This window comes from Paraburkholderia sp. EG286B (assembly GCF_040965655.1).
Classification (GTDB): Bacteria; Pseudomonadota; Gammaproteobacteria; order Burkholderiales; family Burkholderiaceae; genus Paraburkholderia.
Window position 1 is genome coordinate 170,358 of sequence record NZ_JBFRCF010000003.1, and the last position, 112,774, is coordinate 283,131.

Genomic DNA, 112,774 nt, shown 5'->3' on the forward strand with positions numbered 1-112,774 from the left:
GAGCACGGTCAGCTCGATGGTGTCGTCGAGCGGCACGATGTCGAGGTAGAAGCGCGGATCGATCACCACGACGTGGTTGCCGAGGCGCATGTTGAGCATGCGCCGCTCGCTGCCGGGCCTGCCGACTTCGGTATGCCAGGCGGTGAAGCTTTGGGCATAGGTCCATTCGGGCGGCGGCAATGCGGTATCGACGGTGCCGCGTTGCGAACTGCAGTGCAGCCGTACGCCATCGGTCGTGGCGACTTCGCGAATGTATCGATACTGTTCCTCGACATGCCGCAGGCGTTGCGTGTGCTCGCTCGTGCACGGTGTGTCGGGGTATGGCGTCAGCTCGCGCAGGGCGGACTCGGCTTCGGCGGTCACCAGTTCGGCGCGCAGCAGCGCGCGGTGCGAAAAGACGTCCACGTGCTGGCGCTGCTGGCGTTCGAACACGGCATCCGACGCGTACACCGCGGCCGTGAGCGTTGCCAGGACGGCGAACGCCACGACACAGAACGTCGTCAGGGCGGTGAGTCGGCTGCTCATGGTGTACGGTCGGGCTCCGGCGTCGCGGATGTCGGCGACGCGCGGCCTTCGTCGATCGCCGCTGCCGATGGTAGCGTCTTTCCGCTGGCGGCGACGCGCTGCTGTCCGGCGCGCGAGCGCAATCGCCGTGGCCGCCGGCGCTCACGCTCATGCGTTTCGCATGAAAACGGCCAGCGGGCGTCAAGCGCACGTCAGGCGCGGGCGGGATCGATCGATCGGGAATCCTCTGCAACGACGCGATTGCGGCCGCTTTCCTTTGCGGCGTAGAGCCGCCGGTCGGCGACCTGCATGAGCGCTTCGTAATGGGCGGGGCAGTCGGCGGGACTGGCCGCTACGCCAATCGAGACGGTGAACGCAATCGCATCGGGGTTCGCGGCCTCGCCCGGCGCGCCGGCGCCATGCGCCGCATCCGCGGCGTGCGCTTCGACGGCGCGGCGGATGCGTTCGGCCACACCCGCCGCCGTGGCGAGATCGGCGCCGGGCAGCAGTGCCGCGAACTCCTCGCCGCCCACGCGCGCGGGCATTTCCGCGCTGCGCAGGTTGTTGCGCAGGATCTCCGCGAAGATCACCAGCACGCGGTCGCCCGCCGCGTGGCCGAAGCGGTCGTTCACGCGCTTGAAGTAGTCGATATCGAGCATCAGCATCGCCACGGCGGGCGCCGCCGCTTCACCGCCTTCGCGGGCGGCGCGCTCCAGCGTCTCGTCGAACACTTCCTGGAAGCGCCGCCGGTTCGCGAGGCCGGTGAGCGGATCGCTGCGCGCGAGCGTTTCGAGCCGCGTACTCGCCTCGACGTACTGGCCGAATATGTGCGTGACGATGCGCAGCGTGCCGACGAGCAGCACCGCGATCGCCAGCCAGGCGACGATCAGCGGGCTGTTGAACACGCGGCGCGCCGCCGCGAGCGTGAGTTCCGAGTCGTCCGTGTCGGTGAGCAGCATCCAGTGCGTCTCGCCCACGTGCTGGAACAGCAGGTAGCGGCCCGAGCGTACGGCGTAGCCCTTGCCGCGCTTCATCCATGCCGCCGCCGACCCGCGCGCCACGTCGAGCAGATGCGGATCGAACCGCGCGGGACGCTGCGCCGTGATCTCGCCATTGACGAAATAGACGAGGTCGCCGTTACTGTTCAGGAGGCCGAACTCGACAGGCGCCTCGTCGTCGGTCAGGTTCGAGGTGGCGAGCTGGAGCGCGAGCAGGCGCGAGGGCGCGACGTCCATCACCACGGCGCCGCGAAACTGGCCGTTCGCGTAGACGGGCGCGCTGAGCGTGGCGATCGCCTCGCTCTTTTTCGATTCCGTATAGATCGGAGTCCAGACGATATCGCGCCCCCGGTTCTGGCCGGTCACATGCAGGCGGTAGTAGGGCATGGTGCTGAAGCGTCGCAACAGGTCGGACGCGTGCGCGTCGGGGCGTTCGGGTGAGAGCACGTACAGGCCGTTGGCCGAGATGTACGCGACCGTGCTTTGCACTGCGTCGGCGTGCTGGCTGATTGCGAGGAGCGGGCTGATCGCGCGCGCGAGCACGATGTCGGCGGGCAGCGTGGCGTCGTCGCGGTGAAACCCCTCGATGCCCGCGAGCCCTTGCGCATTGGTGCCGAACACGAGCGGTCCATCCATCGCGCCGGGAGCCGTCCATTGCAGCTCGCCGCTGTCGCGCAGCGCGGCCTGCGCCTTCGGATTCTGCAAGCCGGCGCGCTGCTGGCTCTGCGAGGCGAGGATGCGTTCCGCATAGTCGCGCAGGAACAGCAGGCGCCGGCGCTCCGCGGAGATCAGCGCGTCCACGCCCACGGCGCGCACCTCGAGGTCGCGCTGGCGGCTATGGAGGTCGTAGCGCGTCATCTGGTACAGCTGGCGCAGGCCCACGCCGCTCACCAGCGCCATGGCCACAAGAAAGCACACCGTCACCACGAGGTGCGGGCGTTTCATGACCATGCTGGAGAAGCCGTGCGGCCGCGTGCGGCCTGGCGTGTGCTGCATGAAGCCCTCGGGGGACTGCGACTGGACGCGCGCATCGCGTTGCGGCGTGGCCCCGCGGCGCGTTTCCGGACATCGCGATGAGCATAGCATCGCCTGTCAGAATCGCGCCGCATGCCGCGTCAGACGTCCCGGATCATCCCCGGTGTCACTCACCCGCGCCAGGCGGAATGGCGGATCACGCTGCAGAAGTTGCCGGCATGGAAGTGCGGGTCCTTGTCCGCGAGCACGTCGGCCTTGACGTTGCCGAACGTGGTGGCGGGCTTGTGCTTGATGCCGTCATAGAAGGTCTGGATGATGTCCTCCTTGAAGTGCTCGCTGCGCGGGTGCGCGTGCACCACGGCCTCGCGCTCGGTGTCGCTGAAGCGGTCGTAGGCAATGCCGAGCACGTCCATTTCGACGCCCGCCGTGACGAGCGCGATCACCGGATCCATGTGCTGCGGGATGCCCGGCGTCGTATGCAGCGCGATGGCGGTCCACACGAGGTCGATGTCGTGCTGCGAGATGCCGTGGCCGCGCAGGAAGTCGCGCGCGGCATTCGCGCCGTCCACTTCGAAGCGTTCGTGCTCGCTGCTGTGCGCGTGCGTGAGGCCCATGTCATGAAACATTGCACCGGCGTAGAGCAGTTCGCGATCGAACTTCAGGCCGAGCCGGCGGCCGGCCAGGGCGCCGAAATAATAGACGCGGCTCGAATGATGGAACAGCAGCGGCGATTCGGTGTCGCGCACGAGTTCGGTGATTTCGCGGGCGAGCTTGCTGTCGGGGATGGCGACATCGGCGAGGGTCGGGGTCATCTGGGTGCTCCGTCGGGGTGGGTGATGACCTCTATTCTGGGTGGCGCCAGGGTTGTCCTCAATCGACGGATGGCGTGGTTTTCTGCCAATTCGACCGAATTTGGGCCATCGCGGATTCGCGGCGCATGGCGGCGTCGCCGATACCGGCAAAATTTCGCCGCAACGAGGGATTAGCGGCGATAATCGGCAAAATCGATTCGATCGGCGCGCATTTCATGCGCCCTGCATCGGGCGGCGAGAGCCGCCCCGTGAATCGCAGATTGGGCGCACGGGGAACGCTGCAGGGAACGCGCCGCGCCAACCAGGTCGGAACAAGAACCCACGCGACAGACTATGTATTCGATCCTGCCAGCGTTCGTGTCCGCATTATTTCTCGGATTCGGCGTCTACGTGCTCCTGACTGAGGGCTTTACGCGCCTCTCGGTGCCGTTCGCCCTGATGTGCGCGACCACGTTCTTCTGGCAGGGCACCTGGGCGTTTCTGTTCCAGACGTCCGATCCCGAGCTGTCCGCCGTCCTCGTCAAGGTCGGCTATTTCTTCATCCTGTTCCTGCCCACCACGTTCTATCACTTCGTGACCGAAGTGAGCGGCCGGCGCGGCGAACGCCCGCTGCTCATCGCCTCGTACCTGCTCAGCGTGCTGCTCGCGGCGCTGCTTCTGCTGAGCGACGCCGTCGTGGACGGCTACGGCACGTTCTTCTTCGGCAAGTATCCGAAGGCGGGCATGCTGCACCCCGTGCACGTGGCGCAGACCGTGCTGCTCGCGTGCCGCAGCGCCTGGCTGCTGTACGCCGCGCGCGGCCAGACGCACGCGCACGACCGCCGCAAGCTGCTCGACCTGTGCTTCGTGAGCCTCGGCCTGTACGCGCTCGCCGCCACCGACTACGCCGTGAATTACGGGCTCGCGTTCTATCCCGTGGGCGCCGTGTTCATCGCGATCAGCCTCGGCATTCTCGCGGTCACGATCGTGCGCTACGGCCTCATGCGCCCCTACCTCATCGCGGCCACGGTGGCGCACGAGGTCGCCACGCCGCTCGCGGCCATCGGCATGCATGCCGAGGAAATCGGCAACGTGCTGCCCGAACTCATGCGCGGCTACCAGCTGGCCGTGCAGCACCAGTTGTGCGTGGACGGCCTCTATCCCGGGCAGTCGGAGCGCCTGTCCTCGCTCGCCACCTCGATACGCCGCCAGGTGGACAGCACGAGCACCGTGGTGGAAATGTCGCTGGCTTCGTTCACGCTCGACCGGCTCGACCGCCGCAGCTTCGAGACCTACCCGGTGCGCTCCTGCGTGAATGCCGCGCTCGAGCGCTTTCCGTTCCGCACCGGCGAGCGCGACATGGTGGAGGTGGCGCCCATCGACGCGCAGCTGAGTTTCTCGGGTTCGGATTCGCTCGTCGTGTTCGTGCTGTTCAATCTGCTCAAGAACGCGCTCTTCGCGATTCACGCGGAAATGGCCGAAAGAAGCGACAGGGTGAGCGATTACGTGGGCCGCGTTCAGATCGGCGCGACGAGCGAAGCGGGCTTTTGTGTGCTGCGCTTCATCGACAACGGCTGCGGCATTCCCGCCGATGTCCTGCCGCGCGTGTTCGATCCGTTCTATTCGACCAAGGCGCATGGGCGCGGCGCCGGCATGGGCCTGACGTTCTGCCGCCGCGTGGCCGAGGCGCTGGGCGGCACGATCGCCTGCGAGTCCGAGCCGCACGTGCACACCACCTTCACGATCCGCCTGCCCGAGCCCGGCACGAGCGCCGACCGCGCGCTGCACGACGCACCGGCGAAGCCCCGCCGCTTTCCGGCGGGGCAGGACTTCGCGGGCTAGTTCAGATAGCCGGGTTCATTACGCTCAGTTCGAGCCCGAAGGCAGGACCAGCTCGTATTCCTTCACGCGCTCGATGATGCCGGGCGGAAAGCGGCGAATGCGCTTGTCGGTGCCGGCAAAGAGAATCTGCTGATAGCCGAGCGAAACGGGCCGCCCGTCCACGCAAAAGCGGAACACGAGATACGCGGAGCACTGACGCACCTGGAAGGTGTTGAGGTAGCAATCCACGCGCTGGAACGGAAAGGTTTCCTGCACGTATTCCTGGTGTGCGCGCTTGGTGACGAACACGCCGCCCGAGGCGAGCAGATTGTTGTGAATGCACTCGTGAAACCAGCGTTCGCGGCAAATGCCCTGCCATTCGAAATAGCGGGCGAAATACGTGTTCATGAACGCGTTCGAGTCCTTCAGGTAGATGTCGATGACGTGATGGAACGTTTTGGTCGGCGTAGCTTCCATGATTTCGTCGGAGAATCCGGCGGTGCCACGGGACAGGAAGGCGGGAATGGATTCGCGTGCGTACATCAGAGTGACTCCAGATAGGGGCTGCAGGCGGCAGCCGCGCGTGCCTCCGGAGAAAGGGAGGCATGCACCATTCTCTTCGTGTTCCTCTTCATCCAATACCGTGCTCCCCACATACGCAAACCGCTTCATGCTCGCTGGGTGCGATAACGTTTGCGCGTGTTTGATTGACCGCGCACCTGCGGCTTCGGGTTGCTGTGTCCAGGCGAGACGCCGCATAATCCACATGTTTTCCTCGCGGTGCAGCTCCGGGTGGCGGGCGCGCCGCATGAGGCGCAGCGCGCTTACCGAGATCCAGCATGAGTTCCATCGTCAGACAGCCGGTTTACCATCCCGTCTCCGTCGTTTTTCTCGACGACAGCCCCGACTTTCTCTACGCGCTGCGCGGCCTCTTTCCGGGCGCGGGCACGGACCGCTACTTCACGAGCGCGAGAGAGGCGCTGGCCTTCGTCGCTTCGCACGAGGCGCGGCAGAGTGCGCGCAATCCCGCAGCGGGCGCGGCATGGTCGGAGTTCGAGAAGCGCGGCGGCAACGCGCTGGGCGAGGACGTGATGACGGACGCGGCGCGCTTTGGCGATATCGCCGCGCTCGTCGTGGACTACGAAATGCCGGAGATGACCGGCGTCGACTTCCTGGCCGCCGCGAAGGACGTGGCGTGCACGCGCATCCTGCTCACGGCCACGGCCGACGAATCACACGCGGTGGAGGCGTTCAACGCGGGGCTGATCGACTTCTACGTGAAGAAGTCCGATCCGGCCATGACACGCAAGCTGCGCGGCGCGATCGACGACGCCAAGCGCAAGTTCTGCGCGCGGCGCGGCCATATCGGCGTGCATGGCGTGGGCGCGATTTACGCGAACCGGCGTATCGCCGACGTGCTGCACGAAGTCGCGCTGCGCGAGCGCATCGTCGAGTACTACTGGCGCCCCGAGCAGAACGCCGTGCTCACCTTCGACGTCGAAGGCGACGCCGGCGTGTTCCTCGCGTGGGACAGTCACGACTGGGCGGCGCAATGCGATGTCGTGACCGACGAAGGCGGCCCCGAAACGTTGCGCGAGGAAATGGCGGCGCGCCGCGTCATGCCGGTGTACTGGCCGAACGAGGCGTATCGGCCGGGCATGGCGCGCGTGGAGTTCGCCACGCCGCAGCCGGTGGCGGGACTCGACGACACGCATACGAGCTGGACGCGTATCGGCGATCCGGGACTTGCGCCCGGGTTGATCACGTTTGCCGCATGGCGGGCGGAGCAAGGCGCGCCCGGTGAGGGCGCGCGCCTTGCGTGATCACATCGCGACCGACGATTAGAACGTTTCCCAGTCTGCCGCTTCGTGAGCGGCGGTGGCCACGGGGATGGCAGATGCCGCCTTTGCTGTGACCGCGGGCGCTGGGTTGGCGGCCTTGCGGGCCGGCGTGGTTTGCGCGGCCTTCGCGGGGGCAGGGCGCTTGAGCGGTGCGGCCGGGCGCACGGCGCGCGCGCGTTGAGCGGGCGCTGCCGCCGCGGACGCAACCGTCGACTCGGCCTGCGCCCCGACCCGGAATACCGTCACGACGTCGCGCAAGCCGTTCGACTGCGCCGCCATCGACTGCGCCGCCGCCGATGCTTCCTCCACGAGCGCCGCATTCTGCTGCGTCACTTCGTCCATCTGGGCGACGGCGCGGTTCACCTGCTCGATGCCGGTGTGCTGCTCCTCGGAAGCCGCCGCGATTTCGCCCATCAGGTCGGCCACGCGGCGCGCGGAAATCACCACCTCGTCGATGGTCTTACCCGCTTCGTCGACGAGCTTCGTGCCTTCCGACACCTGCGCCACCGACTGCCCGATCAGGTCCTTGATCTCCTTGGCGGCGGTCGCGCTGCGCTGTGCGAGGCTGCGCACTTCGCCCGCCACGACGGCGAAGCCACGGCCCTGGTCGCCGGCGCGCGCCGCTTCCACGGCCGCGTTGAGCGCGAGGATGTTGGTCTGGAAGGCGATGCCGTCGATCACGCCGATGATCTGCTCGACGCGCTGCGAGCTGCTCGAAATCTCGTTCATCGTTTCGACTACGCGGCGCACGACCTCGCCGCCGCGCGCGGCGACTTCCGACGCGTTCACCGCGAGCGTGTTGCCCTGGCGCGCGTTGTCGGTGTTGTGCTTGACCGTGGTCGTGAGCTCTTCGATGCTGGCGGCCGTTTCCTCGAGCGAGGCGGCCTGCTCTTCGGTACGCGAGGACAGGTCCAGGTTGCCCGCCGCGATTTCCTTGGCGCCCGTCGTGATCGATTCGGCCGAGGTCTGGATGCGCTGCACGGTGTCGACCAGCTGGCGCTGCATCTGCTGCATCGAATGGAGCAGGCTGTGCTGGTCGCCGGACGCGAGATTCACGTGGGCCGTGAGATCGCCTTCGGCGATGCGCTGGCAGATCTGCGAGGCGTATTCCGGCTCGCCGCCCAGGCTGCGGCGGATCGTGCCGATGAGCCACATGAGGCCGAGCGTCACGGCCGCGCCGATCACCGTCACGAGCAGGAGGTTGCTGATCAGCGCGCTGCGGAAGGCGTCGTCGATGTCGTCGGTATAGATGCCCGTGAAGATGTGCCAGTCCCAGCCCGGCACGAGGGCGGAATAGGTGATCTTTTCGACCGGCGCGCTCTTGCCGGGCTTCGGCCACCAGTAGCTGCTGTAGCCGTCGCCGCCCGTGGACGAGCTCTTGACGATCTCGAGCGCCACATGGGTGCCGCGCGGGTCGGTCATGTTCGCCTGGCTCTTGCCTTCCATCTCCGGCTTGGGCGGCACGAGCAGCGCCACGGCGTTGCTGTCGTAAATGCCGAAGTAGCCGCTCTGGTCGTCGCCGTAGCGCGTGCCGCGCAGCGTGGCGATGGCGAGGCGCTTCGCGTCGTCGGCGCTCAGGTGGCCGGCGGCGGCTTCCTTCTGGTAGTACGAGACCACGCCCAAGGCGGTTTGCGTCTCCTGCTCGACGAGGGTCTTGCGGTCCGTCACCATGCCCGAGCGCGTCATGAAGGCGTTGGCCACCACCAGCACGACGAGCGAGATCCATAGCAGCCCGACGATGCCCCAGGCTTTCTGATTCAACGTTGTTCGCTTCACGTTCGTTTTTCTCCAGCCATCTTCGATTTGTATTTTTCGCGGCGGTGCACAGGTGCAGCGCCATCGTGTTTAACGGATGGTTTGGAGGGAACCTTAACGTTTGCGTATGGGTTCTTTGCGCTGGGTGGGACTTGACAGGCTAATTCTTTCGTTAGCCTTTCGCCCGCGGCGCCGCCGTCGAAGCCCGCACGACCAGCCGCGGCGCCGGGACTACGCATACGCGCGCCGCCGCGCCGGCGGCCGAATCGGGCGCTTCGACCAGTTCCGTGAGCAGCTCGACAGCCAGCTCCGCCGCCTCGGTCGTTGCGACCGCAACGGTCGTGAGCGCGGGCCGCGACTCGCGCGCCAGCTGAATATCGGTGATGCCGACCACGGAAAGCTCGCGCGGCACGTCGAGCCCGAGATCGGCGGCGGCCTGCATCGCGCCGAGCGCGGGCAGGTCGTTGGTTGCGAAGATCGCGGTGAGGTCGGGATGCCGCGCCAGCAATTCGCTCGTGGCCGCATAGCCGCCTTGCGTCGTATCCGGCGCGTAGCGTACGGGCGCGCCCGCGCCGTCGAGCCCGGCGGCCTGCATGGCCGCGACGAAGCCGTCATAGCGCGCCGCGTGAATGCCCGAAACCTTGCTGCCAACGATCGCCCCAATGCGCCGATGCCCGAGCGTCAGCAGATGCTGCGCGGCAAGCTCCCCCGCACGCCGAAAGTCCACGGCCACGCACGGCAGGCCCGGCGGGTCGAGCGGCCGCTCCCACATGCACAGCACGACCGGCGCGCCGCGCCGCACGGTGGCGCGCAGGTCGGCAAAGTCGAGATTGGCGTTCATCACGAGCACGCCGGCGGAGAGCGTGCCCGCGATCTGTTCGAGGTAGGCGCGGCCCGTTTGCGGGTCGCCATCCGTATTGCAGATGATGAGGAAGCGCCCGCTGCGCCGCAGCGCATTTTCCACGGCGAGCGCGAACTCCGGATAGAACGGATTGGCGATGCTCGACACCATGAGCGCAATCGTGGGCGGCCGCCCTTCGGCGAGCGCGCGGGCCGACAAATGCGGGCGATAGCCGAGCGCCTCGACCGCTTCGAGCACGCGTTGACGCGTGGCTTCGCCCACGCGCCCGCGCCCGCGCAAGACGTTCGAGACGGTGGCTGGCGTGACGCCGGCGCGGTGCGCGACTTCGTTCAGGGTCGGCATGGGTTCTCAAACGTCCATCTCAAAATATGGGAAGGCGATTCAACATTTGCATGATTGTGACGGGCACTGCAACATTGGCCCGACAATCAAAGCGAATATCGGAGACAAGGCAGCCAGATCGCATCAGCGGTCGCTTTTTTATGGGCTGCTGATTAAGCGCTTAATCTCCGTTTCGTGCTGATTAGAACATGGAGACGGGACGATGGCGAGCATTTCGTTGCGCGGCGTTCAGAAGGCATACGGCGAGAATGCGCCGGTGATTCGCAACGTCGATCTGGAGATCGGCAGGAACGAGTTCTGTGTATTCCTCGGCCCTTCGGGCTGCGGCAAGTCCACGCTGCTGCGCATGATCGCGGGCCTGGAAGACGTGACCGACGGCGATATTTCGATCGGCGGCAAGCTCGTGAACGACGTGAGCGCCGCGCAGCGCGGCGTGGCCATGGTGTTCCAGAGCTACGCGCTGTTCCCGCACATGACCGTGTACGAGAACATGGCGTTCGGCCTCAAGCTCGCGAAAACGCCGAAGGCCGAGATCGATCGCAAGGTGCGCGAAGCCGCACGCATTCTGCAGCTCGAGGCGTTGCTCGAGCGTCACCCCAAGGCGCTTTCGGGCGGCCAGCGGCAGCGCGTGGCGATTGGCCGCGCGATCGTGCGCGAGCCCGGCGTGTTCCTGTTCGACGAGCCGCTTTCCAATCTCGACGCCACCTTGCGCGGCCAGACGCGTATCGAGATCGCGCGCCTGCATCGCCAGTTCGAAGAGGCGAGCGTGGTGTACGTGACGCACGATCAGATCGAGGCGATGACGCTCGCCGACAAGATCGTCCTGCTGCATAGCGGTAAGGATACCGAACGGTACGGCAGCATCGCCCAGGTGGGCGCGCCGCTCGAGCTTTATCACCGGCCCGCGAGCCGCTTCGTGGCGGGCTTCATCGGCTCGCCGCGCATGAATTTTTTGCCGGCGCGCGTGGCCGCCATCGAGGCGAACGGCGTGAGCGTCACGCTCGACGAAAGCGGCGAAACGGTACGGCTGCCGGTGCAAGGCGCGCGGCTCGCCGTGGGCGCGCCGGTCACGTTCGGCGTGCGTCCCGAGCATCTCGAACTGGTGGTGGATGGCGTGGCCTCACGCACCTCGCGCGATGCTCAGGATGCCTTGACGATTGCGCGCGCCATCACGCTGGTCGAGGAGCTCGGCGAGCACAGCTATGTGCATCTCGAGCAGCCGGGCGGGGCGGTGCTCGTCGCCAAGGCGCCCGGCGATGCCCGGCTGGGTAGCGGCGACACCGTGCAGTTCCGTGCGAACGCGAGCGCCTGCCATCTGTTCGCGGAAGACGGCTTCGCCGTCGCGCCGCTCGCTACCGCCGATCAACCCGCATGACAACAACGAGCGAGGACACAGGGATGCGTCTTGGAGTCTGCTATTACCCGGAGCACTGGCCGGAGGCCATGTGGAAAGACGACGCCGCGCGCATGAAGGCGCTCGGCATCGCGCAGGTGCGTATCGCCGAGTTCGCGTGGAGCCGCATCGAGCCGACGCCCGGAGAATTCGACTGGGGCTGGCTCGATCGCGCGATCGACACGCTCGGCGACGCCGGCCTGCAAGTGGTGATGTGCACGCCCACGGCCACGCCGCCCAAGTGGCTGATCGACCAGCATCCGGACATCCTGCCCGTGGGCGCCGATGGCCGCGTGCGCGGGTTCGGCTCGCGGCGCCACTACGATTTTTCGTCGCCGGCGTATTACGAGGCTTCGCGGCGCATCTGCGAGGCGGTCGCCGCGCGTTATGGCCAGCATCCCGCCGTCGCGTACTGGCAAACCGATAACGAGTACGGCTGCCATCAAACGGTGGTCAGCTACTCGCCGGCGGCGGTGCAGCGCTTTCGCGAATGGCTCAGCGTGCGTTACGGCAGCATCGACGCGCTCAACACCGCCTGGGGCACCGTGTTCTGGAGCATGGAGTACCGCAGCTTCGACGAAATCGAGGCGCCCGTTGGCACCGTGACCGAGGCGCATCCGTCGCACCGGCTCGACTACCAGCGCTTCGCCTCCGACGAAGTGCAGCGCTACAACCGCATGCAGGTCGATATCCTGCGCGCGCATTCGCCGGGCCGGCCCATCGTGCACAACTTCATGCAGCTCTTCATGGAGTTCGATCACTACAAGGTCGCCGCCGATCTCGACGTCGCGGCGTGGGACAGCTATCCGCTCGGCGCGCTCGACCAGCAGTGGTACGCGCCCGACGTGAAGGCGCGCTATCTGCGCACCGGCCACCCGGACTTCGCCTCGTTCAATCACGACGTGTATCGCGGGATGTCGAAGCTGCCGTTCTGGGTCATGGAGCAGCAGCCCGGTCCCGTGAACTGGGCCCACTGGAACCCCGCGCCGCTGCCGGGCATGGTGCGCCTCTGGAGCTGGGAAGCGTTCGCGCACGGCGCGGGCTGCGTGTCGTATTTCCGCTGGCGCCAGGCGCCGTTCGCGCAGGAGCAGATGCACGCGGGCCTGAATACGCCCGACAACCGCCCCGACCTCGGCAGCGCGGAGGCGGCGCGCGTGGCCGAGGAAATCGAGGCCGTGCTCGCGGCGGCGAAGGGCGGCCGCGATTTCGACGTGAAGACGCCGGTTGCGCTCGTGCTCGATTACGAGGCGAAGTGGCTGTTCGAGATTCATCCGCAGGGCGCAGATTTCCACTATCCGCGCTTCGCTGTCGAGTACTACTCGGCGCTGCGCGCGCTCGGCTTCGACGTGGATATCGTTTCGGTGCACGCGCCGCTCGACGGCTACCGGCTCGTGGTCGTGCCGCCGCTGCCCGTCGTGCCCGACGACTTCGTGCAGCGCCTCGCCAGTTCGGGCGCGCAAGTGGTGATCGGCCCGCGCACGGGCTCGAAAACCGCCGATCTGCAGATTCCCGCCAACCTGCCGCCCGGGCCGCTCGCGGCGCTGCTGCCGCTGCGCGTGTGGCGCGTGGAGTCGCTGCGGCCCAACATCAGCGAGCCGGTGCGCTTCGAGCTGGACGGCGCGCACGAAGGCCACGCGCGCCACTGGCGCGATCTGATCGAACTCGGCGCCAACACCGGCGAAAACGAATGGGCCGTGCCGGAAGTGCGCGCGACGTTCAGCGACGGCCATCCCGCTTATGTGAAGAGCGGCGCGGTCCACTACCTCGCGAGCCTGTTCGACGAAGCGAGCACGCAGGCGCTCTTTGCGCGCGTGGCGCGCGAGGCGGGCCTCACGCCGCAGCCGCTCGGCGACGCGATCCGCGTGAGCCGGCGCGGCGGCTTCACCTGGGTGTTCAACTACGGGCCGGGCACGCACACGCTTTCTGCGGATATTCCCGACGATGCATACGTGATCGGCTCGCGTACGATAGAGCCGCAGGGCGTGAGCGCTTACCGTTCGCAATAGACGCATATGTGCAGTTCCTGACGATGCAGCACCGACAACGACGTATAACCAAGGAGACACGCATGATCGGCAAGACCTTCAGACCACGCACCCTGCTCGTTGCTGCGATGCTGGCGGCGGGCGCGCTTGCAGGCACGTTTGCGAGCGCGGCGCAGGCCGGCACGCTCGAAATGAACATTGCCTACAAGGGCGCAAGCCAGCGCGCCGTGTGGGAACAGGTGATCGACGAGTTCAAGAAGACGCACCCCGGCACCGACGTGAAGGTGTCGTTCGTCGACGAGGAGGCCTACAAGGTCCAGTTGCCGAACTGGCTTACGACCGCGCCGCCCGACATCGTGAACTGGCACGACGGCGAACGCATGGCCTACTACGCGAAACGCGGCCTTTTCGCGGACCTTTCGGACGACTGGAAGAAGAACAACTGGGACAGCATGTACGCCTCGACGAAGGAAGCGTCGTCGTACCAGGGCAAGCAGTACGCCGCGCCCACGGTCTATTACTCGTGGGGCATGTTCTATCGCAAGGATCTGTTCGACAAGGTGGGTATCAAGAGCGAGCCGAAAACGTGGAATGAATTCCTCGATGCCTGCAAGAAGCTCAAGGCCGCGGGCATCGCGCCGATCGCCGTGGCCGGGCGCGACGCGTGGACGCTGGCGGGCTGGTTCGACTATCTGGACCTGCGCCTGAACGGCAACGCGTTCCACCAGAAGCTGATGGCGGGCGAAGTGCCGTATACCGACCCGCGCGTGAAAAAGGTCTATGTGACGTGGAAGCAGTTGCTCGACGACGGCGACTTCATTCCCAATTCGCTCTCGTACGATCTCGATGCGGCGCAGCCGTTCCTGTTCCAGGGTAAGGCCGCGATGATGCTGATGGGCACCTTCATCACGGGCGGTTTCAGCCCGACGGTCAAGCAGCAGATGGGCTACTTCCAGTTCCCGATCATCGACCCGAACGTGCCGACCGCCGAAGACGGTCCGGTCGAATCGCTGCATATTCCGGGCAAGGCGAAGAACAAGGCCGAAGCGCGTGCGTTCCTCGCATTTGCGGAGACGCCGGATGTCGGCGCGCAGCTTGCCAAGGGGCTGGGTTCGCTTTCGGCCAACAGCAAGTCGCCGGAGCCCGAAGACCCGATTTCGAAGATCGGCTTCCAGATCCTCTCGAACACGAAGGGCGGCATCGCACAGTTCTATGACCGCGACATGACGAAGGAGATGGCCGACGAAGGTATGAAGGGCATGCAGCAGTTCGTGTCCGATCCGACCAAGCTCGACTCGATTCTCGCGCAGCTCGAGCAGACGCGTCAGCGGATCTACAAGAAGTAAGGTGTTCGAAGCGAAGGCGGGCGGTGCGTCGGCGCTACCCGCCGGGTAATCAAGTGGAGGTTTTTGCCGTGAGACAGGCAGTGAGTCACACCGTTGCGCATCGCGTGGACGGCGCCGCGCCGGCAGATGGCGAGAACGGCGGCATGCCGCACGCAAGTCGCAGGGGCATCCAGCCGCGCCGCCGCGCGTCGCCCACCGCGCGGCGCCAGCGCCGTGCCGCGTGCCTCTTTCTCGCGCCCGCGGTCATCATGTTCGCGGTCTACGTGATCTGGCCGATTCTCTCCACGCTGCGTCTGTCGCTCTACAACTGGGACGGCATGACCGAAGCGAGTTTCGTGGGTTTCGCGAACTACATCGAGCTGTTCCACTCGCCCACGTTCTACACGGCGCTCAAGAACAACGTGATCTGGCTGGTGCTGTTCCTGCTCGCGCCGCCGATGGGTCTCGCGATCGCGCTGTACCTCAACCAGGCCGTGGGCGGCATCCGCATCGTCAAGTCGCTGTTCTTCGCGCCGTTCGTGCTTTCGGGCGTGGTGGTGGGCCTCATCTACTCGTGGTTCTACGACCCCACGTTCGGCCTGCTCGCGCTCATGCTGGGCCGCGGCATTCCCGTGCTCGGCGACCCGAACTACGCCACGCCTGGCATCATCTTTGCCGCGCTCTGGCCGCAAACCGCGTACTGCATGATCCTCTATCTCACGGGCCTCACCACGCTCAACAGCGAGCAGATCGAGGCCGCGCGCATGGAAGGCGCGAAGGGTTGGACCATGCTCTGGCACGTGATCCTGCCGCAGCTGCGGCCCGTTACGTTCATGGCCGTGGTGGTCACGGTCATCGGCGCGCTGCGCAGCTTCGACCTCATCTCCGTGATGACGGGCGGCGGGCCGTTCGAAAGCTCGACCGTGCTCGCGTATTACATGTACGACCAGGCGATCAAATACTACCGGCTCGGTTATTCGGCCGCGATTGCCGTCGTGCTGTTCGCGATCATGCTGCTCTACATCGTCTATCACCTGCGCCGGCTGCTGCGCAGCGAGCACTGAATCTGCCACGAGGAGCCCCCATGTTTCCGATTCCGGTCGACAAATGGAAGCCCGCGTCGCGCCGCCTGTACAAGCTCTCGCTGCCGGTGGCGCTCGTCATCTGGCTGCTGCCGCTGATTGCCGTGCTGGTCACCTCGGTGCGCTCCACCGAAGAACTGAGCGAAGGCAACTACTGGGGCTGGCCTCGGCACTTCGCGATGATCGAGAACTATCGCGACGCGCTCACGACGTCGCCGATGCTCCACTACTTCTGGAACAGCGTGCAGATCACGCTGCCCGCCGTGGCCGGGGCGATCGCGCTCGCGGCGCTGGCGGGCTATGCGCTGGCCATCTACCGCTTTCCGGGCAATGCGGCGCTGTTCGCGACCTTCGTTGCGGGCAACTTCGTGCCGATCCAGGTGCTGATGATTCCGGTGCGCGACCTCACGCTCAGGCTGGGGCTCTACAACACCGTTGGCGGCCTGATCCTGTTCCATCTGTCGTTTCAGACCGGTTTTTGCGCGCTGTTCCTGCGCAACTTCATCAAGCAGCTGCCGTTCGAACTCGTGGAGGCCGCGCGCATCGAGGGCGCGAACGAATGGACCGTGTTCGTGCGCATCGTGCTGCCGCTCATTCGCCCGGCACTCGCCGCGCTCGCCATTCTCGTCTTCACGTTCGTCTGGAACGACTACTTCTGGGCGCTGTGCCTGACCCAGGGCGACGACGCTGCGCCGATCACGGTGGGCGTTGCGGCCCTCAAGGGACAGTGGACCACGGCATGGAACCTCGTTTCCGCAGGCTCGGTCCTGGCTGCCTTGCCTTCGGTGATGATGTTCTTCGCAATGCAGAAGCACTTCGTGGCGGGGCTCACGTTCGGCGCGACCAAGGGCTGAACGGTTGCTGAAAGGCGGGGCGATTTGACTTCGGCGCAGCGCTACGGTCCAATTTCAGACGACCCGACGCAAGTCACGCCCGCAAGGAACGCCCCATGCAGCAAAACGAACCGGCCCCGCGGCCGACGCAGCCCGCATCGCCCACGCAACTGCCCGCATCGCTCGTGCGCGAATTCGACGGCGAGCACCTCGAAGCGCGTCTTGCCGATGCGGTTCGCCTTTCGACCGTCAGCGAGGACGGCTGGCCGCACGGCGCGCAACTGAGCGCGGGAGAGATCCTGGCCGTGGACGCGACCACGCTGCTCATCGCGCTCTGGCCGCAGTCCAGCACCACCGCCAACCTCATGCGCGACGGCCGCCTCACGCTCTCGCTCGTGCATGACGGCGCGCTGCTGGAGATTCGCGCACGCTCACACGCCGTGGCCCAGCGGCAAACGGCGCTCGGACTGAGCGTATTTCGCGTGGAAATCGAATCTGTCACCGGGCATCGCGCGAAGTATGCCGAGGTGCTGAGCGGCGTGACGTTCCGGCTCTACGAGCCCGAACAGGTGCTTTCGCGCTGGCGCGAGCAGATCGCGATGCTGCGTACATTCGCCTGAGTTTGCACGCCGTGCATGGCGAAACCTTCGTGATGTTGTCATTGTCGATGTGCTAGCGTGTCCAGCGGGGCGCGTTTCGCGCGACCCGGCGCAACGCAACGACAAACGCTACCGGAACCACGATGCAGACCACGGTACTCACAGACTGGCAGCAATTCATGGCGCTGACCACGCAGCTCGACGGCTGGGCGTTTCGCGGCCAGCAGAACGCGCAGTGGCACCTCGAAAGCTCGCTCACGCGCTATATGCGCGACTACGTGGGCGACCGGCTGCAATGGCGCCAGCGCGAGGAGCGCGCCATTCGTGTGTTTCGCCGCAAGGCGCACAACTTTCTCGCGCATCCGGACCTGCTCAAGGACGACCTGCGCTGTCTCGCGCTCATGCAGCACCACGGCGCGCCCACGCGGCTGCTCGATTTCACCAAGAGCCCGTTCGTCGCGGCCTTCTTCGCGCTCGAGCGCGCAACCGGCGACTCGGCCGTCTACGCGCTGAACACGCCTGCGCTCTGGAACAGCCGCGCGCTGCCCAAGGCCAATCCCACTCTAACGCGCGACGTGATCGACCCGCGCGCACACGACAACTTCGAGCGCTACTTCTTTAGCAACACGAACGAAATTCTCTGGTCGGGCGAACCCACGGAGATGGACGACCGGCTCGTCGCGCAGTCGGGCACGTTCGTCGTGCCGGGTGTGATCGACAAGCCGTTGCAGGCCATTCTGGAAGGCTACGAGAGCCACGAGGAACTGCTGCACAAGATCGTGCTGCCCGAGCGCATCCGCATGGACGCAATGAAGTGGCTCTACCGCATGAACATCACGAATGCGTCGCTGTTTCCGGGGCTCGACGGGCTCGCGCGATCCATTGCGGTGGAACTCGAGATCGTGTGGTCGGGCATGATCGTGCCGGTTGCGGGCTCGGCAAACTGAACCGGCGCTAGCCCGCAACGGCGGCATTCACGGCGTTTCGGGTCGCGGCAGATTGAGGCCGGGCGCGAGGCGCGTGGCCTTGAATTCCGTCACTTCGTAGTTGGCGACGCCCTGCTGCGCGAAGGGATCGGCGGCGAGCAACGCGTCGAGCCGTTCGCGCGGCATGTGCGAGGCGATGATCACGCCGCCGTCGCGCGGCATCTTCGGGCCGGCGGCAATGAAATTGCCGGCTTCGAACTGCGCGTCGAGGTACGCGCGATGCGCGGGCAGGGCGTCGTCGATGCGTTCGAGCGAAGCGGAATAGAACAGCGAAACGATGTACATGGATGATCGAAAAAAAACGGGCGAAGCGTCATGTTAGCGCGCGAGACCGCGCAACGCCGCGTGTTGTAGCAGCATGATCGTCTTGCCGTCCATAATCTCGCCGTGCTCGATCATCCTCAGCGCCTCGCCAAGCGGCACTTCGACCACTTCCAGATCCTCGCCTTCCTCCTCGACGCCGCCGCCTGCGCCGGGCCGCTCGGCGGGGTCGTATTCGCCGAGGTAGAAATAAAGCTTCTCGGTCACGGAGCCGGGGCTCATGTACGCCTCGAACACCTTGCGCAGGTTGCGCACGCGGTAGCCCGTTTCTTCCTCGACTTCGGCGCGAATGCGCTCGTCGGGCGCGGCGTCGTCGAGCAGGCCGCCCGGGGCCTCGATCATCATGCCGTCGTGTCCGTTGACGAACGTCGGCATGCGAAATTGCCGCGTGAGCACGACGTTGCCGCTGCGCGGGTCGTGCAGCAGGATGGTCGCGCCGTTGCCGCGATCGTAGGTTTCGCGGCTCTGGCGCTGCCACGTGCCGTTGCTGCGCAGGAAATCGAAGGTCACCTTGCGGAGCACATACCAGTCGTCGGACAGCACGGTGGTTTCGATCATTCGCACGCGGTCTTTCGTTGCAGTCATCTCGTTCCCCTTGGTCAGCATTCGCCATCCATGGTATCGTGCAGTTTCGTGCAAAATCAAGAAAATTCGTGCAAACCCGTGTAACCCGGTGCGGGCCATTCTCATGCTCACAGATCAACGAAAGAAAGCGATACTCGCGGCGCTCAAGCGCGACGGGCAGGTGCTCGCCGGCGAACTGAGCGCGCAATTCGGCGTTTCCGAGGACACGGTGCGGCGCGACCTGCGCGAACTGGCGGCCGAAGGCCTGTTGCAGCGCGTGCATGGCGGCGCGCTGCCGGCTTCGCCGGCGGTGGCGCCGATTGCCGAGCGACGCGGCATGGAGGTGGCGGCCAAGCGGCGCATCGCGCAAAAGGCCGCGGACATGATCGCGCCCGGGCAGGTGGCGATCGTCGACGGCGGCACGACCTCGGCGCTTCTGGTCGAATGCCTGCCGCGCGACCTGCAGGCGACCATCGTCACGCATAGCCCCGGCGTCGCGGTGGCGCTCGCCGAGCATCCCGCCATCGAGGTCGTGCTGATCGGCGGGAAGCTCTACAAGCATTCGGTGGTGACCGTGGGCGCGGCGGCCGTGGAGGCGATCGCGCATATCCACGCGGACCTGTACTTCATGGGCGTGACGGGCGTGCACGTACAGGCCGGGCTCAGCACCGGCGATTTCGAGGAATCCTATGTAAAGCGCGCGCTAGCCGCGCGCGCGGCCGAAACGGTCGTCCTGGCGTCGGCCGCGAAGCTCAACGCTGCCTCGCCGTACTGCATCGGTCCGATCGGCATGGCGCAGACCATCGTCGTCGAGCGTTCGACGGATGCGAAGCTGATCGAGCCGATCGAAGCGGCCGGCGTGACGGTGGTGCGCGCTTGAGTGCGTGAGCGCGCCGTCACGCTAGGCGTGCAGCACCAGCTTCTGCACGCGCCAGTTCAGCAGCTCGGCGACGAACAGCACGTTTTTCGCGGGGCACGCCATTTCGTGGATCCAGCCGAACTGCTTCAACTGCTTGCCCGATTCGCCCAATACGCCGAGCAACTCGCCGTCGAGGCTCAACTTGTAGATGCGGCCCGGGTAAGCGTCGGAGCTGTACAGCACCTGATCGGGCCCGGGCGAGATGCAGATCGCCCATGGCGAGCCCGGTGCGAGCGTGCCCGCGGCAATCGTCGCTTCGTCCGGCACGTTGCCGATGGCGGGCCGCGCACCGGGCGGCACGGGAACGTCGATCGTGAATTGCCGCAGGAACTTGCCATCCGTGTCGAAGACCTGAATCCGGCGATTGCTTCGGTCTGCGACATAAATGCGGTCCTGCGCGTCGACCGCAATGCTGTGCGGCGTATGGAACTGTCCGGGCCCGGTGCCGCGCTCGCCCCATGACTTGAGCCAGTTGCCGTCCTTGTCGACCTTCGCCACGCGCGAGTTGATATAGCCGTCGCTGATGTAGGTGTTGCCGGCGGCGTCCCAGGCGACGTCGGTGACCTGTCGAAAGCGTCCGGGCTCGGCCGGCAAGGGCGGGTTCGGATGCTTGAGCGGCGCCGTCTCTTCGTCGGCCGCTTCCTGCTTGCGGCCGAACACCATCGCGACGCGGCCATCCGGCGTGAACTTGATCACCATGTCCGAGCCCTTGTCCGTCACCCAGATGTTGTCCTGGCGGTCGACCTTCACGGTGTGGGCAAACGACCACGCGTAGAGGTTGTGGCCGATTTCCCTGACGAACTGTCCATTAGCCGAAAATTCCAGCAATTGCGCGGCGGCGGCGCCATAAGCCGGCCCCGTGGTATTGCCGCGCGAGAGCACGAAAATGTGTCCGTGCGAATTCACCGCGACGCCGGAGCATTCGCCGAAATACATGTCTACCGGCAGTCGCACCGGGTTGGCAATGGAATCGTAAGCGATGGACGGAACCGTTTGGGTCTGGCCGAAAGCCGGCGCGGTGGCCAGGGCGGCGCTTGCCGCGAGGAACTGGCGACGCGTGAACGCACCCTGTAACAGGCCGCCGCAGCATGGACAGCCGATCGAATGAAGCGGGCTCATCGAACCTTCCTCCTCTTCGCCGAAGACGGCGGCGAGCGTTGTGCATTGCAACCCTTTCGGCGCGTCGGACGGCCGCCCGTCCTGCGCCTGGCAAGGCGCGTTCCCCCTACTCGTTATTCCTGGTCGCGCCCCCCTAAAGAATATGCCCGCGCAACCGATAGCGCAGTAGTCGAGTGGAGGATACCCATCCCATAGTCGTTTCGCATACCACGGTGGCCCATGAGCCCAACGCCCAATTCCCTGCCTCATTCCGCGTTCGATACCAGCGTCTTGCCGCGCGACCAGCAGTTTTCCGCGTGGCGCGAGGCGGTGAGCGTCATCTTCGACACGCAGACCGCCGAATCGCGCGATGCGGGATTCGGCACCAGTGTCACCGGCTATCTGTTCGGCGACGTGGTGCTGGGCTCGATACGCACCGGCGCGCAGCGCTACGACCGCTCGAACGCGAAGATCGGGCGCGACGGCCACGATCAATATATTCTGCAGTTCTATCTAGGCGGCCATTGCCGCGCACGCGACGGCGGACCGGAAACGTGTACGCAACCGGGCGACATGTTCATCGTGGACGCGGCCCAGCCGCTCGCAACCGACACCACGCAGAGCGAATTCCTCAATCTGGCGGTGCCGCGGCGCTTGCTTGCCCCTTTGCTGACGGCGCCCGACCAGCAGAGCATGCGGGTGATACGCGGCGCCGATCCCACGGTTGCGTTGCTGCGCGAGCACCTGGGCGCGCTTTATCGGCACGCCCCGCAGATGACGCTCACCCACGCCCAGGCCGTCATGCCCGCAACGCTTCAGCTCGCGGCCAGCGCGCTCAACGCGCTCAACGCGAGCGTGAGCCCGGAACACGTGCCGGCCGTTCAGCAGTGCGCATTCGTGTCGATCTGCCGCTATGTGGAGAAGCGCCTGACCGATCCGCAACTGAACGCGGAATCCGTTGCGCATGCCTTCGGCATCTCGCGTGCCACGCTGTACCGCCTGTTCGAGCAGGAGGGCGGCTTTGCGACTTATGTGCGCGAGCGCCGCTTGCGGCGCTGCCGCGAGATGCTCGCCGACCCGGCGCGACGCACCATGACGATTGCCGACATCGCCGCCGCACACGGATTCACCGACGCGGCGAATTTCACACGCGCATTTCGCCGCTCGATTGGCCTCTCGCCGCGGGCGGTACGGATGCTGGCGCTCAATGGCGATACCGAGGTGGCGAAAGAGGCGAGCGCGGACGACTGGCGCTACTGGATGGCCTTGATGCGTTGAGCATGAAACGCGCGGATCGTGCAAGCCGCGTGTGAGACAAAACAACAAGTATTTGAGACATAGCGACAGATTTGGCCCCAAACACTGCCGATTCATTGCCGCGTCATGCGCCGCCTGCAAAGATGCAGACGCCTGCGAGATCCAGGCAAACGGGGGAAACATGAAAAAGGCCCATAAAAGGCCGCGACAAGGCGGCCTGTACTACTACGAAGCGGCGTATTCGCTCGAACTCGCGCGCGGCGCGTCGCACATTTCCAGCATGCTTTCGGCGGCGACACAGGAAGGCGCCGTGCAGGAAGTGATGCGCGAATTCATCGCGACGCACGGCAGGACCGCGCTGGACGCGTTTAGCTGGCTGCTGGCCGAGCGGCTGGACAAGCGTGGCTGCGCTGCGGCTGCCATGAAGGCCCGGGACTTCGACTCGTCCCGCCGGATGCCTGCGTTGGCTTGCGCAAGCTGAGCCGCAAACGGCTCGAAAGACACACGTGCCCGTATGGGCAGGTGTAAGGTCAACCTAAAGATTTCGTAATACCTGACGATAGAGCGATAGAGCAGTTGGCCGCGCCGGCATGCTGGCGCGCGGCGCCTTTTTGCGAACGGCCAGGCGTGCAGCCTGGCAAACAACAAGAACGCATCGAGAGCGGCGTGAGCGCAACGGTCGTGGCGGCATTCAGGGACGATAGCGTGGTCATGGCTGCTCACGTCGTCGAGAGATTGGCAGAACTACGATTACGTGCGGATCGACGATAGCGCCGAAAGCACGGTGCAGATGGCGACGGCGCGCGGCGTACTGCTGAATGCCACGCTACAGCAGTCGTCGGCGCAGGATACGCGTGATTCGAAGTACGAACGAGGTTTGCTCGTCTCCGACGTGAACACGCCGGAAAATACCTCGCGCTCGACGGACCTGCTTTCGATGCTCGAACCGCTGATCGACAAAGGCGACGCCACGCGCGACACCGCCGCATGGCAGCAGGCGCTCGCAAAGATCCACGCGATGATCTTGTTGAACAACGCATAGCATCAAGAGGCGGCCGATTCTCACCGGCGGCGCCTCGATCGATCGCCTCTAGTACCTCTAGCGCTTGTCCTGCGCTCAGTGCGCGAGCCTGAACGCCCCAACGGCGTCGCGCAGCGAGTCGGCCTGCTCGCTGAGCGCCATGGCCGCCGCGGCCGCCTCTTCCACGAGCGCGGCGTTCTGCTGCGAGACCTGGTCCATCTGCGAGACCGCGAGATTGACCTGCTCGATGCCGTCGCGCTGCTCCTCGGATGCGTTCGCGATCTCGCGCATGATGGTCGTCACGCGGCCAATCGACTCGCCGATCTCGTTCATCGTCTCGCCGGCCGAGCGCACATACTCCGAGCCCGACGAAACGTGCTCGACCGATTCGGCGATCAGTGTCTTGATCTCTTTGGCGGCCGCCGCCGAACGCTGCGCAAGCGAACGCACCTCGCTCGCGACCACGGCGAAGCCGCGGCCCTGTTCGCCCGCGCGCGCGGCTTCCACCGCCGCATTGAGCGCGAGGATATTGGTCTGGAACGCGATGCCTTCGATGATGCCGGTGATATCGGCGATCTTCTGCGAGCTGCCGTCGATGCGCTCCATCGTCTGCACCGCGTTGCTCACCACTTGCGAGCCGCGATCGGCGACTTCCTGCGCACTGTTGGCGAGCGTCTGCGCGGTGCGCGCGTTTTCGGCGTTCTGCTTGACCGTGGCGGTGAGCTGCTCCATGCTCGCGGCCGTTTCCTGCAGCGAGGCCGCCTGTTCTTCGGTGCGCTGCGACAGGTCGTCATTGCCGGCGGCGATCTGGCGCGTCGCCGTGGAAATGGACTCGGAGCTGTGGCTGACCTTGCGCACCGTGTGGGAGAGCGCGTCCTGCATGGCCTTGAGGCTCGCCACGAGGCGGCCCATTTCGTCGCTGGAACGCGTTTCGAGGTTGGCGGTCAGGTCGCCGTCCGCAATGCGCTGGAGCGCACCCTGCACGTTCTCGAGCGGGGCGGCGATGGCGCGGTGCAGTCCCGCGGCGCACACGCCCGCCACCGCGAGGCCGAGCACGATCAGCGCGATGCTGCCGGCCCGCAGCCACGAATAGCGGTCCTGCGCGCGGTCGAACGCCTGCTCGCCGTGCGCCTTCTGCCATGCCTCGAGCGCGGTCGAGGCCTTGGTGAGCGCCACCGAGAGCGGCGGAATCTGCTTCATCGCAATGTCATCCTGAGCCTGGCGGTCGCCTTGCTTGATCGCGGCCATGAGCGGCTGGATGCCTTGTTCCAGCATGCCGGTGAGGGCGGCCTGAACGCCGTCGGCGAGCGCCTGTTCTTCGGGCGCGTGCGGCAGCGAGCGGTAGACCTCCCAGGCCTTGTTCGAAGTGGCGAGATAGTTCTGCGCCTTGTCGAGCAGCGGCTGAACGTCGGGTGCGTCGGGGTGCAGGAGGATGCGGTCGAGCGTCGTGCGCGCGATGGTCAGATTCAGGTTGGTCTTGCCGATGTTGATGGCGGCGGCCAGCTGGTTCGAGTAGGCATAGCCGAGCGCCGTATTGGTGCGCGACATGCCTGCAAGGCCGGAAACGCCGGCTGCCACGATCAGCAAGGCCAGCACTCCGACCGCGATGCGCAGACGGACAGAGATAGAGAGTCGTGCAAACACGAAGAGGGCTCCAGAACGCAAGGGGCTACGTAGCAGAAAAACGGTCGTGCTTCGCGCGTGAGACGGCAAAGCACTGAACATGTTTACGGCGCTGGGCGAAGGAACTGAAGGTCGGCGCGGGAACCCTTGCGCAATGGTGGTTTTCCCCAGTCAAGCGGGAAAAATTGTGTGCGCCTCAGGGCGCCACGGGCTTCGATGGTGATTTTTCAATCAGTCCAATACGCCCATTCCAACGCCTGCTTCAAAGGCGGTATCGCCCCCGATGCCGCGGTTCACGCACATGCCTCCTGCTGCGGACGCGGCCTGCCTTGGCCCCGCAGGTGGCGACGAACAACGGTGGTTTTCCCCAGTCAAGCGGGAAAAATTGTGTGCGCCTCAGGGCGCCACGGGCTTCGATGGTGATTTTTCAATCAGTCCAATACGCCCAATCCAACGCCTGCTTCAAAGGCGGTATCGCCCCCGATGCCGCGGTTCACGCACATGCCTCCTGCTGCGGACGCGGCCTGCCTTGGCCCCGCAGGTGGCGACGAACAACGGTCAACTGGCTGTGGTCGTTGTGCCGGGTTTGCCGGCGGCGTATTCGAAGAACAGGAACATGACTGCTTCGAATGCGCCCGCATCGAGCCAGGTTCAACAGACCGGTGGTGCATTTACCACGCTTGCGTCGTCGGCTGCGGCGACCGACTGTCTCGGGCTTGCCAAGGGTGCGGTGACCGAAATCCAGGGCGTCGGTAGCGATGTTGCGATTGGCCGGTGGAATCAGGCCATGGACACGGACGGCAATACCTATACAGTTGTCCGTTCAGTCGGTTGTCGTGGGGCACGACGCGACGAAGCCGCTGGTTGCCGTTGGTTACTCGGCCACGTTGCCGGATAAGGAGGGGATTGGTGGCGTCGTCGTGTTGCAGCGCCAGTGAGGCGCCTGGGCCGGCATTCTAGCTGCGCCCCGAATGCCTGAGGCGCTTGAGCGCGAGCACGCAGAGGGCGGGCAGATGCACGACGCCCAGGCCGCACGCGATCACCGCCCACGGCGGCGCGATCGTGCCGGACATCATCGCGCCGATCACGCCGAAGCACAGGCCGGCCAGCAACAGCGTGGCGTGGGCGATGACGCGCTTCGGGCCGCGCTCGGTGAAGCGCGGAAGGTTCGCGTGGACATACACGACGATCAGCAGGGCGGCGGTGGCAACGGCGGGGAACAGCATGTTCGAATCCTCGATTCCAGCAACGATGACGGTAAAGTCTTCGACTGTAGTGGAGGATTACCGTTGCGTCGATGGCTAGAGGGTTGCGGAAGGGGTTAGCACCACACCACGCTGTCGTACGCCACGGTACGGCGATAGACGTTCTTGCCGCGCCAGCTGGAAAACTCCATATACGCGCATTCCAGCACCAGAATCCAGTTCGTGACCCGCATCGCCGCCCCCAAAGGTGTTCCCGGTTGTTCGTTCGACTGCGAGACCAGTCTATGACCCGGGCGCGGCGGACGATGCGGCGAGCAAGGCGCGATATCGCGTCCAGTTCGCCGCATTGCAGGATCAGGCGGGCGCGGCGAGTGGCATGAGCACGAAATCGAACTTGGAGCGCCAGGGCATGGCGCTGTCGGCCACCCGCTCGTACGGCGCGACGAGCGATGCTTTCACGCCGAACACGGCGTCCGACTGCAGGTAGGGATCGTCGCCCACGAAGGTATGCGTGACCACCTTCTGGAAGCCCGGTGCGGTGATGAGGAAATGCATGTGCGCGGGCCGGTACGGGTGGCGGCCGAGGTTTGCGAGCATCTTGCCCACCGGGCCGTCGTGCGGGATCGGGTACGAGACCGGCTTGATGCCGACGAAGCGATAGGCGCCGTCCGCGCCGGTCGTGAAGATGCCGCGGTTGTTCCACCTGGGCTGCACGCCGGGCTGCTGCACGTCGTAGTAGCCGTCGGCGTTGTCGGACCACACGTCGATGCGCGCGCCCTCCACCGGACGGCCTTCGAGATCGAGCACGCGGCCCTCGAACAGGCAGCGCTCGCCTTTACCGTCGGCGGTGATGCACGCGCCCATCTCGCGCTCGGGCGCGCCGGCCACATGGAACGGGCCGAACACGGTGTTTTCGGTGGCGGCGCTGGGGCGGCGGTTGTTGATGGCGTCCACGAGCATGGAAAACCCTAGCGTGTCCGAGAGCAGGATGAACTCCTGGCGCTCGGCGCTGCAGAGCTGGCCGGCCGTAGTGAGGAAGTCGATGGCGGTTTCCCATTCCGGCTGCGTGAGCTGCACTTCTTTCGCGAATGCGTGCAGATGGCGCACGAGCGCGCTCATCACCTCGCGCAGACGCTCGTCGGCGTTTTCGCCGATACGCGCATTGACGGCCTCGGCGGAGGCGGCTTCGCTGAAGAACTGGGTCATGGTTCGGGGTTACCTGTAGGGTTGCCAGGCGGGTTGCCAGTCGTTACCTGGTGTTGCCTCGTGTTTTCTGATCGCAGTGACATCGACGTCGTGCTGTAACAGCGCGTATTGTGCGCCTGTCGCCATCGGGAACCAAAATCTGGTCCAATGAGCCGATTCGACAGCCGTTCCCCGTTCCCATTCGTCATGCTGAAAAACCTCTGGTACGTCGTGGCCGCCGCCGCGGACCTGCGCGAGCAGTTGCTGCCGGTCACGCTGCTCGGCCACCGTTTCGTCGCGTTTCGCATCCCCTGTTCGACGGACGCTTTCGCGCGCGCAATCTGCGCATTTTCGAGGAAGACCACGCGGTGCTGCGGCGCATCCGGCCGGTTCGCGTGCCGGAGAGTTGGCAGAGCGATGTGTCGGTGAAGTCGGATGCCCTGCAGATCGCGTTCAGGCAGCGCGTGCGGGCGCTGGCGGAGGGCGGCTGGAGCGTGCCGGAGGCGGCGCAGGCGAGCCGCGTGGCTAGGGTGATTGCCTGCCCGATGCGGCGCACGGTGAACACGTGGGCGCTGGAGGCGCCCCTGGCCCCCGAGGCGCCGCCGATCGCCGCGAACGCCGCGAACGCCGCGACCACGCCGCGCTGAACACGGGCGTGCCCTGGATGCGATGCGCGGCTCCGAACGCCCGTTTGCCCGCTCGGAGCCGTGCGCCGGGCTACTACGCTCAGTGGCGCGGCGTCACCGGCTCGACCGCTGCCCAGTACGGCTCGGCGCCGTAATACGCGTGCAGCGTGCTGCCCCAGCTCGCGTCGGCCATGGCGGGCCAGCTGTCCCGGTCGAAGCCCGGCGCTTCCTTCACGCGCTCGGACGACACGTTGAGCAGGAAGCACTTGCGGCTCGTGTCGAGCATGAGCGCGCTCCAGGGAATGGCGAGCAGCTTGTCGCCGATGCCGAGAAAGCCGCCGCTCGACATCACCACGTAGGCTACGCGGCCGCTCTGCACGTCGAGCATGATTTCCTTGATCTTGCCGACTTCCTGGCCGTCCGAACTCAGCACGCGGTCGCTGTCAAGCGTGCTGGCGGCCATCACATCGGGGCCCGGCCCCGCCGCGCTCACGCGGCCCTTGCCGACGATGCGCACGCCATTGCCGGTCGGCATGGGCGGAGGAATGAAGGTGGGCATGTTGGTCTCCAGACAGGAAGGGAACAACGTTGAGTCCGGCCAGACTCCCGACGATTCCCGTGTCAGGCGGCAGGCGATGCCGCGGCGGTCTGGCCGCCTGCTGTTGATAGAGCAAACGGCGTACCGCGTCGCGCCCTCGATTCGATGCGCCGGCGCGAGGCGCATCGGGGGCGTTCCTGCCTGGTTGGAGACCGCTTTGGAGGCCCGCTTTGGAGATCCACCCTGGGCCGCGCCGTCGATGCCTTATGAAGCCGGCGTGGCCGCCTTTTGCGGGGTGTCGACGTCGTAGCGTTTCGCCTGCTCGAAGAACGCGCGTTCGGCGGCCTTGTTCATCACCAGAATGCTGATGCGCCGGTTCAGCGGGCTGTCCGCCGTGTCGTGGTCGAGCGGCAGGACGTCGGCGAGGCCGCGCACCTGGAGCAGTTTCTCCTCGCTCAGGTGGCCGGCTACCAGCGCGCGGCGCGCGGCGTTGGCGCGCTCGCTCGACAGCTCCCAGTTCGAGTAGCCGGCGAGGCCGCCCGAGTAGGGCACCGAGTCGGTATGCCCCGCGATCGATACGCCGCTGTCCACGTCGTTCAGCGCGCTGCCGATCTGCACGAGTATCTCGTAGGCGTAGTCCTCGAGCTTCGCGCTGCCGGTCGCGAACATGGGGCGCTTGAGCGAATCGACCAGCTCGATGCGCAGGCCTTCGTCGGTGATCGACATGCGGATCTGGTCGCGGGACGCGCGCAACTCCGGCTTGCGCTCGATGAGTGCCGAGAGCTTTTCCTTGAGCTGTGAAAGGCGCGACTTGTCGACCGCCTCTACGGGCACGGCGTGCGAGAGCGTGGGCTGCGCGTTCGAGCCGCCCACGGCCGGCGTCTTGCTCGACAGGTCACGGCCGCCGCCTTGCACCACGCTCGGGTTGGGGTTCGCGGCGTCGGGCTTGCTGCCGAGCATGGCCGAGAGCGGCGTGTTGAAATACTTCTCGATGCCGTCGCGATCGTACTGCGACGTCGAGCCGAGCAGCCACATCAAGAGGAAAAACGCCATCATCGCGGTCACGAAGTCGGCATAGGCGATCTTCCATGCGCCGCCGTGGTGGCCCTCGTGGCCGCCTCTCTTCACGCGGCGCACCACCAGCGTGGTCTTGCTGCCCTCGGTGTCGCGCGCGGCGCGCGAGCCTGGAGTACGTTCGGCCATCTCGGGACTCCTAAGCGGCCTTCGGCGTCCTGGTCGCGCGCACCGCTTCGTCGAGCTCCTGGAAGCTCGGGCGGTCGGCGGTGAACAGCACCTTGCGGCCGAATTCCACGGCCACGGGCGGCGCATAGCCGGCGAGCGACGCGAGCAGCACGGCCTTCACGCACTGGAACGGCTTGCTGGCGGCGCGGCCCTTGGCGTTGAGCAGGTCGGCGATCGGACCGACGAAGCCATAGGCGAGCAGAATGCCGAGGAACGTGCCCACGAACGCACCCGCGATCATCTCGCCGAGCACGGCGGGCGGCTTGCCGACCGAGCCCATGGTGTGCACCACGCCCATCACGGCGGCCACGATGCCGAAGGCGGGCAGGCCGTCGGCCATCTTCTGGATGGCGTTGGGCGCAATCGACACCTCGGAGTGATGCGTGTCGAGTTCTTCGTCCATGAGGTCCTGCATTTCCATCGGATTCACGTTGCCGCTCGACATCATGCGCAGATAGTCGACGATGAAGTCGAGCAGATGATGGTCGTCGAGCACGCGTGCGTATTTCTGGAAAATCGGGCTGTTATCGGGTGCTTCGATGTCGGCCTCGAGCGCCATCATGCCTTCCTTGCGCGCCTTTTGCAGCAGCTCGTAGAGGAGGGCGATCAGCTCCAGGTATTGCGCCTTCGTGTAGCCGCCGCCCTTGAAGCAGGTGGGCAGCGCCTTGAGCGTCTTGCCGAGCGTGGCGGTGGGGTTGCTCACCACGAACGCGCCCAGCGCCGCGCCAAAAATACACAGGAGTTCGAACGGTTGTACGAGCGCGGGCAGGTGTCCCCCGACGCCCACGAAGCTCCCGATCACCGATCCGAGCACGACGATCCAGCCAATTGCTACAAACATGATGTCTACCTTTTCATTCTCAAAGTACTACGGGTCAACCTGGTCAGGCCGGCTCGACGAGACGCTTGAGCCGCGCCTCGTTCGCCGCACGATCCACGTTCAGCAAGGCGTCGATTTCGCGCGCCGCCATCGCCTTGCCGAAGAAATAGCCTTGCGCGTAGTCGCAGCCCTTCGCCGCCAGCGTGCGCGCGAGTTCCGCGGTCTCCACGCCCTCGGCCACGGTGCTCATGCCCAGGTTCGAGGAGAGCGCGATGATCGCGTCGACGATCTTGACGCTCTCGTTGCACGAGGACATCGAGAGCACGAAGGAGCGGTCGATTTTCAGCTTGTCCACCTTCAGCTCGCGCAGGTGCTGCAGGCTCGAATAGCCGGTGCCGAAGTCGTCGAGCGACATGCGCAGCCCCGCGTTGCGGAAGTCCGCGAGCAAGGTGCGCGCCGCGTCGAAGTCGTACATCAGCGCCGATTCGGTGATCTCGATCTCCATGCGCTCGGGCGGCATGCCCTCGTCGGCGAGGATCCTGAGCAACAGTGCCGCGAGTTGCGTGTCCTTGAACTGCGCGGGCGAGAGATTGAGCGCGAGGTGGTAGCGCGAGGGCCAGCAAAGTGCGTCGCGGCACGCGCGCCGCAGGATCGAAGCCGTGAACGCGGGCGAAATGCCCATCTGCTCGATGAGCGGCACGAACACCTCGGGCGAGATCCAGCCGCGCTGCTCGTGGTGCCAGCGCGCGAGAATCTCGAAGCCGGTGGTCTGGCCGTCGGCGAGGCGCACGAGCGGCTGGTAGAACGGCCGGATCTCGCCACCCGCGAGCGCGCGGCGCAGGTCCGATTCGAGCGAGGCCTGCAGGCGCAGCTCGTCGTCCATCTTCTGCTCGAAGAAGCGGTACGTGCCCTTGCCTTCGCACTTGGCGCGGTACATGGCGATATCGGCGGCGCGCAGCAGCGCGTCCGGGTCGCCGCCGTCGCGCGGGCAGCATGCAATGCCGATGCTCGCGTCCACGTTGATACGCAGCTTGCCGATGTCGATGGGCGCGCGCGTGGCGGCGAGCAGGCGCTGCGCCAGCTCGCTCGCGGCCTCGATGTGGTCGTCGCGATGCACGCGGGCGAGCACGGCGAACTCGTCGCCGCCCAGGCGCGCGACCGTGTCGCCGTCGCGCACTACGCGGCGCAGACGCGCGGCGATCTCGCACAACACCGTGTCGCCCGCGGCGTGGCCGTGAAAGTCATTCACGGGCTTGAAGCGGTCGAGGTCGATCACGAACACGAGGTAGTCGGGCGCGCGGGGCTGCGTGCGCTCCAGCGCGGCGCTCATCTCCGCCGCGAGCAGACGCCGGTTGGGCAGACCCGTGAGCGGATCGTGGCGCGCCAGCGCCTGGGCGTGGGCCTCGGCGGCGCGCGTGGCTTCGTGGGCGAGATGCAGCTCGCGGGACTTTTCGCACAACGTATCGGAGGCATGCGCCATCGCGCCGATTTCGTCGGTGCGGTTCATGTCGGGCAATGCGCGCATGTCTTCGCCGTGCGCGAGGCGCACGAGTGAATCGGTCAAGGTATGCAGCGGACGCAGCAGCGTGCGCTCGAGGTAGTGCAGCAGCACGAGGCCAAAGGCGAGCGTGGAGAGCGCGATGGCAAAGGCGGCTTCGAGCGTGTGATGCACGCGCAGGATGCCGCGCTGGACCTGGTTGTGCAGCCGCTCGACAGCGAGTTCACGCGGCGCGGCGGAGACGGCTTGCCTGGGCGGCGCTTTGGATTCCTGCGCGGCGCTTTCGTCGTGCCAGCTCGTATCCACGCGTTCGAAGACGTGGCCAAACGCGATCAGCTGGCTGGCAAGCAGCGTGGTTTGCGTGGCGAACAACGCAAAGAACAGGCCGATGAAAAACTTCGTGCGTGCGCGAATCGAGGCGCGCAACGTTGCGCGCGCACGTACTAGCCAGGGAAGCGCCGCCGGGGGATTCAAGGCAGCGGCGGGATCGGGCATGGCCGCCACGGTTTCCTGTCTCATGTCTCGATGTCCGTGTGGCCTTAGATTCTGCGTGTGCGCACCTGCGCCGCGAGGCGGCGCACGGCGTAGTGGCGCGACGTGCCGGCAGGCGCATGAGCGCTGCGCGACGGCGCGCGACGCGCACGGGGTGCCGCGCTCATGCGCGCGCTGGCGCCGCAGCCGGCGGCAATGCGCGCCGCGGTGGCGATGCGGGTGGTCAATTTCAGTCGCAGGGTTTGCGCGGGGGTTCTCATGGTGACACCGGAAGGGTGGAGCTTTGCCCTTTTTACGGCGGTGAAAAAGCGTTGCTGAAGTCGCCAGACACGTTTTTTTTTGAGGGCTTGATCGATTTCTCAACACGTTAACCGGCCGGTTAAAAATGGCATGTATTTCGGATGGCGAAGCAATTTATCCACAGTGAAATTTGCGGAGGGAAGATGCGCACCGCCCGTGCGGCCGGGCCACGCGAGCAGCACGGATATGAAGGCCGTGGCGCTCGATGATTGCGCATCCACACGTATACCGAACGTTCGTGCGCTTAAATTGCGATTCCTGCATAAGGGAAAGGCCTGGCGCGCAAGGCTAGCGCGATATGCGCGGTGCGCGCATTCCCGCGCTTCAGTTTTTGCTTGAGCCGGCCGTAAACCCAGGTAAGGCGCGCCGGTGCGGAAAGCGCCACGCAAACCGTATCCGTCCTGCCGGGCCCCCCACACGATGATCACTGCTCCGCTTCCTCTGGATGAGGACGTCCGCCTTCGGGCGTTGCGGCAACTCGACATACTCGACACCGATCCCGAAGAGGCATTCGAGCGCATCTCGCGGCTCGCCGCGTTCGCGTTCGACATGCCGATCGTGCTGATCTCGCTCGTGGACGAAGACCGCCAGTGGTTCAAGTCGCACCACGGGCTGGCCGCGTGCGAGACGCCGCGCAGCGTGTCGTTCTGCGCCCACGCCGTGCTGAGCAAGCGCATGCTCGTGGTGGAAGACGCGCTCGACGACGAGCGCTTTCTCGACAATCCGCTCGTCACGGGCGCGCCGAACATCCGCTTCTACGCGGGTTCGCCGCTGTGCCTCGCCGACGGCCAGGTGGTCGGCACGCTGTGCCTGATCGACGAAAAGCCGCGTTCGTTCGACGCCGCCCAGGCCGCCGTGCTCGCGGATTTCGCGCACCTCGTCGAACGCGAGCTGGAATTGCGCCGGCAGTTGAACCGCTCGCGTACTGCGCACGAGCGCGACCGCCGTTCGCTCGCCATCAGCGAGGCGCGCTTTCGGACCGTGTTCCAGCAAACGCCGATCGGCAAGGCCGTGGTCGATCTCGACGGCCGCTTTCTCGACGTGAACCAGAAGTTCTCGGAGATCATCGGCTACGAGGAGAACGAGCTGCGCCGCCGCACGTTCGCCTCGGTCACGCACCCGGCCGACATCGCCGCCGATCTCGCGCAGGTGGCCGAACTGCTCGCGGGCCGCCAGGCCACGTATGCGATCGAAAAGCGCTATCTGCGGCCCGACGGCCAGGCCGTGTGGGTCAATCTCGCGGTGTCGCTCGTGCGCGACGTATCGGGCACGCCGCTGCATTTCATCGCGGCGGTGCAGGACATCACGAGCCGCAAGAAGAGCGAAGAGGCATTGCGCAACTATCACGTCGAGCTCGAAGAGCGCGTGCGCGAACGCACGGGAGAGCTGCGGCGCAGCCGCGACGCGCTGCAGACCATCACCGACAACGTGCCGGCGCTGATCGCCGTGGTCGATCGCGATCTGAACTACCAGTTCAACAACGAGACCTTCAAGCGCGTGTTCGGCGCGGAGCCGGCGGCGCTGCGCGGGCGCAGCCTGAGCGAGACGCTGCGCCCCGAAGTGTTCGAGCAGTTGCAGCCGCTCTTCGCACGCGCGCTGGCCGGTGAACGCGTGACCTGCGACGAGGTGCGCTATCGGGCCGATGCCGACCGCGTTTGGTCTGCCACCTACATTCCGGCCAAGCGCGAAGGCAAGGTGACGGGCTTCTACGTGATGGCGCACGACGTGACCGAGCAGCGCCGTACCGAGCAACGTCTGCGCGAGGGCGCACTGATCGACCCGCTCACGGGGCTTGCGAACCGGCGCGCGCTGGAGGAGACGCTGTGCGAACTGCGCGCGAGCGGTGAGCCCTTCGCGCTCTTCTTCATGGACATGGATGGCTTCAAGTCCATCAACGACCGCTACGGCCACGACGTGGGCGACGCCTTGCTCAGGGAGGTCGCGCGCAGGCTCGTCGCCACCGTGCGCACGGGCGACGTGGTGAGCCGCCTGGGCGGCGACGAATTCGTGGTGGCGAGCCGCGGCGTGAGCGACGCGCGCACCGGCGAGCGCATCGCGGCGGCCATGTGCCGTGAAGTGTCGAAGGCGTTCGTCGTCGCGGGCCGCGTGATCGAGACGAGCGCGAGCGTGGGCGTCGTGCTGACTGGCGTGACCGGCGCGGCTGGCGTGGTGGACGCAACGAGCGCGATGCCCTCGGTCGAAGCCGGGAACAGGGCGCTGACCGACGATCCGCTGTGTCTCGCCGATGCGGCCATGTACGAAGCGAAGCGCGCGGGGCGCAATACGTGGCGCGTGGCGCCGGGCGCTGAAGCGATGGCGGCGTCGTAAAGCTGCGCACGCCGTTTTCATGTGACTGATTCGATTGCCGCTGGCGTCTGGCTGGCGGCAAGTACCGCGCTACTCTCCACGCGCTGCCGCGCCCCTTGTCTCGCCTGCGGGCGACCTGTCTTTCCGGCTTCTGCTTCTGCCGCCTTCCCCCTCCAAAATCCAGCAACGTATTCGAGGCGCACAGTTTCGCGCGTCGTTGTGCTCGATCAAGCTAATTTTCCCCTCGCTATGCTCGAATAGGGTAAACCCATGGCGCGATGAAAATAAATTTTCACTAAGATCCGCCCATGTAATTCCATTTACGGCTGTGCCGTCCCAACTCCCGCTCACGCATGTCAACCCGATCGTCAACTCCCGACACGCCCGAAGCCGAGATCGTCGCGCGCATCACCGCCGCGATGCCCGTTCTCACACCGGGCCACCGGCGCATGGCCGAGTACGTGCTCGCGAACCTGTTTCATGCCGCGACCATGCGCATCGACGAACTCGCGGACGCGGTCGGCGCTTCGGTGGCCACGGCCAACCGCTTCGCGCGCTCGCTCGGCTTCGACGGCTATCCGCAGTTTCGCGAGGCGCTCGTGCGCGGCTTCGAGGCCACGCTCGCGCCGGTCGAGCGGCTGCGCAGCGCGCAGGAATCGCCGACCGGCGGCGCCGAATTGTTCGGCGCCTCGCTGGAGCAAGCCGAGTCGAACCTGCGTTTGTCGCGCCAGTCGATCGACAGCGAAGCGGCCGCCGCAGCCGTGGACGCGATTCTCTCGGCGCGCCGTGTCTACGTGATCGGCTCGGGCACGAGCGCGTTTCTCGCCGGGCTCATGGAGAACGCGCTGCTGCCGTACCTGGACAACGTGCAGGCGCTCGCCTCGGTCGGCGGCGCCACGCATTCGGCGCGCAGGCTGCTTGGCGCGAACAAGGACGATCTGGTGATCGGCATCGCGTTTCCGCGCTACGTGGACGACACGATCAAGCTCTCGCGCCACGCCGCGAAGCTGGGCGCGCGCGTGCTCGCGCTGACCGACAGCATCGATTCGCCGCTCGCGCGCTTCGCCGATCTCACGCTGCTGATCCGCTCCGAGCGTCGCCTCGCGGCGAACTCGGAAGCCGCGGTGCTGGCCGTCATCGAAGCGCTGTGCGACGCCGTGGCGTTGCGCGCGAAGGATTCCGTCGTCGCCGCGGCGGCCATCACCGAATCGGTGCTGCCGTGGCTCAGTTCGACCTCGGCGCAGGCGCCTGCCGCGCCTGCGGCACTGTCTTCCCCAACGAAAAAGAAGTCATGAAATCGAACGCAGTCATTGCCATTCACGGCGGCGCCGGCACGATCCTGCGCGCATCGATGGCGCCCGAAGTCGAAACCCGCTATCTCGACGCGCTGAGCGGCATTCTCGCGGCTGGCCAGCGCATCCTGGCAGAAGGCGGCAGCGCGCTCGACGCCGTCGAGGAAGCGGTGCGCCTGCTCGAAGACTGTCCGCTATTCAACGCGGGCCACGGCGCGGTGTTCACGTCCGCGGGCACGCATGAACTCGACGCCTCGATCATGGACGGCCGCACGCTCGAAGCGGGCGCCGTGTGCTGCGTGACGCGCGTGCGCAATCCGGTGCTGGCGGCACGCCGCGTGCTCGAAAAGAGCGAGCACGTGCTGTTCACGGGCGAAGGCGCGGAAGCGTTTGCGGCGGCCCAGGGCCTCGAATTCGTCGATCCCGGCTATTTCCACACCGATGCGCGCTACCGCCAGTGGCAGCTCGCCCGCGGCGAAGCGCGCGCGATGCTCGATCACGATGGGGCAACGCTCGAAGCGAAGGCGGCAGCAAACGCATCGGCAGACAGCTTGCCGCACGAGCCGATCGACCCGAATCGCAAGTTCGGCACGGTGGGCGCAGTGGCGCTCGACGCGCACGGCCATCTCGCCGCGGCGACATCGACGGGCGGCATCACGAACAAGCAGGTGGGTCGCGTGGGCGACGCGCCGCTGATCGGCGCCGGCTGCTATGCCGGCGACGCCACTTGCGCGGTGTCCACCACAGGATCGGGCGAAATGTTCATGCGCATGGTCGCGGCCTACGACGTGGCGGCGCAAATGAAATATCGCGGTGTTTCGCTCTCCGAAGCCGCCACGAATGTCGTAATGGAGCAGTTGCCGCGCATCGACGGCCGCGGCGGCCTGATCGCCGTGGACGCACAAGGCAACGTGGTCCTGCCGTTCAACACGGAAGGCATGTATCGCGGCTACGCGCGCGTGGGCGAAGCGCCCGTTGCGTCGATCTACGCTTAAGCGGCGCATCGTTTTGCGCACCAAACGAAGGAATCCTCATCGTGCCGATGTCCTCGCACTCTCCTGATAGCGCGCCGGCCGGCGAACAGGCCGCGCTGCCGCCGAACCGCGTGATCGACGTCCGTAACCTTTCCGTGTCGTTCAGGCGCGGCGCGGGCACGTTCGAAGCCGTGCGCAATCTGTCGTTCCACGTCGACCGGGGCGAGACGCTCGCCATCGTCGGCGAATCGGGCTCGGGCAAATCGGTCACGTCGCTTTCGCTGATGCGGCTCGTCGAGCACGGCGGCGGCAGCATAACGGGCGGCCGCATCGACCTGCGCCGCCGCAACGGCAGCGTGCTCGATCTCACGCGTGCCAGTGCCTCGACCATGCGCTCGGTGCGCGGCACGGACATCGCGATGATCTTCCAGGAGCCGATGACCTCGCTGAACCCGGTGTTCACGGTGGGCAACCAGATCAGCGAGGCGATCGCGCTGCATCAGCAGATGAACGCCGCGCAGGCGCGCGCCGAAACGCTGCGCCTGCTCGACCTCGTGCGCATTCCCGAGGCGCGCCGCGTGATGGACCGCTTCCCGCATCAGCTTTCGGGCGGCATGCGCCAGCGCGTGATGATTGCGATGGCGCTCTCGTGCAAGCCCGCGCTCCTGATCGCCGACGAGCCGACCACGGCGCTCGACGTGACGATCCAGGCGCAGATCCTGCAGCTGATTCGCGGCCTGCAGGACGAGATGGATATGGGCGTGGTCTTCATCACGCACGACATGGGCGTGGTGGCGGAAGTGGCGGACCGCATCCTCGTGATGTATCGCGGGGAAGCGGTGGAAGAGGGCGCATCCGATACGCTGTTCGCCGCGCCTTCGCATCGCTACACGCAAGCGTTGCTCGCCGCCGTGCCGAAGCTCGGCGCGATGCAGGGCACCGACTTGCCGGAGAAGTTCCCGCTGCTGTCGATGAGCGAGGCGGCGCGCCCCGTCGCAACGTCAACGCTCCCGGCGAACGCGCCGAAAACGCAGGCGGCGCCGGTCCTGCGCGTGCGCGACCTCGTCACGCGCTTCCCCGTGCGCAGCGGTTTGTTCGGCAAGGTCACGGGCCGCGTACATGCGGTCGAAAAAGTCAGCTTCGATCTTCACGCCGGCGAAACGCTCGCGCTGGTGGGCGAGTCCGGTTGCGGCAAATCGACCACGGGCCGCTCGCTGCTGCGGCTCGTCGAGAGCCAGAGCGGCACGATCGAATTCGGCGGCCGGAATATCAGCACCCTCACGGGCCCCGCGCTGCAGACGTTGCGCCGCGATATCCAGTTCATTTTCCAGGACCCGTTCGCCTCGCTCAACCCGCGCCTCACGGTGGGCTTCTCGATCATGGAGCCGCTGCTCGTGCACGGCATCGCGAAGGGCGCAGAGGCGCAGGCGCGCGTGGAGTGGCTGCTCGATCGCGTGGGATTGCCGAAGTCGGCGGCGGGCCGCTATCCGCACGAATTCTCGGGCGGCCAGCGTCAGCGCATCGCCATCGCGCGGGCGCTGTCGATGAACCCGAAAGTCGTGATCGCCGACGAATCGGTGTCGGCGCTCGACGTTTCCGTGCAGGCGCAGATCGTCAACCTGATGCTTGACCTGCAGCAGGAGCTTGGCGTGGCGTATCTCTTCATCTCGCACGATATGGCCGTGGTGGAACGCGTGAGCCATCGCGTCGCGGTGATGTATCTCGGGCAGATCGTCGAGATCGGCCCGCGCCGCGCCGTGTTCGAGAACCCGCAGCACGCCTATACGAAGAAGCTCATGGGCGCGGTGCCGATTGCCGATCCGGCGCGCCGCCACGCGAAGCGCGTGCTCGCCGCCGACGAACTGCCGAGCCCGATTCGCGCAACCGGCGACGAGCCGCAGGTCCTGCCGCTCGTGGCGGTCGGCCCCGGTCACTTCGTTGCGAAGCATCGGGTGGGCGGCGCTTACTGAGCGCGCCGCCATGCCACGCAATCGTTCGCAGTCCAGCTGGAATATTTCGCCGAGTCGTCAAGATTCATTGCTATGGAGACCTGATTGATGAAAGAAGTCAAAACATGGATGAAGGGCAGCGCGCTCGCACTCGCGCTGATCGCGGGCGCGCCTGCCGTACAAGCCGCCGGACAGCGCGCGGTGATGGCCGTCGATTCGACCTTCTCGACGCTCGACCCGTACGACGCCAACGACACGCTCTCGCAGGCGGTGTCGAAGTCGTTCTACCAGGGCCTGTTCGGTTTCGACAAGGACCTCAAGCTCACCAACGTGCTCGCCACGAGCTATGAAGTGAGCGGCGATGGCCTCGTCTATACCTTCAGGCTGCGCGAGGGCGTGAAATTCCAGGACGGCACCGACTTCAACGCGGCGGCGGTGAAGGCGAACTTCGACCGCGTGACGGACCCGGCGAATCACCTGAAGCGCTACAACATGTTCCGCCGCATCGCGAAGACCGAAGTGGTCGATCCGTACACGGTGAAGGTCACGCTCAATGCGCCGTTCTCGGCGTTCGTGAACGTGCTCGCGCACCCTTCGGCGGTGATGATCTCGCCGGCGGCCATGAAGAAGTGGGGCAAGGACATCGGCCTGCATCCGGTGGGCACGGGCCCGTTCGCATTCGTAAAGTGGGACCCGGCCGGCGACCTCGTTGTGCACAAGTTCGACGGCTACTGGAAGAAGGGCTACCCGAAGATCGACGAGATCGACTGGAAGCCGGTGGCCGACAACAACACGCGCGCGGCGCTCATGCGCACCGGCGAAGCGGACTTCGCCTTCCGCATTCCGTTCGAGCAGGCGAGCGCGTTCCAGTCGAACCCGAAGGTGGACCTGATCGCCACGCCCTCGATCATCCAGCGCTACATCAGCCTGAACACGGCGAAGAAGCCGTTCGACAACCCGCTCGTGCGCCAGGCGCTGAACTACGCGATCAACAAGGACGCGCTGGCGAAGGTAGCGTTCGGCGGCTATGCGCTGCCTTCGGACGGCGTGCTGCCGCAAGGCGTGGACTACTCGGTCAAGCTCGGCCCCTGGCCGTACGATCCGGCCAGGGCGCGCGAACTGCTCAAGCAGGCCGGTTACCCGAACGGTTTCGAAACGACGCTGTGGTCGGCGTATAACAACTCGACCGCGCAAAAGGCCATTCAGTTCGTGCAGCAGCAGCTCGCGCAGGTGGGCGTGAAGGCCAACGTCGAAGCGCTCGAAACGGGCACCGCGGTCGCGCGCGTGGAAAGCGCGCAGGACCCGGCAACGGCCGGCGTGCGCATGTATTACATCGGCTGGTCGTCGTCCACGGGCGAGGCGGACTGGGGCATCTCGCCGCTGCTCGCTTCGGCATCGTGGCCGCCCAGGCTCATGAACACGGCGTACTACAAGAACCCGGCGGTCGACGAGGACCTCGCGAAGGCGCTCGAAACGACGGACCGCGCGCAAAAGACGGCGCTCTACGCCGATGCGCAAAAGCGCATCTGGGCCGACGCCCCGTGGGTGTTCCTCGTGAAGGAGAAGGTCGTGTACGCCCGCAGCAAGCGCCTGGCCGGCGCGTATGTGGCGCCCGACGGCTCGTTCAACTTCGACGAGATCTCGATTCGCTAATGCGTTGCGCACCGCGCCGGAACCGTTGAGTTCGGCGCGGCGCGCACGCCCCGATGCAGTAACGCGCTCATGCTGAATTTCATTGTCAAACGCTCGCTGGGTCTGCTGCCGACGCTCCTGATCGTCGCGGTCCTCGTGTTCCTGTTCGTGCACCTGCTGCCGGGCGACCCGGCGCGCCTCGCGGCCGGTCCCGAAGCGGACGACGCCACGGTCGCGCTCGTGCGCGCCGACCTCGGCCTCGACCGGCCGCTGCCGCAGCAGTTCCTCCATTTCTTCGTGCGCATCGCTCACGGCGACTTCGGTGTCTCCATGCGCAGCAAGCGCCCGGTCGTCACCGAAATCGGCGAGCGCTTCATGCCCACGCTGCTGCTCACGCTCACCAGCATGGTCTGGGCCGTGGTGTTCGGCATGGCGATCGGCATCGTTTCGGCCGTGTGGCGCAATCGCTGGCCCGATCGCATCGGCATGGCGCTCGCGGTGTCGGGAATTTCGTTCCCGGCGTTCGCGCTCGGGATGGCGCTCATGGAGCTGTTCTCGGTGCACCTGGGCTGGCTGCCCGTGGTGAGCGACGGTTCGTGGCGCAGCTACGTGCTGCCGTCGGTCACGCTCGGCGCGGCCGTGGCGGCGGTGATGGCGCGCTTCACGCGGGCGTCGTTCGTCGAGGTGCTCAACGAGGACTTCGTGCGCACGGCGCGCGCGAAGGGCGTGGCCGAGCAATGGGTGGTGATCAAGCATTGCCTGCGCAACGCGATGATTCCGGTCGTCACGATGATGGGCCTGCAGTTCGGCTTCCTGCTGGGCGGCTCGATCGTCGTGGAGGTGGTGTTCAACTGGCCGGGCCTCGGGCGGCTGCTCGTCGATTCGGTTGCGATGCGCGATTACCCCGTGATTCAGGCAGAAGTGCTGTTGTTCTCGCTCGAGTTCATCGTCATCAATCTGATCGTGGACGTGCTGTACGCGGTCATCAATCCGACCATTCGATTCAGGTGAGCCCGCCATGAGCACGACCCTAAACGAAGCCGTACGCGCGGAGGACGAAGCGATCCGCACGCCGTGGCGCGAATTCTGGCGCAAGTTCCGCAAGCAGCATGTCGCGCTCGGCGCGGGCGCATTCGTGCTGCTGCTGGTGGTGATCGCGGTGTTCGCGCCGCATCTCGTGCCTTACGATCCGGAAAATTACTTCGACTACGACTCGCTCAACGCGGGTCCTTCGGCGGCCCACTGGTTCGGCGTGGACGCGCTGGGCCGCGATATCTTCAGCCGCATTCTCGCGGGCACGCGCATCTCGCTCGCGGCGGGCTTTCTTTCGGTGGCGCTGGGCGCCGTGGTCGGCACGTTCTTCGGCCTGCTCGCGGGCTACTACGAAGGCTGGTGGGACCGCATCACCATGCGGGTGGCCGACGTGCTGTTCGCATTCCCAGGTATTCTGCTCGCCATCGGCGTGGTCGCGATCCTGGGCAACGGCATGATCAACGTGGTCTGTGCGGTGGCGGTGTTCAGCATTCCGGCGTTTGCGCGGCTCGTGCGCGGCAACACGCTCATGCTCAAGCACCTCACGTATGTCGAGGCCGCGCGCAGTATTGGCGCTTCGGACTGGACGATCATCATGCGCCATATTCTGCCGGGCACCGTGTCGTCCGTGATCGTGTATCTGACCATGCGGATCGGCACGTCGATCATCACGGCGGCGAGCCTGTCGTTCATCGGCCTCGGCGCGCAGCCGCCCACGCCGGAGTGGGGCGCCATGCTCAACGAGGCGCGCGCCGATATGGTGACGGCGCCGCATATCGCGCTGTTCCCAAGCCTTGCCATCTTCCTCACCGTGCTCGCGTTCAATCTGCTGGGCGACGGCTTGCGCGACGCACTCGACCCGAAGCTGGACCGCGCATGAGCATCGATCGTGGAGATACCGCGCCGCATGTCGGCACACTGCCGAGCGGCGCGACGGGAACGATTGCCGACGTCAGCGGCGTGCGTGTCGGGCATTGCGCGCTCGATGCGGGCGAGGTGCAAACCGGCGTGACCGTGCTGCTGCCGCATCCGGGCGACCTGTTTCGCGAGAAGGTGCCGGCGGGCGCCTGTGTGATCAACGGATTCGGCAAGAGCATCGGGCTCATGCAGCTCGAAGAGTTGGGCGTGCTCGAAACGCCGGTCGCGCTGAGCAACACGTTCGCGGTGGGCACGCTCGCCCAGGCGCAGATTCGCGCAGCGGTCGCGGCGAATCCGCAAATCGGGCGCGGCTTGCCGACCGTCAATCCGGTCGTGTTCGAGTGCAACGACGGCTATCTGAACGATATCCAGGCGCTGGCGGTGCATGAGGCGCACTATCTCGCGGCCTGCGCGGCGGCGAACGCCGACTTCGCGCGTGGCAGCGCAGGCGCGGGTCGTGGCATGTCGAGCTTCGACCTGAAGGGCGGCATCGGCACGGCGTCGCGCGTGGTGCAGGCGGCGGGCGCGCAGTACACCGTGGGCGTGCTCGTGCTGGCGAACTTTGGCCGCCTGCCGATGCTGACGATCGGCGGCGTGCCCGTGGGGCGCGAGCTGGCGGCGCGCGCGGCGTCCAATCGCGCAGCGCAGGAGCCCGAGAAGGGCTCGATCATCATGCTGATCGCCACGGACGCGCCGCTCGACGCGCGGCAGCTTCGGCGCGTTGCGATGCGCGCGGCGGCGGGTCTCGCGCGCACGGGGTCCGTCTATGGACACGGCAGCGGCGATATCGCCATGGCGTTCAGCACCGCATACACGTTGGCGCACGACGCGCCGACCCACGCGTTGCCGCCCCTGCTCGCCGACTCGCAGCTCGATCCGCTGTTTCAGGCGAGCGCCGATGGCGTCGAGCAGGCGATTCTCGACGCCTTGTGGAGCGCGAGCACCGTGCTCGGCCGCGACGGCCACGTGCGTCTCGCGCTGCGCGACGCGGCGCCCGATCTCGCCGCTCTGCTTTCAGGCGGGGCGCAAGCATGAAGGTCCTCATTTCGGTCGATATCGAAGGCATCGGCGGCGTCTTCAACGTTCAGCAAACGCGCGCAGGAAACGCCGAGTACGAGCAGGCGCGCCGCTGGATGACCTCGAAGCGAACGCGGCCGTGGAAGGCGCGTTTTCGGGCGGCGCGAGCGAGGTGTGGGTCAATGACTCGCATGGCGGCTTCAACAACCTGCTGCTCGACGAGATCCACGCGCGCGCACGCGTGATATTCGGCAAGCCGCGCATGCTCGGCATGATGGCAGGCCTCGAGCACCGGCCCGCGCTCGTGTTCATGATCGGCTATCACGCCATGGCGCAAAGCCGCGGCATGCTCGCGCACACCATCAACAGCTTTGCGTTCGCGCGCGTGCTCGTCGATGGCGTGGCGACGGGCGAGGCGGGGCTGTATGGCGCGCTCGCGCAGGAATACGGCGCACGCGTGGCGCTGCTCAGCGGTGACGATGTATTCGAAGGCGAAACTCGGCCCGCTTTTCCCGATGCGAAGTTCGTGGTCGTGAAGCGCGCCGGCGGCCACGCGAGCGGCGACCTGCTGACGCCCGCCGCGAGCCGCGAACGGATCCGCGAAGCGGCGCGCGAAGCGGCCGGGCAGGTCGCGCGCGACGGCGAATGGTGGGACCGCGCGTGTGCCGTGCCTCGTGTGCGCACGTGCGAGCTGCATACGCAGACCAGTGCGCTGGCCGATCTCTTTGCGCAGTGGCCGGTATCGAGCGCACGGCGGGCTGCGTGATCCGGTTCGTGGCGCCAACCGCCGAGGCCCTCGTGCGCACGCTCAATAGCCTGTCGGTGATGTCGGCGGTGCTGCGATGAGGCGGCCGCTGTTCTCCGTATTGTGCAACTAACTGTCGGGCCCGCCACGCATCAAACAACGGATCGGTGGCTTCGCCTCCAATCCGCGAAAAAGCCTGTCGCTCACCCCGTGAGGTCTTCCTCCAGCCGGTCGAACACCCGCTGCGTCGCGCCACGGGCGTGCAGCGCGAACAGCAGCAGCGAACGGCCCGTCACCTGGTAGATATCACCCGCCTCGAATTCGGGCAGTTCGTCGCGCACGGGCATGTTCGTGTCGATGAGGCAGCTCCACTGATCGTTGCCCGGTACGGAGGGCAGCGTGAATTCCACGACGTCGTGATAGGCGTTGAACACGATGAGCATGGTCGCATCCGAGGCGAGGCGCATGATGCCGCTCGTCTGCGATCGTCCATCGATCAGCATGCCGAAACAACGCATGGCCGAATCGTCCCACTGCTCCTGAGCGAGCGGTACGCCGGCGGGCGAGAGCCATTCGACGTCGGTGACGTCGAGCGTGGCGTTGTGCTCGCCGATGAGAAACCGGTTGCGTCGCAGCACCGGCAGCGCATGGCGCAGCGCGGTGAGCTTGCGCACGAAGTCGGCGAGCGCGCGGCCCGTGTCGTCGATGCCCTCCCAGTCCACCCAGCTCACGTCGTTGTCCTGGCAATATGCGTTGTTGTTGCCGCGCTGCGTGCGGCCGAACTCGTCGCCTGCGAGCAGCATCGGCGTGCCCTGCGAGAGCAGCAGCGTGGCGAGGAAGTTGCGCTTCTGGCGCTCGCGCAGCGCACGGATCTCGGGGTCGTCGGTCGGGCCTTCCGCGCCGCAGTTCCACGAGAGATTGTCGCCGTGGCCGTCGCGGTTGTCTTCGCCGTTGGCTTCGTTGTGACGGTCGTTGTATGAAACGAGATCGTTCAGCGTGAAGCCGTCGTGCGCGGTGACGAAGTTCACGCTCGACCATGGCCGCCGCCCGCGCCGGTTGAAGCTGTCGCCCGAAGCGCACAGGCGCGTGGCGAGCTCGGGCGCCTTGCCCTCGTCGCCCTTCCACCAGGCGCGCGTGGTGTCGCGAAAGCGGTCGTTCCATTCCATCCAGCCGGGCGGAAAGCCGCCCACCTGGTAGCCGCCCGGCCCGCAGTCCCACGGCTCGGCAATCAGCTTCACGCTCGCGAGAATCGGGTCCTGGCGGCAGCTGTCGAGAAAGCCGCCGCCTTCGTCGAAGCCATAGGGCTCGCGCCCGAGGATCGTCGCGAGGTCGAAGCGAAAACCGTCCACGCCCATTTCGAGCACCCAGTAGCGCAGGCTGTCCGTGACCATCTGCAGCACGCGCGGGTGCGAGAGGTTCAGCGTATTGCCCGTGCCGGTGTCGTTGATGTAGTAGCGCCGGTCTTCGGGTAGCCGGTAGTACGAAGCATTGTCGATGCCGCGAAACGAGAGCGTGGGACCGAGTTCGCTGCCTTCGGCCGTGTGGTTGTACACCACGTCGAGTATCACTTCGAGACCCGCCTGGTGCAGGCGGTCCACCATGTTCTTGAACTCGTCGATCGAGCCGTGCGCGCCCACCGAGTAGCGCGGGTCCGGCGCGAAGAAGCCGATGGTGTTGTAGCCCCAGTAGTTCGTGAGACCGCGTTCGAGCAGGTGGGAGTCGTTCACGAAGGTGTGGATGGGCAGCAGCTCCACGGATGTCACGCCAAGGCCGCGGATATATTCGAGCACCGGCGTCTGCGCGAGCCCCGCGAAGGTGCCGCGCTCTTCGTGCGGCACGTCGGGATGGCGGATCGTGAAGCCGCGCACGTGCGTTTCGTAGATGATCGTGCGCTCGCGCGGCACACGCTCGCGCATCGGGTGGTGCCATGTGAAGCCCTGATCGACCACGCGGCAGCGCGGCACATAGCGCGCGCTGTCTCGCGTGTCGAACGAGAGATCGCCGTCGCGGCTGCCGATCGTGTAGCCGAACACGGCGGGATGCCAGCGCAGCGCGCCCACGTGCGCCTTCGCATACGGATCGAGCAGCAGCTTGTGCGGATTGAAGCGATGGCCCGCCTGCGGCTCGTACGGCCCATGCACGCGATACCCGTAGATGGCGCCCGGTTCGAGTTCGGGCAGATAGACGTGCCACACCTCGTCGGTGTATTCGGGCAACTCGATGCGTTCGAGTTCGCGCAGGCCGCTCTTGTCGAACAGACACAACTCGACCTTGGTAGCGTTCGCGGAGAAGAGCGCGAAGTTCACGCCGCGGCCGTTCCAGGTGGCGCCGAGTGGGAACGGCTGGCCTTCTACGATGCGGGTAGCGGTTTTTTTCTTCATGGGCTCGTCGGTTGGGGACGCGATGGCGCGCGCCGCCAACACCGTTGCGCGCGAGGGCGGGGGCTTGAATCAAGCAAGCTTTGGGCCTGAGCGCCCAACGCAGGGGGAAGACGAGGGGAGAGGGGCCGGATGCGCGGGGCACCGCGGTGGTGCGCGCTGCGAGCGTGTAGCTTTGGCGCAGCGCGTGCACAGAATTACCGATTCTTTTGATGACTTCGCGTGCAGCGCCTACTTCACGGTTTGCACGACCTCGAAGCCTTCGAACTCGGGATGGCTCAAATAGACCGTACGGTTTGCACCGCCCGCGTTGCCCGCGTTTCGGTGCGCCGCGCGAAAGGCGTCGGAGCGCGTCCAGTCTTCGAAGTGCGCGTGGCTCGCCCAGATCGTGTGGCTCGCGTAGAGCACATGGTCTTCGCGCTGCGGGCCTTTGAGCAGATGAAATTCGATGAAGCCGGGCACTTGCTTCAAGTGCGTGTCGCGCGTGGCCCAGACTTCCTCGAATGCGGCCTCGGAGCCCGGCGCGACCTTGAAGCGGTTCATGGCGATATACATGCGGCGTTCCTCTTCGCGTACGGAAAATCGATTCGCAAGGCGGCGGGTGACTGCGGCCGCCGCTGCTTCGAGTTCCGATTATAAGAGGCCGTGAAAGCGCCTGCGCCGCGTCGGTCCATCGCCCTCAGGCCACGCGGAACACCTGCACGGTGCCGGCAAGCTTCGTGGATTGCGTATCGAGCGCCTGGGCCGCGGCGGTCACCTGCTCGACGAGCGCCGCGTTTTGCTGCGTGACTTCGTCCATCTGCGTGACGGCGGTGTCGACCTGTTCGATGCCGCTTTGCTGCTGCTCCGAGGCGGAGGCGATCTCGTTCATGATGGCGGTCACGCGCTGCACCGATGTGTGCAGCTCGGCCATCGTCGCGCCCGCCGTGGAAACGAGTTCCGTGCCGTGCGAAACGGTGGCCACCGAATTCGTGATGAGGTCCTTGATCTCCTTGGCCGCCGCGGCCGAGCGTTGCGCGAGCGAACGCACCTCGCTCGCGACCACGGCGAAGCCGCGGCCTTGCTCGCCCGCGCGCGCCGCCTCGACGGCCGCGTTGAGCGCGAGGATATTGGTCTGGAACGCGATGCCTTCGATGATGGCCGTGATCTCCGAGATCTTGTGCGAACTGCCTTCGATCTCGCTCATCGTGCTCACCACGTCCTGCACGACATCGCTCCCGCGCGACGCCACGTTGGCCGCCGTTTGCGCGAGCGTGCTGCCCTGGCGGGCGTTGTCGGTGTTCTGCTTCACCGCCGACGTCAGCTCGTTCATGCTCGCGGCCGTCTCCTGGAGCGACGCGGCCTGTTCCTCGGTACGCGCCGAAAGGTCGATCATGCCCGCCGCGATCTGCCGCGTGGCCACCGAAACCGATTCGCTGCCGGAGCGCACGGCGCCCGTGACGGAGCCCAGTTCCTTGCGGGTCTTTTCGATGTTTTCCAGCAGCAGGCCCATTTCGTCGCGGCGCTGCGCGCGCACGGCCTGGCTCAGATTGCCCGAGGAGATTTCATCGAGGCTCTTGAGCGCGTAATTGAGGGGCTCCATGATCGCGCGGCGCAGCATCACCCAGCCGAGGCCCGCGCCGAGCAGGCCGAGCACGACCATGGCGGCGCTCACGCCCGAGAACAGATGGAAATTTGCTTCGGCCTCCTCATAACGCACCTTCGCGTTGTTGTAGAGGTGCTTCTTGACCTCGTTGTTCGCGGCGCTCATGGCGCTGTAAAGGTCGGAGAGCTGCGTCATCGCGATGTTGTCGGCGCTGGCCTTGTCGCCCGATTCGAGCGCCTTCGTGAAGTCCGACACCGCGTTGCGCATGGCGGTGCGCCGCTCGGTGGTCGCCGCGATGAGCGGCAGCTCGTCGCTCTCGTGCGGCATCTGCGTGAACTTCGTCCACCACTCGTCGGAGTTCTTGAAGAAGCCGGCGGCGCGCTGCAGCTGGTCGGGGACCGAGGGCGCGTCGGGGTGCAGCGCCACACGGTCGAGCACGAGGCGCGTGCGCGCGATATAGATTTCCGCGTTGTCGATGGCCGTGGATTCGGCGAGCTTGTTGCGATAGGTGTCGCGGTTGGCGCTATTGGCCTTTTCGGTGCTGATGAAGCCGAGAACGCCGGAAACCGTGAGCAGGAGGGCGAGAAGCGCGAACGTGAGGGCGATGCGCGCCCGAATGGTGAGTGTCATGCGTCGGTACCGTTTTGACCAGGGGCAACGCAAGCGGGGCGGCCCATCTCCGCGGGCGGCCGCCGACGGGCGTCACCTTACATATCGACAGCTGGCGGTCGGGGTTTAGGGTGAACCCGGATATTTTTAAGAAACTACAGAATTTTTTGACCGGGCCCCTGTCACCACGGCCGGAGCACGGGCGCTCGCGCGGCGCGGCGTGAGCACGGCCAGCACGGCGGCGACGATGAAGAGGGCAGGCACGTCGCCGAGCAGATGGCCGAGATGGCCGGGCGACGCCAGCGACTGGACCGTCATGATCGCGCCGTGCACGACGCTCGACCACACCATGAACCCGCGCCGCGCGCCGGCCGCTCGAGCATCTGAGCCTGATCTGGCATGAGGAACACGCCCAGCGTGGGCGCGCACGCGGTGCCTCGCGCAAGTCCCCTGCAACTAGCGCGCGAGTTCGTGCGTTTTCGCGGCGTGATCGGCGACGTTTGCCCCAACGCCGCGCGCGCATGGCGATTGTGAGCTGAAAGCCATCCGTCAAAATCTCCTTCCCAATTAGTAATGTTATAACGTAACATTCGCGTCCAGCTGCAGCCACAACTCCTGCGCGGCGTGCGTCCACCCTGGGCCCCGGACGTTCGCCGCGCATCACTCCAACGACGCAAACAAGAAACCATCGTGGCGACCATTCCTTTTACGTCCTTGTCCGCGCTGCTGGCGGGGCTGCGCTTCGCGCGCGTCCTGCCGCTCGCTCCCTTGCCGCTCGCGCTCTGCGGTGCGCTGGCTCATGCCCAATCGCCGGCTACGAACGATGCCAATGCGGTGGCTGGCGACACCCAGCAGGGCGCAACGACGCTCGCGCCGGTGTTCGTCACCGCGAACCCGCTCGGCAACACCGCCCTCACGGCGCCCTCCACCGCGCTCTACGGTGACGCGCTCGTCCTGCGCCGCGCCAACTCGCTCGGCGAAACGCTCAACGGCCTGCCGGGCGTTTCCACGACAACGTACGGCCCCATGGTCGGGCGTCCGATCATTCGCGGCATGGACGGCGACCGCATCCGCCTGCTGCAGAACGGCGTCGCCGCGTTCGACGCTTCGTCGCTGTCGTACGACCACGCGGTGCCGCAGGACCCGCTCTCGATCGAGCGCGTCGAGATCGTGCGCGGGCCGGCCGCGCTGCTGTACGGCGGCAATGCGATCGGCGGCGTGGTCAACACGATCGACAACCGCATTCCGCGCGAGCCGGTTTCGGGCGTCACCGGCGCGGTGGACGCGAGCTACGGCGGGGCGAACGACGCGCGCGCGGGCGCGGCGCAGGTGGAAGGCGGCAACGGCGGCTTCGCCTTCCACGTGGACGCCTTCGCCCGCGACACGAGCGACCAGCGCATTCCCGGCTACGCGCACTCGGCGCAGCAACGTGCGCTGGACGGTCCCGATGCCGAAGAGCCCTACGGCAGCATCCCGAACAGCGACGGCCGCTGGCACGGCGGTGCGGTCGGCTCCTCGTACACCTGGGCCGACGGCTACGCGGGCATCTCGTACAACGGCTTCGACGCGAACTACGGCTCCGTGGCCGAAGACGACGTGCGCCTGCGCATGCATCAGGACCACGTGGCGCTCGCTTCCGAAGTGCGCAACCTGCAGGGGCCGATCAGCCAGCTCAAGTTCGATTTCGGTTATACGGACTACGAACATCGCGAGATCGACAACGGCGAAACGAGCACGACGTTCCGCAATCACGGCTACGAAGCGCGCCTGGAAGCGCGCCACGCGAAACTCGGGCCGCTGGAGGGCGCCTTCGGCGTGCAGGTGAGCCAGAACACCTTCTCGGCGCTGGGCGACGAGGCGCTCGTGCCGACCACGCAAACCACCAACGTCGCGCTGTTCGGTCTGGAAGAATGGAATGTGACGCCGGCGCTCAAGCTGAGTCTGGGCGCGCGCATCGAGCATGTGAAGCTCGATCCGGTGGCGGGTGAAGACGGCACGAAGTTCGCGGGCGTGCAGGCGCGCGACTTCAACGCGGGCAGCCTCTCGGCGGGCGCGCTCTACACGCTCACGCCGGTGTGGTCGGTGGTCGGCAACGTGGCGTACACCGAGCGCGCGCCGACCTTCTACGAGCTCTACGCAAACGGCCCCCATGACGCGACCGGCCAGTATTTGATCGGCAACCCCGACGCGCAGAAGGAAAAGGCCGTATCCACGGATCTTTCGCTGCGCTACGCGAGCGGCCCGAACAAGGCGAGCGCGGGCGTGTTCTACAGCCGCTTTCGCAATTACCTCACCGAGTACAACACGGGCCGCCTCGTGGACGACGACGACACGCCCGTGCCCGCCGGCACCGCGGATGCGCTCAACGAGGCCGTCTATCGCGGCGTGCCCGCAGAATTTTATGGTGTGGAACTGGAAGGGCGCTGGCGCGTGCTGGAGCGCGGCGCGCATCGGCTCGATATCGGCCTGGCCGCCGACTACACGCACGCGCGCAACGTAGATACGGGCGCGCCGCTGCCGCGCATTGCGCCGTTGCGGGCGACGCTGAACGCCGATTACGGCTACGGCCCGTTCGGCGCGCACGCCGAACTCGTGCACGCGTGGGCGCAAAACCGCGTGCCTGAAGACGATTTGCCGACCGCCGGCTACACCACGATCGCGCTGGCGCTCACCTACAAATTCCATGTGGGCGCAACGAACTGGCTCGCATACGTGCGCGGCGACAATCTCACGAATCAGGACGTGCGCTATGCCAGTTCCGTGGTGCGCGACATCGCGCCCGAGGGCGGGCGCAGTGTCATGGTCGGATTGCGCACCACGTTCTAGCGCGTCAAGCCGCTCACACGGCGGCAGCCGCCGGCCGCGCCGCCGCGCTCGGCGGCTGTCCGGTCTGCTGGCGCGAGCGGCCCGAGCTCAGATAGTCGGCGATCGAATCCTGCGTGATCTCGCCCACGTAGGCGCCCTCGGCGTCGAGCACCGGCATCCACGAGGCGCGGAACTGGTACATCTTCGAGAGCACGATGCGCAGGTTGTCGTCGACCGACACGGTGGCGGGGAAGGGCGTGATGCGATCGCCGCACGCGCCTTCGGCCCCGCGCGCGGCGCGGCGCGCCACGAAGCCGAGCGCATGCTGCGCGTCGTCGAGCACGGTGAGGTAGCGCGAGTCGCTTTCGTCCATCGCGGCGAACGCGTGCGAGAGCGGCGTTTCGGCACGCGCCGTTTCGGGCTGCGTGGCGGCGTCGCCGGCCTTCACGAGCAACAGGCGCTTGAGCGTGCTGTCCTGGCCCACGAACTGCGCGACGAAGTCGTCATGCGGGCGCGCGAGCAGCGTATCGGGGTGATCGTACTGCACGAGCCTGCCGCGCCGGAACACCGCGATGCGGTCGCCCAGCTTGATCGCCTCGTCGATATCGTGGCTCACCATGATGACGGTCTTCTTCAGTTGCCGCTGCATCTGGAAGAACTCGTTCTGGATGGCCTCGCGATTGATCGGATCGACCGCGCCGAACGGCTCGTCCATGAGCAGCACGGGCGGGTCGGCGGCCAGCGCGCGAATCACGCCGATGCGTTGCTGCTGGCCGCCCGAAAGCTCGCGCGGATAGCGCTTCAAATACAGCTTCGGGTCGAGCGCGACCATCGACATCAGTTCCGCCGCGCGTTCGGCGCAGCGCTTCTTGTCCCAGCCGAGCAGGCGCGGCACGACGGTGATGTTCTCCGCGATCGTCATGTTCGGAAACAGGCCGATCTGCTGGATCACATAGCCGATGCGGCGGCGCAGGTCCACTTCGTTCAGGCCCGTGGTGTCCTCGCCGTTGATGAGCACGCGGCCCGAGGTCGGCTCGATCAGCCGGTTGATCATCTTGAGCGTGGTGGTCTTGCCGCAGCCCGAGGGGCCGAGGAACACGCAGATCTCGCCTTCGGCCACCGAAAGGCTCACCGAGTCGACGGCGCGTACGGCCTGGCCGTCTTTCTGCGTGAAGGTCTTCGTCAGTTGGTCGAGTTCGATCATGTCTTCTGTACTCCTTTCGGTGTCAATGCGCGCTGCAGCATCTGCAACAACAGGTCGGCGACGATCGCGAGCACGCTCACGAGCACGGCGCCCACGAGCAGCTTCATCATGCTGCTCTGGCCAATGGCGCGAATGATCAGCGTGCCGAGGCCGCCCGCGCCGATCACGGCGGCAATGGTCATCACGCCGATGTTCATCACGACCGCCGTGCGCACGCCCGCGAGAATCACGGGCACGGCCAGCGGCAAATCGACGAGACGCAGCCGCTGCCACGACGTCATACCGATGCCGGTGCCGGCCTCCTTGATGCCCGCATCGACGTTGCGCAGCGCGAGGTAGGTGTTGCGCATGATGGGCAGCAGCGAGTAGAGAAACACTGCCGTGATGGCGGGCACCGCGCCGATGCCCTGGCCGAAGCGCGAGAACACCGGAATCATCAGGCCGAACAGCGCGATGGAGGGCAGCGTGAGGATGATGGTCGCCAGTCCCAGCAGCGGCGCGGCGAGCCAGTCATGGCGGCTGATGAGCACGCCGAGCGGCACGCCCGCGATGATCGCGCAGCCCACGGCGATGCCCACGAGGTAGAGGTGCTGGAGCGTGAGCTGCAGCAGCTCGGGCCAGCTCGAAGCGAGATAGTCGAATACGTTCATATGGCCTGGCCTCCTTCAGGGGAGCGAATGCGTGCGCAGGAACTCCGCCGCCACCTGCTGGGCGGGCTTGCCGTCCAGATCCACGGCCTTGTTCATGTCTTGCATCACGTCGTTGTTGAGGGCGGCGGACAGCGCGTTGAGCTGCGCGGCCAGTTTGGGATTGCGCTCCAGCACTTCCTTGCGCACCACGGGCGTGGCGTTGTACGGCGGGAAGAAGTGCCTGTCGTCTTCGAGCGGCACGATGCCGAAGCCCTTCACGCGGCCATCGGTCGTGTAGACGAGGCCGATCTTCAGCTGGTTGTTATGCAGCGCCGTGTAGACGAGACCGGGGTCCATCTGCTTCATCTGCGAGCGGTGAAAGCTCATGCCGTAGGTGGCGAGCAGCGGCTTGAGACCGTCCGGACGATTCGCGAATTCGGCGTCCATGCCGAACACGTAACGCTTCGCGTCGGGGTCCGTCTTCAACCTTTGCGCAAGCTGCGAGACCGTGGTGATGCCGGTTTCCTCGGCGAATTTGCTCGGCAGACCGATTGCATAGGTGTCGTTGAGCGGCGAGGCGTTGAGCCAGACGAGACCGCGCGGCGCATCGAGCGCCTTCACGCGCTCGTACATCGCTTCGGGCGCAAGCTTCTCGGTCAGCTTGTCGTAGACGAGTGCCGCCGTGCCCGTGTAGTCCCATACGAGGTCGAACTGGCCGTTCTCGAGCGCGCTGCGCATGAGCGTGCTGCCGAGGCCGGAGCGCACCTCCACGGTATAGCCGCGCGAGCGCAGGTATTGCGCGGTGACTTCGGCGAGCACGTATTGCTCGGTGAAGTTCTTCGCGCCGAGTACGAGCTTGGGCTGCGCGAACGCGGGCGTGGCGGCGGCAACGAGCGCCGTTCCGATCACGCAGGCCCGAACGAAGCGGCGCAGGGACTTGAAAGGTGACGCGAACATCATGCGAGCCCTCCGTGACGCGAGAGCCACTGATGGCTGCCGGCGGCGACCATGCCGTCGAGTACGAGCGCGAGCGCGGCCGTGAACGCGGCGCCGAGCAGCAGCAAGGGCTGATCGTTCAGATAGATGCCGGGGAAAATGAGCGAGCCGAGGCTGTCCGCGCCGATCAGATAAGCGAGCGGCGCCGTGCCCACGTTGATGGCGAGCGCGGTGCGCACGCCGCCCACGATGATGGGCAGCGCACCCGGCAATTCCACGCGCGTGAGCGATTGCCAGCCCGTCATGCCGATGCCGCGCGCGGCTTCGCGCAATGCGGCTGGCACGTTCTTCACGCCCTCATACGTATTGCGCGTGATGGGCAGCAGCGACGCGAGAAAGAGCGCGACGATGGCGGGAATGTCGCCGATGCCGAACACGCCGAGCGCAATGGCGAGCACCGCGAGCGACGGAATCGTGTTGCCCACGTTGAAGATCTGCATGAAGCGTTCGGCCTGGCGCGCGAAGCGCGGCCGGCTGAGCAGCACGCCGGCGGGCACGCCGACCACGATGGCGAGCGCCATCGAATAGCCGACGAGCAGCAGGTGCCGCCCGGTGTAGTAAGCGAGGTCGCCTGCGTGGCTTTGCCACGTATCGGCGCCGATGGCGCGCGAGAGGGCCCACGCGATGACGGCAAGGGCGATCAGGCTGCCCGCGAGCAGGGCAGAGCGTCGAGTCATGAAGGTACGCCTCCTTGTTTTTGTGCCGCGCGGCGCAACGCTGCGCAGCGGGGACGCCCATGAGGATGCTCAAGGCGCCGCGAAGGAAGTTCGTGATCCCGGCATGGCCGCGATTGGAACCGACTAAAACAACGGACAGAAAATCGGGCAAAAGCGCGGGCAAAAACGCGGACAAAAACCAGTCCGCCCGCGCACGATGGCGACGTGGCCGCAGTGGTATGAACGCACTTTTATGGCGTTCTTCTGGTTATCATGTTCAGCTCAACGGCACCGAGCAGATCGATGCGCGCTGGAGCAGGAAACCGCCGGATGACGGCTTGGATGCGGCGGCTTTGAACCGCTACGCGAGGGCCGGAGGCCCATTTGAACGGCGCTTGCGACAGAGCGGCCCTTTAGCGTGGACCGGGTATCTCAATGCGCACGAGAACGACTTCGTTGTGATCGAAACGAGATGAGTATAGATCATTCGATTAGGTGCGTCTACCTTGGGGAACGATCGCGAGTTGACGTATAACAGGTCGGGTTGCATTCGGTATGTCATTTCGGGAAATTAATAAGTTATCCGGATAAAAAAACTTCGGTAGCATTTCCCGTTTTTTAAAGGCGACAGAAAGTGACGTACAGGTACGCTTTTTCTGCATCGTGGGCTTTAGCAAGCGGCGTTCCCGGTATTGCATCGAGGCGCTGCGGCAGAATGTTCCGCTCTTTGCGCTTTCTTAAGTTTCGTTTAAGAAAGGCCATTTAATTTGAAGCGCTTCGCATCATCGATGCTCGCCGGTTCAACGATGCGGCCATCGATCTCACTTCCGATTTCACCTCGAGAAGCGCGGCACGCGTGCGCGTTTCTCTGCTCTGCAATCCGTCATTCGATTCATGGCTTTTCGTGCAATAGCGGCCTCCCCGGGCCTCGCGGGGAAACTCATCGTTGTGTCAGCAATCGGTTTGACGAGCGCCGCGTGGCTCGCCCATCGACATGCGAACGTTGCTACCGACGATCCGCTTGCCGACGCGGCGACGGCGACGCCCGCGACGCCGGCGCAGGATGCGGCGTCGCAGGCGGCGGCCAGCGCGGCGCCCGCGAGCGAAAGCGCGCCGGCGTTTCGCGTGGAGACCGCCGTGGTCGAGCACAGCTTCTCCGAGGCGGCCCAGCGTCTCGGGGTGGATGCGGCGACGACAGCGAGGCTGGCGCGCGCCTTCTCGGGCCGGCTCGATTTCCGGCGCGATCTGCAACGCGGCAGCGAAATACGCTTCGTGTTTCGCGATGACAAAGACGGTGCGAACGGCGCGAGCGAAGCAAACGATGCAAGCGACGTGAGCGCGGCGAATGCCGGTACACCACAGAACACAGCGTCTTCAGACGACACGCCTGTCGCGATCCGCATCTCGAACGGCAACGTCTCGCACGATCTCTTTCTGTACCGGAACCTCGCGGGCAAGGCGTTCTACTATTCGGCCGACGGTCATGCTGCCGCGCCATCGTTCCTGCGCTATCCCGTGAGGTTCTCGCGCGTGTCTTCGCATTTCTCGATGCGACGGCTCGATCCGGTCACGCATCGCGTGCAGCCGCACGAAGGCGTCGATCTCGCGGCGCCCGTCGGCACGCCCGTTCACGCGACCGCGCGCGGCACTGTGAAGTTCGCCGGCTGGCAGACGGGCTACGGCAAGGTCGTGAAGCTCGAAAACTTCGGCCCTTACTCCACGACCTTCGCCCATCTTTCGCGCTTTGCGAAGCACTTGAAAGTGGGGCAGACGGTGAGCAAGGGGCAGGTGATCGGGTACGTGGGCGCGACGGGTTGGGCGACGGGGCCGCATCTGCACTACGAGGTGCACGTGGATCAGGTCGCGCAGGATCCGCTTACCGTCGACTTGCCGCATCGCGATCCCTTGCAGGGCGAGGACAAGCAGCGCTTCGCGCAACAGGTCGCGCTCATCGACCCGCTGCTTTAGGCGCAACGCGCGAAAGGCTGCCGCAAGGAAGCCCGCAATGGCCTGTGCTGCGCCGCAGGCACGATTTGCCGATTTTCGATAACACGTCGATTAATGACTCAATAGCATGGTTCCACTCAACCGAGGTGGCCAGGGCCGGCCGCCCGGGCCACCCAGAGGGAGAAAACCATGCAAGGCGAATCGAACGCACGTCCCGCTGCAGTTGGCACGACAGTTGGTACATCACCGGGCAAGCCGGGCGCGCCGGCGCTCAATCAAACGCTCGGCACGTGGCAGTTATGGGGCATCGCAGTCGGCCTCGTGATCTCGGGCGAGTACTTCGGCTGGAGCTACGGCTGGGCCAGCGCCGGCACGCTCGGCTTCGTCGTCACGGCGCTGTTCGTCGCGGCGATGTACACCACGTTCATCTTCAGCTTTACCGAACTCACCACCTCCATACCGCATGCGGGCGGGCCTTTCGCCTACGCCCGCCGCGCGTTCGGCCCGCACGGGGGGTATCTGGCAGGGGCGGCCACGCTCGTGGAATTCGTGTTCGCGCCGCCCGCCATCGCGCTCGCCATCGGCGCGTACCTGCACGTGCAGTTCCCCGGACTCGAGCCCAAACACGCAGCCATGGGCGCGTATCTCGTCTTCATGGCGCTCAATATCGTGGGCGTGCAGATCGCCGCGACCTTCGAACTGATCGTCACGCTGCTCGCCATCTTCGAGTTGCTCGTGTTCATGGGCGTCGTGTCGCCGGGCTTCGCATGGAGCCACTTCACGAAGGGCGGCTGGTCGGGTAACGATCATTTTTCGCTGGGCTCGTTTCATGGCATGTTCGCCGCGATTCCGTTCGCCATCTGGTTCTTCCTCGCGATCGAAGGCGTGGCCATGGCCGCCGAGGAAGCGAAGAACCCGCGCCGCTCGATTCCCATCGCCTACGTGGCCGGCATTCTCACGCTCGTCGCGCTCGCCGTGGGCGTGATGGTGTTCGCGGGCGGCGCCGGTGACTGGACCACGCTCGCCAATATCAACGACCCGCTGCCGCAAGCCATGAAGTTCATCGTGGGCGAGCACAGCGGCTGGATGCACATGCTCGTCTGGCTCGGGCTGTTCGGTCTCGTGGCCTCGTTTCACGGCATCATCCTCGGCTATTCGCGGCAGATCTTCGCGCTGGCCCGCGAAGGCTATCTGCCCGCGTGGCTCGCGAAAATTCATCCGCGCTTCAAGACGCCGTATCGCGCGATTCTCGCGGGTGGCGTGGTCGGTATTGCCGCGATCTACAGCGACGAGCTGATCCAGTTCGGCGGGCAGACGCTCACGGCCAACATCGTCACGATGTCGGTGTTCGGCGCAATCGTGATGTACATTGTCAGCATGGCGGCGCTCTTCAGGCTGCGCCGCGTGCAGCCGGCCATGGACCGGCCGTTTCGCGCGCCGCTGTACCCGTTTTTCCCGGCGTTTGCGCTCGTCGCCGCGCTCGTTTGCCTCGGCACGATGGTGTATTTCAACGCGCTGGTGGCGGGGGTGTTCGTGGTGTTTCTCGCGCTCGGCTACGCGTATTTCCTCGCCACGCGCACACAGCGCGAGGGGGTGCCCGCCGAGGGGCTGCTCGAGGAGTGAGCCTCCAGATTCACAGGAGTCCAACGCATGAACTATACGGAGACGATCGGCGCGCGCACCTACCGCTTCGCGGACCTCAAGACGCTGCTCGCCAAAGCCAGCCCGCTGCGCTCCGGCGACCAGCTCGCGGGCGTGGCGGCGGCGAGCGAAGAGGAGCGCGTGGCCGCGAAAATGGCGCTCGCCGCGGTGCCGCTCAAGGCGTTTCTTGCGGAAGCGCTCGTGCCTTATGAAGACGACGAGGTCACGCGCCTGATCGTCGACGATCACGACGCCGCCGCGTTCGCGGCCGTCGCACACCTCACGGTGGGCGACTTCCGCGACTGGCTGCTCTCCGGCGCGGCAACCACCGAAGCGCTCGAGCGCCTCGCGCCGGGCCTCACGCCCGAGATGGTCGCGGCGGTGTCGAAGCTCATGCGCAATCAGGACCTGATCGCCGTGGCGAAAAAGCGGCCCGTGGTCACTCGCTTTCGCAACACCGTGGGGCTGCCGGGCCGCATGTCGGTGCGCCTGCAGCCGAACCATCCCACCGACGACGTGAAGGGCATCGCCGCCTCGATGCTCGACGGCCTGATGTACGGCTGCGGCGACGCGATGATCGGCATCAATCCCGCCACGGACAGTCTGGCGGCCATCGTGAAGCTGCTCGCGATGATCGACGGGTTTCGCGAGCGCTACCGCGTGCCCACGCAGTCCTGCGTGCTCACGCACGTTACCAACACGATCGCGGCTATCGAAAAGTGCGCACCCGTCGATCTGGTGTTTCAGTCGATAGCGGGCACGGAGAAGGCGAACGCGAGCTTCGGCATTTCGCTGGCACTTTTGAAAGAGGCGCGCGAGGCGGCGCTTTCGCTCAAACGCGGCACGGTCGGCAACAACCTCATGTACTTCGAGACGGGGCAGGGCAGCGCGCTCTCGGCGAACGCGCACTACGGCGTGGACCAGCAAACCTGCGAGGTGCGCGCCTATGCGGTCGCACGCAAGTTCGAGCCGTTTCTCGTCAATACGGTGGTCGGTTTCATCGGCCCCGAGTATTTGTACGATGGAAAGCAGATCATTCGCGCGGGGCTCGAAGATCACTTCTGCGGCAAGCTGCTGGGCGTGCCCATGGGTTGCGACATCTGCTATACGAACCACGCCGAAGCCGACCAGGACGACATGGACACGCTGCTCACGCTGCTGGGCGCGGCCGGCATCAACTTCATCATGGGCATTCCGGGCGCCGACGACGTGATGCTCAACTACCAGAGCACCTCGTTTCACGACGCGCTCTACGTGCGCGACCTGCTCGGCCTGCGCCGCGCGCCGGAGTTCGAGGAGTGGCTGGAGACCATGGAGATCGTCGACGCGAAAGGCGCGCTCCTGCCGGGCTCCGCGCGCGTGCCGCTGCTCGCGGGCGCGCACGAGTGGTTGGGGATCGACGCATGAGCGACGCCGTCGAAAAGAACCCGTGGGGCGGTCTCAAGGCGTTCACGAACGCGCGCATCGCGCTCGGGCGCGCGGGCAACGGCTTGCCCACGGCGCCGCTGCTCGCGTTCAATCTCTCGCACGCGCAGGCGCGCGACGCCGTGCATCACCCGCTCGACGCCGAAGCCTTGCGGCGCACGCTCGAAGCCGAGGGGTTCGCCACGCTCGGCGTGGAAAGCGCGGCGCCGGACCGGCAGCATTATTTGCGCCGGCCAGACCTTGGGCGGCGCTTGTCGGAGGCGAGCCGGACCGCGTTGGTCGAGGCGGCGGGTTTGGCCACGGCTGCGCGTGAGGAGCCGCCCGAAGTCGTGTTCGTGATCGGCGACGGCCTTTCGGCGATCGCCGCCGCGAAACAGGCCGCGCCGCTGCTCCTCGCCGTACGCGCGCGTCTTGCGGACTGGCGCATCGGCCCAGTGGTGGTCGCGCGCCAGGCACGCGTGGCGCTCGGCGACGAGATCGGCGAACTGCTGGGCGCGAAACTCGTGGCGATGCTGATCGGCGAGCGGCCCGGGCTCAGCTCGCCAGACAGCCTCGGCGTCTATCTCACCTACGCGCCGAAGGTGGGCTGCCATGACGCGCAGCGCAACTGCATCTCGAACGTGCGTCCCGAAGGGCTGCCGTATGAAGCGGCCGCGCACAAGCTCCACTACCTCCTCACGCATGCGCGGCGGCTCGGGCTGACCGGCGTCGGACTGAAGGACGATAGCGACGCGACGCTGCCGGGCGTCGGGGCGGCAGGGCAGATCACGTCTGCATGAGGGTCCGCACGCGCGGGCGGAGACTGCATCCGCCGCAACCGTTGGAGCAGGCGACGCACCGCGGCGGTGCTGCCGCCTGTGCAGGGATTGAGCACTCCGCTCGCCGCCATTGCGCCGCCGTGGAGCAGCGCGGCGCCCGGCATGGCCATGCCGCATACCGTTCTCGCTGGCGCGACTCTTGCATCAATCGACGATCGATCGAAGCAAGCGCGTGCTGGGAGGCAATCATGAACGAAACGGCAGAGCGAACCGAAGCCACGGCCGGGCAGGCGCGATGCAACGCGCCTGGCGCCCGCACCGTGGTCAGCGTGGCGCACGACGCCGACGAGCAGGCGCGCAACCTCGTGGGCTGGCGGCAGACCTACGACCAGCTGGCGGCGGGCCGCTTCGTCGGCACGCTCACGGAACTGCCACTCGACACCATGAAGGTGTTCCGCGAGACCACGAGCCACACGTTGCGCCAGGCGTGCGAGGTGCGCGGCGACGCCTGGTGGTTCGGCATACCGGTCCCGCGCGAAGGCGAGGCGCGTGTCGACGCGCAGCCCATTGGCGCGCAGGCGTTTGCGCTGCGCCCCGGCAACGTAGAGTTCGAGTTGCTCACGCCGGCGCAATTTTCGATCTACGGCGTGGTCGTGCGCGGCGACGTGCTGCGCCACTATGCGGCCGCGGTCGAGCACACGGCGCTCGAAGAGCGTTTGCCGGCTGCCCCTGTCGTGCAGGCGGGCGCGGCGAGCATCGAACGCCTTTGCGCGCGGCTCGCGAGGTGTCTCGACGATGGCGGCCAGGCGCATGAGAACGTGCCGGACGCACCGCTTTCGGACCTCGAACGCAACGCATTGCAGGCGGAAGTGCTCGCCGCGCTGTTCGACGCCTGCGCGGGCAGCGGGGATGCGGTGATCGAGTCCGCCTCGCGGCGCCGCTGGATCGTTGCGCAGGCGCGCGACTACGTGCTCGCGCATCGCGCGCGGCCGGTCGGTGTGCCGGAGCTTTGCGAGCAGCTGCACGTGAGCCGGCGTACGCTCCAGTACTGCTTTCAGGACGTGCTTGGCATGGCGCCCGCCACCTACCTGCGCGCGCTGCGCCTGAACGGCGCCCGGCGCGACCTGTGCGCTCGCGCGGCCGGTTCGGTGCAGGACGTGGCCACCGCCTGGGGCTTCTGGCATTTGAGCCAGTTCGCCACCGATTACCGGCGCATGTTCGGCATGCGGCCTTCCGAGGCGTTGCGCGCGGAGGCAACGCCCTGAATTCGCGGACCGGAATATGAACCCGTTCACCACTGATGACAGAGGGCACATTCTTCGCTACCTGGATTTATTTTCCGGCACGCACTCCTCCGAGCCGCTTCTGTTCATTCATGGTTTGGGTTGTGCGGCCAGCAGCGATTACCCACCGGTAGTGGGCTCCCATGCATACCCGAAACGCCGATCGCTCCTCGTCGATCTCTTGGGAGCGGGGTTCAGCGACAAACCAGAGGACGGGAATTATGATTCGGAGACCCAGGCGAATGTCCTCTCAAACTTCGTCACGAGCGAGCCCTTCACGCGGGTGAATCTATTCGGTCATAGCGCTGGCGCGTTCATCGCGCTGAAGCTCGCGAAACGCCTGCCGGTCCAGGTGGGTACCGTGGTCTTATGTGCGCCCGGTCTGAACGATTACGGCAAAGCGATGTTGTCGGAAATAACGTCGATGACCGAAGCGCAATTCGTAGCCGTTGGGTTTTCGCAGCTGCTGGCGCAGTTGAAAGCCGCGGGCGGCAACGACGCCTGGCTGGACCCGTTTGCCGTCGCATCGCCTCATGCCATTTACCAATGGGCAAAATCCGCGCTGGACGATAACGCGGAAGACTGGCTCGGCAAATTCGCCAGGCTGAATGCGAGAAAAGGGGTGATTCTTCCGGAAACGGCCACGAGTGGCGAACTTGCCCAATTCGACCAAGCCGGCTGCGCCGTCGAACTCGTTGCCAATACCGAGCACATGATGGCGTACGACAATCCCGATGGCCTGGCGCTCGCCATCAGCAACATGCTCGAACGAGGCGCTTGAGGAAGCGACGGCGCCTCACCGGCTCACCAGCTGCTTGTGATAGAACGTGGTGCCGCACAATGCGCCGTCCGGCATCAGCGCGTAATTCGGCACGCCGCCCACACGCTCCCAACCGGCGCGCGCATAGAGCCGTTCGGCCGCACCGCCCGTTACGGTGTCGAGCACGAGCACCGATTTTCCGGCTTGCCTTGCCGCCTCGTCGATCGCGAGCATGAGGCGCAGCCCGATACCTTGTCCGCGCGCGGCGCGGTGCACCAGCACCTTGGCGACATCGGCGCGATGCGGCTGGTTTTCCGGCTGCGCCGTCACGAGTTGCGCCGTACCCACGATGCGCTGCTGTGCGTCTTCGGCCGCGAGCAGAATGCGGCCGCCTCGCGCCACGTCTTGCGCCACCCCGTGCCAGAACGCAAGCGCCGTCTCGCGCGCAATCGGCAGCATGAAGCTCACCGAGGCGCCGCCCTCCACGCAGTCGATGAGTACGTCCGCAAGCGCGGGTGCGCAGGCTTGCGCCTGTTCGGCGGTGAGGCGGCGTACCTCGATGGCTTCGCTCATGGGATTGTGAACCCGGTCAGTTAGTGGTCCTGCAGAGCGCGACGACGTAGCGCGCCGGCGCGTTCGTGGGATTGCGATAGGCAATGGGGCAGTCGAGGCGCATTGCGAGGCAGTCGCCGGTTTCGAGCCGCCACACGCGCTCGCCCACCGTCATCTCCATCACGCCTTCCATCACCCAGACCTGTTGATGAATTTCCGCGTCGTGCAGGCTCGTGTCGTAGGCCACGCGCTGGCCGGGCGGAAAGTGCACTTCCACGAGCTGGATGGGCGACCATACGGGCGGCGAGAGATTGCGCCGCACGTAGCCCGACTCGGGATCGGTCCAGACTGCTTGATCACGGGCCGCGGCGTGCGGGGAAGGGGTCTGGCGCGCATCGTCGCCCGGCGCCTCGAAGAGCGAGGCGAGCGAGACGCCGAGCGCCGTGGCGAGCTTGTCGAGCACGACGGCCGTGGGGCTGCTTTGCCCGCGTTCGATGAGCGAGATATTCGAGCGGCTCACCGAACTGCGCTCGGCCAGCGCTTCGAGCGACCAGCCTCTGGCGTCGCGCAGTTCGCGCAGGCGGCGGGCGATAGTGGTGTGGATATCCATGTCTTCCAGTTTAATGGATTTGTTCGTCTAGTAAACTAGATTATGCAATTCCGTATATAAAAGTTTATGCGCATCAAGTTTGTCGCAGGCATGCGACAGATGATGTCGCCCTGATATTCCGGTTCGCCGACACGCAAACGTTTGCGTCGTTTTGGGCGGTCAAAACCTTGATTTTCGTCAATTGAAGGCCTGCTGCCCGCTGTTAGTTTCCCGCTATCTCATAAAGACATCGCCGTGCGGTTCGGGACGCAACATGCAACACCACACGCTGGACCTGGAAATCGGGCAGCTACTTTCAGGGCCGCCGCTTGCCTGCGGGCCCGACGTGCCGATACGCGAAGCGGCGCGCATGATGAGCGAGCGGCGCTATAGCGCCATCGTCATTACCGAAATGGGGCGACCCGTCGGCATCTGGACCGAGCACGACGCGCTCGCGCTGGGCGAAGACGCCGCCGCGCTCGCGCTGCCCATCCGCCATGCGATGAGCCATCCGGTGCGCGCGCTGCCGGCGAGCACGCGTCTGCGCGACGCCGCTCTGCGCTTCAAGCGCGAGGGCATCCGTCATTGTCTCGTCGTGGATCAGTCGGGCCGCTCGCTCGGCATCGTCACGCAAACCGACCTGGTCATGAACCAGGGGCTCGAGTGCTTTCTGCGGCTGAAGACGGTCGGCTCGGTCAACGCGGCGATGCCGCTCGTGGTCGACGCGCGCATGGCCATGCACGAGGCCATGCAGCGCATGCGTGCGCGGCGTCTGAGCGCGCTCGTCGTGAGCTATCCCGAAGGCGACTTCGGCATCGTCACCGAGCGCGATGTGGTGCGCCTCGCTGCCGACGGCGCGCTCGACGGTACGGTCGGCGCGCGCGCGAGCCGGCCGCTGCGCTCGCTCGCGCATTCGCAAAGCCTCTATGCGGCGCGTCAGTATCTCCTCGAGCACCGCATGCGTCACGTGGGGGTGATCGGCGAAGACGGGCGTCTCGCGGGCCTGCTCGACCTCTCGCATATCCTGCACGACATCGAAGGCGGCTTCGTGCGCGAGTTGCAGATGGCGCTGCGCGAGCGCGACGACGCGCTGCTCGCCTCGCGCGCGAACCTGCGCCTCGCCGACCAGGTGGTGGAGTCGACGCTCGACGGCGTGATGATCACCGACCTCGACGGCACCATCGAGCGCGTGAATCCCGCTTTTACGCGGCTCACGGGCTATACGGAGCACGAGGCGCTGGGGCGCAACGCGAGCCTGCTCAACTCGGGCCGCCAGGGCCCGGCGTTCTACGGCGCGCTCTGGCGCAGCCTGCAGCAGAACGGCCACTGGAAGGGCGAAATCTGGAACCGCCGCAAGGACGGCGCGCTTTACCTGGAATACCTGACGATTTCCAGCATCTGCGACCCGAGCGGCCGCTGCACGCATTACGCCGCGATCTTCGCGGACATCACGCAGCGCCGCGAGACCGAGGAGCGCCTGAGCTACCTCGCGACGCACGACGCCCTGACGGGCCTGCCCAATCGCACGCTCTTCACCGAGCGCCTCACGCTCTCGCTCGCTCGCGCGCGCCGCTCGGGCAAGCGCGTCGCGGTGATGTTCCTCGACCTCGACCGCTTCAAGCTCATCAACGACACGATGGGCCATGGCGTGGGCGACGAGGCGCTCACCGTGATCGCTGCGCGCCTGCGCGAAGCCGTGCGCGAGACCGATACGGTGGCGCGCCTCGGCGGCGACGAGTTCACGCTGCTGATCGAGGATATCGAAGACATTCGCCACGTCGGGCAGATCGCCCAGGGGCTGCTCGCGCGCGTGGGCGCCGCGATGCACATCGGCGAGCAGCTGCTGTTCGTCACGCCGAGCATCGGCATCAGCATGTATCCGGACGACGCGCACGATCCGCGGCAACTGCTCATGCAAGCCGACCGCGCGATGTACGAGGCCAAGGACGCCGGCAAGAACAACTTCCGCTTCTTCGCCACGCCGATGACATCGTCGGCAATGGAGCGCATCGTGCTCGAAAGCGAGCTGCACCATGCGCTCGAGGCGGGCGAACTCGTGCTGCACTATCAACCCGAATTCGAGGTGGCGAGCGGGGCGCTCGTCAATATCGAGGCGCTCGCGCGCTGGCAGCACCCGCGCCGCGGCCTCGTGCCGCCCGACCAGTTCATCCCGATTGCCGAGGAATCCTCATTGATCGTGCCGCTCGGTGCATGGGTGTTGCGTGAGGCCTGCCGGCAGGCGCGCGAGTGGCTGGACGAGGGCTTCGATTTCGGCCGCATCAGCGTGAATCTTTCGGCGCGGCAATGTCTGCACGACGGTTTTCTGCATCAGCTTACGACCATCCTCAGCGAGACCGGCCTGCCAGCCACGCGCCTGCAGCTCGAACTCGTGGAGAGCATGGCGATGACGTCGGGCCGCGGCGGCATCGAGGCGTTGCTGCAGGAGCTCGCCGCGCGCGGCATCAGCCTCGCGATCGACGACTTCGGCACGGGGTATTCGTCGTTCAAGTATCTGCAGTCCTTACCGGTCGACACGCTCAAGGTGGACCGTTCGTTCCTCGCGGACATGGCCGAGCCGGGGCCCGGGATGTCGCCGCGTGTTAAGAAAAGCGCCGCGCGAGACCGCTCGATCGTGCGCGCGATCGTCGCGATGGCGCGCTCGCTCGGCGTCACGGTGGTGGCCGAGGGCGTCGAGACGCCGCGGCAACTCGAGTTTCTGCGCGAGATCGGCTGCGACCGCGCACAAGGTTTCCTGCTTGCGCGTCCCGCGCCGGCTGAATTGATGCCGCGCGCGCTCGAGGCGTGCGTGGCGGGCTGAAGACGGCCTTTGCTTTCCCCCTTTAGCCGAAGTATCCGGAGAATCCCGTGAGCACCAGTGACGAGATGCTGTTGAACTCGATGACCGCGCTAGTGAGCGCGCATGGCAAGGCCATCTCGCGCTTCGGCGCGAGTGTGGTGGTGATGACGAAGTTCGTCGAGGCGGTGCTGCCGCAGCTGTCCACGGCGCAGATCGAACGCACGATCCTCGCGTTTCGCGCGCAGCTTGGCGAAGCGATGGCCGTGGCCGACGACGTGCTGTTGCCAGGTGAATACCGTGCCACGCTGATCGAACAGGCGAACATGCTGCTGGCCCGGCTGGGCAGCGATGCCGTTCCCACCACGTTGAGGCCCTGAAGCGGAAATAAGGCAATGCGTAATCTGACGATTCGAAAAGGGCTGCTGCTCGTGCTCTGCACGTTCGCGGCGATGCTGGTGGTGGGCGCAGCGGTCGGTGTCCTGATGATCGGCCGCGCCGACGACTCGGCGCGTTACATCCACGAAGTCGCACGCCAGGACGCGCTCGCGCTCGCCTTGCGCGAGGACGCGGCGCTCGCGCAAACGGCGCTGGCGCGTGCTTATCAGGCCGAGATGGAGAAAGGCGCCGCCGAAGCACAACAGCACGCGCAGCAGGAAGCACGCGATCTCCTCGAGCAGGCCTCGAAGCACAGCGCCGCGCTGCGCGAGAGCGCCCCGTTCGACCTTGATGCGGCCCAGCAGCGCGACGCCTTGCTCGGCGCGTGGAGCGCGCTTGCGCAGTCGCTGCAGCGCGCGGCCACGGCGCTCGAATCCGGCGACACGGCAACCTATGCCGCGCTGGCCGCTGGAGATGTCGCCAGTGCGAATACGCAGTTCTCGGCCAGCGTGGCCGCACTGCGCGCGAACGCCGATGCCGCCACGCGCGCGACGCTCGACCAGTCCGCGCGCGAGCACAACTGGGTAATGGCGATGGTGGCGGTCGGTCTGCTGGGGGCGCTGGCGCTCGTCGTCGCGACGCATCTGGCGCTGCGCCGCCTCGTCACGGCGCCGCTCAAAGAGGCGGTGGAAGTGCTCAACCAGATCGCCGCGAACGATCTCTCGGTCCATATCGAAGGCGGCGGGCGCAACGAAATCGGCCAGTTGCTCGGCGCGATGCGGCGCATGCAGGGCGGCCTGAGCCATACGGTGCGCAGCGTGCGATCGAGCTGCGATGCGATCAACACGGGCGCACGCGAAATCGCGGCGGGCAATCTCGATCTGTCGAGCCGCACGGAACAGCAGTCTGCGTCGCTCGAGCAGACGGCGTCGAGCATGGAACAGCTGACGTCGAGCGTGCGTCAGAACGCGCAGCATGCGAACGCCGCGAGCGCGCTCGCCACGGGCGCCGCCGATGTCGCGCAGCGCGGCGGACGCGTGGTCGAGCAGGTGATCGACACGATGGAGGAGATCAGCCGCAGCTCGGGCAAGATCGCGGACATCACGGGCATCATCGACGGCATTGCGTTTCAGACCAATATTCTCGCGCTCAACGCGTCGGTCGAGGCCGCGCGCGCGGGCGAGCAGGGGCGCGGCTTCGCCGTCGTCGCGGGCGAGGTGCGCATGCTCGCGCAGCGCAGCGCCGCCGCGGCGCGCGAGATCAAGTCGCTGATCGACGCCTCGGTGCACGACGTGCGCAACGGCCGCTCGCTCGTGGGCGAGGCGGGCGCGACGATGGCCGAGATCGTCGCTTCGGTGGACAAGGTGTCGGGCCTCATGAAGGAGATCGCCTCGGCTACCGTCGAGCAGAGCGCCGGCATCGAGCAGGTCGAGACGGCGGTGAGCCAGATGGATCAGGTCACGCAGCAGAACGCGGCGCTCGTGGAACAGGCGGCGGCTGCCGCCGAGTCGCTCGAGCAGCAGGCGAGCCAGATGGCCGATGCCGTGGCGACGTTCCGCGTGAGCGAGACGGCGGACACGCCGTCGCTGACGCCGCCCGTCACGCCGCCGGCGGTTGCGCACGAGGCAAGCGCGCTGCCTGCGGTGGCATGAGGGGCTAACGCCAGGCCTGCGTGAACTCGCCGATCACGCGTGCGAGATGCGCCTGCATCGCCGCACGCGCGGCGTGGGCGTCGCGCGCCATGATGGCCGAAAAAATGCGCTGATGGTCTTCCTGCGAAGCCGCGCGCAACGCGGGCGTATGGAAGTGCTCCTCGATTTTTTTCCACAGCGGGTCGGCGCGCGAGTTGTCCCACATCGCGCTCACAACGTGCCGCAGCATGTCGTTGCCGGTCGCGCCCGCGATCGCCAGATGGAACTCGCGGTCGGCGGCCTCGTTGGCGGCCTTGTCGTCCATGTTTTCGCGCATCGTGCGCAACGCGGCGAAGAGGCGATCGAGGTCCGCATCCTTGCGTTCGGTCGCGGCGAGCGCCGCGATGCCGCTCTCGATCACTTCGCGCGCGCGCAGCGTCTCGATCGGGCCCGGCCCGCGCGGCAGTTCGAAGGCGATGGCGCGCGTCTCCTGCGCGTCGGCCACATAGATGCCCGACCCCACGCGCACCTCGACCACGCCCTGCACTTCGAGCGCGATGATCGCCTCTCTGACCTGCGTGCGGCTCACGCCGAAACGCTCGGCGAGCGTGCGCTCGGAGGGCAGGCGGGTGCGAGGCGCGCCCGGCGCGCGCCCGACGTCGCCTGCCGCGATCAGGTCGTAGATCTGTTTCGCGAGGCCGACGTAGGAGCGGTCGGTTGCGTCCGCATCGGCGGCGCGACCGGTTGGCGTGTGCGAAAGATCGGCCATCCAGGATTCTCGAAAGCGTCGAAGCCGCCGGGAGGCGGCTGAAGTTCGCCAGAATGGTACACCAGTTGCCGCGCCGCCAAGCGTCGAGGCGGCGCGGGTTTCCGCCCGCTTTCAGCACGCGCGGGGTCCAGTGGTAAACCACTATCGCGCGCCGATTGGTATGCCAGTACTGTCAGACGGGGAGGCGTTCACGCATGCCCGACGTTTTGCTTCGAGGGGACGCCTTTGAAGAGGTCATTCCGCTGGTCCGGCGCGTCCGGTCCAGTCCCGCTGCAGCACATCCAGCAAGATTCCCTGCGTCACGCACACGGTGTCGGCCATTCCCGACGAACCCGGTGCGCCGGCAATCAGTAAGTTCTATCCGACAAAAAGGAGACAACATGCTTTCAGGAATCCAGGTGCTTCGAGCGGCGGCGACCGCGGCAATGGTGCTGTGCGCAGGCGCGGCTTTCGCACAGGCATCGATCGTTTCCGGCCCGTCCAGCGACCCAACGTGCATGGTCCCCTGGAAGACCGACACCAAATTCATCAAGTATCCGAAGAAGAGCGGGCCGTATCGCGTCGCGCTCGTGAACGGCTACATCGCCAACACGTGGCGCATCCAGATGATCAAGACGGCCAAGGCCTATACGGCTGAACCGGCCGTCGCCGCCAAGCTCAAGGAGTTCAAGGTCGTCTCGACGGGCGAGGACGTGCCCGCGCAGATCTCGGCCGTCAACAACTTCATCGACGCCGGCTACGACGCGATCATCGTCGACGCGCAGAATCCCGCCTCGTTCGGACCCGCGATCCGCCGCGCGAAGAAAGCCGGCGTCGTGCTGGTCGCGTTCGACAATACGCTCGACAGCGAAGACGCGATCAACGTGGACGTCGACCAGTACGGGCTTGGCGTGCTGTGGGCCAAGTGGCTCGCGACTCATGTGCCCAACGGCGGCAAGGTGCTGGAAGTCCGCGGCGTGGCCGGCACCTCGGTCGACACCGATCGGCACAATGGCTTCACGAAGACCCTCGACGAGACCGGCAAGAAGTGGAACGTCGTGCAGGTCTACGGCAAGTGGGACGACGCGGTCGCGCAGAAGGCCACCGCCGACGCCATCGCCGTGCAGGGCCATTTCGACGCCATTTCGGCGCAGGGCGGCGACACGGGGGTGGTGCGCGCGATGATCGATGCGAAACATCCGTTCGTGCCGTTCGGCGGCGAGACGGAGAATGGCTTTCGCAAGTTCTGCGCGCAGTACGGCGCCCAGGGTCTGAAGTGCACGTCGGCGGGCACCGGTCCCGCGCAGGTGGCCGTGGCGATCAAGACGGCGCTCGCGGCGCTCGATGGACAGACCATTCCCGTGGCGATCAAGCTGCCGCTGGACGTCACCGACGATTCGATGCTGAAGGCGGGCGTCAACTATTTCCCGAACGAGTCGGACAACTTCTTCGTGGGCAACTCGTTTCCCACTTGCGGCATCAACTTCTCCGCTCAGGCAATCATGAAGCAGAGCCAGGGCAACCAGTGACCGCGTGATTGCCGCGTGACGTGACGGGAGGCGAAGCATGCAGCAGGGTGCAGAGCAGCCGTTTTTTCAGATGTCTGCCGTGTCGAAGAGCTACGGCGGCGCCGTGGCGCTGGATCACGCGGAACTCGCGGTGCGAAAGGGCCGCATTCACGCGATTCTCGGCGAGAACGGCGCGGGCAAATCCACGCTGCTCAAGGTGATGTCCGGCGTGGTGCAGCCCGACGAGGGCGTGATGCACCTCGATGGCCGTAAAGTCGCGTTCGCCTCGCCCGCAGAGGCGAACGCGGCGGGCATCGTCTGCGTGTATCAGGAGTTGTCGCTGATCCCCGACCTGAGCGTGGCCGACAACATCTTCGCTTCGAACCCGCCGCGCCGCTTCGGCATGATCGACCGCCGGGCCCAGCGTCGCCAGGCCGAGGAAGCGCTGGCCCGCGCGGGTGCGGCCGACATCAATCCGCTCGCGAAAGTGCGCGACTTGCCGCTGTCGCGCCAGCAGATGGTCGAGCTGGCCAAGGGGCTCGCGCACGAACCGCGCATCCTGATCCTCGACGAGGCCACCTCGGCGCTGACCGCCGCCGACGTGGCGCGCGTGATCGACGTGCTCAAGCGGCTGCGCGAAGAGGGGCTCGCGCTGCTCTTCATTTCGCACCGCATGCACGAGGTGAAGGCGCTCGCGGACGAATGCACGGTGTATCGCAATGGCCGCCATGTGATGAGCTTCGAGGCGGGCACGCGCTCGGATAATGAGGTCATCGAAATGATGATCGGGCGGACGTACCAGCATGTGTTCCCCGACAAACCCGCGGCAAAGGCCGAGCGCCCACCAGTGCTCGCCTGTTACGATCTCGCGTGGAGCGAGACGCTGCAGGGCATCAGTTTTTCACTGCAGCCCGGCGAAATTCTCGGGCTGGGCGGTCTCGACGGGCAAGGGCAGCGCGAACTGCTGCTCGCGCTGTTCGGCGTGCTGCGCGGCTGCGCGGGCAAGATCGAAATCGACGGCAAGACGGTGTCGATCGGCAGCCCGGTTGCCGCGCGCGCCAAGGGAATCGGCATGGCGCTGATCCCGGAGGACCGCAAGACCGAAGGCCTGATGCTGCCGATGTCGGTGCGCGAGAACCTCTCGTTCGCTGCGCTCGATCGCATGTCGACGGCAGGCGTGATCGATCGCACTCGCCAGCAGTCCTATGTTGACCGGATGATGGAGCTTCTCGCGATCAAGTCGCACGGCGTCGATGCGCCCGTGGGCTCGCTGTCGGGCGGCAACCAGCAGAAGGTGGTGATCGCGAAGTGGCTGATGCGCAAGCCGAGAATCCTGCTGCTCAGCGACCCGACGCGCGGCATCGACGTGGGCACCAAGCAGGAGCTTTATCAGCTGCTCAGGCGCCTCGCCGACGAAGGCGCTGCGATCCTGTTCTATTCGACCGACTATGACGAGCTGATCGGCTGCTGCGACCGCGTGCTCGTGCTGTACGAAGGCAGGATCAAGAAGGAGCTCGTCGGGCCGGCGATCACCGAACAGAACCTGATCGCGAGCGCACTGGACCTGCCGGTTGGACAAGTCGGACAGGTTGCGCAGGGTTCGTCTTCCACGGGAGTCGCGCCATGAGCGGGCTGCGTTACTGGTATGCGGAAAATCGCGGGACCGTGTTCGCGTTCGGCCTGTTCGTGCTGATGTTCGCGATTTACCTCGTCAACTATCCGTCGAGTCTGTCGGCGAACGTGTTTCAGACCGCGGCGAACAAGGCGGTGCTGCTCGCGCTCGTCTCGATGGGGCAGGCGCTCGTCGTGCTCACGGCCGGCATCGACCTCTCGATCGGCATGATGCTCGTGCTGACGAATTGCATCGGCTCGTGGATCGTCACGGGCGACGCGCTGCATAGCGCGCTCGGCATCGTCGGCGTGCTCGCGGCGGGCGCGTTGTGCGGCGCGCTCAACGGCGTGATCATCATTTTCGGCCGTCTGCAGCCGATCGTGACGACGATCGCGACGGGCGCCGTGTTTTACGGGCTGGCGCTGCTGCTGCGCCCCGTGCCCGGCGGCACGATCAACGAAGATCTCGCCGACGCCCTGACCGGCAAGGTCGCGGGCGTCGTGCCGGCGAGTCTGCTGATCCTGATCGCAGCCGTGATGATCGTCTGGATTCCTTTCAAACGCTCGGCGGTGGGCCGGGCGGCGTATGCGACCGGCTCGTCCGAACCCGCAGCCTTCCTCTCGGGCATGCCGATCCGCCGCGCCAAGTTCGCGAGCTATACGCTGGCGGGCCTGCTCGCCGCCATTGGCGGCCTGTTTCTGACCTTCTTCACCGACACCGGCGAAGCGAGCCTCGGCAGCGCCAACTCGTACACGCTCTTTTCGATTGCCGCCGTGGTGATCGGCGGCGTGTCGCTGCTCGGCGGCAAGGGCAGCGCGATCGGCGCGATCTTCGGCGCGTTCGCGTTCCGCTCCATCGGCGACCTGCTGTTCGTGTTCAACGTCGACGCGCTCTGGCAGCCGCTATTCCAGGGCGTGATTCTCCTGCTGGCCGTCGCGATTGGCGCATGCGGGCTGTTCAGGGTGCGCAACCGTCTGGAGTGGTTCCAATGAGCGGCGTTTCGGCAAGCACGCGGACCACCTTCGTGTCGCGGCTCACGCGCAGGATCGACAAGCCGATCCTGATTTCGTTCGGGTGCATCGTTGCGCTGCTGCTCGTCGGCGGGATGTTTTCGCGCAACTTCACGTCGCCGGAATACATCCTGCTGCAGCTGAAAGTCGGCGCGTTTCTCGGCATCATCGCCACCGGCTTGATGATGGTGATTCTGCTCGGCCACATCGACCTCTCGTTGCCGTGGACGATCACGGTGGGCGCGATGATGGCCTGTGCCGTCGCCGGGCATGGCGAACTCGGGCAGATTCTCGCGATTCCGGTCGGCATTGGCTGCGGCGTGCTGATCGGCATCGTCAACGGCATTCTCGTCGCACTCCTGCGTATTCCCTCGATGATCGCGACGCTCGCGACCAATGCGGTCGCGCAGGGCATCATGATCGTCTATACGGGCGGCTCGTCGCCGCAGGATTCGGCGCCGCACGTCATGCGCTGGCTTGCCGCGGGCTGGCTCTTGCCGGGCGTGCCGAATGCCGTCGCGCTGTGGGTGGTGATCGGGGCCGCGACGATATTCCTGCTCTCGCGCACGACCTTCGGGCGCACACTGTACGCGATCGGCAACACCGAGCGCGCCGCGTATCTTTCCGGCATCGATACGCGGCTCGTGACCGTGGCCGCGTTCGCCGTGTGCAGCGCCTTCGCCGCGTTCGGCGGCGTGCTGCTCGCGGGCTATGCGTCGAAGGCGGCACAGTCGATGGGCGACGCCTATCTGCTGCCCGCGATCGCGGCGGTGGTGCTGGGCGGCACCTCCATTCTTGGCGGCCGCGGCTCGTACCTCGGCACCGTCGCCGGCGCGATCCTCATCACGCTGCTGCAGTCCATTCTCTCGGTCGCGCAGATGCCGGAGGCGGGGCGCCAGATCATCTACGGCGTGGTGATTGCCGCGATGCTGCTGCTGTACGGGCGCAGCAAGCGGGAAGTGTAGGCTGCGGGGGGGCGAGCCCCCCGCTTCACGCTCAATCGACCCGATCGAACCCGACGGTCACTGCGCAATGCGATAGCGCGGCGCCGGCGTGCTGCTCGACAGTTGCGTCGACATCGCCCGGCGAGCCGTCTCGAACGCGTTCCATTGCTCCACGTCGTGCAGCGAAGGAATCGTCACGGTTTCGCCGCGCTCGAAGCCGGTGAGGGCGGCACTCACCATGTCCTGCGCGGACATCACGATCGCGCTGTCGAGGTGTTCGAGCGGCAGGCCGCCCGTTTCCCAGAACTCCGTGGCCGTGGCGCCGGGCAGCACCGCCTGCACACGAATGCCCCTGGCCGCCAGTTCGTGATGCAGCGACTGGCTGAACGCGAGCACGAAGGCCTTGGTGCCGCCATACACGCCGTTGAGGATCTCGGGCGCGATGCTGACGATGGAGGCGATGTTGATGATCGCGCCCTGGCCGCGCGCGACGAAGCCCGGCACGGCCGCATACGTGAGCCGCGTGAGCGCGGTGACGTTCAGCTCGATCATGCGCGTCATGTAATCGACGTCGCTCTCCACGAGCGGCGTGTGCGTGCCGATGCCCGCGTTGTTCACGAGCAGCGTGAGGCTGGCGTCGTCGCGCAGGCGCGCTTCCACGGCGGCGAGATCGTCACGGTCGTTGAGATCGGCGGCGAGCACTTCCACGTCGCGCCGGGTTTCGCTCGTGATGCGTCCGGCGAGCGCGGCTAGCCGCTCGCGATTGCGCGCGACGAGCACGAGGTCGTAGCCCTGGCGCGCGAGTTCGGCGGCGTACACGGCGCCGATGCCGGACGACGCGCCGGTGACGAGCGCGGTGCCGCGATGGGTTGGCTGGTTCATGATCAGGCTCCTTGGCGTAGCGGCGCAGGTGGTTAGGTAACATGCAAGTGGCGCTGCTGTGAATGCATTCTGGCCGCGATTGACCGTGACGCAAATGACGTATAGGGTCGTGATTCAGGACATGCAGCGACAGGAGCAGGACATGCACCGCATCGGCTACCTTTTGAGCGACGAATTCCAGGTGATGGCGCTCGCGACCCAAAGCGTTTTCGAATACGCGAACATGGCGTCCGGCTCGCCCTTCTACGCGATCGAGAACTATTCGGTGGAGGGCGGCGCGGTGCGCTCGTCGCTCGGCATGCGCGTGGACACGCTGCGCGCACCCGCGCCCGCGCGCAGCCGCGTGGACACCTGGATGGTGGCGGGCGTGAACGACCCGCGTACCGCGGACGCGGCGCCCGCGGTGCTCGCGTTCCTGCGCCGCGCGAGCGGCCGCGCGCGGCGGGTGGCGGGCATCTGCACGGGCGGTTTCGTGCTGGCCGAGGCGGGCCTGCTCGACGGGCGCCGCGCCACCATGCACTGGTACTACGCGCGCGATCTGCAGCAGCGCTTTCCTGAAGTGCGTGTGGAAGACGACCGCATCTATATCGTCGACGGGCCGGTCTGGACGTCGGCGGGCATGACGGCGGGGCTCGATCTCGCGCTCGCCATGGTCGAACGCGACCTCGGCGCGGAGGTGTCGCGCTCGGTGGCGCACAAGCTCGTCATGCATCAGCGGCGCTCGGGCGGCCAGTCGCAGCATTCCGAAATGCTCGCGCTCGCGCCGAAATCGGATCGCATCCAGAACGCGCTCGACTACGCGCGCCGCCACCTGAGCAGCGCGCTCACGGTGGAGCAGCTTGCCGAGGCCGTGCACCTGAGCCCGCGCCAGTTCAGCCGCGTGTTCACGGCGGAAACGGGGCAGTCGCCGGCGCGCGCCGTGGAGGGCCTGCGCCTGGAGGCGGCGCGGCTCATGATCGAGCAGAGCACGCATCCGCTCGACGTCATCGCTCGCGAAACCGGCTTTCGCGACCGGCGGCATATGCGCGAGGCGTTCGTGCGTGGCTTCGGCGTGCCGCCGCAGGCGGTGCGGCGCGAAGTGCGCGCGGGGGCGTAGGCGCGTAGTTTCGACCGCGCGGCTACGACTCGGCTTTTGCGGTGCGTTTGGCCCTGGCGGTCACGGCGCCGAAGTGCGCGCGATATTGCTGCGGCGTGGTGCCCAGCTTGCGCTTGAAGGCCACGCGCAAATGGTCGGCGTCGCGCATGCCGCAGCGAAAGGCCACCGTTTTCAACGGCGCCGTGCTGTTTTCCAGCATCACACGCGCCGCGTCGATGCGTGCGCTCTCGACGAATTCGGTGGGCGTCATGCTGGTGTCGCGCACGAAGATTCTCGCGAAGTTGCGCTTGCTCATTTTCGCAACGCCGGCGAGCACTTCCACGCCCAGATCTTCGTTCAGATGCCCGAGCACATACTGCTGCACCTGGGCAATGGGCGACGTCGCCTCCGCGTAGGGCGTGAGATACGGGCTGAACTGCGACTGGCCGCCCGCGCGCTGCACGAATACCACGAGCCGTCGCGCCACCTTCAGCGCGATTTCCGGGCCGTGATCCTGAGCCAGCAGATACAGCGAGAGATCGATGCCCGCCGTCACGCCCGCCGAGGTATAGAGATTGCCGTCCTGAATGAAGATGCGGTCGAATTCGACGTTCGCGGTCGGGCACATCGCGGCGAGCGCGGCCGCGTCGTTCCAGTGTGTCGTCACCGTGCGCCCGTCGAGCAAGCCCGCGCGCCCCAGCGTCAGCGCGCCGTTGCAGATGGACCCGAAGCGCCGGGCGCGTGCGCTGGCTTCGCGCAGCCACGCGTGCGCCGCATCGGCGAGCGGCTGTTCTACGAGCGAGGGTCCGCCCGCCACGAGCAGCAGATCGTAATGGCCGCGTGCTTCGTCGAAGTGGCGGTCCGCACCAATGCGCACGCCGCTCGAGCAGCGCACGGTGTCGCGTTCCGTTGCGATCAGCTCGAGCTGGTATTGCGCCTCGGGCGGCAGCAGGCGATTGGCCTCCGAGAAGACGTCGGTGGGGCCGAACACGTCGAGTGCCTGGACGCCAGGGAAGACGAGAAGCGCAACGGTCAGCATCGTTTTGGAAGAGGAACGGAGTCAGGGGTCCGAGGCTCGCTAGCGTCGCGCGAGAATGTGCGCGCCCGCGCTGCGCGGCAGCAGCACGCTGTCGACCACGCCCAGCGCCGCGAGCACCGTGATGAACCAGAACGCGAGATGGAAGTCGGCGGCGCCCGCAGTGCCCGCATGGGTGCCGCGCAGCGCCTCGGCAACCGAAAGCGCCAGCGCGCCCACGGCGATCCCCATGCCGGCGTTCATCTGCTGCAGTACGGAGAAGAGCGTCGTCGCGTCGCGCATCTGCGCCTGGGGCACGTCGGCGAAACCGATGGTGTTCAGCGCGGTGAACTGCATCGAGCGCACGAGGCCGCTGAAAAACAGCAATGCGGCCACGACGACACGCGGCGTATCGGCCCCGAGCAGCGTGAAGCCCGCGAAGCCGAGTGCGACCAGCGTGCCGTTGCCGATCAGCACGGTGCGAAAGCCGAAGCGGTTCATGACCCACGTGGTGCCCGGCTTCATGCACAGGTTGCCGGCGAACAGCCACAGCAGCAGCGCGCCCGAAGCCACGGCGCTCCACCCGAACGCCACCTGGAACATGAGCGGCAGCAGAAACGGCGCGGTGCCGATGGCCGTGCGAAACAGCGAGCCGCCGAACACGGTCACGCGAAAGGTGTTGATCTTCACGGGCGCGAGATCGAACAGCGGATGCGGCACGCGCCGCAGTTGCACGACGGCCGCCGCCAACAGCGCGATGCCCGCCACGCACGTGCCGATCGACACGGGCGCGGTGACGTCGGAGCGGCTCGCCATCTCGATGCCGCTCATGACGAACGCGAAGCCGAGGCCGCTCAGCACGAAGCCGAAGGTATCGAAGCGGCGCGGTTGCGTGTGCTCGTCGCGCAGGAGCAGCAGGGCGGCCACGAGCGCGGCCACGCCGAGCGGCAGGTTGAGCAGGAAGATCCAGTGCCAGCTCCAGTGCGTGCTGATCCAGCCGCCGAGCGGCGGCCCGAGAATCGGCGCGACCAGCGCGGGCCAGGTCAGGATCGCGATGGCGCGCACGATCTCGTGCTTCGGCGTGTCGCGCAGCACGACGAGCCGGCCCACCGGCACCATCATCGCGCCGCCCAGCCCCTGCAGCACGCGCGCGGCGGTGAAGGCGAACAGGCCCGAACTCAGCGCGCACAGCAGCGAGGCCACGCTGAATACGGTGATGGCCGTGGCGAACACACGCCGCGCGCCGAAGCGCTCGGCGAACCAGCCGCTCACGGGGATGAACATGGTCAGCGCGACGAGATACGCGGAGACGCCGATCGAGAGATACGCGGGCGCCGTGTGAAAGTCGCGCGCGATGATGGGCAGCGAGGTGGTAATGACGGTGGCGTCGAGGTTCTCCATGAAGAACGTTGCGGCCACAAGGAATGCGACGGCGGTGCGGCGATCGAGGGCGTGCGGCATCAGGCGTGTTCCAGGATTTTCCGGGCGTGCTTCTTCGTCGGCCGCCGGATTCGGCGCTCAGTGTCCCTCATTCTACTGAAGTTGGGCCCGCTTCCGCTGGCACGGTCCCTGCATGATCTGGCGGGACCATGCGATATCCATCGCGAAGGGAGGTCGATACGATGAGCAACCAGTCCGACGAGTCCGAACATACCGATAAGCCCGACGATGCGCCGGAACCGCGCGGCACGGATCTGCCCAAGCCAATTGGGGACGCTGTGCCCGCACCGACCGAGCCCGGTCTCGACCAGCCGTTGCCGCCGAAGACTTTGCCAACCGAGGAGGCGGGCGAGGACCCGGGCGAGAAAGATCGAGCGCCGCGCAACGATATTTCCAGGCCGCTGGGCGACGCGGTGCCCACACCGGTCGAGCCGGGCCTCGACCAGCCTCTGCCGCCTAAAAAGCACTAGCGAAACAAACGGCGGTTTGGCTACGCCTTGAGCGCATTGCGCGACTTCGCCCCGAGCAGCGGCAAGTCGCGGATTCTCACACCGGTCGCGTCGGCAATCGCGTTGGCGAGCGCCGCCGCGGCCGGTCCTTGCGCCGCTTCGCCCACGCCGAGGAACGGCAGGCCAGGGCGGTCGATCAGCAACACCTCCACGCGCTTCGGTACCGATGCGAAGCGCATGATCGGGTAAGTGCTCCAGTCGAAGCTCGTAATCCGTTCACGGTCGAACTGCGTTTCCTCAAAGAGCGTCCAGCTCGTGGACTGCAGGATGCCGCCTTCGACCTGGTTGCGCACGCCATCCGGATTGACGATCTGGCCGCAGTCGATGGCTGCGACCACGCGGTCGATGTGCACCTCGCCGGTATCGCGCACGACGGTCACGTCCATCGCAATGGCCAGGTAGGCCATCAGGTTCTTGTATTGGGCGACTGCAAAGCCGGTGCCGGACGCGTGCACGTCCGGGTGCTTCGCGCGTGCGGCATGCGCTTGCCAGCCGGATCGATCGGCCACGGCATGGATGACGGCTTGTGCGCGCGGATCGTCGAGATGCTTGAGGCGGAACGCGACGGGGTCCGCGTGCGCGGCACCCGCAAGCTCGTCGATAAAGCTCTCGATGGCGAACACGTTCATATGCGCGCCGAGCGAGCGCATGGCCGAAACGCGTATCGGCATGTCGGGCAGGAAGTGATGCTGCACGTGCAGGCTCGGCACGCGGTAGAGCGGAATGCTGTTGCGGTCGCCGCCGCCTTCGGGCATGGGAATCGGCTTGGGCGGCGCGGGCGTGAACGGTTGCGCGAGCAGCTGCGCGGGCAACAGACGGCCCGCGTTCTCGATGCGGTTGTTATGGGTGTTGCTCCATAGTTCGTATTGCCAGGCGATGATCGAACCGCCGGCATCGAGCGATGCGCTCGCCTCCACCGTCATCGCGGGACCGAACGGCTCCCACAGGTGTTCCTGCTCGCGCATGAACTGCACGCGCACCGGGCGGCCGGGCAGCTCGCGGGCGATGAGCGCGGCGTCACCGGCGGCGTCGTCCGCACCGTTGTGTCCGTAGCAGCCCGAACCTTCCACGTGCACGCAGCGCACCTTCTCGCGCGGCATGCCGAGCATCCCGGCAATGCCGGCGCGCAGCGGGTAGACGCCTTGCGTGTGTGTCCATACCGTCATGACGCCGTTGTCGAGGTGCGCGAGCGCGCACGACGGCCCGATCGATCCGTGCGTCAAATAGGGCTTCGTATAGCGGGCTTTCAACGTCGCCGCCGGCTGGCTTGCGCTCGCGCCCTGATCCGCCACGACGATTTCCTGTGCCGGCAGTTTCATGAGAAACGCGTGAATGCTGGCCGGATCGGGCAGTGGCGGGCCGGGCTGCCATTGCGCTGCGAGCGCGAGTTCGCGCATCGCGACGATGGCGCGCCATTCGTCGTCGGCGACCACGGCGAGGTAATCGCCGTTGCGCACGACCTTGACGACGCCAGGTAGCGCCGCCACGCGCGCGCTATCGACGGAAACGAGCCGCGCGCCATAGGAAGGCGGCCGCACGACGCGCGCATGCAGCATGCCGGCGGGCCGCAGGTCCTGAACATAGCTCGCGCCGCCCGTGACCTTGCCCGGAATATCCACGCGCGGCAGCGTGTGCCCGATCACGCCGTAGTGTGCGGGCGGCTTTGTCGCGGCGTTGGACTGCGCGTCTTGATGCAGGTTCGCGTGCTGCACCGCTTCGCCATAGCTCACGCGCCTTCCGTCGGCGGCGACGATTGCGCCGTCGCGCGTGCTGAGCGCGGCGGCATCGATGCCCAACTGCGCCGCTGCGCTATCGACGAGCAGCGTGCGCACCTGGGCCGCCGCGTTGAGGATCGCCGTGCCGCTGTCCGCCATCGTGTGGCTGCCCGCCGTGTAGCCCTCGTTTGGCGTGGTGGCCGTATCGGCGGTGACCAGTTCGATCGCCTGAGGCGCGAGGTCGAGTTCTTCGGCGGCGAGTTGCAGGAGCGCCGTGCGAACGCCGGTGCCCAGTTCCACCTTGCCCGTGAACACGCTCACGTGGCCGTCGGGTCCGACCTTGATCCACGCGTCGAGCGATGGCGTGGTCTTGAGGCTGCCGGGCAGCTTCGGGGCGCTCGCGTGGAAAGTGCCCGCTTCGGTGGTGGTTTGCGCGAGCGCGGCCATGCCCGGCACGATGGCGAAGCTCACCATCAGCGAGCCGCCCACGAGGAAACGGCGGCGCGCGACATCGTCGGGGCCGCCAGGGTCGAACGCAGGGGATGGGCGGGCGCGGCTCATGATTGCGTGCCCGCAGCCACTTGCCGGATCGCCGCGAGAATGCGCATATGCGTGCCGCAGCGGCACAGATTCGGCTGCATATAACGGCGAATCTCGTCGTCGGTGGCGTGCGGCGTGCGCTCCAGGAGGGTTTGCGCACGCATGATCATGCCCGCGATGCAGTAGCCGCATTGCGCGGCCTGCTGGTCGATAAAGGCCTGTTGCAGCGGCCCCGGATGATCCGCGCTGCCGAGTCCTTCGACGGTGCGCACGGGCCGCTCGCCCACGGCCACGACCGGCAGCAGGCACGAGAACACCGGCTCGCCGCCCACGCTCACCGTGCACGCGCCGCATTGGCCGAGCCCGCAGCCGAACTTCGCGCCATTGAGCCGCAACTGGTTGCGCAGCACATAGAGCAGCGGCGTGGACGGATCGGCATCGACGGTATGGCTGACGCCGTTGACGTTGAGCGTAATCATCGTGATGGGCTTTCCTTGCGTAGACGCGCCACGGCCTGAGCATCGAGCGCGGACCAGGGGGCAAGCGCGCTGAAGCGCGCGCGCGTGTAGTTGGCAAGCTCCGCGATCTGCGTGTCCGTGAAGGTGCCGGCGAACGGTGGCATGAAAGACCCGGCTTCGCTCTCGTGCCAGGCGATGCCGTCGAGCAGGATGCGCACCATGTTGCGCGGGCTGTCGGCGTTGACGGCGGTGGAGAGCGACAGCGACGGACGATAGCCGTCGGTCGACATCGCCGCGCCTTCAGCATGGCACGACGCGCAGGCCGCGGCAAACAGGGTAGCGCCGTTGGCGGGCGCGGTCGAGACATGGACGCTGGCGGCGGCAGGCGGCGCAGCGGCATTCGGGCTGGACTGCAGTGTCATCAGATAGGCGGCGATGGCGTCGATGTCTTCGGGAGCGGCGTCGGCGAGCGAGCGCGTCACCGTACGCATCGGGCCGGCCGCCGCGCCGTGCTCGCTGGCGTAGCCCGTACGCAGATAGTTCGTCAGTTGTGCTTGCGTCCAGGGCCTTGGGCGTGCCGTGAGGTCGGTCAGCGCAGGCGCGTCCCAACCCTCGAGGGTGCCGCCTTGCAACGCATGGTCGCGGCGCTCGGCGCCGAGATGGTTGAGCGGCGTGTGGCACGCGCCGCAATGACCGAGGCTCTCGACGAGATAGCGGCCGCGCGCGACCTGCTGCGCTTGTGCGTCCGTCGACGTGGCGGAAGCGGTAGACGCCGCAGACGCAGGCGGCAGATAGAGCTGATTCCAGACAGCCATGAGCGGCCGCAACCCCAGCGGAAACATCAGCGCATTGTGCGGCGCTGGCGCGTTGACGCTCGCGCGGCTCATCAGCCATGCATAGAGCGCGGCGATATCGGCGTCGCTCATCTGCGCGAAGTGCGGATACGGAAACGCGGGATAGAGCAGATGCCCGTCACGCGACACGCCGCGCCGCATCGCGCGCGTGAACGCGTCGAGCGACCAGTCGCCGATGCCGGTGTCCTTGTCCGGGGTGATGTTGGTCGAGTAGATCACGCCGAAGGGCGTTTGCAACGGCAGGCCGCCCGCGAGCGGTTGACCTTGAGTCGCGGTATGACACGTGATGCAGTTGCCGATGGCCGCGAGCTTCGCGCCGCGCGTGATCGCCGCGGCGTCGCCCGCCGGCGGCGAGGGCGCGGCCACGGGTGCGAGCCCGCGCTCCCAGGCACGCGCAACGTGGCCGCCATAGGCGGCAGCGAGCGCAACAAGGACCACGGCCACGCTCGCGATCCGTACCCGCCTGCCTTTCATCGAGCCTCCAGAGCCGAGAGGGCCATCGCTCCACATGGCGATCGGCATGCGCGGTTCGATCGCGAGCAAATGACGTGCCCGGTCTGCGGGTTGTTCGCTGTATTACGATGCTGGGCAAATCGATACGGAGATGACGAGATGAACGAGCTTCGGGGCCTGCAGTGTTTCGTGACACTCGCCGAGGAACTGAACTTCAGCCGCGCCGCGGAGCGTCTGCACATTGCGCAGCCGGCCTTGAGCCAGCAGATCCGCGCCCTCGAGGACCGGGTGGGCACGCAACTGATCGATCGCACGCGCCGCCCGCTGCGCCTGACGGAAGCGGGCCAGTACCTCGCCACCGAAGCGCGGCAGATTCTCGGCTCGCTCGCCGAAGTGACGCACGGCGCGCTGGAGATCGGCGTGGGCCGGCGCGGCTGGCTCAGTGTCGGCTTCACGCGCTCGTCGATGTACAGCGTCCTGCCGCCTGCGCTCAAGGCGTTTCATCAGGCGTATCCGCAGGTCGAACTCAAGCTGTTCGAAATGCTGACCGACGAGCAGACCGACGCGCTGCGCGACATGCGCATCCATGTCGGCATCGGGCGGCAGCCGCTCGCCGTGCCCGGTTACACGACCTTGCCGCTGCTGCGCGAGCGGCTCGTGGTATTGATGGCGTCGGATCACCCGCTCGCCAAGCGAAAGAAGGTGCGCATCGACGAACTCGCCGATACACCGCTGATCCTCTACCCGAAGCATCAAAACGCGCAGTTCAAGCGCACGGTTCAGGCGCTCTACCGCGACGCTGGCGTGACGCCCCTCGTCGCGCATCAGGCCTATGAGATCCAGACCGCCATCGCGCTCGTGGCGGCAGGGCTCGGCGTGACCGTGGTGGGCGAGTCGGTGGCGCGCCATGGCCGCGCCGACGTCGTGGCGCGCCACCTCGATGGCCCCGGCGCTTCACAGCGCACCGTGCTGGCCGCGACGTTCCGCAGCGACGACGCCTCGCCGCATCTGCGCGCGTTTCTCGAATGCCTGCCGCCGCCGCTCGCCAGCACACTATAAGCGCACGCTTATAGAAGCATAAGTATCGCGTCTTGGACTCGACGCCCCCCGCTTCTTATTATCGAAACTCAGGTGCCCTGTCTCGCGGGGTGCCGCCGGCAACGCTCATCGCTGCCGGCCGATAACTATGCAGCGACGGCACCGCCCGTCGCCATGAAGCGGAGACAGCATGAGTCACTTCGATGAAGCAGCAACCATGCGAAAGGTTTACAAGCGGCTCGTGCCGCTCCTTTTTTGCATGATGTTTTTCAATTATCTGGACCGTATCAATATCGGGTTCGCCGCACTCGACATGAACTCGGACATGGGCTTCGACCCGGCCGTGTTCGGCTTTGCGGGCAGTATTTTCTTTGTCGGCTACATGCTGCTGGAAGTGCCCAGCAACCTGTTGTTGCACCGCGTCGGAGCGCGCCGCTGGATCGCGCGCATTCTGCTCACGTGGGGCGCCGTTGCGGCCGCAACGGCCTTCGTGTTCAACGCGTCGAGCTTCTATGTATTGCGCTTTTTGCTGGGCGTGATGGAAGCGGGGTTTCTGCCGGGTATCGCCGTGTATCTGACCTACTGGTTTCCGGAGCGCTACCGCGCCCGCGCCGTGGGCGGGTACATCATCGCGGGGTCGTTCTCGGCCGTGCTGGGCGGCCCGCTCTCGACCGCGGTCATGACTTACGCGAACGGCGCGCTCGGCATGCACGGCTGGCAGTGGATGTTCATTATCGAAGGCGTGCCCGCCATGCTGCTCGGCCTGGTCACGCTGCGCATCATGACCGAGCGCCCCGCTGACGCCGACTGGCTTTCCACGGAAGAGAAGCAATGGCTCGAAGCCACGCTCGCCAGGGAGCGCGAGGCGCTGGGCGGCCATCGGCATTTTCCGCTGCTGAAGGTGGCGAGCGATATTCGCGTCTGGAGCCTCGCGTGTCTGTTCGGCTGCGCGCTGGTGGGCATTTATGGGCTGTTCCTGTGGCTGCCGCAGATCGTGAAAAGCCTGGGTCACCTCAACAACATCGAAGTGGGCTTCCTCTCGGCTGCGCCGCCGCTGCTGGGCGTGCTGGGCACGTACCTCGTGAGCCGCAGCTCGGACCGCACCGGCGACCGCAAGTACCACCTCGCATTCGTCTACGGCATGAGTGCACTGGCGATTGCGGGCAGCGCGTATGCGCCGAATCCGCTGCTTGCGTATGCGCTGCTTTGCGTGACGGGCCTCTTCATCTATGCGGGCAACCCGCTGTTCTGGAGCCTTGCCGCTTCGTTCAGAACCGGTGCGGCGGGCGCGGCGACGATCGCGCTCATCAATACGATCGCGCAGTTCGGCGGCGTGGTGGGGCCGTGGACCATCGGTCTCGTGCGTCACGCCACCGGCAACTTCAAGCTCGCGTTGCTCACTATCGCCGCTTTCCTCGTGGTCGCCACGCTCATCGCCATCGTGATGCGCGTGAAGCCTGCCGGGAGCGGCACCTCGAACCGGGCGCTCGTTGGCCACGACGAAGCGACGGAGAGCTGATCTTAATCTTCCGTACATCTGATGGAATTGCTACATGATCATTGATTGCCACGGTCACTACACCACCTCGCCGCCCCAGCACGAAGCCTGGCGCACGAAACAGATCGCCGCGCTCAAGGACGGCACGCCAGTTCCGCCGCGCCCGTCGATCAGCGACGACGAGATTCGCGCAAGCATCGAAAACGGCCAGCGGCGCATTCAGCGCGAGCGTGGCACGGACCTGACGATCTTTTCCCCGCGCGCTGCGGGCATGGGCCACCACCAGGCAGGCGCGGCGGCGAATGCGCTGTGGTCGGCCGAATGCAACGATCTCGTGCATCGCGTGTGCGCGCTGTTCCCGCAGCATTTCGTGGGTGTTTGCCAGTTGCCTCAGGCACCGGGCGTGACGCCGGAAAACTGCATTCCGGAGCTGCGCCGCTGCGTGGAGGAACTGGGGTTCGTAGGCTGCAACCTCAACCCCGACCCCTCGGGCGGGCACTGGTCGGGGCCGCCGGTCACGGATCGCTCGTGGTATCCGCTTTACGAGGCCATGGTGGAACTCGACGTGCCCGCGATGATCCACGTTTCGTCGTCTTGCAATCCTAACTTTCATGCGACGGGCGCACATTACCTCAACGGCGACACCTCGGTATTCATGCAGCTGCTGCAGGGCGACCTGTTCGCCGACTTCCCGAGCTTGCGCTTCATTATTCCGCACGGCGGCGGCGCGGTTCCGTATCACTGGGGGCGCTATCGCGGTCTGGCGCAGGACATGAAACGGCCGCTCCTGAAGGACTACCTGCTCAAGAACGTGTTCTTCGATACCTGCGTCTACCATCAGCCGGGCTCCAACCTGCTCGCCAAGGTGATTCCGGTGGAGAACATCCTGTTCGCCTCGGAGACGATCGGCGCGGTGCAGGGCATCGACCCGGAAACCGGCCACTACTACGACGACACGCGCCGCTATATCGATGCGATCGAATGGCTCAGCGACGCCGACCGGCAACGCATTTACGAAGGCAACGCGCGTGCGGTGTACAGCCGTCTTTCCGCGCAGATCGAACGACAAACCGCACTGGAAGGGATCACGAAATGAATCAGATTGGCTGGCGTGAACACGAGTCCGCCCCGCAGGCCAGCGCAGCGACGCTCGCTGCGTTGCGCGAACTGCAAGTGTCGCTCCTGAGCGACAACATGGCGCGTTCGAGCGGCATGCTCGGCCTGCGGCCGTTCCACAGGCCCAGGCCGATGGCGGGCACGGCGGTGACGGTGCGTACGCGTCCCGGCGACAATCTCGCCATCCATCGCGCGTTCGACTTCTGCCGGCCGGGCGACGTGCTCGTGATCGACGGCGCGGGCGAAGTGACCCAGGCCCTGATGGGCGACATCATGTCGAGCTACGCGGAAAGTCTCGGCGTGCAGGGGCTCGTGATCGACGGCGCGATCCGCGACGTCGGCGCGATTCGCCAGCGCGACTTTCCGGTGTATGCGCGCGGCGTGACGCACCGCGGGCCCTACAAGAACGGTCCGGGCGAAATCAACGTGCCGGTGACCATCGGCCGGATGGTCGTCAATCCCGGCGACATCATCGTGGGCGACGAGGACGGCTTGCTCGCCATCGCGCCCGCTGATGTGGAGACCGTCATTGCGGGCGCGCGCCGGCAGGGCGAAAAGGAGGCCGCCGCCTTGCAGGCGATCGCCGAAGGGTGCTTCGACCGCGCATGGGTGATGCCGCACATCGAGCGCATGAGAAGCGGCGCCTGATGAACCCAGGCGGCGTCAGGCGTTAAGATGCGCGCTGGAGCCTGTGCTCCCTCGCTCAACCGCAGATCCACTCTTGTTCCATGCCCCGATACCTAGACGCTGCCGCGCTGCGCGAACTCGCCGAACACGCGGAGCAAACCGACCCGCCGCCTTGCACCTGCACGAAAACGCCGCTGGATGGCTGGCAATCGCAGCCGCTCTCGCTCGACGAGCGGCAGCTGGAACAGATCGGCACGCTCGTTAGCGCGGACGAAGCCGAACCGACCTTCGCCGAACATCTGCCGGGAGAGGTGGGCTACTGGTCGGAAAATGCGCCGATCGCGCCCCGGTACTTTCCGTATAACCGTTGCGGCGTGTGGCAATGCACGGTGTGCAGACGCCTTTATCTTCGTTATACGGAAGGCGGCGGCTATTTCGTCGATCAGCGTATTCGCGCGTTGAAAGCGCGTTTGATCGAGGACGTGCCGCTTTGAACTTCTGATTCCGGCGCGCTTATATTCCTGGTGAATCAAACGGAGGTCAGGCTTTTCCCTGGCCTCTCTTTTATTTCTGGCGGCTTGATCTTCGAATGACCGCCAATGTCGCTTTCGACTTCACAACCGAACCTTACATGCGTGTCCCGTTCGCACGCGGCTCAACCGACGCCGCGTCAAACTCCGCATCTCGATGTGCCTTCGCATCAAAACCTCAACGACAAGCTGAAGCGCGCGCTTCAAGGCCATCGCGGCACGGCAGTGCAGGAAATGGCGCGGCGCAGCACGCCGAAATTCTTTTCCCGACCTGATCAATTCTGAGTTTCATTCCAGCAATAAAGGCGTGAACCGAAACTTACTGGGCGCGATGGTTCTATTCATCGACAAGTTTCTAGAGCCATACATGCATACGCGCTTTTAAATGGAAACGATCAATTTCTTTGCTGTGCATTATTACCGCTCCTTGCGCATTCTTACGTCCAGATCGAAGCCCGCCGTTCGGCCGCTTCAAGAAAATGGATGATGTGAGCCGCAGCGCGATGGCGATTCGTCGAGGCGCTCCCGCAGATTCCGAGAGGCATTCGCGTGTTGATCCACCTGTTCTGCTGCTCAAAGGAGCCGACTGATGAATAAACCCTTATTGGCCTTTCTACTCGCGGCGACGGTGGCCGTTGCCGGTTGCGGAGGATCGGACTCCTCCAGTTCCAACCCGGCGTCGGCCGCGGCCACGCCGTCCGCGCCCAAACTGCTCTCGAACATTACCGTGCCCAATACGACGAGCCCGGCGTTCAGTTTCGATATCGGCTATGTGGAAGCGGGCCGGTACTATCTGGCCGATCGCAACAACAAGTCCGTCGATGTCGTCGATACCAAAACGAAAGCGCTGCTCGCGCAGATTCCGGGCAACTTCACCGGTGCGGGCGCGAGCACCGATGCGTCCGGACCTGACGGCATCGTGGGCGTGACGGGAATGAATACGCTGTACGTAGGGGACGTCGATAGCGTGAAGATCGTCGACACGTCCGCGATGCAAACGGTCAAGACGATCCCCATCAGCACGTCGGGCTCGCGCGTCGATGAAGGCTGCTACGATCCCGACGACCATCTCGTCATGTTTGCGAGCCCCGGCGACACGCCGCCCTACGTGACCTTCATTTCGACCACGACGCAAACTGTCGTGAACAAACTGGTATTCAACGGCTCTTCAGGCCTGGAAGCCTGCGTGTACGATCCGGCCTCGAAGAACTTTCTCATCAACAACGACGGCACCACCGCCAACCCCGACGGCGAACTCGACGTGATCACCGCCAGTTCGGTCACGTCGGGCGCGCCTGCGGTGAGCAAGGCGTTTGCGCTCGGCAAATGCGGCCCCGCCGGCATTGCGCTCGGTCCCAACAGCGACGTGCTGATTGGTTGCGATCCTTCTGCGGGCGATCCGCTCATTACGCTGATCCTCGATCGCAATACGGGTACGCAACTCGCATCCGTGCCGTTCGGCGGCGTGGACCAGGTGGCTTATGATCCCGCGTCGAATCGCTACTTCCTGCCTGCGCGCCACTACGTCACGAGCGGCACCGCGGCGTCTTCGGGCTTTACCCCGACCATGGGTGTGATCGACGGCGCGACGCGCAAGCTCATTTACACCGTGGCGGTGGGGACAGGCGCGCACTCGGTTGGCATCGACAGCAGCCTCGGCGAGGTCTTCGTGCCGTACCAGCCCGGGTCGGCGGCATTCCCGAATGGCGGGATATCGGTGTTCTCGACACAATAGAGGCAAAGTTTCAGGCCCTGCCTGGCGCTCAGCCAGCGGACGTGAGGAACGTCCGCTGGCATTTCTGCTTCTTCGCCTTATTCGGCCTATCGCTGACTTACGGTTATGATGTTTCGCACCGTGCGGGCTCCGCGAGCCCGCACACATTCCAACATCATTCAACCAGCGCATGGGTATTCGGGAACTCCGAAACGTTTTCCGGATGATTCACCGGGCGAGCGGCTCGAATACTACGTGATCGACGGCCCCACGCCCAAAGCCGTGCTGGAGCGCTTCACGCAAGGCGCGCGGGCTGAAGATCTGCGTGTGGATCAATCCGTATATCGCGCAACCCTCGCCACTGTTCGCCGAAGGCATGGCGAAAGGCTACCTCCTGCGCAAGCCCAACGGCGACGTGTGGCAGTGGGACCGCTGGCAGCCCGGCCAGGGCATCGTCGACTTCACGAATCCCGCCGCGGCACAGTGGTATGCGGGACATCTGAGGCGTTTGCTGGAAATGGGCGTGGACTGCTTCAAGACGGATTTCGGCGAGCGCATTCCCACCGACGTGGTCTACCACGACGGCTCCGATCCGCAGAAGATGCACAACTACTACAGCTACCTCTACAACAAGGTGGTGTTCGACGTGCTGCGCGACGTGCGCGGCGAGGGCGAAGCGGTGGTGTTCGCGCGCTCCGGCACCGTGGGCAGCCAGCAGTTGCCCGTGCATTGGGGCGGCGACTGCAGCGCGACCTACGAATCGATGGCCGAGACGTTGCGCGGCGGCCTCTCGCTAGGCCTGAGCGGCTTCGGTTTCTGGAGCCACGACATCGGCGGATTCGAGCACACCGCGCCCGCCGACGTCTACAAGCGCTGGTGCGCGTTCGGGCTGCTGTCGAGCCACAGCCGCCTGCACGGCAGCAAGTCGTATCGCGTTCCATGGCTGTTCGACGACGAAGCCGTGGAGGTGGTGCGCCATTTCACCGAATGGAAGTCGCGCCTCATGCCGTACCTGTTCGACGCCGCGCAGCAGGCGGTCGATCACGGCACGCCGATGCTGCGCGCCATGCTGCTGGAGTTTCCCGCCGACCCAGCCTGCGAGCATCTGGACCGCCAGTATCTGCTCGGTGAATCGCTGCTTGTGGCGCCGGTCTTCAACGCCGCGGGCGACGTGGACTTCTGGTTGCCGGCGGGCCGCTGGACGCATCTGTTCACGGGCCGGCAGGTCGAGGGCGGCAGGTGGGTGCGCGAGCGGCACGGGTTTCTAAGCCTGCCGATTTACGTGCGGCCGAATACGCTGCTCGCGATCGGCGCCGAGGACCAGCGTCCCGACTACGACTACGCATCGCGCAGCGAACTGCATCTGTTCGAACTGGCCGATGGTGCGAGCGCGGCCGTGACGCTGCGCGACCAGCGCGGCGCGCGCGTGACACAGGTGAGCGTGACCCGGCGCGGCGATACGCTGAATGTGCGCTACGACGGCGTGAAGGGACCGCTACCGCTGACGCTGCGGCAATGGCCCGAACTGCGCGATGCCGGTGGGCTGAAGTCGCAAGCCGGGGAGTTGGGCGTGCAGGTGCAGTTACCGGCGGGTGACGGAGAGGTCGTGTTGCGCATTCAGGCTTAACAAGGCGCTACGCGAGGCGTTGCGGACGCCAGAAATACAACTGGCCCGCCATCGCAAGACACTGCGATGGCGGGCCAGAAGGCAACGACTACAAAGCGCGGCAATTCAGCCGGGCAGCTTACTGCGCTGCCTGACCGGCTTGCGACGAACCGTTGTTCACGCCGCCCACTGCGCTGTTTTGCGCAGCGACGCGAGCTTCGGCAGCCTGAACGTTCGCCGGATATTCATTGGGGTTCGAACGTGCCGGATTGAAGCCGGCCTTTTCGACCTGGACCATGTCTGCACGGACTTGTGCGCGGGTCACGGGCTGGTTCGACTGGGCGAACACGGCAACGGGAGCGGCGAGGGCGGCAGCGATAACAACGGCTTGGACGAGCGATTTCATGACTAACCTCCAGATTTACTTTCTTCTTGAACTGCCTACAGGGTTGTAAGCAGCGGTGAAGTCAGTGTAGCAGGTCAGGGACTAGGGTAAATACCTAATAGCCGAATTCACTGTTTCCGCCAGGAGAACAATCCGGGCACGACCGTGGCGCCAGCCCACCATTTCCCGAACGAGACGGGAGCGAGCGGGGTCAGACCATGCCGGGCACGACGCCGACCGTATCGACGAACTCGGTCTTGCCCATGCCGCGCGACTTGGCCCGGTACATGGCGCTGTCCACGGCGCGCATCAGGGTTCGCGCATCGAGCGAGCGGCTGCCGCTGCCTTCCGTGAGCAGGCACACGCCGATGCTGCACGACACGGTCACCGGATAGCCGCCCACGGTGCGCATGTTGGCGAGAATCGCGTGGATGCTGTTGGCGACGGTCAGTGCGTCGTTCTTGTCGTAGACGTGCCGCGCCAGCACCACGAACTCGTCGCCGCCCAGTCTCGCGAGCGTATCGCCGCGCCGCATGCGCCGCACCAGTGCCGCGGCGAAGCTGCGCAGCAGTTCGTCGCCCACCGCGTGCCCGAAGGAGTCGTTCACTTCCTTGAAGCCGTCGAGATCGACGAGCAGCATCGCCGTGCGATCGACCTCGGCGGTGCGCGTAAAGAGCGTGCGCCCGATGGCCTGCTCGAGACGCACACGGTTGTAGAGCCCGGTGAGCGGATCGGTCGAAGCCTGGCGTTCCAGCCGGTGGACGAGCACCGCCAGATAGATGGACGTCGCCACGATGCTGAGCGCAATGCCAAGCGCGGCCGTGATATTGGCGCCCCACCACGGTTGCCAATGCATCAGGCCCATGATGCCGACGAGCGCCACGACACAGGAAAGGCCCAGCATGCGCTGGCCATAGCGGCAGCCCGCGCCGACCAGAAACCAGAAGGCCACCCACAGGAGCGGCAGCGCGGCCGTTCCGCCCACGGCCAGCGCGCCGGTGACGATGGCCTGATCGGCGATCGTGGCGAGCGTGAGGCGCACGAGAGAGCGCGCTGGCGCGACGGTGACTGCCACATACGATATGACGCCGAACGCCACATAAGCGGTGACCGCCAGAAGCGTTGCGTAGACGTGGGTCGAGCGATAGATCGAGCAGGCAACGAGGTAGGCGAGAAGAACGACGGAACCGAGCGTGATGCGCAGTACGGCCTGCTCCTTCTCTGGGTCCTTCGGAAATGCACGAAACAACGCTTTCCCGGGCCAGGAATGTGTTTCCGTCTCGCCCATGGCAGCCCCCCGCTGTAATTCTGTATTTTGTCGCCCGGTAGTGTACCCCACACATACTGCGTGTCGAGGCGCTAAAAAAACGAAATTTCAACGCGCATGGCGCCGATACGCAATGCAATGCGACTTCGCGCCGAATGACCGATACTGTGACGCGCATCGCGTGCAATCCATCGGTTCCGAATTCGCTCGGTCAATCCATCAAAGGAGGCGTCATGGGTAGGGAAGGTCTGGAAAAGCAGGGTATGTCGTGTGAGCGGCTCGCGCGGATCGAACGTTTTCTCGATGAGAACTACGTCGCATCCGGCACGCTCGCTGGCGCCGTCACGCAGGTGTGGCGGCGCGGCGAACTCGCGCTGAATTCGGTGCTGGGTCTCGCGGATCGCGAACGGCGCACGCCGATGGCCGAGGACTCGATCTTCCGCATCTACTCGATGACCAAACCCATTACCTCGGTGGCGATCATGATGCTGGTCGAGGAGTGCAAGATCGCGCTCGACGACCCCGTCAGCAAGTACATCCCGTCGTGGGAAAAACTTGGCGTGTACGCGGGCGGTTTCATGGAGAGCTTCCAGACGCGCGCGAGCGCGCGCCCGATGCGCGTGGTCGACCTGTTGCGGCATACCTCGGGGCTGACCTACGGGTTTCAGCAGAACACCAATGTCGATGCGGCTTATCGCAAGCTGAAGGTGGGCGAGCTTGCGACCGCGGGCACGCTCGACGAAATGATCGAGAAGCTGGCCACGCTGCCGCTGGAATTTTCGCCGGGCGAGGCCTGGAACTATTCGGTTTCCACGGACGTGCTCGGCTATCTCGTCGGCAAGGTCAGCGGCATGGCCTTCGAGGACTTTCTGAAAACGCGGATCTTCGAGCCGCTCGGCATGGTCGATACGGCCTTTTACGTGCCACAGGAGAAGGTGTCGCGTTTCTGCGCCTGCTATGCCATCGGCACGCTCGGTTCGAAGGTCGTCTCCGAAAAAGGTCCGGAGCTGCAGGACGATCCTCACACGAGCCCGTATCGCGAGCCGCCCTCGTTCGTTTCGGGCGGCGGCGGCCTCGTTTCCACGGCGGCCGACTACATGCGCTTCGCGCGCATGCTGCTGCGGGGCGGCGAGCTGGACGGCGTGCGGCTGCTGGGGCCGAAGACCATCGCGCTGATGACCGCCAACCATCTGCCGGGCGGCGTCGACCTGCCGCGCCTCTCGCGCTCGATGTTCACCGAAGCGGCTTACGAAGGCGTGGGCTTCGGGCTCGGCTTCGCCACGACGATTGCGCCCGCATCCACGCTGATTCCGGGCAGCGCGGGCGACTTCTTCTGGGGCGGCGCGGCCAGTACCTTCTTCTGGGCCGATCCTCGCGAGGACATGATCGTGCTGTTTCTCACCCAGCTTCTGCCTTCGACTGCGTATCCGATTCGCCGGCAGTTGCGCACGCTCGTTTACAGCGCGATCACGGAGTGCGAACGCTGAGCAGCGCGTTTAGCGTGCGCGAGTGGCAATGAAAATATAAGCGGCCTGTTACCTGGATTTTGGCGGTTGTTGTGGGGGCTGGGGCGGCCCCCGAGCCGGGCAGCCGCCATTATCCTGCTCTCGAGGGCCGAGACTCAGTGACGCTTGCCCAGCTTCTCCAGCAATGCCTTGGCGGCCGGCCCCGACGACGCGGGATTCTGCCCGGTGAGCAGTAGCCCGTCTTCGAGCACATACGGCTGCCAGTCGGGGCCCTTCGAATAGTTGCCGCCCTTCGCCTTGAGTTCGTCTTCAACGAGGAACGGCACCACCTTGGTCAGGCCAACCGCTTCTTCTTCGCTATTCGTAAAGCCCGTGACCGACTTGCCGTTGACGAGTGGCTTGCCGTCGGGACTCTTCACGTGGCGCAGCACGCCGGGTGCGTGGCAGACGAGATCGACCGGCTTGCCGGCTGCGATCGTGCGCTCGATCAGGCCGATAGAGTCCGGGTCTTCTGCGAGATCCCACATCGGGCCGTGGCCGCCGGGGTAGAAGACGGCGTCGAATGCGTCGTGGGCGACATCCTTGAGCTTTGCCGTGTTGCCCAGATCCGCCAACGCAGCCGGGTCGGCTTCGAAGCGACGCGTCAGGTCGGTCTGAAAGTCCGGCTCGTTGCTCTTGGGGTCGAGCGGAGGTTTGCCACCCTTGGGCGACGCGAGCACGATCTGCACGCCGGCGTCCTTGAACACGTAGTACGGCGCGGCGAGTTCCTCGAGCCAGAACCCGGTCTTGCGTCCCGTATTGCCCAGTTCGTCGTGCGAAGTCAAAACCATAAGAATCTTCATGACGTTCTCCTTGAATACGTACGTTTTCACAACGAATTGCGCTCGGCCCGCTCTCGAGCGGGCCGAGCGCGCTTACTTGATGAGTCCCTTCTGTCGTCGATAGACGTCGGTAGGCAGGCCACCCCATCCCCAGTTTTCCGTTGGCACTTCTTCGATGACGACGAAGGTCGCCTCCAGCGGTTTGTTCAGCACGTCGAGCAGGAGCTGGCTCACGCCCTTGATGAGCTGGGCCTTTTCTTCCGCCGTGACGGAATCCGTGCCGGGCCGCGTGCCCTCGCGTGTAACCTGAATTGTGACGATCGGCATTTCGCTTTCCTCGATGGTGATCGTTGCGGGGAGCGCCGGCGAGCGGCGCTCCCTCGTCGGCCCGGTGGGGCCCCGTGGAGCGCAGTGCGCCTTTAGTGGCCGGCGACCTGGCCGCCGTCGACGTGGAGGATTTCGCCCGTCACGAAGGGCGCCGAGTCGAGATAGAGGATCGCGTTGACGATGTCGCTCATCTCGCCCATATGCCCCATCGGATGCAGCGCGCCGAGTGCGGCGTGGGTTTCGGGCGCGTGCATCGGCGACTTGATGATGCCGGGCGATACCGCGTTGGCGCGAATGCCGCGCTTCGCGTACTCGATCGCCAGCGAGCGCGTGGCGGCGGCGAGACCGCCCTTGCTCAGCGAGGCCAGCACCGACGGCACGCCGTCGATCGCGTGATCGACGAGCGTCGTCGTGATCGTGACGACGTGGCCGCTCTCGTGCTTTTCCATCTCCGCGATTGCGAGCTGCGTGATATGGAAGAAGCCGTCGAGGTTGGTGCCCTTGATCGCTGCGTAGTCTTCCGCGGTGTAGTGCGTGAACGGCTTCGCGATGAAAATGCCCGCGTTGTTGATCAACGTATCGACACGGCCAAAGCGCGAGACAGCCGTTTCGATGACGCGGCGCGCCGTGGCCGGATCGGCGATATCGCCCGCCACTGCGACGAGATCGCTATCGTCAGTCTGTTTGATGTTGCGCGAGGTGGCGACCACCTTGTGGCCGAGCGCGCGGAATGCCTTGGCCGCTTCGGCGCCGATGCCTTGCGATGCGCCGGTGATCACGATGACTTTGGGGGCTTGACTCATATGAACCTCGAAGTAAGTTGGACTCTGTTTTTGATCGGGCTTGCTGCTCCGATGACGACCAATTTACGCATCCATGCCCCCGGTTTGAATACAGGACGCGGACAAACAGTTGTGAGTCGCAGGAACAAATGACTGCAGGTTGGGCGTGACGGCGCGCAGCGAATGAACTTCATGCGAATGACGCCTGTTTCGCTTTGGATAACTGACTAAAATGGTCCGGCCTGACCGCGTGAGCGCTCACACGCGGATCACTGCGAGCCTCAGGAGGCCTGCGTGCGCGGATCGTGGTCGAACTCGAGCCTGATCCCGCCCGGCTCGTACACCATGGTGTGGCGCTTCGGCCCCGGGCCGAGGTTCTCCGGCGCAAACTCGATTTTCACACCGGGCCAGGCGGTCACGCGCGAGAAGATATCGTTGAGCGCTACCTCGCTGCCTACGCGCAAGGCAAGATGATGCAGGCCCACATGGGTCTTGCGGTCGAACTCGACGAGGCGGTTCGGATCGGTCACCTGCCAGAGCGTCAACATGACGTGACCGTCCGAGACGAACGCAGCCGGATAACTGGGCCTTTCGCCAACCTGTTTCCAGCCCAGGCAATTCACGAAGAAGTCACGCGTGAGATTCAGGTCGCGCACAGTCAGTCCGACATGATCGATGCCCAGCGTAAGCGGTTTGTCAGTCATGCTTCGATTCTCCTGAATAAAGAGTGCATCGATCCGGCGTTGCGCACTTCACGGATCCAATCCCTGCCGAAACAATATAGCTGTGAAGATCGGCGTCGATTATCGCTTGCCGGTCACATCACTTTTTACACGGTGTATCGCGTCGCGCGCAGAAGGCGGTTGGGCGCTGCATCGAGGCGCCGGCCCGTCCCATGCGGCCGCGGAAACTTCCTTGCACACATCTGCAATGTCAGATATAGTCCGCGTCAGATATCGAGGAGGGCAATCGATGAGCGATCCCGTCAATGAAGATTTCGAGCGCACGCAGAAGCTGGTGTTCGTGCTCGGTCAGGCGCACCACCTGATGGCCACCGAACTCAGGGCAGGGCTCAAGGACGCCGGGCTGAACCTCCAGGAGCGCGGCATTCTGCTGACGCTGGCCGGCGGGAGCGCGAAAACGCCGGCGGCGCTGGCAAAGCTGCTTGGCGTCCACCCGGCCCGGATGACCCGCGTGCTGGACAAGCTCGAAACCAGCGGGCTCGTGGAGCGTGAGCGCAACGGCACGGATCGTCGCCTCGTGGACGTTTCGTTGACGCGGGAGGGCCGCTCGGTCGCGGCCCGCAACGCAGACGTTGCCCCCGGTGCCTGGAGCGAGCGGCTCTCGCACTTCTCGAAGTCCGACTTCGACGCCTTGAGCACGCTGCTTTCCAGACTGCTCCATGGCTAGGGCGGCGTTTTTTTTGCCCAATTATCAGACATGTCAGATAACTGCCCGTGCTTGACGGGACATTCGCATCCAGACGAGAGAACCTAACATGAATCCATCGACCAACCCAGGCGGGCCGGCCCAGCTGACCGGCGCGAAGTTCGCGCTCGGCACCTTCGCCGTGGCGCTCGCCACCTTTATGAACGTGCTGGATTCGTCGATTGCAAACGTCGCGATTCCCACGCTCTCCGGCAACCTCGGCGTGTCGATCGACGAAGGCACGTGGGTCATTACGCTGTTTGCCGCGGCCAACGCGGTGTCCATCCCGTTGACCGGGTGGCTGACGCAGCGCGTGGGCCAGGTCAAGCTGTTCGTCTGGGCGATCCTGCTGTTCGTGCTCTCGTCGGCAGCGTGCGGTATGGCCCCGAACCTGTTGACACTGCTCGTCGCCCGTATCGTTCAGGGCGCGGTGGCGGGGCCGCTGGTGCCGTTGTCGCAAGCCTTGCTGCTCGCTTCGTTTCCAAAGGAAAAGAGTTCGAACGCGCTGGCGCTGTGGGCGATGACCGCAACCGTTGGACCGATCGCGGGCCCGGCGCTCGGCGGCTGGATCACCGACAGCTACAGCTGGTCGTGGATCTTCTATATCAACGTGCCGGTCGGCCTCTTTGCCGCCGGCGTGGTCTGGGCAATCTATCGCGACCGCGAGACGCCGGCACGCAAACTGCCCATCGACAAGGTCGGGCTGATCTCGCTTATCGCGTGGGTCGCGCCGCTGCAGATCATGCTCGACAAGGGCAAGGATCTCGACTGGTTCAGCTCGCCGGTCATCTGGGTGCTCACGATCGTCGCCGCGGTCAGCTTCGTGTTCTTCCTGATCTGGGAATTGACTGAGGAAAAACCGATCGTCAACCTGCGGCTATTCGCCAAACGCAACTTCCTCGGCGGCACGATTGCGATTTCGGTCGCGTATGCGATCTTCTTTGCAAACCTCGTGATCCTGCCGCAGTGGATTCAGGGCTTTCTCGGCTACCGCGCGGTGGATGCGGGGCTCGTTACCGCGCCGCTGGGGATTTTCGCGGTGATCCTGGCCCCCGTGATGGGCAAGGTCATGCCGCGCTCCGATTTGCGGGTGCTAGCCACCCTGGCGTTCGTGGGCTTCGCCGCCGTGTTCTTCATGCGCGCGAACTACACGACCGGTGTGGATGCGTGGACGCTGATTCTGCCGACGCTGCTGCAAGGCATTCCCACGGCGCTGTTCTTCACGCCGCTCACTGGCATCATCCTCTCGGGTCTGCGGCCCGACGAGATTCCGGCGGCCGCGGGCCTGTCCAACTTCGCGCGCATTTTCGCCGGCGCCGTGGGCACGTCGCTCATGAGCAACGCCTGGAACGACCGCACGATCCTCCATCACGCCCGGCTCGCCGAGCAGACGAGCGTGGAGAATCCGGCTTTCACCGGCGCCATTGCGCACCTGCAGGCGACGCTGGGTGGCGGCATTCCCAAGGCCACGGCCTTTTACGAAAGCTCGCTCAACGCGCAGGCCACCATGCTGGGGTTGAACGACATCTTCTGGATCTCGGCGGTGATCTTCGTCGTCATCATCCCGCTGATCTGGGTGACGAGGCCGGTCAAGGGCGGTGGCGCGGGCGCGGCAGCCGCTGGCGGACACTGAATACTGCGGTTGAACCCGGTTCAGACGGCAATGCACTAGCGTGTTTATCTTGACAGTATCTGATAATGCAGATATTGTGCTGTTCAACACGGAGGATGTCGCGATGGACCACTATACGACAAAAAATTTCATGCTTACGGAAAGTGTCGGTTTCAGGATCGTCAAGGCGCGCAATGTGATCGTCGCGGAAATGGACGCGGCGCTCAAGGACCTCGGGATCACGGGCCAGCAAATGGGCATTCTGGTTTCCCTGATGCAGGATGTGGCGACCACGCCGTTCGAACTGTCGAAGTTGCTCGGCATCGATACGGGCCTCATGACGCGGATGCTGGACAAGCTGGAAACGAAGGGTCTGCTGGAGCGTTCCCGCGACGCAGACGACCGTCGTGTGGTCAATCTGCACCTCACGGCAAAGGGACTCAAAACGGCGGAGCAGATTCCGGAAGTCGCGCCGCAAGTGTTGAACGCACGCCTGCGCAAATTCACCAAGGCGGAGTTCGCCGAACTGAACCGCCTGCTTCGCAAGTTCGCAGACGACTAAACGGTGCGGCCGTGGTGCCGCGCTTTTTTTCGACCATTAATCTGATATGTCAGAAAATGAAATCTCAGACTTCTAGAGCAAGCATCGGTGCCCGTACGCTGAAGCTGGGCGTATCGGCGATCGCAATGGCCACGCTGGCGGCTTGCGCCAACTACGCGGGCATCCATAGCGACAAGCAGATGGCCCAGCCGCAACAGTTCGAGACGGCGCAGAGCCTGCCGCAGGAACAGGGGCACTGGCCGTCCGCCGATTGGGTCGACCAGTTCGGCGACGCGCAGCTGAAGGCGCTGATTGCCGAAGCGCTGCAGGGCAGCCCGAGCGTCGAGCAGGCCAAGGCGCGCGTGGCCCAGGCGCAGGCCTATAGCGAAACCGCGAAGGCGGGCACGCTGCCGCGCGTGGACGCCAGCTACACGCTCACGCGCCAGCAGTTCAGCAGCACGGCGCTGATTCCGCCGCCGTATGCCGGTTCGTGGCAGACCGAAAACAAGGGGCTGCTCACCGCATCCTACGATCTCGACCTGTGGGGCAAGAACCGCGAGGCGCTGCGCGCAGCCGTTTCGGAGACGGCCGCGAGCGAGGCCGACGAGGAAGTGGTCAAGCTCACGCTGGATACCTCGATCGCACGCACCTACAACCAGCTGGCGCGGCTCTATGCGCTGCGCGACATCGCGCAGGAAGAAGTCACGCGCCGCGAGCAGATCGACCGCATCACGGCGGGCCGCATTGCCACGGGCCTCGACACGCAGGTGGAACGCAAGACCGCGCAGGCGAACCTGGCGACGAGCCGCTCGCGGGTGAGCGCGCTCGACGGCAGCATTCTCACGACGCGCTACCAGCTGGCCGCGCTGCTGGGCAAGGGCCCCGACCGCGGACTCGCGATCACGCGGCCGACGCTCGGCGTGGGCGACGAGGTGCGTTTGCCGGACAACCTGCCCGCCGACCTCGTGAGCCGGCGCCCGGATATCGTAGCGGCGCGCTGGCGCGTGGACGCGATCACGCACGAAGTCAAGGAGGCGAAGGCCGAGTTCTATCCAGACATCAACCTGAGCGCCGCGATCGGTCTGGACGCGTTCGGCTTCGGCCGCTTCCTGACCGCCGCGAGCCGCACGGCGTCGGTCGGCCCCGCGGTTCACCTGCCGATCTTCGACGGCGGCGAACTGCGTGCGCAGTTGAAGGGCCGCTACGCGGAGTTCGACTACGCCGTGGCCGCTTACGATCAGACGCTGATTGGCGCGCTCAGCGGCGTGGCCACGCAGCTCGCGCAGATCCATTCGAGCGATGCGCAGCTCGTCGATGCCCAAACCGCGCAGCAGGCGGCACGCGACGCCGACCAGCTCGCGATCACGCAATACAAGGGCGGCCTGACTAATCAGCTCACGGTGCTCAACGCCGACGTCACGGCACTGAACGCCGACGAAGCCATCGCCAACCTGAAGATGGACCGCCGCGACGAGCAGATCGCGCTGGCCTCGGATCTGGGTGGCGGCTATGTCGACACTTCGGCCGATGCCGGTCACGGCGCCGACGTTGCCGCGCAATCCAATCCTCAAACCCATTCCGTTATTGCTGCCGCGCGTTGAACGGCACGTTTGCAAACCCGTCAGGAGAACTGAAATGAGCGAAACGATCACGACCGACCGCGAGCCGGTAGATCAACTCGACGAGAAGAAAGGCGACGCGCAAGCGGCCCCGGCCAACGGCGACAAGCAGCCCACGTCGCCGGGCCGCCGCAAGCGCCTGATCGCGCTGCTCGGCGTCGTGACGTTGATCGCGGGCGCGGCGTATGGCGCGTACTACTTCACGGAAGGCCGTTTTCAAGAATCGACCGACGACGCCTATGTCAGCGGCAATCTCGTGCAGCTCACGCCGCAGGTCACGGGCACGGTGGTGGCCGTCAACACCGACGACACGCAGATCGTGAAGCAGGGTGACCCGGTCGTGACGCTCGATCCGGCCGACGCAAGAATCGCGCTGGCCGATGCCGAAGCGTCGCTCGGCCAGACCGTGCGTCGCGTGAGCGGCCTCTATGTCAACAACGACTTCTATGCGGCGAACGTGGCGCAACGCGAATCGGACCTGGCCCGTGCCAACGACGATCTGCGCCGTCGCACGGCGGTGGCGGACTCGGGCGCCGTTTCTGCCGAAGACATCGCCCACGCGCGCGACGCGGTACAGGCCGCCCAGGCCGCGCTCGACGCCGCACGCCAGCAAGGGGCGGCGAATCACGCACTGACCGATCGCACGTCGGTCGAACAGCACCCGGACGTACAGGCGGCCGCCTCGAAAGTGCGTGCGGCCTGGCTCGCCTATGCACGTGATACCTTGCCCGCACCCGTGACGGGTTATGTGGCGCAGCGCCAGGTGCAGGTGGGCGAGCGCGTGTCGCCCGGCACGCCGCTGTTGGCGATCGTGCCGCTCGACGGCGTATGGGTGGATGCGAACTTCAAGGAAGTGCAGCTCAAGCACATGCGCATTGGCCAGCCGGTGACGCTCACTGCCGATGTCTATGGCTCGAGCGTGAAGTATCACGGGCGCGTCGAAGGCTTCTCGGCGGGCACGGGGAGCGCCTTCGCGACGCTGCCGGCGCAGAACGCCACGGGCAACTGGATCAAGATCGTGCAGCGCCTGCCGGTGCGTATCGCGCTCGATCCACGCGAACTCGCGGCGCGTCCGTTGCGCATCGGCCTTTCGATGACGGTGGATGCCGATACGCACGACGAATCGGGCTCGCAGCTCGGCGCGGCGCAAAACACGCGCTATCGCACCGACGTCTTCGCACAGTACGACGCGCAAGCCGATGGCGAGATCGAAAAGATCATCAAGCAAAACGAAATCGCTGCGGCTGCAACTGCGTCACAACCCTCGCCGCAACGTGTGGCGGCGCGCGATCATAAGGGCAACGCGAGCTAAGGAAGTCTGGCAGCCCGGCAAAGCGCTTGCGCATCCGCGGCAAGCGCTTTGGGCACCGCCTCGCGCAGGTAGTCCATGAACGTCTTGATCTTGGCGTCGAGGAACTTGCGCGAGGCGTGCACCGCATAGGCAGTGAGCCTCTGCAGACGATACTCGGGCAATACCCGCACCAGCGCGCCGCTATCGAGCATGGCCAGCGCCGTCGACATCGGCAGCGCGCCGATGCCCACGCCTTCGCGCAGGGCGACGCTGAGCGCATCGGGAAGATTGATTTCGACGGGCGCATTCGGGAACGCCACGGTTTCCCGGCCGTTGGGGCCATGCAGATGCCAGCGATCGCGCGGAAAAAACGTCGTGACGAATTGCAGGCACGTATGCGCTTCAAGGTCCCGTACCGTGCGCGGCACGCCGTGCGTATTCAGATAAGCGGGTGCCGCACACAGCACGTTGTGGACATCGCCTAGCCGGTGTGACACGAGCCGCGAGTCCGGCAACTCCGTTGTACTCAACTGCAGCATCACGTCGTAGCCGGCCTCGATGATATCGGGCGAGTGCTGCGACAACGTCAATTCGATCGACACCGCGGGATACCGCTCGCGATAGCGCACGAGCGCCGGCACCACATAGGCCTGGCCGAAGCTCGGCGACGCATGAATGCGTAGGCGCCCCGAAGGGTCGACCTGTGCGTTGGCCGCCTCTGCCTCGGCCTCGTCGACATAAGCGAGGATCCGCTCGCAGCGCTCCAGATAGCGCTGGCCCGCCTCGGTTAGCGAAAGCCGCCGCGTACTCCGATGCAGCAGGCGCGTACGCAATTGCGACTCGAGCTGCGAGACCGCCCGCGACGCATTGTTGGTTTGAATGTCCAGGCGCGCGGCCGCGCCCGTAAAGCTGCCTTCTTCCGCTATGCGGACGAAAATCCGCATCATGTCCAGCTTGTCCATTACGCGTTTTCCACGGATAGTTCTGCCTTGCACGCAACTACGACGCCAACTCGCGCCACGCCAGATTCTCCTATAAATGCAGGCGAATCTGTTCGGCAAAGGTCCGTATCACTTCTTCGTTACGTGAAAGAAACATCCATTGTCCGACTCGCGTCGAAACGAGCAGTCCCGCTTCGACCAGTACGGCAAGGTGCGCCGATACGGTGGACTGCGAGAGCCCGCTGCGCGCCTGGATGGCGTGTGCGGGTACGCCGTGGCCCAGATCGACGTGGCCCTCTGGAAAGGTGTCGGCGGGGACCTTCAGCCACGCGAGGATGTCGCGCCGCAGTGGATTGGCGAGGGCCTTGTGAATCCGGTTCGCGTCTATCATGGCGTTCCCTGTGCTCTCGCGTGCTTCAATGCGGCTGCATCAACAACGTTCTGGCGATGGTTCCCGCCGCGCTTTCCCCAAGGTCTTCCCGCACGATCGACAGCGCCAGATGAATGCCGGCGCTTGCGCCGCCCGACGAATAGAGGTTGCCATCCTTCAGGCAGCCGGGATTGGACATGACGTGCACGCGTGGATGTTCGGCCGCGAGGCGGTGAGCGTCGCGCCAATGCGTGGTCAGCCAGCGGCGGTCGGCAACCCCGGCGCGCGCCAGCAGGAACGCGCCATTGGAAATGCAGGCCATCCTTTGGGTTCCGGGCCCGGCGTCGCCGAGCCACGTCACGAGTTCGCGATGCTCACTCGACGAACTGACCACGGGAGACCCGGGCACCACGACGACGTCGAACGGCGTGCGCGTTTCGAACAGGCATTCTGTGGTGCCCACCGCCGTGCCGTTGGAAGACGGCACGGGCCCAGGCGAGGTCCCGACGAGGTGCGGTTCATAAAACGCGCCGCCATACAGGCGATTCGCTTCGTGAAATACATCCATCGGGCCGCTCACCTCGAGCAGTTGAAAACCCGCATAGAGCATCATCGCGACACGCATGCGCCCGTTACCCCGTGAACGCCTGTTCGACCAGCGCGGCTTGCCGCGCGACGTGCGCCGAATGGTAGCCCGGCGCGGTCGATGCACCGGCGTCGGGACCGGCGTAGGCGAGCTTCGCGCCCGTTGGCAGGAGCTCGCGCAACTGCGGCTCGACGAAACTCCATGCGCCCTGGTTGCGCGACTCCTCCTGACACCAGACGACCGTCTTCAGGTTGGGATAGCGCGCGAGTTCGGCGGCCAACTGTTTTGCGGGAAACGGATAAAGCTGTTCGACGCGGATGATCGGCGTGTCGGTCGCGTCCGCGCGGCGATGCTCGAGCAACTCGAAGTACACCTTGCCCGTGGCCACGACGACGCGCTCGACGCTGGATGCCCGCGACGCCTCGACCTGCATATCCGGCAGAACCTCGCGGAATGCGCCCTCGCTCAATTCGTCGAACGTGCTGATTGCTTCCGGGTGACGCAACAGCGACTTGGGCGTCATGACGACAAGCGGGCGGCGATCGGCGGCGAGCGCCTGCCTGCGCAGCACATGGAACAGCTGCGCGGGCGTGGTCGGCTGGACGACGCGCATGTTGTCCTGCGCGCTCAGCTGCAGATAGCGTTCGAGCCTCGCCGATGCATGCTCGGGTCCCGCGCCTTCCTGCCCATGAGGAAGGAAGAGCGTCAGGCCGCTGCGTTGCCCCCATTTGGCGGCCGCCGCCGCGATGAACTGGTCGATCACCACTTGCGCGCCGTTCGCGAAGTCACCGAATTGCGCTTCCCAGATCACCAGCGCATCGCGGTTCACCGTCGTATAGCCGTACTCGAATGCGAGCACCGCCGCCTCGGAGAGGATGGAGTTCGTCACGCTGAAGCGGCCTGGCGCGTGGTCACTCGCATCACCGAGATGATCGAGCGGAACGTAGACGCCATCCGGCCGGTTCATGCGTGTTTGATCGTGCAGCGCGGCGTGACGATGATTGAACGTCCCGCGCGCGCTATCTTGCCCGCTCAGTCGAACGCTGATCCCATCGGCGAGCAGCGAAGCGAAGGCCAGATGCTCGCCCATGCCCCAGTCGAGCGGCCGTTTTCCCGAGGCCATTTCCTGGCGCCCGGTCATCATCTTCTTGACGAGCGGATGCAGCGCCAGGCCTTCGGGAACGGTCGAAATCTGCTGCGCCAGACTGCGCAGCGCTTCCGTCGACGGGGTGGGGTGAGAAGCCGCGTTCGCCGCTTCCTCGCGTGAAGAGGCCGCGTCGGAGCCGTCGGTTTCGTTCGCTTGCTTGAGCCGTTGACGCCGCTCGCTGACATAGCCCTCGGCTTCTTCGGCGGTCAGCACGCCTTGCTGAATCAGCTTCTGCGCATAGCGTGTTCTCACGCCGGGATGACTGGCGATCGCGCGATACATCAGCGGCTGCGTGATGCCCGGCGTGTCCTGTTCCTGGTGGCCGTATTTGCGGAAGCACACGAGATCGATGACCACGCTGCGCTTGAACGCGGTGCGATAGTCGAGGGCAAGGCGCACCGCCATCGCCACGGCTTCGGGGTCGTCGCCATTCACATGCAGGACGGGCGCCTCGATCATCTTCGCGACGTCCGTCGTGTAGAACGTCGAACGCGTGTCGCGCGGATCGGAGGTCGTGAAGCCGATCTGGTTGTTGACGACGATATGCAGGGTGCCGCCCGTGCCGTGGCCGCGCGTATAGGAGAGGCTCAAGGTTTCCATCACGACACCCTGGCCGGACATCGCCGCGTCGCCGTGAATCTCGACCGGCAGAACCTCGACGCCGTCCGCGCTGCCGAGGAGCTCGCCCTTGGCGCGAGCCATGCCTTGCACGACCGGGTTGACGATTTCCAGATGCGAGGGGTTGAACGCGAGCATCACTTCGACCGGCCCGTCAGGCGTATCGACCGAACTCGTAAAGCCCTTGTGATACTTCACGTCGCCCGCGGGCAGTCTTTCGGGATCCTTGCCATCGAACTCGTCGAACAGCGCGCGCAACGGCTTGCCGACGATATTCACCAGAACATTCAGGCGTCCGCGGTGCGCCATGCCCATCACCACCGCGCGCAGATTTTTCGAAGCCCCGTAGCGGACGACTTCGTCGAGCAGCGGAATCAGCGCTTCCGCGCCTTCGAGCGAGAAGCGCTTTTGCCCGACATAGCGTGCGTGAAGGTACTTCTCGAGGCCTTCTGCCGCGCTCAGGCGTTCCAGCAGCCGGCGTTTCTCGGCGGCCTGCAGCGACGGCCTCGCCCGCGTGGATTCGAACTGCATCTGCCACCAGCGCCGCTGTTCGGCGTCGGTGAGATGCATGAACTCGGCGCCGAGCGTACCCGTGTAGGTTTGCTTCAGCGCCGCGACGAGTTCCTTCAGCGTGGCGTCGTCGTCGAACAGGAACGTGTCGGCGGTGCTGAAGGTCGTCGCCATGTCCGCGGCCGTCAGGCCGTAGTAAGCCGGGGTCAACTCGGCGTAGGCGCGCGGCGGCGTCCACATCAGCGGATCGAGATCGGCCGTGCGTGTGCCGATCATGCGGAACGCGGCGATCAGCGACTGTACCGCGACCTGCTTGCGCGCGAGGCCGAGGCCGGCGTCATTCGCGAGGGTGGTGTCGGCATGAACGATCGCGTGCGGCGGCCGCTTCGCAAGCTCGACGAAGCTGGAAATGACGGGGGCGTGCGGTTCGTCGTCGCGATCGCTGCCGTCGATAGCGGGCGTTTCGCGCAGTGCATCGAACCACGCCCGCCATTCACCGGTGACCGCATCCGGGTCAGCCAGGTAAGTTTCATATTGCTCTTCGACGTAAGGGGCGTTGCCCCCGAAGAGGAAAGAGCTCTGACGTTCTTTCAACATGATGAATCCGCCTTTGGTCGGTGTGCGGTTCAATGTGGGGCGCAACACGTGGAGTGACGGCGATAACGCCTTCCGGTCCGCCCGGGTTGTTTGCCCAGCCGCAGTCGTGAACACAGTCTAGTTAGGCGGGGCAGCCGGCGAAATGCGCGCGTGGTGCCGCCGCCTGCCAACTAGTGGACGTTTTGGGCCACGCTGCCGATTTGTTACACCGGCGCAAAATACTTTTTCCGGGGACAGACTGCATGCGCTAACGACGATGCGTTAAGCTGCGCCACGGTCCTGGTTGGGACACCACCTCTGAAGGTCACGGCATGAAAGTCGCCATTGTTGTATTCGATGGTGTGCAGGCGCTAGATGTTGCAGGCCCACTCGATGTGTTCGCCGAAGCGAATACGTTCCTCTCCGAGCATCAGCGCTACGAGGTGACGCTCGTCGGTCGCGAGGCGGGCGCCGTGACCTGCTCGAACGGCATGCAACTGGCGGTCTCGCGTGGCTATGCCGACAGCGACGTGCAATGGGACCTGCTGCTCGTAGCCGGAGGCCCCCAGTTGCCCGACGTCCATCCGTCGAACGAGTTTCTGGCCTGGCTGCAAAACCAGGCGCGCAGCGCGAGCCGCTTTGGTTCGGTGTGCAACGGCGCATTCGTGCTCGCACATGCGGGGCTGCTCGACGGCAAGGAAGTGACGACCCACTGGTCGGATGCCGGCCGTCTGTCTAATGAATTCCCGCACGCCAATGTGCAGCCGGACCGCATTTTCGTGCGCGACGGGCGGCTGTTTACGTCGGCGGGCGTGACCGCGGGCATCGATCTGTGCCTCGCGCTGGTGGCGGAAGACTGGGGACACGAACTGGCGGTGCGGGTGGCGAAGCGGCTGGTGGTGTATATCCAGCGCGAAGGCGGTCAGTCGCAATACAGCCCGTATATCGGCGCCGGCAAGGACGAGGACCCCATACTCAGCAAGGTGTATCGCTACGTGAGCGAACATATCACCGATACGCTTTCGATCGAGGCGCTGGCGAGTGCGGCTGCCGTGAGCCGGCGCACCTTGTCGCGCATCTTTGCGAAAAACGCCAGGGTGACGCCCTCCGTATTCGTCGAGCAGGTTCGCGTCGACACGGCGAGGAAACTCCTCGAGGATACGGATGCGCCGCTCAAGACGGTCGCATTCAAATGCGGTTTTCATAGCGCCACGCATATGCGCACGACGTTCTCGCGGCGCCTCAACGTCACGCCAAAACAATATCGTCTGCGATTCCGCGGGGAGGCGAGTGCATAGCGACGATTCCCTGGCGGAACCGGCAAACGCCAATACTGCGCCATGCCTTCCCGATATCATCGCGCCCGGCTTGTCGGTATTGTTCTGCGGAATCAATCCGGGCATGCGTGCGGCGGCCACGGGGCGCCACTTCGATGGCAGAGGGAACCGCTTCTGGCGTGTGCTCCATCGTGCAGGTTTTACGCCGCAGGAGTTTCGCCCCGAGAACGACCGTGAGTTGCTGCAGCATGGCTTTGGTCTGACTACGGCGGTTTCGCGCGCGACGGCACGCGCGGACGAGTTGTCGAGAGCGGAGATTCAGGCCGCCGCGGCGCAATTCGAGCTGAAGGTTCAACACTACGCGCCGCGGTTTATCGCCTTTCTCGGCAAGATGGCGCTTGCCGAAATGTCCGGCAAGCGGGATATCCAGTGGGGTTTGCAATCCAGCAGGTTCGGCGGCGCGCAGGCGTGGGTGCTGCCGAACCCGAGCGGCTTGAATCGCGCATTCAGCCTCGACGCGCTGGCGAGCGCGTACCGCGAACTTCGTATTGCGGCTCAATTGTCATCAGTTGCCGAGTGAATGAACAAGCGGTTGTAGATATGGGGCATGCGCTTCGGAATGCCTCGTGGCGAGTTCGCGATTGCCTTGACATGGAACGCATTCGCCTTCGCTCGTCAATCCGCTCGCACATTGAAGATAGGTGTTGTTGCGCAGCGTTTCGGTGACGAACTCCACGAAGGAGCGGATCTTTCCACTCGTCCCGCGCCGTTCGACATGAAGCAGGCTGACCGGCGTCGATTCGGGCTCGTAGGCCCGCAAAATCGGCACCAGATTTCCGGAAGCGACTTCGCTTGCGGCCTGATAAGACAGCAACTGCGTGATACCCACGCCGTCTTCCGCGGCCGAAATGGCGGCGGGCGCCAGATTCACGATCAGGCGCGGCTGCAGCCGCACAGGAATCTTTGCGTTATTTTCGTAAAACGTCCACTCGAGCGGTTGGGAAACGCCGGTAAAGGAAACGCAATGGTGGCCGGCCAGGTCTCGCGGATGCATGGGCTCTCCATGCGCGGCGAGATAAGCGGGCGACGCGAAGGTCTGCCGCCGCACGGACCCCAGGCGCACCGCGAATGTCGACGAGTCTTCGAGATGACCAATCCGTATGGCGATATCCACGCCTTCTTCGAGCAGGCGCGTGGGACGATCGAGGTAAACAGCGTTCACGCTGACGTCGGGATAGCGCATCGTGTAGGCGTTGACGAGCGGCGCGATGAAGCGCTGGCCGAGTTGCACCGGGGCTGTAATCGTGAGCGTGCCCACCGGGTTGGCGAGATCCGTGGCGATATGCGACTCAGCATCGCTGATGCCATCCAGCAGCTTGCGGCAGGCTTCAACGTAAGCGACACCCGCGTCCGTGGGCCGGACCGAGCGTGTCGTACGCGCGAGCAGCTGCGCGCCCAGGCGCGTTTCGAGCGAGTTGACCGCCCGCGAGACCGCCGCGCGCGACAAGCCGAATTTATCGGATGCGGCGCTGAAGCTGCCGCGTTCGACGATGGCTACAAACACCTCCATCTCACGTAATCTGTCCATCTTGACTTCCCAATCTGAATCTCTTGCAAACGGAAAACAACAGTAAAAACCGTTTGGCGTCTACCGTTGCCGGTTCGTTTTCAAACCTTCGTGAATCGTGTCTATCGCGATCAACGTGCGGCCTGAATGCCTACGTCGCGATTCTAAGCATCGTGTGCCGTCTGGTATCGCCGTACGACCTCAATTGGCCCAAAAGCGTGCAGAAATGACCCGCGCGTAATCAGTCAGGTTTGCGTCGACGCGGCGCACACGCGTTGGGCGAATCACGACCGGACGGCCTGGCAAAATTCTCGCACTAGATGGCCCAAAATCAGACCAGGCGAGACTTTAAGAAATTGGGTTCATCTCTGACAATAAAGCCGTCAGTGAACAGCAACAATGCGCGGCGAAACCGGAGGAGTGGTCATCGCATGGCGGGAGGATGCAGGACGCTGAATAGCCTCACAATGAACTAGCCACATCAAACAGTACAGCTAACGAAACCCGGGAAGTTGCTGATCGCCATGACAACTGCGAACCCTTTGACGACTGGAACGGAAGCGGCAACGGCCCCACAGGCGCTGGAACCACGCGCTGTGCGTGGAGCCGCGGCGCCGGCGCAGCCCGCCCCCGCGCAGGTGGCGTTCACGGGGCGCATCGTGGTGGGCCTGCTCGGCATGTTGTTCGCTTCGTTGCTGGCCATCCTCAACGAACAGGTGACCGCGGCAGCAATGGCCGATATCCAGGGCGCGTTCCTGATCGGGCATGACGACGGGACGTGGCTCACCTCGCTCTTCGAAGCCGCCAACGTCGCGACGATGGTGTTCGCCCCCTGGTTCGGCATCACCTTTACGCTCAAGCGCTTCACGATCGGCGCCGTGCTCGCCACGATGTTGTTCGGGTTGCTGTGCCCGTTCGCGCCGAATCTGGCGACGCTCTATGTCCTGCGTATCTTCCAGGGCATCGCGGGCGGCTGTCTGCCCCCCATGCTGATCATCGTGGCGCTGCGTTATCTGCCGCCCAGGTTCAAGCTGTATGGGCTCGCCGGCTATGCGCTCACTGCGACCTTCGGGCCGGCGCTCGGCACACCGCTCGCCGCGTTGTGGACGGAGTTCGTGAGCTGGCGCATGGCGTTCTGGCAAATCATTCCGCTCGGCGTGCTGTGCTGTATCGCGATTCAGCAGGGGCTGCCCGCCGATCCGGTCAAGCTCGAGCGCTTTCGCACGTTCAACTGGATCGGGTTGATCACGGGCTTCCCCGCGTTCTCCATGCTCGTGACCGGGCTTTTGCAAGGCGACCGGCTCGACTGGTTCGAATCGGAGTTTATCCGCGTGATGTTGGGCGGCGGCGCACTGCTGCTCGTGGTCTTCCTCGTCAACGAGTGGTTTCAGCCCGTGCCTTTTTTCAAGCTCCAGTTACTCGAGCGCAGGAATTTCACGCACGGCCTCTCGACCTTGGTCGGCA

104 protein-coding genes and 1 pseudogene (2 of these 105 only partly in view) are annotated in these 112,774 nt (G+C 65.6%); 59 read left to right on the forward strand and 46 right to left on the reverse strand.

Going from position 1 to position 112,774, the window contains the following annotated elements; all coding sequences use genetic code 11:
* The 4 genes from AB4Y42_RS06935 to AB4Y42_RS06950 all read right to left on the reverse strand — a co-directional run.
* Positions 1 to 525, reverse strand: the beginning of a protein-coding gene (locus AB4Y42_RS06935) for an EAL domain-containing protein (protein WP_368693740.1). It extends 1,050 nt beyond the left edge of the window; 525 of the gene's 1,575 nt are visible here — the first part of the coding sequence; it begins with the start codon at positions 523 to 525; its stop codon lies beyond the left edge, outside the window.
* A 191-nt stretch (positions 526 to 716) separates the two neighbouring features.
* Positions 717 to 2,498, reverse strand: a complete 1,782-nt coding sequence (locus AB4Y42_RS06940) for a diguanylate cyclase (protein WP_368693741.1) — start codon at positions 2,496 to 2,498, stop codon at positions 717 to 719.
* Positions 2,499 to 2,647: 149 nt separating this feature from the next.
* Positions 2,648 to 3,289 carry an HD domain-containing protein gene (locus AB4Y42_RS06945; protein WP_368691139.1) on the reverse strand — a complete coding sequence of 214 codons (642 nt, stop codon included), beginning with the start codon at positions 3,287 to 3,289 and terminating at the stop codon, positions 2,648 to 2,650.
* A gap of 58 nt (positions 3,290 to 3,347) precedes the next feature.
* The gene (locus AB4Y42_RS06950; protein WP_368691138.1) at positions 3,348 to 3,506 is read right to left on the reverse strand and encodes a hypothetical protein; all 159 of its coding nucleotides are present in this window, start codon (positions 3,504 to 3,506) and stop codon (positions 3,348 to 3,350) included.
* Between the two features lie 116 nt (positions 3,507 to 3,622).
* Between AB4Y42_RS06950 and AB4Y42_RS06955 the strand changes: the two genes are divergently transcribed.
* Positions 3,623 to 5,110 (forward strand): ATP-binding protein, encoded by a 1,488-nt coding sequence (locus AB4Y42_RS06955; RefSeq protein ID WP_368693742.1) that lies wholly within the window; start codon positions 3,623 to 3,625, stop codon positions 5,108 to 5,110.
* Between the two features lie 24 nt (positions 5,111 to 5,134).
* Here AB4Y42_RS06955 and AB4Y42_RS06960 read toward each other — a convergent pair whose 3' ends face one another.
* Entirely contained in the window at positions 5,135 to 5,632 is a 498-nt protein-coding gene (locus AB4Y42_RS06960; protein ID WP_342922133.1) for a thioesterase family protein, read from the reverse strand.
* Positions 5,633 to 5,928: 296 nt separating this feature from the next.
* On the opposite strand from AB4Y42_RS06960, the gene AB4Y42_RS06965 reads away from it, so the two are divergent.
* Entirely contained in the window at positions 5,929 to 6,912 is a 984-nt protein-coding gene (locus tag AB4Y42_RS06965) for a response regulator (RefSeq protein ID WP_368693743.1), read from the forward strand.
* An 18-nt stretch (positions 6,913 to 6,930) separates the two neighbouring features.
* On the opposite strand, the gene AB4Y42_RS06970 is transcribed toward AB4Y42_RS06965, so the two are convergent.
* Positions 6,931 to 8,691 (reverse strand): methyl-accepting chemotaxis protein, encoded by a 1,761-nt coding sequence (locus AB4Y42_RS06970; RefSeq protein WP_368693744.1) that lies wholly within the window; start codon positions 8,689 to 8,691, stop codon positions 6,931 to 6,933.
* A gap of 166 nt (positions 8,692 to 8,857) precedes the next feature.
* The gene (locus tag AB4Y42_RS06975) at positions 8,858 to 9,889 is read right to left on the reverse strand and encodes a LacI family DNA-binding transcriptional regulator (RefSeq protein WP_368693745.1); all 1,032 of its coding nucleotides are present in this window, start codon (positions 9,887 to 9,889) and stop codon (positions 8,858 to 8,860) included.
* 202 nt (positions 9,890 to 10,091) lie between these two features.
* Between AB4Y42_RS06975 and AB4Y42_RS06980 the strand changes: the two genes are divergently transcribed.
* From AB4Y42_RS06980 to AB4Y42_RS07010, 7 genes are all read left to right on the forward strand, one after another.
* Positions 10,092 to 11,264 (forward strand): ABC transporter ATP-binding protein, encoded by a 1,173-nt coding sequence (locus AB4Y42_RS06980; RefSeq protein ID WP_368693746.1) that lies wholly within the window; start codon positions 10,092 to 10,094, stop codon positions 11,262 to 11,264.
* 23 nt (positions 11,265 to 11,287) lie between these two features.
* Positions 11,288 to 13,288 (forward strand): beta-galactosidase, encoded by a 2,001-nt coding sequence (locus AB4Y42_RS06985; RefSeq protein WP_368691133.1) that lies wholly within the window; start codon positions 11,288 to 11,290, stop codon positions 13,286 to 13,288.
* A gap of 62 nt (positions 13,289 to 13,350) precedes the next feature.
* Positions 13,351 to 14,613 carry an ABC transporter substrate-binding protein gene (locus tag AB4Y42_RS06990; protein ID WP_368691132.1) on the forward strand — a complete coding sequence of 421 codons (1,263 nt, stop codon included), beginning with the start codon at positions 13,351 to 13,353 and terminating at the stop codon, positions 14,611 to 14,613.
* 143 nt (positions 14,614 to 14,756) lie between these two features.
* Entirely contained in the window at positions 14,757 to 15,656 is a 900-nt protein-coding gene (locus AB4Y42_RS06995; RefSeq protein WP_368691175.1) for a carbohydrate ABC transporter permease, read from the forward strand.
* 20 nt (positions 15,657 to 15,676) lie between these two features.
* Positions 15,677 to 16,528, forward strand: coding sequence for a carbohydrate ABC transporter permease (locus AB4Y42_RS07000; protein WP_324159796.1), 852 nt, complete (start codon positions 15,677 to 15,679; stop codon positions 16,526 to 16,528).
* A 95-nt stretch (positions 16,529 to 16,623) separates the two neighbouring features.
* Entirely contained in the window at positions 16,624 to 17,127 is a 504-nt protein-coding gene (locus AB4Y42_RS07005) for a pyridoxamine 5'-phosphate oxidase family protein (protein ID WP_368691131.1), read from the forward strand.
* A gap of 122 nt (positions 17,128 to 17,249) precedes the next feature.
* Positions 17,250 to 18,053, forward strand: coding sequence for an FRG domain-containing protein (locus AB4Y42_RS07010; protein WP_368691130.1), 804 nt, complete (start codon positions 17,250 to 17,252; stop codon positions 18,051 to 18,053).
* Between the two features lie 27 nt (positions 18,054 to 18,080).
* Here the strand turns inward: AB4Y42_RS07010 and AB4Y42_RS07015 are convergent, their stop codons facing one another.
* The gene (locus AB4Y42_RS07015) at positions 18,081 to 18,377 is read right to left on the reverse strand and encodes a YciI family protein (protein ID WP_368691129.1); all 297 of its coding nucleotides are present in this window, start codon (positions 18,375 to 18,377) and stop codon (positions 18,081 to 18,083) included.
* Between the two features lie 33 nt (positions 18,378 to 18,410).
* Positions 18,411 to 18,998 carry an NUDIX domain-containing protein gene (locus tag AB4Y42_RS07020; protein ID WP_368691128.1) on the reverse strand — a complete coding sequence of 196 codons (588 nt, stop codon included), beginning with the start codon at positions 18,996 to 18,998 and terminating at the stop codon, positions 18,411 to 18,413.
* Between the two features lie 103 nt (positions 18,999 to 19,101).
* On the opposite strand from AB4Y42_RS07020, the gene AB4Y42_RS07025 reads away from it, so the two are divergent.
* Entirely contained in the window at positions 19,102 to 19,857 is a 756-nt protein-coding gene (locus AB4Y42_RS07025) for a DeoR/GlpR family DNA-binding transcription regulator (protein ID WP_321923725.1), read from the forward strand.
* 21 nt (positions 19,858 to 19,878) lie between these two features.
* Here AB4Y42_RS07025 and AB4Y42_RS07030 read toward each other — a convergent pair whose 3' ends face one another.
* On the reverse strand, positions 19,879 to 21,015 hold the full coding sequence (locus AB4Y42_RS07030) for a peptidyl-alpha-hydroxyglycine alpha-amidating lyase family protein (RefSeq protein WP_368691126.1): 1,137 nt from the start codon (positions 21,013 to 21,015) through the stop codon (positions 19,879 to 19,881).
* Positions 21,016 to 21,234: 219 nt separating this feature from the next.
* Between AB4Y42_RS07030 and AB4Y42_RS07035 the strand changes: the two genes are divergently transcribed.
* The 3 genes from AB4Y42_RS07035 (at position 21,235) to AB4Y42_RS07045 (ending at position 23,293) form a co-directional block, all read left to right on the forward strand.
* Positions 21,235 to 22,272 (forward strand): helix-turn-helix domain-containing protein, encoded by a 1,038-nt coding sequence (locus tag AB4Y42_RS07035; RefSeq protein WP_368693747.1) that lies wholly within the window; start codon positions 21,235 to 21,237, stop codon positions 22,270 to 22,272.
* A gap of 31 nt (positions 22,273 to 22,303) precedes the next feature.
* Positions 22,304 to 22,732, forward strand: coding sequence for a hypothetical protein (locus tag AB4Y42_RS07040; RefSeq protein WP_368691124.1), 429 nt, complete (start codon positions 22,304 to 22,306; stop codon positions 22,730 to 22,732).
* A gap of 273 nt (positions 22,733 to 23,005) precedes the next feature.
* Positions 23,006 to 23,293, forward strand: coding sequence for a hypothetical protein (locus AB4Y42_RS07045; protein WP_368691123.1), 288 nt, complete (start codon positions 23,006 to 23,008; stop codon positions 23,291 to 23,293).
* 75 nt (positions 23,294 to 23,368) lie between these two features.
* Here the strand turns inward: AB4Y42_RS07045 and AB4Y42_RS07050 are convergent, their stop codons facing one another.
* Positions 23,369 to 24,937 (reverse strand): methyl-accepting chemotaxis protein, encoded by a 1,569-nt coding sequence (locus AB4Y42_RS07050; RefSeq protein WP_368691122.1) that lies wholly within the window; start codon positions 24,935 to 24,937, stop codon positions 23,369 to 23,371.
* 499 nt (positions 24,938 to 25,436) lie between these two features.
* Here AB4Y42_RS07050 and AB4Y42_RS07055 point away from each other — a divergent pair, with 499 nt between their 5' ends.
* On the forward strand, positions 25,437 to 25,793 hold the full coding sequence (locus AB4Y42_RS07055; protein ID WP_368693748.1) for a hypothetical protein: 357 nt from the start codon (positions 25,437 to 25,439) through the stop codon (positions 25,791 to 25,793).
* Between the two features lie 58 nt (positions 25,794 to 25,851).
* Here the strand turns inward: AB4Y42_RS07055 and AB4Y42_RS07060 are convergent, their stop codons facing one another.
* Together AB4Y42_RS07060 and AB4Y42_RS07065 are read right to left on the reverse strand one after the other, a co-directional pair.
* Positions 25,852 to 26,121: a hypothetical protein gene (locus AB4Y42_RS07060; RefSeq protein ID WP_368693749.1), complete on the reverse strand. Its 270-nt coding sequence runs from the start codon at positions 26,119 to 26,121 to the stop codon at positions 25,852 to 25,854.
* A gap of 333 nt (positions 26,122 to 26,454) precedes the next feature.
* Positions 26,455 to 27,306 (reverse strand): intradiol ring-cleavage dioxygenase, encoded by an 852-nt coding sequence (locus tag AB4Y42_RS07065; protein ID WP_368693750.1) that lies wholly within the window; start codon positions 27,304 to 27,306, stop codon positions 26,455 to 26,457.
* A gap of 147 nt (positions 27,307 to 27,453) precedes the next feature.
* Between AB4Y42_RS07065 and AB4Y42_RS07070 the strand changes: the two genes are divergently transcribed.
* Together AB4Y42_RS07070 and AB4Y42_RS07075 are read left to right on the forward strand one after the other, a co-directional pair.
* On the forward strand, positions 27,454 to 27,714 hold the full coding sequence (locus AB4Y42_RS07070; RefSeq protein ID WP_368693997.1) for a hypothetical protein: 261 nt from the start codon (positions 27,454 to 27,456) through the stop codon (positions 27,712 to 27,714).
* A complete protein-coding gene (locus tag AB4Y42_RS07075; protein WP_368693983.1) occupies positions 27,633 to 27,932 on the forward strand; it encodes a hypothetical protein in 300 nt (99 codons plus the stop codon). Before AB4Y42_RS07070 ends, AB4Y42_RS07075 begins: the two co-directional genes overlap by 82 nt.
* Positions 27,933 to 28,011: 79 nt before the next feature.
* Here AB4Y42_RS07075 and AB4Y42_RS07080 read toward each other — a convergent pair whose 3' ends face one another.
* The 5 genes from AB4Y42_RS07080 to AB4Y42_RS07100 form a co-directional block, all read right to left on the reverse strand.
* Positions 28,012 to 28,470: a PRC-barrel domain-containing protein gene (locus tag AB4Y42_RS07080; protein ID WP_368691118.1), complete on the reverse strand. Its 459-nt coding sequence runs from the start codon at positions 28,468 to 28,470 to the stop codon at positions 28,012 to 28,014.
* Positions 28,471 to 28,713: 243 nt separating this feature from the next.
* A complete protein-coding gene (gene motB, locus AB4Y42_RS07085; RefSeq protein WP_368693751.1) occupies positions 28,714 to 29,652 on the reverse strand; it encodes a flagellar motor protein MotB in 939 nt (312 codons plus the stop codon).
* Between the two features lie 10 nt (positions 29,653 to 29,662).
* On the reverse strand, positions 29,663 to 30,532 hold the full coding sequence (gene motA / locus AB4Y42_RS07090; RefSeq protein WP_368693752.1) for a flagellar motor stator protein MotA: 870 nt from the start codon (positions 30,530 to 30,532) through the stop codon (positions 29,663 to 29,665).
* Between the two features lie 43 nt (positions 30,533 to 30,575).
* A complete protein-coding gene (locus AB4Y42_RS07095; protein ID WP_368693753.1) occupies positions 30,576 to 32,528 on the reverse strand; it encodes a putative bifunctional diguanylate cyclase/phosphodiesterase in 1,953 nt (650 codons plus the stop codon).
* Between the two features lie 20 nt (positions 32,529 to 32,548).
* Positions 32,549 to 32,761, reverse strand: coding sequence for a hypothetical protein (locus tag AB4Y42_RS07100; RefSeq protein ID WP_368691114.1), 213 nt, complete (start codon positions 32,759 to 32,761; stop codon positions 32,549 to 32,551).
* Between the two features lie 460 nt (positions 32,762 to 33,221).
* Between AB4Y42_RS07100 and AB4Y42_RS07105 the strand changes: the two genes are divergently transcribed.
* From AB4Y42_RS07105 to AB4Y42_RS07145, 9 genes and pseudogenes are all read left to right on the forward strand, one after another.
* Positions 33,222 to 35,129, forward strand: a complete 1,908-nt coding sequence (locus tag AB4Y42_RS07105; RefSeq protein WP_368693754.1) for a PAS domain S-box protein — start codon at positions 33,222 to 33,224, stop codon at positions 35,127 to 35,129.
* 332 nt (positions 35,130 to 35,461) lie between these two features.
* Positions 35,462 to 36,403, forward strand: coding sequence for a MurR/RpiR family transcriptional regulator (locus AB4Y42_RS07110; RefSeq protein WP_368693755.1), 942 nt, complete (start codon positions 35,462 to 35,464; stop codon positions 36,401 to 36,403).
* Positions 36,400 to 37,395, forward strand: coding sequence for an isoaspartyl peptidase/L-asparaginase family protein (locus tag AB4Y42_RS07115; protein ID WP_368693756.1), 996 nt, complete (start codon positions 36,400 to 36,402; stop codon positions 37,393 to 37,395). The genes AB4Y42_RS07110 and AB4Y42_RS07115 overlap by 4 nt, the downstream gene beginning before the upstream one ends.
* 47 nt (positions 37,396 to 37,442) lie before the next feature.
* Positions 37,443 to 39,344 carry a dipeptide ABC transporter ATP-binding protein gene (locus AB4Y42_RS07120; RefSeq protein WP_368693984.1) on the forward strand — a complete coding sequence of 634 codons (1,902 nt, stop codon included), beginning with the start codon at positions 37,443 to 37,445 and terminating at the stop codon, positions 39,342 to 39,344.
* 87 nt (positions 39,345 to 39,431) lie between these two features.
* Positions 39,432 to 40,976, forward strand: coding sequence for a glutathione ABC transporter substrate-binding protein GsiB (gene gsiB, locus AB4Y42_RS07125; RefSeq protein WP_368693757.1), 1,545 nt, complete (start codon positions 39,432 to 39,434; stop codon positions 40,974 to 40,976).
* A 69-nt stretch (positions 40,977 to 41,045) separates the two neighbouring features.
* Positions 41,046 to 41,966 (forward strand): glutathione ABC transporter permease GsiC, encoded by a 921-nt coding sequence (gene gsiC, locus AB4Y42_RS07130; protein WP_368691109.1) that lies wholly within the window; start codon positions 41,046 to 41,048, stop codon positions 41,964 to 41,966.
* A 7-nt stretch (positions 41,967 to 41,973) separates the two neighbouring features.
* Positions 41,974 to 42,867: a glutathione ABC transporter permease GsiD gene (gene gsiD / locus AB4Y42_RS07135; RefSeq protein ID WP_342922102.1), complete on the forward strand. Its 894-nt coding sequence runs from the start codon at positions 41,974 to 41,976 to the stop codon at positions 42,865 to 42,867.
* Entirely contained in the window at positions 42,864 to 43,940 is a 1,077-nt protein-coding gene (locus tag AB4Y42_RS07140) for a P1 family peptidase (protein WP_368693758.1), read from the forward strand. Before gsiD ends, AB4Y42_RS07140 begins: the two co-directional genes overlap by 4 nt.
* Positions 43,937 to 44,768: pseudogene (locus AB4Y42_RS07145) on the forward strand (M55 family metallopeptidase). Before AB4Y42_RS07140 ends, AB4Y42_RS07145 begins: the two are co-directional and overlap by 4 nt.
* A 102-nt stretch (positions 44,769 to 44,870) precedes the next feature.
* On the opposite strand, the gene glgX reads toward AB4Y42_RS07145, so the two are convergent.
* The 4 genes from glgX to AB4Y42_RS07165 all read right to left on the reverse strand — a co-directional run bounded on the left by glgX (position 44,871) and on the right by AB4Y42_RS07165 (position 49,590).
* Positions 44,871 to 47,048 (reverse strand): glycogen debranching protein GlgX, encoded by a 2,178-nt coding sequence (glgX, locus tag AB4Y42_RS07150; RefSeq protein ID WP_368693759.1) that lies wholly within the window; start codon positions 47,046 to 47,048, stop codon positions 44,871 to 44,873.
* A gap of 228 nt (positions 47,049 to 47,276) precedes the next feature.
* Positions 47,277 to 47,600 (reverse strand): antibiotic biosynthesis monooxygenase, encoded by a 324-nt coding sequence (locus AB4Y42_RS07155; RefSeq protein WP_368693760.1) that lies wholly within the window; start codon positions 47,598 to 47,600, stop codon positions 47,277 to 47,279.
* Between the two features lie 124 nt (positions 47,601 to 47,724).
* Complete coding sequence (locus tag AB4Y42_RS07160) at positions 47,725 to 49,260, reverse strand: methyl-accepting chemotaxis protein (protein ID WP_368691104.1); 1,536 nt, start codon at positions 49,258 to 49,260, stop codon at positions 47,725 to 47,727.
* A gap of 126 nt (positions 49,261 to 49,386) precedes the next feature.
* Complete coding sequence (locus AB4Y42_RS07165) at positions 49,387 to 49,590, reverse strand: DUF6632 domain-containing protein (RefSeq protein ID WP_368693761.1); 204 nt, start codon at positions 49,588 to 49,590, stop codon at positions 49,387 to 49,389.
* A gap of 348 nt (positions 49,591 to 49,938) precedes the next feature.
* Between AB4Y42_RS07165 and AB4Y42_RS07170 the strand changes: the two genes are divergently transcribed.
* A complete protein-coding gene (locus AB4Y42_RS07170) occupies positions 49,939 to 52,065 on the forward strand; it encodes a TonB-dependent receptor (RefSeq protein WP_368693985.1) in 2,127 nt (708 codons plus the stop codon).
* Positions 52,066 to 52,078: 13 nt separating this feature from the next.
* Here AB4Y42_RS07170 and AB4Y42_RS07175 read toward each other — a convergent pair whose 3' ends face one another.
* Genes AB4Y42_RS07175 through AB4Y42_RS07190 form a run of 4 tightly spaced genes read right to left on the reverse strand, consistent with a single transcriptional unit; the run spans position 52,079 to position 55,550 of the window.
* Positions 52,079 to 53,248, reverse strand: coding sequence for a betaine/proline/choline family ABC transporter ATP-binding protein (locus tag AB4Y42_RS07175; RefSeq protein WP_368693762.1), 1,170 nt, complete (start codon positions 53,246 to 53,248; stop codon positions 52,079 to 52,081).
* A complete protein-coding gene (locus AB4Y42_RS07180; protein ID WP_069265903.1) occupies positions 53,245 to 53,898 on the reverse strand; it encodes an ABC transporter permease in 654 nt (217 codons plus the stop codon). Before AB4Y42_RS07180 ends, AB4Y42_RS07175 begins: the two co-directional genes overlap by 4 nt.
* A 15-nt stretch (positions 53,899 to 53,913) precedes the next feature.
* Complete coding sequence (locus AB4Y42_RS07185; RefSeq protein WP_368691102.1) at positions 53,914 to 54,837, reverse strand: glycine betaine ABC transporter substrate-binding protein; 924 nt, start codon at positions 54,835 to 54,837, stop codon at positions 53,914 to 53,916.
* On the reverse strand, positions 54,834 to 55,550 hold the full coding sequence (locus AB4Y42_RS07190) for an ABC transporter permease (protein ID WP_368691101.1): 717 nt from the start codon (positions 55,548 to 55,550) through the stop codon (positions 54,834 to 54,836). Before AB4Y42_RS07190 ends, AB4Y42_RS07185 begins: the two co-directional genes overlap by 4 nt.
* A gap of 59 nt (positions 55,551 to 55,609) precedes the next feature.
* On the opposite strand from AB4Y42_RS07190, the gene AB4Y42_RS07195 reads away from it, so the two are divergent.
* From AB4Y42_RS07195 to AB4Y42_RS07225, 7 genes are all read left to right on the forward strand, one after another.
* A complete protein-coding gene (locus AB4Y42_RS07195) occupies positions 55,610 to 56,005 on the forward strand; it encodes a hypothetical protein (RefSeq protein WP_368691100.1) in 396 nt (131 codons plus the stop codon).
* 472 nt (positions 56,006 to 56,477) lie between these two features.
* Positions 56,478 to 57,497, forward strand: a complete 1,020-nt coding sequence (locus AB4Y42_RS07200) for a peptidoglycan DD-metalloendopeptidase family protein (protein WP_368691099.1) — start codon at positions 56,478 to 56,480, stop codon at positions 57,495 to 57,497.
* Positions 57,498 to 57,665: 168 nt separating this feature from the next.
* On the forward strand, positions 57,666 to 59,099 hold the full coding sequence (gene eat / locus AB4Y42_RS07205; RefSeq protein ID WP_368693763.1) for an ethanolamine permease: 1,434 nt from the start codon (positions 57,666 to 57,668) through the stop codon (positions 59,097 to 59,099).
* Positions 59,100 to 59,126: 27 nt separating this feature from the next.
* Entirely contained in the window at positions 59,127 to 60,524 is a 1,398-nt protein-coding gene (locus AB4Y42_RS07210; RefSeq protein ID WP_368691097.1) for an ethanolamine ammonia-lyase subunit EutB, read from the forward strand.
* Positions 60,521 to 61,321 carry an ethanolamine ammonia-lyase subunit EutC gene (gene eutC / locus AB4Y42_RS07215; RefSeq protein ID WP_368691096.1) on the forward strand — a complete coding sequence of 267 codons (801 nt, stop codon included), beginning with the start codon at positions 60,521 to 60,523 and terminating at the stop codon, positions 61,319 to 61,321. The genes AB4Y42_RS07210 and eutC overlap by 4 nt, the downstream gene beginning before the upstream one ends.
* Positions 61,322 to 61,548: 227 nt before the next feature.
* Complete coding sequence (locus AB4Y42_RS07220; RefSeq protein ID WP_368691095.1) at positions 61,549 to 62,565, forward strand: helix-turn-helix domain-containing protein; 1,017 nt, start codon at positions 61,549 to 61,551, stop codon at positions 62,563 to 62,565.
* Positions 62,566 to 62,581: 16 nt separating this feature from the next.
* Positions 62,582 to 63,364: an alpha/beta fold hydrolase gene (locus AB4Y42_RS07225; protein ID WP_368693764.1), complete on the forward strand. Its 783-nt coding sequence runs from the start codon at positions 62,582 to 62,584 to the stop codon at positions 63,362 to 63,364.
* A gap of 15 nt (positions 63,365 to 63,379) precedes the next feature.
* Here the strand turns inward: AB4Y42_RS07225 and AB4Y42_RS07230 are convergent, their stop codons facing one another.
* Together AB4Y42_RS07230 and AB4Y42_RS07235 are read right to left on the reverse strand one after the other, a co-directional pair.
* Positions 63,380 to 63,916 carry an N-acetyltransferase family protein gene (locus AB4Y42_RS07230; RefSeq protein WP_368691093.1) on the reverse strand — a complete coding sequence of 179 codons (537 nt, stop codon included), beginning with the start codon at positions 63,914 to 63,916 and terminating at the stop codon, positions 63,380 to 63,382.
* A 16-nt stretch (positions 63,917 to 63,932) separates the two neighbouring features.
* On the reverse strand, positions 63,933 to 64,505 hold the full coding sequence (locus AB4Y42_RS07235; protein WP_368693765.1) for a helix-turn-helix domain-containing protein: 573 nt from the start codon (positions 64,503 to 64,505) through the stop codon (positions 63,933 to 63,935).
* 253 nt (positions 64,506 to 64,758) lie between these two features.
* On the opposite strand from AB4Y42_RS07235, the gene AB4Y42_RS07240 reads away from it, so the two are divergent.
* Genes AB4Y42_RS07240 through AB4Y42_RS07250 form a run of 3 tightly spaced genes read left to right on the forward strand, consistent with a single transcriptional unit; the run spans position 64,759 to position 69,308 of the window.
* Positions 64,759 to 67,302, forward strand: a complete 2,544-nt coding sequence (locus AB4Y42_RS07240) for an EAL domain-containing protein (protein WP_368693766.1) — start codon at positions 64,759 to 64,761, stop codon at positions 67,300 to 67,302.
* Positions 67,303 to 67,349: 47 nt separating this feature from the next.
* A complete protein-coding gene (locus AB4Y42_RS07245; protein WP_368691090.1) occupies positions 67,350 to 67,658 on the forward strand; it encodes a hypothetical protein in 309 nt (102 codons plus the stop codon).
* 15 nt (positions 67,659 to 67,673) lie between these two features.
* Positions 67,674 to 69,308, forward strand: a complete 1,635-nt coding sequence (locus AB4Y42_RS07250) for a methyl-accepting chemotaxis protein (RefSeq protein ID WP_368693767.1) — start codon at positions 67,674 to 67,676, stop codon at positions 69,306 to 69,308.
* A gap of 4 nt (positions 69,309 to 69,312) precedes the next feature.
* Here the strand turns inward: AB4Y42_RS07250 and AB4Y42_RS07255 are convergent, their stop codons facing one another.
* Positions 69,313 to 70,056 carry a FadR/GntR family transcriptional regulator gene (locus AB4Y42_RS07255; RefSeq protein WP_368693768.1) on the reverse strand — a complete coding sequence of 248 codons (744 nt, stop codon included), beginning with the start codon at positions 70,054 to 70,056 and terminating at the stop codon, positions 69,313 to 69,315.
* 380 nt (positions 70,057 to 70,436) lie between these two features.
* Between AB4Y42_RS07255 and AB4Y42_RS07260 the strand changes: the two genes are divergently transcribed.
* The 4 genes from AB4Y42_RS07260 to AB4Y42_RS07275 are packed head-to-tail and all read left to right on the forward strand — an operon-like array spanning position 70,437 to position 75,130.
* Entirely contained in the window at positions 70,437 to 71,564 is a 1,128-nt protein-coding gene (locus AB4Y42_RS07260; protein WP_368691087.1) for a sugar ABC transporter substrate-binding protein, read from the forward strand.
* Positions 71,565 to 71,601: 37 nt separating this feature from the next.
* Positions 71,602 to 73,170: a sugar ABC transporter ATP-binding protein gene (locus AB4Y42_RS07265; protein ID WP_368693769.1), complete on the forward strand. Its 1,569-nt coding sequence runs from the start codon at positions 71,602 to 71,604 to the stop codon at positions 73,168 to 73,170.
* The gene (locus AB4Y42_RS07270) at positions 73,167 to 74,147 is read left to right on the forward strand and encodes an ABC transporter permease (protein WP_368691085.1); all 981 of its coding nucleotides are present in this window, start codon (positions 73,167 to 73,169) and stop codon (positions 74,145 to 74,147) included. The genes AB4Y42_RS07265 and AB4Y42_RS07270 overlap by 4 nt, the downstream gene beginning before the upstream one ends.
* Complete coding sequence (locus AB4Y42_RS07275; protein WP_368691084.1) at positions 74,144 to 75,130, forward strand: ABC transporter permease; 987 nt, start codon at positions 74,144 to 74,146, stop codon at positions 75,128 to 75,130. Before AB4Y42_RS07270 ends, AB4Y42_RS07275 begins: the two co-directional genes overlap by 4 nt.
* Before the next feature lie 57 nt (positions 75,131 to 75,187).
* Here the strand turns inward: AB4Y42_RS07275 and AB4Y42_RS07280 are convergent, their stop codons facing one another.
* Positions 75,188 to 75,991: an SDR family NAD(P)-dependent oxidoreductase gene (locus tag AB4Y42_RS07280; RefSeq protein ID WP_368693770.1), complete on the reverse strand. Its 804-nt coding sequence runs from the start codon at positions 75,989 to 75,991 to the stop codon at positions 75,188 to 75,190.
* 142 nt (positions 75,992 to 76,133) lie between these two features.
* Between AB4Y42_RS07280 and AB4Y42_RS07285 the strand changes: the two genes are divergently transcribed.
* Positions 76,134 to 77,087 carry a GlxA family transcriptional regulator gene (locus tag AB4Y42_RS07285; RefSeq protein WP_368693986.1) on the forward strand — a complete coding sequence of 318 codons (954 nt, stop codon included), beginning with the start codon at positions 76,134 to 76,136 and terminating at the stop codon, positions 77,085 to 77,087.
* 22 nt (positions 77,088 to 77,109) lie between these two features.
* On the opposite strand, the gene AB4Y42_RS07290 is transcribed toward AB4Y42_RS07285, so the two are convergent.
* Together AB4Y42_RS07290 and AB4Y42_RS07295 are read right to left on the reverse strand one after the other, a co-directional pair.
* Positions 77,110 to 78,105: a GlxA family transcriptional regulator gene (locus tag AB4Y42_RS07290; RefSeq protein ID WP_368693771.1), complete on the reverse strand. Its 996-nt coding sequence runs from the start codon at positions 78,103 to 78,105 to the stop codon at positions 77,110 to 77,112.
* Positions 78,106 to 78,144: 39 nt separating this feature from the next.
* On the reverse strand, positions 78,145 to 79,542 hold the full coding sequence (locus AB4Y42_RS07295; RefSeq protein WP_368693772.1) for an MFS transporter: 1,398 nt from the start codon (positions 79,540 to 79,542) through the stop codon (positions 78,145 to 78,147).
* A gap of 161 nt (positions 79,543 to 79,703) precedes the next feature.
* Here AB4Y42_RS07295 and AB4Y42_RS07300 point away from each other — a divergent pair, with 161 nt between their 5' ends.
* Positions 79,704 to 79,991: a hypothetical protein gene (locus AB4Y42_RS07300; protein WP_368693773.1), complete on the forward strand. Its 288-nt coding sequence runs from the start codon at positions 79,704 to 79,706 to the stop codon at positions 79,989 to 79,991.
* A 20-nt stretch (positions 79,992 to 80,011) separates the two neighbouring features.
* On the opposite strand, the gene AB4Y42_RS07305 is transcribed toward AB4Y42_RS07300, so the two are convergent.
* From AB4Y42_RS07305 to AB4Y42_RS07315, 3 genes are read right to left on the reverse strand one after another with little or no spacing between them, the layout of a single operon-like run.
* Entirely contained in the window at positions 80,012 to 82,306 is a 2,295-nt protein-coding gene (locus AB4Y42_RS07305; RefSeq protein WP_368693774.1) for a molybdopterin cofactor-binding domain-containing protein, read from the reverse strand.
* Complete coding sequence (locus tag AB4Y42_RS07310; RefSeq protein ID WP_368602452.1) at positions 82,303 to 82,764, reverse strand: (2Fe-2S)-binding protein; 462 nt, start codon at positions 82,762 to 82,764, stop codon at positions 82,303 to 82,305. The genes AB4Y42_RS07305 and AB4Y42_RS07310 overlap by 4 nt, the downstream gene beginning before the upstream one ends.
* Positions 82,761 to 84,071, reverse strand: coding sequence for a cytochrome c (locus AB4Y42_RS07315; RefSeq protein ID WP_368693775.1), 1,311 nt, complete (start codon positions 84,069 to 84,071; stop codon positions 82,761 to 82,763). Before AB4Y42_RS07315 ends, AB4Y42_RS07310 begins: the two co-directional genes overlap by 4 nt.
* Before the next feature lie 138 nt (positions 84,072 to 84,209).
* Between AB4Y42_RS07315 and AB4Y42_RS07320 the strand changes: the two genes are divergently transcribed.
* From AB4Y42_RS07320 to yicI, 8 genes are all read left to right on the forward strand, one after another.
* A complete protein-coding gene (locus AB4Y42_RS07320; protein WP_368691077.1) occupies positions 84,210 to 85,109 on the forward strand; it encodes a LysR family transcriptional regulator in 900 nt (299 codons plus the stop codon).
* 169 nt (positions 85,110 to 85,278) lie between these two features.
* Positions 85,279 to 86,607, forward strand: coding sequence for an MFS transporter (locus AB4Y42_RS07325; protein WP_368693776.1), 1,329 nt, complete (start codon positions 85,279 to 85,281; stop codon positions 86,605 to 86,607).
* A gap of 34 nt (positions 86,608 to 86,641) precedes the next feature.
* Positions 86,642 to 87,682 (forward strand): amidohydrolase family protein, encoded by a 1,041-nt coding sequence (locus AB4Y42_RS07330; protein WP_368693777.1) that lies wholly within the window; start codon positions 86,642 to 86,644, stop codon positions 87,680 to 87,682.
* Positions 87,679 to 88,350 (forward strand): RraA family protein, encoded by a 672-nt coding sequence (locus tag AB4Y42_RS07335; RefSeq protein ID WP_368691074.1) that lies wholly within the window; start codon positions 87,679 to 87,681, stop codon positions 88,348 to 88,350. Before AB4Y42_RS07330 ends, AB4Y42_RS07335 begins: the two co-directional genes overlap by 4 nt.
* A gap of 80 nt (positions 88,351 to 88,430) precedes the next feature.
* Positions 88,431 to 88,823: a hypothetical protein gene (locus tag AB4Y42_RS07340; protein ID WP_368691073.1), complete on the forward strand. Its 393-nt coding sequence runs from the start codon at positions 88,431 to 88,433 to the stop codon at positions 88,821 to 88,823.
* 141 nt (positions 88,824 to 88,964) lie between these two features.
* Positions 88,965 to 89,144, forward strand: a complete 180-nt coding sequence (locus tag AB4Y42_RS07345) for a hypothetical protein (RefSeq protein WP_368693778.1) — start codon at positions 88,965 to 88,967, stop codon at positions 89,142 to 89,144.
* Between the two features lie 304 nt (positions 89,145 to 89,448).
* Positions 89,449 to 90,594: a hypothetical protein gene (locus AB4Y42_RS07350; protein WP_368691071.1), complete on the forward strand. Its 1,146-nt coding sequence runs from the start codon at positions 89,449 to 89,451 to the stop codon at positions 90,592 to 90,594.
* 304 nt (positions 90,595 to 90,898) lie between these two features.
* Entirely contained in the window at positions 90,899 to 92,200 is a 1,302-nt protein-coding gene (yicI, locus tag AB4Y42_RS07355) for an alpha-xylosidase (protein ID WP_368693779.1), read from the forward strand.
* 118 nt (positions 92,201 to 92,318) lie between these two features.
* Here yicI and AB4Y42_RS07360 read toward each other — a convergent pair whose 3' ends face one another.
* On the reverse strand, positions 92,319 to 92,585 hold the full coding sequence (locus AB4Y42_RS07360; protein WP_069265932.1) for a DUF4148 domain-containing protein: 267 nt from the start codon (positions 92,583 to 92,585) through the stop codon (positions 92,319 to 92,321).
* Positions 92,586 to 92,775: 190 nt separating this feature from the next.
* Complete coding sequence (locus AB4Y42_RS07365) at positions 92,776 to 93,813, reverse strand: diguanylate cyclase (protein ID WP_368691070.1); 1,038 nt, start codon at positions 93,811 to 93,813, stop codon at positions 92,776 to 92,778.
* A 251-nt stretch (positions 93,814 to 94,064) separates the two neighbouring features.
* On the opposite strand from AB4Y42_RS07365, the gene AB4Y42_RS07370 reads away from it, so the two are divergent.
* Positions 94,065 to 95,318 (forward strand): serine hydrolase domain-containing protein, encoded by a 1,254-nt coding sequence (locus tag AB4Y42_RS07370; RefSeq protein WP_368693780.1) that lies wholly within the window; start codon positions 94,065 to 94,067, stop codon positions 95,316 to 95,318.
* A gap of 134 nt (positions 95,319 to 95,452) precedes the next feature.
* Here AB4Y42_RS07370 and AB4Y42_RS07375 read toward each other — a convergent pair whose 3' ends face one another.
* From AB4Y42_RS07375 to AB4Y42_RS07390, 4 genes are all read right to left on the reverse strand, one after another.
* Complete coding sequence (locus tag AB4Y42_RS07375) at positions 95,453 to 96,139, reverse strand: type 1 glutamine amidotransferase domain-containing protein (RefSeq protein WP_368693781.1); 687 nt, start codon at positions 96,137 to 96,139, stop codon at positions 95,453 to 95,455.
* Positions 96,140 to 96,211: 72 nt separating this feature from the next.
* Positions 96,212 to 96,445: a 4-oxalocrotonate tautomerase family protein gene (locus AB4Y42_RS07380; RefSeq protein ID WP_018442101.1), complete on the reverse strand. Its 234-nt coding sequence runs from the start codon at positions 96,443 to 96,445 to the stop codon at positions 96,212 to 96,214.
* 92 nt (positions 96,446 to 96,537) lie between these two features.
* Positions 96,538 to 97,248, reverse strand: coding sequence for an SDR family NAD(P)-dependent oxidoreductase (locus AB4Y42_RS07385; protein ID WP_368693782.1), 711 nt, complete (start codon positions 97,246 to 97,248; stop codon positions 96,538 to 96,540).
* Between the two features lie 260 nt (positions 97,249 to 97,508).
* On the reverse strand, positions 97,509 to 97,931 hold the full coding sequence (locus AB4Y42_RS07390) for a VOC family protein (RefSeq protein ID WP_368691066.1): 423 nt from the start codon (positions 97,929 to 97,931) through the stop codon (positions 97,509 to 97,511).
* Positions 97,932 to 98,199: 268 nt separating this feature from the next.
* Between AB4Y42_RS07390 and AB4Y42_RS07395 the strand changes: the two genes are divergently transcribed.
* The 5 genes from AB4Y42_RS07395 to AB4Y42_RS07415 all read left to right on the forward strand — a co-directional run bounded on the left by AB4Y42_RS07395 (position 98,200) and on the right by AB4Y42_RS07415 (position 103,739).
* Complete coding sequence (locus AB4Y42_RS07395) at positions 98,200 to 98,637, forward strand: MarR family winged helix-turn-helix transcriptional regulator (protein ID WP_368693783.1); 438 nt, start codon at positions 98,200 to 98,202, stop codon at positions 98,635 to 98,637.
* 88 nt (positions 98,638 to 98,725) lie between these two features.
* Positions 98,726 to 100,288, forward strand: coding sequence for a DHA2 family efflux MFS transporter permease subunit (locus AB4Y42_RS07400; RefSeq protein ID WP_368693784.1), 1,563 nt, complete (start codon positions 98,726 to 98,728; stop codon positions 100,286 to 100,288).
* A gap of 103 nt (positions 100,289 to 100,391) precedes the next feature.
* Entirely contained in the window at positions 100,392 to 100,829 is a 438-nt protein-coding gene (locus tag AB4Y42_RS07405) for a MarR family winged helix-turn-helix transcriptional regulator (RefSeq protein ID WP_368693785.1), read from the forward strand.
* A 56-nt stretch (positions 100,830 to 100,885) separates the two neighbouring features.
* Entirely contained in the window at positions 100,886 to 102,409 is a 1,524-nt protein-coding gene (locus AB4Y42_RS07410) for an efflux transporter outer membrane subunit (protein ID WP_368693786.1), read from the forward strand.
* Between the two features lie 34 nt (positions 102,410 to 102,443).
* Positions 102,444 to 103,739 carry an HlyD family efflux transporter periplasmic adaptor subunit gene (locus tag AB4Y42_RS07415; protein ID WP_368693787.1) on the forward strand — a complete coding sequence of 432 codons (1,296 nt, stop codon included), beginning with the start codon at positions 102,444 to 102,446 and terminating at the stop codon, positions 103,737 to 103,739.
* On the opposite strand, the gene AB4Y42_RS07420 is transcribed toward AB4Y42_RS07415, so the two are convergent.
* The 4 genes from AB4Y42_RS07420 to AB4Y42_RS07435 form a co-directional block, all read right to left on the reverse strand.
* On the reverse strand, positions 103,736 to 104,680 hold the full coding sequence (locus AB4Y42_RS07420) for a LysR substrate-binding domain-containing protein (RefSeq protein WP_368693788.1): 945 nt from the start codon (positions 104,678 to 104,680) through the stop codon (positions 103,736 to 103,738). The genes AB4Y42_RS07415 and AB4Y42_RS07420 overlap by 4 nt on opposite strands.
* Before the next feature lie 70 nt (positions 104,681 to 104,750).
* Positions 104,751 to 105,050, reverse strand: coding sequence for an ArsR/SmtB family transcription factor (locus AB4Y42_RS07425; RefSeq protein WP_368691059.1), 300 nt, complete (start codon positions 105,048 to 105,050; stop codon positions 104,751 to 104,753).
* Between the two features lie 25 nt (positions 105,051 to 105,075).
* Positions 105,076 to 105,654, reverse strand: a complete 579-nt coding sequence (locus AB4Y42_RS07430; RefSeq protein WP_324162088.1) for an AraC family transcriptional regulator — start codon at positions 105,652 to 105,654, stop codon at positions 105,076 to 105,078.
* A 7-nt stretch (positions 105,655 to 105,661) separates the two neighbouring features.
* Entirely contained in the window at positions 105,662 to 108,487 is a 2,826-nt protein-coding gene (locus AB4Y42_RS07435; protein ID WP_368693789.1) for a 2-oxoglutarate dehydrogenase E1 component, read from the reverse strand.
* Positions 108,488 to 108,798: 311 nt separating this feature from the next.
* On the opposite strand from AB4Y42_RS07435, the gene AB4Y42_RS07440 reads away from it, so the two are divergent.
* On the forward strand, positions 108,799 to 109,764 hold the full coding sequence (locus tag AB4Y42_RS07440; protein ID WP_368691056.1) for a GlxA family transcriptional regulator: 966 nt from the start codon (positions 108,799 to 108,801) through the stop codon (positions 109,762 to 109,764).
* A complete protein-coding gene (gene mug / locus AB4Y42_RS07445; protein ID WP_368693790.1) occupies positions 109,757 to 110,323 on the forward strand; it encodes a G/U mismatch-specific DNA glycosylase in 567 nt (188 codons plus the stop codon). Before AB4Y42_RS07440 ends, mug begins: the two co-directional genes overlap by 8 nt.
* On the opposite strand, the gene AB4Y42_RS07450 is transcribed toward mug, so the two are convergent.
* Positions 110,309 to 111,331 carry a LysR family transcriptional regulator gene (locus tag AB4Y42_RS07450; protein ID WP_368691054.1) on the reverse strand — a complete coding sequence of 341 codons (1,023 nt, stop codon included), beginning with the start codon at positions 111,329 to 111,331 and terminating at the stop codon, positions 110,309 to 110,311. The genes mug and AB4Y42_RS07450 overlap by 15 nt on opposite strands.
* Before the next feature lie 503 nt (positions 111,332 to 111,834).
* Here AB4Y42_RS07450 and AB4Y42_RS07455 point away from each other — a divergent pair.
* Positions 111,835 to 112,774: the 5' portion of an MFS transporter gene (locus AB4Y42_RS07455; RefSeq protein WP_368693791.1), read on the forward strand. 686 nt of this gene lie beyond the right edge of the window; the window shows 940 of its 1,626 coding nt (coding positions 1-940); its start codon is at positions 111,835 to 111,837; its stop codon lies beyond the right edge, outside the window.

Bases quoted from the DNA above. Each gene is read 5' to 3' on its own strand.
- AB4Y42_RS06940 (WP_368693741.1), bottom strand. From the start codon at position 2,498: ATGCAGCACACGCCAGGCCGCACGCGGCCGCACGGCTTCTCCAGCATG.
- AB4Y42_RS06945 (WP_368691139.1), bottom strand. From the start codon at position 3,289: ATGACCCCGACCCTCGCCGATGTCGCCATCCCCGACAGCAAGCTCGCC.
- AB4Y42_RS06950 (WP_368691138.1), bottom strand. From the start codon at position 3,506: ATGAAATGCGCGCCGATCGAATCGATTTTGCCGATTATCGCCGCTAAT.
- AB4Y42_RS06955 (WP_368693742.1), top strand. From the start codon at position 3,623: ATGTATTCGATCCTGCCAGCGTTCGTGTCCGCATTATTTCTCGGATTC.
- AB4Y42_RS06960 (WP_342922133.1), bottom strand. From the start codon at position 5,632: ATGTACGCACGCGAATCCATTCCCGCCTTCCTGTCCCGTGGCACCGCC.
- AB4Y42_RS06965 (WP_368693743.1), top strand. From the start codon at position 5,929: ATGAGTTCCATCGTCAGACAGCCGGTTTACCATCCCGTCTCCGTCGTT.
- AB4Y42_RS06975 (WP_368693745.1), bottom strand. From the start codon at position 9,889: ATGCCGACCCTGAACGAAGTCGCGCACCGCGCCGGCGTCACGCCAGCC.
- AB4Y42_RS06980 (WP_368693746.1), top strand. From the start codon at position 10,092: ATGGCGAGCATTTCGTTGCGCGGCGTTCAGAAGGCATACGGCGAGAAT.
- AB4Y42_RS06985 (WP_368691133.1), top strand. From the start codon at position 11,288: ATGCGTCTTGGAGTCTGCTATTACCCGGAGCACTGGCCGGAGGCCATG.
- AB4Y42_RS06990 (WP_368691132.1), top strand. From the start codon at position 13,351: ATGATCGGCAAGACCTTCAGACCACGCACCCTGCTCGTTGCTGCGATG.
- AB4Y42_RS06995 (WP_368691175.1), top strand. From the start codon at position 14,757: ATGCCGCACGCAAGTCGCAGGGGCATCCAGCCGCGCCGCCGCGCGTCG.
- AB4Y42_RS07000 (WP_324159796.1), top strand. From the start codon at position 15,677: ATGTTTCCGATTCCGGTCGACAAATGGAAGCCCGCGTCGCGCCGCCTG.
- AB4Y42_RS07005 (WP_368691131.1), top strand. From the start codon at position 16,624: ATGCAGCAAAACGAACCGGCCCCGCGGCCGACGCAGCCCGCATCGCCC.
- AB4Y42_RS07010 (WP_368691130.1), top strand. From the start codon at position 17,250: ATGCAGACCACGGTACTCACAGACTGGCAGCAATTCATGGCGCTGACC.
- AB4Y42_RS07015 (WP_368691129.1), bottom strand. From the start codon at position 18,377: ATGTACATCGTTTCGCTGTTCTATTCCGCTTCGCTCGAACGCATCGAC.
- AB4Y42_RS07020 (WP_368691128.1), bottom strand. From the start codon at position 18,998: ATGACTGCAACGAAAGACCGCGTGCGAATGATCGAAACCACCGTGCTG.
- AB4Y42_RS07025 (WP_321923725.1), top strand. From the start codon at position 19,102: ATGCTCACAGATCAACGAAAGAAAGCGATACTCGCGGCGCTCAAGCGC.
- AB4Y42_RS07030 (WP_368691126.1), bottom strand. From the start codon at position 21,015: ATGAGCCCGCTTCATTCGATCGGCTGTCCATGCTGCGGCGGCCTGTTA.
- AB4Y42_RS07035 (WP_368693747.1), top strand. From the start codon at position 21,235: ATGAGCCCAACGCCCAATTCCCTGCCTCATTCCGCGTTCGATACCAGC.
- AB4Y42_RS07060 (WP_368693749.1), bottom strand. From the start codon at position 26,121: ATGCTGTTCCCCGCCGTTGCCACCGCCGCCCTGCTGATCGTCGTGTAT.
- AB4Y42_RS07065 (WP_368693750.1), bottom strand. From the start codon at position 27,306: ATGACCCAGTTCTTCAGCGAAGCCGCCTCCGCCGAGGCCGTCAATGCG.
- AB4Y42_RS07070 (WP_368693997.1), top strand. From the start codon at position 27,454: ATGAGCCGATTCGACAGCCGTTCCCCGTTCCCATTCGTCATGCTGAAA.
- AB4Y42_RS07080 (WP_368691118.1), bottom strand. From the start codon at position 28,470: ATGCCCACCTTCATTCCTCCGCCCATGCCGACCGGCAATGGCGTGCGC.
- motB (WP_368693751.1), bottom strand. From the start codon at position 29,652: ATGGCCGAACGTACTCCAGGCTCGCGCGCCGCGCGCGACACCGAGGGC.
- motA (WP_368693752.1), bottom strand. From the start codon at position 30,532: ATGTTTGTAGCAATTGGCTGGATCGTCGTGCTCGGATCGGTGATCGGG.
- AB4Y42_RS07095 (WP_368693753.1), bottom strand. From the start codon at position 32,528: ATGAGACAGGAAACCGTGGCGGCCATGCCCGATCCCGCCGCTGCCTTG.
- AB4Y42_RS07100 (WP_368691114.1), bottom strand. From the start codon at position 32,761: ATGAGAACCCCCGCGCAAACCCTGCGACTGAAATTGACCACCCGCATC.
- AB4Y42_RS07105 (WP_368693754.1), top strand. From the start codon at position 33,222: ATGATCACTGCTCCGCTTCCTCTGGATGAGGACGTCCGCCTTCGGGCG.
- AB4Y42_RS07110 (WP_368693755.1), top strand. From the start codon at position 35,462: ATGTCAACCCGATCGTCAACTCCCGACACGCCCGAAGCCGAGATCGTC.
- AB4Y42_RS07115 (WP_368693756.1), top strand. From the start codon at position 36,400: ATGAAATCGAACGCAGTCATTGCCATTCACGGCGGCGCCGGCACGATC.
- AB4Y42_RS07120 (WP_368693984.1), top strand. From the start codon at position 37,443: ATGTCCTCGCACTCTCCTGATAGCGCGCCGGCCGGCGAACAGGCCGCG.
- gsiB (WP_368693757.1), top strand. From the start codon at position 39,432: ATGAAAGAAGTCAAAACATGGATGAAGGGCAGCGCGCTCGCACTCGCG.
- gsiC (WP_368691109.1), top strand. From the start codon at position 41,046: ATGCTGAATTTCATTGTCAAACGCTCGCTGGGTCTGCTGCCGACGCTC.
- gsiD (WP_342922102.1), top strand. From the start codon at position 41,974: ATGAGCACGACCCTAAACGAAGCCGTACGCGCGGAGGACGAAGCGATC.
- AB4Y42_RS07140 (WP_368693758.1), top strand. From the start codon at position 42,864: ATGAGCATCGATCGTGGAGATACCGCGCCGCATGTCGGCACACTGCCG.
- glgX (WP_368693759.1), bottom strand. From the start codon at position 47,048: ATGAAGAAAAAAACCGCTACCCGCATCGTAGAAGGCCAGCCGTTCCCA.
- AB4Y42_RS07155 (WP_368693760.1), bottom strand. From the start codon at position 47,600: ATGTATATCGCCATGAACCGCTTCAAGGTCGCGCCGGGCTCCGAGGCC.
- AB4Y42_RS07160 (WP_368691104.1), bottom strand. From the start codon at position 49,260: ATGACACTCACCATTCGGGCGCGCATCGCCCTCACGTTCGCGCTTCTC.
- AB4Y42_RS07165 (WP_368693761.1), bottom strand. From the start codon at position 49,590: ATGGTGTGGTCGAGCGTCGTGCACGGCGCGATCATGACGGTCCAGTCG.
- AB4Y42_RS07175 (WP_368693762.1), bottom strand. From the start codon at position 53,248: ATGATCGAACTCGACCAACTGACGAAGACCTTCACGCAGAAAGACGGC.
- AB4Y42_RS07180 (WP_069265903.1), bottom strand. From the start codon at position 53,898: ATGAACGTATTCGACTATCTCGCTTCGAGCTGGCCCGAGCTGCTGCAG.
- AB4Y42_RS07185 (WP_368691102.1), bottom strand. From the start codon at position 54,837: ATGATGTTCGCGTCACCTTTCAAGTCCCTGCGCCGCTTCGTTCGGGCC.
- AB4Y42_RS07190 (WP_368691101.1), bottom strand. From the start codon at position 55,550: ATGACTCGACGCTCTGCCCTGCTCGCGGGCAGCCTGATCGCCCTTGCC.
- AB4Y42_RS07195 (WP_368691100.1), top strand. From the start codon at position 55,610: ATGAGGATGCTCAAGGCGCCGCGAAGGAAGTTCGTGATCCCGGCATGG.
- eat (WP_368693763.1), top strand. From the start codon at position 57,666: ATGCAAGGCGAATCGAACGCACGTCCCGCTGCAGTTGGCACGACAGTT.
- AB4Y42_RS07210 (WP_368691097.1), top strand. From the start codon at position 59,127: ATGAACTATACGGAGACGATCGGCGCGCGCACCTACCGCTTCGCGGAC.
- eutC (WP_368691096.1), top strand. From the start codon at position 60,521: ATGAGCGACGCCGTCGAAAAGAACCCGTGGGGCGGTCTCAAGGCGTTC.
- AB4Y42_RS07220 (WP_368691095.1), top strand. From the start codon at position 61,549: ATGAACGAAACGGCAGAGCGAACCGAAGCCACGGCCGGGCAGGCGCGA.
- AB4Y42_RS07225 (WP_368693764.1), top strand. From the start codon at position 62,582: ATGAACCCGTTCACCACTGATGACAGAGGGCACATTCTTCGCTACCTG.
- AB4Y42_RS07230 (WP_368691093.1), bottom strand. From the start codon at position 63,916: ATGAGCGAAGCCATCGAGGTACGCCGCCTCACCGCCGAACAGGCGCAA.
- AB4Y42_RS07235 (WP_368693765.1), bottom strand. From the start codon at position 64,505: ATGGATATCCACACCACTATCGCCCGCCGCCTGCGCGAACTGCGCGAC.
- AB4Y42_RS07240 (WP_368693766.1), top strand. From the start codon at position 64,759: ATGCAACACCACACGCTGGACCTGGAAATCGGGCAGCTACTTTCAGGG.
- AB4Y42_RS07250 (WP_368693767.1), top strand. From the start codon at position 67,674: ATGCGTAATCTGACGATTCGAAAAGGGCTGCTGCTCGTGCTCTGCACG.
- AB4Y42_RS07255 (WP_368693768.1), bottom strand. From the start codon at position 70,056: ATGGCCGATCTTTCGCACACGCCAACCGGTCGCGCCGCCGATGCGGAC.
- AB4Y42_RS07260 (WP_368691087.1), top strand. From the start codon at position 70,437: ATGCTTTCAGGAATCCAGGTGCTTCGAGCGGCGGCGACCGCGGCAATG.
- AB4Y42_RS07265 (WP_368693769.1), top strand. From the start codon at position 71,602: ATGCAGCAGGGTGCAGAGCAGCCGTTTTTTCAGATGTCTGCCGTGTCG.
- AB4Y42_RS07270 (WP_368691085.1), top strand. From the start codon at position 73,167: ATGAGCGGGCTGCGTTACTGGTATGCGGAAAATCGCGGGACCGTGTTC.
- AB4Y42_RS07275 (WP_368691084.1), top strand. From the start codon at position 74,144: ATGAGCGGCGTTTCGGCAAGCACGCGGACCACCTTCGTGTCGCGGCTC.
- AB4Y42_RS07280 (WP_368693770.1), bottom strand. From the start codon at position 75,991: ATGAACCAGCCAACCCATCGCGGCACCGCGCTCGTCACCGGCGCGTCG.
- AB4Y42_RS07285 (WP_368693986.1), top strand. From the start codon at position 76,134: ATGCACCGCATCGGCTACCTTTTGAGCGACGAATTCCAGGTGATGGCG.
- AB4Y42_RS07290 (WP_368693771.1), bottom strand. From the start codon at position 78,105: ATGCTGACCGTTGCGCTTCTCGTCTTCCCTGGCGTCCAGGCACTCGAC.
- AB4Y42_RS07295 (WP_368693772.1), bottom strand. From the start codon at position 79,542: ATGCCGCACGCCCTCGATCGCCGCACCGCCGTCGCATTCCTTGTGGCC.
- AB4Y42_RS07300 (WP_368693773.1), top strand. From the start codon at position 79,704: ATGAGCAACCAGTCCGACGAGTCCGAACATACCGATAAGCCCGACGAT.
- AB4Y42_RS07305 (WP_368693774.1), bottom strand. From the start codon at position 82,306: ATGAGCCGCGCCCGCCCATCCCCTGCGTTCGACCCTGGCGGCCCCGAC.
- AB4Y42_RS07310 (WP_368602452.1), bottom strand. From the start codon at position 82,764: ATGATTACGCTCAACGTCAACGGCGTCAGCCATACCGTCGATGCCGAT.
- AB4Y42_RS07315 (WP_368693775.1), bottom strand. From the start codon at position 84,071: ATGAAAGGCAGGCGGGTACGGATCGCGAGCGTGGCCGTGGTCCTTGTT.
- AB4Y42_RS07320 (WP_368691077.1), top strand. From the start codon at position 84,210: ATGAACGAGCTTCGGGGCCTGCAGTGTTTCGTGACACTCGCCGAGGAA.
- AB4Y42_RS07325 (WP_368693776.1), top strand. From the start codon at position 85,279: ATGAGTCACTTCGATGAAGCAGCAACCATGCGAAAGGTTTACAAGCGG.
- AB4Y42_RS07330 (WP_368693777.1), top strand. From the start codon at position 86,642: ATGATCATTGATTGCCACGGTCACTACACCACCTCGCCGCCCCAGCAC.
- AB4Y42_RS07335 (WP_368691074.1), top strand. From the start codon at position 87,679: ATGAATCAGATTGGCTGGCGTGAACACGAGTCCGCCCCGCAGGCCAGC.
- AB4Y42_RS07340 (WP_368691073.1), top strand. From the start codon at position 88,431: ATGCCCCGATACCTAGACGCTGCCGCGCTGCGCGAACTCGCCGAACAC.
- AB4Y42_RS07350 (WP_368691071.1), top strand. From the start codon at position 89,449: ATGAATAAACCCTTATTGGCCTTTCTACTCGCGGCGACGGTGGCCGTT.
- AB4Y42_RS07360 (WP_069265932.1), bottom strand. From the start codon at position 92,585: ATGAAATCGCTCGTCCAAGCCGTTGTTATCGCTGCCGCCCTCGCCGCT.
- AB4Y42_RS07370 (WP_368693780.1), top strand. From the start codon at position 94,065: ATGGGTAGGGAAGGTCTGGAAAAGCAGGGTATGTCGTGTGAGCGGCTC.
- AB4Y42_RS07375 (WP_368693781.1), bottom strand. From the start codon at position 96,139: ATGAAGATTCTTATGGTTTTGACTTCGCACGACGAACTGGGCAATACG.
- AB4Y42_RS07380 (WP_018442101.1), bottom strand. From the start codon at position 96,445: ATGCCGATCGTCACAATTCAGGTTACACGCGAGGGCACGCGGCCCGGC.
- AB4Y42_RS07385 (WP_368693782.1), bottom strand. From the start codon at position 97,248: ATGAGTCAAGCCCCCAAAGTCATCGTGATCACCGGCGCATCGCAAGGC.
- AB4Y42_RS07390 (WP_368691066.1), bottom strand. From the start codon at position 97,931: ATGACTGACAAACCGCTTACGCTGGGCATCGATCATGTCGGACTGACT.
- AB4Y42_RS07395 (WP_368693783.1), top strand. From the start codon at position 98,200: ATGAGCGATCCCGTCAATGAAGATTTCGAGCGCACGCAGAAGCTGGTG.
- AB4Y42_RS07400 (WP_368693784.1), top strand. From the start codon at position 98,726: ATGAATCCATCGACCAACCCAGGCGGGCCGGCCCAGCTGACCGGCGCG.
- AB4Y42_RS07405 (WP_368693785.1), top strand. From the start codon at position 100,392: ATGGACCACTATACGACAAAAAATTTCATGCTTACGGAAAGTGTCGGT.
- AB4Y42_RS07410 (WP_368693786.1), top strand. From the start codon at position 100,886: ATGAAATCTCAGACTTCTAGAGCAAGCATCGGTGCCCGTACGCTGAAG.
- AB4Y42_RS07415 (WP_368693787.1), top strand. From the start codon at position 102,444: ATGAGCGAAACGATCACGACCGACCGCGAGCCGGTAGATCAACTCGAC.
- AB4Y42_RS07420 (WP_368693788.1), bottom strand. From the start codon at position 104,680: ATGGACAAGCTGGACATGATGCGGATTTTCGTCCGCATAGCGGAAGAA.
- AB4Y42_RS07425 (WP_368691059.1), bottom strand. From the start codon at position 105,050: ATGATAGACGCGAACCGGATTCACAAGGCCCTCGCCAATCCACTGCGG.
- AB4Y42_RS07430 (WP_324162088.1), bottom strand. From the start codon at position 105,654: ATGCGTGTCGCGATGATGCTCTATGCGGGTTTTCAACTGCTCGAGGTG.
- AB4Y42_RS07435 (WP_368693789.1), bottom strand. From the start codon at position 108,487: ATGTTGAAAGAACGTCAGAGCTCTTTCCTCTTCGGGGGCAACGCCCCT.
- AB4Y42_RS07440 (WP_368691056.1), top strand. From the start codon at position 108,799: ATGAAAGTCGCCATTGTTGTATTCGATGGTGTGCAGGCGCTAGATGTT.
- AB4Y42_RS07450 (WP_368691054.1), bottom strand. From the start codon at position 111,331: ATGGACAGATTACGTGAGATGGAGGTGTTTGTAGCCATCGTCGAACGC.